The 113,546-nt window shown below is 63.9% G+C and carries 110 protein-coding genes and 4 pseudogenes (1 of these 114 running past the window's edge); 64 read left to right on the top strand and 50 right to left on the bottom strand.

Annotated features, from left to right (window positions below; genetic code table 11):
- Positions 1–1,148: the 5' portion of a S8 family peptidase gene (locus AC6CHP_RS00570; protein ID WP_498227744.1), read on the bottom strand. It extends 880 nt beyond the left edge of the window; the window shows 1,148 of its 2,028 coding nt (coding positions 1–1,148); the start codon lies at positions 1,146–1,148; its stop codon lies beyond the left edge, outside the window.
- A 336-nt stretch (positions 1,149–1,484) separates the two neighbouring features.
- Between AC6CHP_RS00570 and AC6CHP_RS00565 the strand changes: the two genes are divergently transcribed.
- From AC6CHP_RS00565 to AC6CHP_RS00555, 3 genes are all read left to right on the top strand, one after another.
- A complete protein-coding gene (locus AC6CHP_RS00565; RefSeq protein ID WP_498227742.1) occupies positions 1,485–1,661 on the top strand; it encodes a hypothetical protein in 177 nt (58 codons plus the stop codon).
- Positions 1,661–2,545, top strand: coding sequence for a F510_1955 family glycosylhydrolase (locus tag AC6CHP_RS00560; protein ID WP_498227740.1), 885 nt, complete (start codon positions 1,661–1,663; stop codon positions 2,543–2,545). Before AC6CHP_RS00565 ends, AC6CHP_RS00560 begins: the two co-directional genes overlap by 1 nt.
- A gap of 384 nt (positions 2,546–2,929) precedes the next feature.
- Entirely contained in the window at positions 2,930–4,690 is a 1,761-nt protein-coding gene (locus AC6CHP_RS00555) for an EAL domain-containing protein (RefSeq protein ID WP_498227738.1), read from the top strand.
- Here AC6CHP_RS00555 and AC6CHP_RS00550 read toward each other — a convergent pair.
- The 3 genes from AC6CHP_RS00550 to AC6CHP_RS00540 form a co-directional block, all read right to left on the bottom strand.
- The gene (locus tag AC6CHP_RS00550; RefSeq protein ID WP_498227736.1) at positions 4,668–5,489 is read right to left on the bottom strand and encodes an alpha/beta fold hydrolase; all 822 of its coding nucleotides are present in this window, start codon (positions 5,487–5,489) and stop codon (positions 4,668–4,670) included. The two genes, AC6CHP_RS00555 and AC6CHP_RS00550, sit on opposite strands and share 23 nt — an antisense overlap.
- A gap of 37 nt (positions 5,490–5,526) precedes the next feature.
- Positions 5,527–6,717: a diacylglycerol/lipid kinase family protein gene (locus AC6CHP_RS00545; RefSeq protein ID WP_498227734.1), complete on the bottom strand. Its 1,191-nt coding sequence runs from the start codon at positions 6,715–6,717 to the stop codon at positions 5,527–5,529.
- Between the two features lie 192 nt (positions 6,718–6,909).
- Positions 6,910–7,185 carry a hypothetical protein gene (locus AC6CHP_RS00540; protein ID WP_104184486.1) on the bottom strand — a complete coding sequence of 92 codons (276 nt, stop codon included), beginning with the start codon at positions 7,183–7,185 and terminating at the stop codon, positions 6,910–6,912.
- 175 nt (positions 7,186–7,360) lie between these two features.
- On the opposite strand from AC6CHP_RS00540, the gene AC6CHP_RS00535 reads away from it, so the two are divergent.
- Positions 7,361–8,065, top strand: a complete 705-nt coding sequence (locus tag AC6CHP_RS00535; protein WP_174180632.1) for a TetR/AcrR family transcriptional regulator C-terminal domain-containing protein — start codon at positions 7,361–7,363, stop codon at positions 8,063–8,065.
- A 180-nt stretch (positions 8,066–8,245) separates the two neighbouring features.
- On the opposite strand, the gene AC6CHP_RS00530 is transcribed toward AC6CHP_RS00535, so the two are convergent.
- The 3 genes from AC6CHP_RS00530 to AC6CHP_RS00520 form a co-directional block, all read right to left on the bottom strand.
- Positions 8,246–9,478, bottom strand: a complete 1,233-nt coding sequence (locus AC6CHP_RS00530) for an acyltransferase family protein (RefSeq protein WP_498227732.1) — start codon at positions 9,476–9,478, stop codon at positions 8,246–8,248.
- A gap of 184 nt (positions 9,479–9,662) precedes the next feature.
- Positions 9,663–10,262, bottom strand: coding sequence for an ANTAR domain-containing protein (locus AC6CHP_RS00525; RefSeq protein ID WP_498227730.1), 600 nt, complete (start codon positions 10,260–10,262; stop codon positions 9,663–9,665).
- A 140-nt stretch (positions 10,263–10,402) separates the two neighbouring features.
- Positions 10,403–10,540 (bottom strand): hypothetical protein, encoded by a 138-nt coding sequence (locus AC6CHP_RS00520; protein ID WP_188727134.1) that lies wholly within the window; start codon positions 10,538–10,540, stop codon positions 10,403–10,405.
- 226 nt (positions 10,541–10,766) lie between these two features.
- On the opposite strand from AC6CHP_RS00520, the gene AC6CHP_RS00515 reads away from it, so the two are divergent.
- The 3 genes from AC6CHP_RS00515 to AC6CHP_RS00505 all read left to right on the top strand — a co-directional run bounded on the left by AC6CHP_RS00515 (position 10,767) and on the right by AC6CHP_RS00505 (position 13,512).
- A complete protein-coding gene (locus tag AC6CHP_RS00515) occupies positions 10,767–10,994 on the top strand; it encodes a three-helix bundle dimerization domain-containing protein (RefSeq protein WP_229675182.1) in 228 nt (75 codons plus the stop codon).
- A 63-nt stretch (positions 10,995–11,057) separates the two neighbouring features.
- Positions 11,058–11,441, top strand: coding sequence for a hypothetical protein (locus tag AC6CHP_RS00510; protein ID WP_188727132.1), 384 nt, complete (start codon positions 11,058–11,060; stop codon positions 11,439–11,441).
- On the top strand, positions 11,434–13,512 hold the full coding sequence (locus tag AC6CHP_RS00505; RefSeq protein ID WP_498227728.1) for a DUF8189 domain-containing protein: 2,079 nt from the start codon (positions 11,434–11,436) through the stop codon (positions 13,510–13,512). Before AC6CHP_RS00510 ends, AC6CHP_RS00505 begins: the two co-directional genes overlap by 8 nt.
- 63 nt (positions 13,513–13,575) lie before the next feature.
- Here the strand turns inward: AC6CHP_RS00505 and AC6CHP_RS00500 are convergent, their stop codons facing one another.
- The 3 genes from AC6CHP_RS00500 to AC6CHP_RS00490 form a co-directional block, all read right to left on the bottom strand.
- The gene (locus AC6CHP_RS00500; protein WP_498227726.1) at positions 13,576–14,508 is read right to left on the bottom strand and encodes a lipid kinase; all 933 of its coding nucleotides are present in this window, start codon (positions 14,506–14,508) and stop codon (positions 13,576–13,578) included.
- A gap of 145 nt (positions 14,509–14,653) precedes the next feature.
- Positions 14,654–15,775: an alkaline phosphatase family protein gene (locus AC6CHP_RS00495; protein WP_498227724.1), complete on the bottom strand. Its 1,122-nt coding sequence runs from the start codon at positions 15,773–15,775 to the stop codon at positions 14,654–14,656.
- A 100-nt stretch (positions 15,776–15,875) separates the two neighbouring features.
- On the bottom strand, positions 15,876–16,013 hold the full coding sequence (locus tag AC6CHP_RS00490; RefSeq protein ID WP_188727126.1) for a hypothetical protein: 138 nt from the start codon (positions 16,011–16,013) through the stop codon (positions 15,876–15,878).
- A 148-nt stretch (positions 16,014–16,161) separates the two neighbouring features.
- Here AC6CHP_RS00490 and AC6CHP_RS00485 point away from each other — a divergent pair, with 148 nt between their 5' ends.
- Positions 16,162–16,899: a GAF and ANTAR domain-containing protein gene (locus AC6CHP_RS00485; protein ID WP_498227722.1), complete on the top strand. Its 738-nt coding sequence runs from the start codon at positions 16,162–16,164 to the stop codon at positions 16,897–16,899.
- 15 nt (positions 16,900–16,914) lie between these two features.
- Here AC6CHP_RS00485 and AC6CHP_RS00480 read toward each other — a convergent pair whose 3' ends face one another.
- The 9 genes from AC6CHP_RS00480 to AC6CHP_RS00440 all read right to left on the bottom strand — a co-directional run bounded on the left by AC6CHP_RS00480 (position 16,915) and on the right by AC6CHP_RS00440 (position 27,233).
- A complete protein-coding gene (locus tag AC6CHP_RS00480; RefSeq protein ID WP_377193961.1) occupies positions 16,915–17,730 on the bottom strand; it encodes an MBL fold metallo-hydrolase in 816 nt (271 codons plus the stop codon).
- A gap of 142 nt (positions 17,731–17,872) precedes the next feature.
- Positions 17,873–18,916 (bottom strand): LacI family DNA-binding transcriptional regulator, encoded by a 1,044-nt coding sequence (locus tag AC6CHP_RS00475; RefSeq protein ID WP_498227720.1) that lies wholly within the window; start codon positions 18,914–18,916, stop codon positions 17,873–17,875.
- Between the two features lie 66 nt (positions 18,917–18,982).
- On the bottom strand, positions 18,983–20,323 hold the full coding sequence (locus AC6CHP_RS00470) for a NosD domain-containing protein (protein ID WP_498227719.1): 1,341 nt from the start codon (positions 20,321–20,323) through the stop codon (positions 18,983–18,985).
- 45 nt (positions 20,324–20,368) lie between these two features.
- Positions 20,369–21,319, bottom strand: a complete 951-nt coding sequence (locus tag AC6CHP_RS00465; protein ID WP_498227718.1) for a carbohydrate kinase family protein — start codon at positions 21,317–21,319, stop codon at positions 20,369–20,371.
- 28 nt (positions 21,320–21,347) lie between these two features.
- Positions 21,348–22,931 carry a glycoside hydrolase family 32 protein gene (locus tag AC6CHP_RS00460; protein WP_498227716.1) on the bottom strand — a complete coding sequence of 528 codons (1,584 nt, stop codon included), beginning with the start codon at positions 22,929–22,931 and terminating at the stop codon, positions 21,348–21,350.
- Between the two features lie 37 nt (positions 22,932–22,968).
- The gene (locus tag AC6CHP_RS00455; RefSeq protein WP_498227714.1) at positions 22,969–24,021 is read right to left on the bottom strand and encodes a LacI family DNA-binding transcriptional regulator; all 1,053 of its coding nucleotides are present in this window, start codon (positions 24,019–24,021) and stop codon (positions 22,969–22,971) included.
- A gap of 24 nt (positions 24,022–24,045) precedes the next feature.
- Positions 24,046–24,996, bottom strand: a complete 951-nt coding sequence (locus tag AC6CHP_RS00450; protein ID WP_498227713.1) for a carbohydrate ABC transporter permease — start codon at positions 24,994–24,996, stop codon at positions 24,046–24,048.
- Positions 24,996–25,883: a carbohydrate ABC transporter permease gene (locus AC6CHP_RS00445; RefSeq protein ID WP_498227711.1), complete on the bottom strand. Its 888-nt coding sequence runs from the start codon at positions 25,881–25,883 to the stop codon at positions 24,996–24,998. Before AC6CHP_RS00445 ends, AC6CHP_RS00450 begins: the two co-directional genes overlap by 1 nt.
- A gap of 66 nt (positions 25,884–25,949) precedes the next feature.
- Positions 25,950–27,233, bottom strand: coding sequence for an ABC transporter substrate-binding protein (locus AC6CHP_RS00440; protein WP_498227710.1), 1,284 nt, complete (start codon positions 27,231–27,233; stop codon positions 25,950–25,952).
- 447 nt (positions 27,234–27,680) lie between these two features.
- Between AC6CHP_RS00440 and AC6CHP_RS00435 the strand changes: the two genes are divergently transcribed.
- The gene (locus AC6CHP_RS00435) at positions 27,681–27,950 is read left to right on the top strand and encodes a ribbon-helix-helix domain-containing protein (RefSeq protein WP_174180673.1); all 270 of its coding nucleotides are present in this window, start codon (positions 27,681–27,683) and stop codon (positions 27,948–27,950) included.
- Positions 27,947–28,267, top strand: a complete 321-nt coding sequence (locus AC6CHP_RS00430) for a type II toxin-antitoxin system RelE/ParE family toxin (protein WP_377086127.1) — start codon at positions 27,947–27,949, stop codon at positions 28,265–28,267. Before AC6CHP_RS00435 ends, AC6CHP_RS00430 begins: the two co-directional genes overlap by 4 nt.
- A 400-nt stretch (positions 28,268–28,667) precedes the next feature.
- Here the strand turns inward: AC6CHP_RS00430 and AC6CHP_RS00425 are convergent, their stop codons facing one another.
- The 3 genes from AC6CHP_RS00425 to pdhA are packed head-to-tail and all read right to left on the bottom strand — an operon-like array spanning position 28,668 to position 32,556.
- The gene (locus tag AC6CHP_RS00425; protein ID WP_498227709.1) at positions 28,668–30,203 is read right to left on the bottom strand and encodes a dihydrolipoamide acetyltransferase family protein; all 1,536 of its coding nucleotides are present in this window, start codon (positions 30,201–30,203) and stop codon (positions 28,668–28,670) included.
- Positions 30,204–30,205: 2 nt separating this feature from the next.
- A complete protein-coding gene (locus tag AC6CHP_RS00420) occupies positions 30,206–31,318 on the bottom strand; it encodes an alpha-ketoacid dehydrogenase subunit beta (protein WP_498227707.1) in 1,113 nt (370 codons plus the stop codon).
- Positions 31,315–32,556: a pyruvate dehydrogenase (acetyl-transferring) E1 component subunit alpha gene (gene pdhA / locus AC6CHP_RS00415; RefSeq protein WP_498227705.1), complete on the bottom strand. Its 1,242-nt coding sequence runs from the start codon at positions 32,554–32,556 to the stop codon at positions 31,315–31,317. The genes AC6CHP_RS00420 and pdhA overlap by 4 nt, the downstream gene beginning before the upstream one ends.
- A 409-nt stretch (positions 32,557–32,965) precedes the next feature.
- Here pdhA and AC6CHP_RS00410 point away from each other — a divergent pair, with 409 nt between their 5' ends.
- On the top strand, positions 32,966–33,769 hold the full coding sequence (locus tag AC6CHP_RS00410) for a hypothetical protein (RefSeq protein ID WP_498227703.1): 804 nt from the start codon (positions 32,966–32,968) through the stop codon (positions 33,767–33,769).
- A 195-nt stretch (positions 33,770–33,964) separates the two neighbouring features.
- On the opposite strand, the gene AC6CHP_RS00405 is transcribed toward AC6CHP_RS00410, so the two are convergent.
- Entirely contained in the window at positions 33,965–34,738 is a 774-nt protein-coding gene (locus tag AC6CHP_RS00405) for a response regulator transcription factor (protein ID WP_498227701.1), read from the bottom strand.
- A gap of 168 nt (positions 34,739–34,906) precedes the next feature.
- Positions 34,907–35,800, bottom strand: a complete 894-nt coding sequence (gene galU, locus AC6CHP_RS00400; RefSeq protein WP_498227699.1) for a UTP--glucose-1-phosphate uridylyltransferase GalU — start codon at positions 35,798–35,800, stop codon at positions 34,907–34,909.
- A gap of 770 nt (positions 35,801–36,570) precedes the next feature.
- On the opposite strand from galU (AC6CHP_RS00400), the gene AC6CHP_RS00395 reads away from it, so the two are divergent.
- The 4 genes from AC6CHP_RS00395 to galE (AC6CHP_RS00380) all read left to right on the top strand — a co-directional run bounded on the left by AC6CHP_RS00395 (position 36,571) and on the right by galE (AC6CHP_RS00380) (position 41,865).
- Positions 36,571–37,986 carry a hypothetical protein gene (locus AC6CHP_RS00395; RefSeq protein WP_498227697.1) on the top strand — a complete coding sequence of 472 codons (1,416 nt, stop codon included), beginning with the start codon at positions 36,571–36,573 and terminating at the stop codon, positions 37,984–37,986.
- Positions 37,987–38,052: 66 nt separating this feature from the next.
- On the top strand, positions 38,053–39,762 hold the full coding sequence (gene pelF, locus AC6CHP_RS00390) for a GT4 family glycosyltransferase PelF (RefSeq protein ID WP_498227695.1): 1,710 nt from the start codon (positions 38,053–38,055) through the stop codon (positions 39,760–39,762).
- A complete protein-coding gene (locus AC6CHP_RS00385; protein ID WP_498227693.1) occupies positions 39,759–40,841 on the top strand; it encodes a putative glycoside hydrolase in 1,083 nt (360 codons plus the stop codon). The genes pelF and AC6CHP_RS00385 overlap by 4 nt, the downstream gene beginning before the upstream one ends.
- The gene (galE, locus tag AC6CHP_RS00380; protein ID WP_377194191.1) at positions 40,837–41,865 is read left to right on the top strand and encodes a UDP-glucose 4-epimerase GalE; all 1,029 of its coding nucleotides are present in this window, start codon (positions 40,837–40,839) and stop codon (positions 41,863–41,865) included. Before AC6CHP_RS00385 ends, galE (AC6CHP_RS00380) begins: the two co-directional genes overlap by 5 nt.
- 40 nt (positions 41,866–41,905) lie before the next feature.
- Here the strand turns inward: galE (AC6CHP_RS00380) and AC6CHP_RS00375 are convergent, their stop codons facing one another.
- A complete protein-coding gene (locus AC6CHP_RS00375; protein ID WP_498227691.1) occupies positions 41,906–43,165 on the bottom strand; it encodes a DUF4832 domain-containing protein in 1,260 nt (419 codons plus the stop codon).
- Positions 43,166–43,578: 413 nt separating this feature from the next.
- Here AC6CHP_RS00375 and AC6CHP_RS00370 point away from each other — a divergent pair, with 413 nt between their 5' ends.
- Positions 43,579–44,049 carry an Hpt domain-containing protein gene (locus AC6CHP_RS00370; RefSeq protein ID WP_498227689.1) on the top strand — a complete coding sequence of 157 codons (471 nt, stop codon included), beginning with the start codon at positions 43,579–43,581 and terminating at the stop codon, positions 44,047–44,049.
- A gap of 216 nt (positions 44,050–44,265) precedes the next feature.
- Positions 44,266–44,496, top strand: a complete 231-nt coding sequence (locus AC6CHP_RS00365; RefSeq protein ID WP_498227688.1) for a hypothetical protein — start codon at positions 44,266–44,268, stop codon at positions 44,494–44,496.
- An 83-nt stretch (positions 44,497–44,579) separates the two neighbouring features.
- Here the strand turns inward: AC6CHP_RS00365 and AC6CHP_RS00360 are convergent, their stop codons facing one another.
- Positions 44,580–44,864, bottom strand: a complete 285-nt coding sequence (locus tag AC6CHP_RS00360; protein WP_498227686.1) for a hypothetical protein — start codon at positions 44,862–44,864, stop codon at positions 44,580–44,582.
- 292 nt (positions 44,865–45,156) lie between these two features.
- Between AC6CHP_RS00360 and AC6CHP_RS00355 the strand changes: the two genes are divergently transcribed.
- Positions 45,157–45,387: a hypothetical protein gene (locus AC6CHP_RS00355; protein WP_498227684.1), complete on the top strand. Its 231-nt coding sequence runs from the start codon at positions 45,157–45,159 to the stop codon at positions 45,385–45,387.
- A gap of 125 nt (positions 45,388–45,512) precedes the next feature.
- Entirely contained in the window at positions 45,513–45,977 is a 465-nt protein-coding gene (locus AC6CHP_RS00350; protein ID WP_251423172.1) for an Lrp/AsnC family transcriptional regulator, read from the top strand.
- A gap of 413 nt (positions 45,978–46,390) precedes the next feature.
- On the opposite strand, the gene AC6CHP_RS00345 is transcribed toward AC6CHP_RS00350, so the two are convergent.
- From AC6CHP_RS00345 to AC6CHP_RS00330, 4 genes are all read right to left on the bottom strand, one after another.
- Positions 46,391–47,743 (bottom strand): MinD/ParA family ATP-binding protein, encoded by a 1,353-nt coding sequence (locus AC6CHP_RS00345; protein ID WP_498227682.1) that lies wholly within the window; start codon positions 47,741–47,743, stop codon positions 46,391–46,393.
- Between the two features lie 889 nt (positions 47,744–48,632).
- Positions 48,633–49,643: a UDP-glucose 4-epimerase GalE gene (galE, locus tag AC6CHP_RS00340; RefSeq protein ID WP_498227680.1), complete on the bottom strand. Its 1,011-nt coding sequence runs from the start codon at positions 49,641–49,643 to the stop codon at positions 48,633–48,635.
- 497 nt (positions 49,644–50,140) lie between these two features.
- Positions 50,141–51,274: a glycosyltransferase family 4 protein gene (locus AC6CHP_RS00335; RefSeq protein ID WP_498227679.1), complete on the bottom strand. Its 1,134-nt coding sequence runs from the start codon at positions 51,272–51,274 to the stop codon at positions 50,141–50,143.
- A gap of 761 nt (positions 51,275–52,035) precedes the next feature.
- Positions 52,036–53,490, bottom strand: a complete 1,455-nt coding sequence (locus tag AC6CHP_RS00330; RefSeq protein WP_498227677.1) for an O-antigen ligase family protein — start codon at positions 53,488–53,490, stop codon at positions 52,036–52,038.
- A 1,131-nt stretch (positions 53,491–54,621) separates the two neighbouring features.
- Between AC6CHP_RS00330 and AC6CHP_RS00325 the strand changes: the two genes are divergently transcribed.
- The 6 genes and pseudogenes from AC6CHP_RS00325 to AC6CHP_RS00300 form a co-directional block, all read left to right on the top strand.
- Positions 54,622–54,783 carry a hypothetical protein gene (locus AC6CHP_RS00325; protein WP_498227675.1) on the top strand — a complete coding sequence of 54 codons (162 nt, stop codon included), beginning with the start codon at positions 54,622–54,624 and terminating at the stop codon, positions 54,781–54,783.
- Positions 54,784–55,164: 381 nt separating this feature from the next.
- On the top strand, positions 55,165–56,208 hold the full coding sequence (locus AC6CHP_RS00320) for a glycosyltransferase (protein WP_498227673.1): 1,044 nt from the start codon (positions 55,165–55,167) through the stop codon (positions 56,206–56,208).
- A 194-nt stretch (positions 56,209–56,402) separates the two neighbouring features.
- Entirely contained in the window at positions 56,403–57,527 is a 1,125-nt protein-coding gene (locus AC6CHP_RS00315) for a glycosyltransferase family 4 protein (RefSeq protein ID WP_498227671.1), read from the top strand.
- A 282-nt stretch (positions 57,528–57,809) separates the two neighbouring features.
- Positions 57,810–57,965 (top strand): annotated as a pseudogene (locus tag AC6CHP_RS00310) (ISL3 family transposase); the annotation flags it as partial.
- A 147-nt stretch (positions 57,966–58,112) separates the two neighbouring features.
- Positions 58,113–58,337: a hypothetical protein gene (locus AC6CHP_RS00305; RefSeq protein ID WP_498227669.1), complete on the top strand. Its 225-nt coding sequence runs from the start codon at positions 58,113–58,115 to the stop codon at positions 58,335–58,337.
- Positions 58,334–58,549 (top strand): annotated as a pseudogene (locus tag AC6CHP_RS00300) (transposase); the annotation flags it as partial. The gene AC6CHP_RS00305 and the pseudogene AC6CHP_RS00300, both read left to right, overlap by 4 nt.
- 205 nt (positions 58,550–58,754) lie before the next feature.
- Here the strand turns inward: AC6CHP_RS00300 and AC6CHP_RS00295 are convergent.
- From AC6CHP_RS00295 to AC6CHP_RS00270, 6 genes and pseudogenes are all read right to left on the bottom strand, one after another.
- Positions 58,755–60,242: an oligosaccharide flippase family protein gene (locus AC6CHP_RS00295; protein WP_498227667.1), complete on the bottom strand. Its 1,488-nt coding sequence runs from the start codon at positions 60,240–60,242 to the stop codon at positions 58,755–58,757.
- Between the two features lie 146 nt (positions 60,243–60,388).
- Positions 60,389–61,552 (bottom strand): glycosyltransferase family 4 protein, encoded by a 1,164-nt coding sequence (locus AC6CHP_RS00290; protein WP_498227666.1) that lies wholly within the window; start codon positions 61,550–61,552, stop codon positions 60,389–60,391.
- Positions 61,549–62,412: a hypothetical protein gene (locus AC6CHP_RS00285; RefSeq protein ID WP_498228290.1), complete on the bottom strand. Its 864-nt coding sequence runs from the start codon at positions 62,410–62,412 to the stop codon at positions 61,549–61,551. The genes AC6CHP_RS00290 and AC6CHP_RS00285 overlap by 4 nt, the downstream gene beginning before the upstream one ends.
- A gap of 202 nt (positions 62,413–62,614) precedes the next feature.
- Complete coding sequence (locus AC6CHP_RS00280) at positions 62,615–63,394, bottom strand: WecB/TagA/CpsF family glycosyltransferase (RefSeq protein WP_498227664.1); 780 nt, start codon at positions 63,392–63,394, stop codon at positions 62,615–62,617.
- 35 nt (positions 63,395–63,429) lie between these two features.
- A complete protein-coding gene (locus AC6CHP_RS00275) occupies positions 63,430–64,368 on the bottom strand; it encodes a CpsD/CapB family tyrosine-protein kinase (RefSeq protein ID WP_498228289.1) in 939 nt (312 codons plus the stop codon).
- Between the two features lie 336 nt (positions 64,369–64,704).
- A pseudogene (locus AC6CHP_RS00270) lies at positions 64,705–65,013 on the bottom strand (YveK family protein); the annotation flags it as partial.
- A 443-nt stretch (positions 65,014–65,456) separates the two neighbouring features.
- Between AC6CHP_RS00270 and gmd the strand changes: the two are divergent.
- The 7 genes from gmd to AC6CHP_RS00235 all read left to right on the top strand — a co-directional run bounded on the left by gmd (position 65,457) and on the right by AC6CHP_RS00235 (position 73,696).
- The gene (gmd, locus tag AC6CHP_RS00265; RefSeq protein WP_498227662.1) at positions 65,457–66,485 is read left to right on the top strand and encodes a GDP-mannose 4,6-dehydratase; all 1,029 of its coding nucleotides are present in this window, start codon (positions 65,457–65,459) and stop codon (positions 66,483–66,485) included.
- Positions 66,485–67,459 carry a GDP-L-fucose synthase family protein gene (locus AC6CHP_RS00260; RefSeq protein ID WP_498227660.1) on the top strand — a complete coding sequence of 325 codons (975 nt, stop codon included), beginning with the start codon at positions 66,485–66,487 and terminating at the stop codon, positions 67,457–67,459. The genes gmd and AC6CHP_RS00260 overlap by 1 nt, the downstream gene beginning before the upstream one ends.
- A gap of 47 nt (positions 67,460–67,506) precedes the next feature.
- The gene (locus AC6CHP_RS00255; protein ID WP_498228288.1) at positions 67,507–68,943 is read left to right on the top strand and encodes a sugar transferase; all 1,437 of its coding nucleotides are present in this window, start codon (positions 67,507–67,509) and stop codon (positions 68,941–68,943) included.
- Between the two features lie 46 nt (positions 68,944–68,989).
- Positions 68,990–70,303, top strand: coding sequence for a UDP-glucose dehydrogenase family protein (locus tag AC6CHP_RS00250; RefSeq protein WP_498227659.1), 1,314 nt, complete (start codon positions 68,990–68,992; stop codon positions 70,301–70,303).
- A 2-nt stretch (positions 70,304–70,305) separates the two neighbouring features.
- Positions 70,306–72,177 carry a DUF4012 domain-containing protein gene (locus AC6CHP_RS00245; protein WP_498227657.1) on the top strand — a complete coding sequence of 624 codons (1,872 nt, stop codon included), beginning with the start codon at positions 70,306–70,308 and terminating at the stop codon, positions 72,175–72,177.
- Between the two features lie 182 nt (positions 72,178–72,359).
- Entirely contained in the window at positions 72,360–72,965 is a 606-nt protein-coding gene (locus AC6CHP_RS00240) for an LPXTG cell wall anchor domain-containing protein (protein WP_251423010.1), read from the top strand.
- A 284-nt stretch (positions 72,966–73,249) separates the two neighbouring features.
- Complete coding sequence (locus AC6CHP_RS00235) at positions 73,250–73,696, top strand: VanZ family protein (RefSeq protein ID WP_498227656.1); 447 nt, start codon at positions 73,250–73,252, stop codon at positions 73,694–73,696.
- Between the two features lie 17 nt (positions 73,697–73,713).
- Here AC6CHP_RS00235 and galU (AC6CHP_RS00230) read toward each other — a convergent pair whose 3' ends face one another.
- Positions 73,714–74,604 (bottom strand): UTP--glucose-1-phosphate uridylyltransferase GalU, encoded by an 891-nt coding sequence (galU, locus tag AC6CHP_RS00230; RefSeq protein ID WP_400512202.1) that lies wholly within the window; start codon positions 74,602–74,604, stop codon positions 73,714–73,716.
- 286 nt (positions 74,605–74,890) lie between these two features.
- Here galU (AC6CHP_RS00230) and AC6CHP_RS00225 point away from each other — a divergent pair, with 286 nt between their 5' ends.
- Both AC6CHP_RS00225 and AC6CHP_RS00220 read left to right on the top strand, forming a co-directional pair.
- The gene (locus AC6CHP_RS00225) at positions 74,891–76,087 is read left to right on the top strand and encodes an alpha/beta fold hydrolase (protein WP_498227654.1); all 1,197 of its coding nucleotides are present in this window, start codon (positions 74,891–74,893) and stop codon (positions 76,085–76,087) included.
- On the top strand, positions 76,087–76,905 hold the full coding sequence (locus tag AC6CHP_RS00220) for a CPBP family intramembrane glutamic endopeptidase (protein ID WP_498227652.1): 819 nt from the start codon (positions 76,087–76,089) through the stop codon (positions 76,903–76,905). Before AC6CHP_RS00225 ends, AC6CHP_RS00220 begins: the two co-directional genes overlap by 1 nt.
- Before the next feature lie 9 nt (positions 76,906–76,914).
- On the opposite strand, the gene AC6CHP_RS00215 is transcribed toward AC6CHP_RS00220, so the two are convergent.
- Genes AC6CHP_RS00215 through paaA form a run of 6 tightly spaced genes read right to left on the bottom strand, consistent with a single transcriptional unit; the run spans position 76,915 to position 81,768 of the window.
- Entirely contained in the window at positions 76,915–77,700 is a 786-nt protein-coding gene (locus AC6CHP_RS00215) for an enoyl-CoA hydratase/isomerase family protein (RefSeq protein ID WP_498227650.1), read from the bottom strand.
- 27 nt (positions 77,701–77,727) lie between these two features.
- Entirely contained in the window at positions 77,728–78,969 is a 1,242-nt protein-coding gene (gene paaE / locus AC6CHP_RS00210; protein ID WP_191035512.1) for a 1,2-phenylacetyl-CoA epoxidase subunit PaaE, read from the bottom strand.
- Positions 78,970–78,978: 9 nt separating this feature from the next.
- The gene (gene paaD, locus AC6CHP_RS00205) at positions 78,979–79,524 is read right to left on the bottom strand and encodes a 1,2-phenylacetyl-CoA epoxidase subunit PaaD (protein WP_498228287.1); all 546 of its coding nucleotides are present in this window, start codon (positions 79,522–79,524) and stop codon (positions 78,979–78,981) included.
- 8 nt (positions 79,525–79,532) lie between these two features.
- Complete coding sequence (paaC, locus tag AC6CHP_RS00200) at positions 79,533–80,393, bottom strand: 1,2-phenylacetyl-CoA epoxidase subunit PaaC (RefSeq protein WP_498227648.1); 861 nt, start codon at positions 80,391–80,393, stop codon at positions 79,533–79,535.
- On the bottom strand, positions 80,390–80,767 hold the full coding sequence (gene paaB, locus AC6CHP_RS00195) for a 1,2-phenylacetyl-CoA epoxidase subunit PaaB (RefSeq protein WP_104184541.1): 378 nt from the start codon (positions 80,765–80,767) through the stop codon (positions 80,390–80,392). Before paaB ends, paaC begins: the two co-directional genes overlap by 4 nt.
- A complete protein-coding gene (gene paaA, locus AC6CHP_RS00190; protein ID WP_188727058.1) occupies positions 80,764–81,768 on the bottom strand; it encodes a 1,2-phenylacetyl-CoA epoxidase subunit PaaA in 1,005 nt (334 codons plus the stop codon). Before paaA ends, paaB begins: the two co-directional genes overlap by 4 nt.
- Positions 81,769–82,289: 521 nt before the next feature.
- Here paaA and AC6CHP_RS00185 point away from each other — a divergent pair.
- The 8 genes and pseudogenes from AC6CHP_RS00185 to AC6CHP_RS00150 all read left to right on the top strand — a co-directional run bounded on the left by AC6CHP_RS00185 (position 82,290) and on the right by AC6CHP_RS00150 (position 86,297).
- On the top strand, positions 82,290–82,835 hold the full coding sequence (locus AC6CHP_RS00185; RefSeq protein ID WP_498227645.1) for a hypothetical protein: 546 nt from the start codon (positions 82,290–82,292) through the stop codon (positions 82,833–82,835).
- Between the two features lie 184 nt (positions 82,836–83,019).
- Complete coding sequence (locus AC6CHP_RS00180) at positions 83,020–83,370, top strand: ArsR/SmtB family transcription factor (protein ID WP_498227644.1); 351 nt, start codon at positions 83,020–83,022, stop codon at positions 83,368–83,370.
- Positions 83,367–83,828, top strand: a pseudogene (locus tag AC6CHP_RS00175) (SRPBCC family protein); the annotation flags it as partial. The gene AC6CHP_RS00180 and the pseudogene AC6CHP_RS00175, both read left to right, overlap by 4 nt.
- A gap of 51 nt (positions 83,829–83,879) precedes the next feature.
- Positions 83,880–84,281 carry a VOC family protein gene (locus AC6CHP_RS00170; RefSeq protein WP_498228286.1) on the top strand — a complete coding sequence of 134 codons (402 nt, stop codon included), beginning with the start codon at positions 83,880–83,882 and terminating at the stop codon, positions 84,279–84,281.
- Entirely contained in the window at positions 84,278–84,757 is a 480-nt protein-coding gene (locus tag AC6CHP_RS00165; RefSeq protein WP_498227642.1) for a mycothiol transferase, read from the top strand. The genes AC6CHP_RS00170 and AC6CHP_RS00165 overlap by 4 nt, the downstream gene beginning before the upstream one ends.
- Positions 84,758–84,855: 98 nt before the next feature.
- Positions 84,856–85,137, top strand: coding sequence for a hypothetical protein (locus tag AC6CHP_RS00160; RefSeq protein WP_498227640.1), 282 nt, complete (start codon positions 84,856–84,858; stop codon positions 85,135–85,137).
- A 51-nt stretch (positions 85,138–85,188) separates the two neighbouring features.
- Positions 85,189–85,941 carry a hypothetical protein gene (locus AC6CHP_RS00155; RefSeq protein ID WP_498227638.1) on the top strand — a complete coding sequence of 251 codons (753 nt, stop codon included), beginning with the start codon at positions 85,189–85,191 and terminating at the stop codon, positions 85,939–85,941.
- A complete protein-coding gene (locus AC6CHP_RS00150; RefSeq protein ID WP_498227636.1) occupies positions 85,938–86,297 on the top strand; it encodes a hypothetical protein in 360 nt (119 codons plus the stop codon). Before AC6CHP_RS00155 ends, AC6CHP_RS00150 begins: the two co-directional genes overlap by 4 nt.
- Before the next feature lie 24 nt (positions 86,298–86,321).
- Here the strand turns inward: AC6CHP_RS00150 and AC6CHP_RS00145 are convergent, their stop codons facing one another.
- Both AC6CHP_RS00145 and AC6CHP_RS00140 read right to left on the bottom strand, forming a co-directional pair.
- Positions 86,322–86,723 (bottom strand): response regulator transcription factor, encoded by a 402-nt coding sequence (locus AC6CHP_RS00145; RefSeq protein WP_498227634.1) that lies wholly within the window; start codon positions 86,721–86,723, stop codon positions 86,322–86,324.
- A 107-nt stretch (positions 86,724–86,830) separates the two neighbouring features.
- Positions 86,831–87,334, bottom strand: coding sequence for a universal stress protein (locus AC6CHP_RS00140; protein WP_498227632.1), 504 nt, complete (start codon positions 87,332–87,334; stop codon positions 86,831–86,833).
- A 228-nt stretch (positions 87,335–87,562) separates the two neighbouring features.
- On the opposite strand from AC6CHP_RS00140, the gene AC6CHP_RS00135 reads away from it, so the two are divergent.
- From AC6CHP_RS00135 to AC6CHP_RS00125, 3 genes are read left to right on the top strand one after another with little or no spacing between them, the layout of a single operon-like run.
- On the top strand, positions 87,563–91,468 hold the full coding sequence (locus AC6CHP_RS00135) for a Pls/PosA family non-ribosomal peptide synthetase (RefSeq protein WP_498228285.1): 3,906 nt from the start codon (positions 87,563–87,565) through the stop codon (positions 91,466–91,468).
- Positions 91,465–92,889: a M1 family metallopeptidase gene (locus AC6CHP_RS00130; protein WP_498227630.1), complete on the top strand. Its 1,425-nt coding sequence runs from the start codon at positions 91,465–91,467 to the stop codon at positions 92,887–92,889. Before AC6CHP_RS00135 ends, AC6CHP_RS00130 begins: the two co-directional genes overlap by 4 nt.
- Positions 92,886–93,623 carry a 4'-phosphopantetheinyl transferase family protein gene (locus tag AC6CHP_RS00125; protein WP_498227628.1) on the top strand — a complete coding sequence of 246 codons (738 nt, stop codon included), beginning with the start codon at positions 92,886–92,888 and terminating at the stop codon, positions 93,621–93,623. Before AC6CHP_RS00130 ends, AC6CHP_RS00125 begins: the two co-directional genes overlap by 4 nt.
- Positions 93,624–93,860: 237 nt before the next feature.
- On the opposite strand, the gene AC6CHP_RS00120 is transcribed toward AC6CHP_RS00125, so the two are convergent.
- Positions 93,861–94,007: a hypothetical protein gene (locus AC6CHP_RS00120; protein WP_188727048.1), complete on the bottom strand. Its 147-nt coding sequence runs from the start codon at positions 94,005–94,007 to the stop codon at positions 93,861–93,863.
- Positions 94,008–94,803: 796 nt separating this feature from the next.
- Here AC6CHP_RS00120 and AC6CHP_RS00115 point away from each other — a divergent pair.
- The 10 genes from AC6CHP_RS00115 (at position 94,804) to AC6CHP_RS00070 (ending at position 99,788) form a co-directional block, all read left to right on the top strand.
- Positions 94,804–95,277 carry an Asp23/Gls24 family envelope stress response protein gene (locus tag AC6CHP_RS00115; RefSeq protein ID WP_188727046.1) on the top strand — a complete coding sequence of 158 codons (474 nt, stop codon included), beginning with the start codon at positions 94,804–94,806 and terminating at the stop codon, positions 95,275–95,277.
- Complete coding sequence (locus AC6CHP_RS00110; RefSeq protein WP_251422970.1) at positions 95,274–95,465, top strand: DUF2273 domain-containing protein; 192 nt, start codon at positions 95,274–95,276, stop codon at positions 95,463–95,465. The genes AC6CHP_RS00115 and AC6CHP_RS00110 overlap by 4 nt, the downstream gene beginning before the upstream one ends.
- Complete coding sequence (locus AC6CHP_RS00105; RefSeq protein WP_498227625.1) at positions 95,462–95,908, top strand: hypothetical protein; 447 nt, start codon at positions 95,462–95,464, stop codon at positions 95,906–95,908. Before AC6CHP_RS00110 ends, AC6CHP_RS00105 begins: the two co-directional genes overlap by 4 nt.
- The gene (locus AC6CHP_RS00100) at positions 95,905–96,486 is read left to right on the top strand and encodes a hypothetical protein (RefSeq protein ID WP_498227623.1); all 582 of its coding nucleotides are present in this window, start codon (positions 95,905–95,907) and stop codon (positions 96,484–96,486) included. The genes AC6CHP_RS00105 and AC6CHP_RS00100 overlap by 4 nt, the downstream gene beginning before the upstream one ends.
- Positions 96,483–97,088 (top strand): hypothetical protein, encoded by a 606-nt coding sequence (locus AC6CHP_RS00095; RefSeq protein WP_498227621.1) that lies wholly within the window; start codon positions 96,483–96,485, stop codon positions 97,086–97,088. The genes AC6CHP_RS00100 and AC6CHP_RS00095 overlap by 4 nt, the downstream gene beginning before the upstream one ends.
- Before the next feature lie 120 nt (positions 97,089–97,208).
- Positions 97,209–97,406 carry a CsbD family protein gene (locus AC6CHP_RS00090; RefSeq protein ID WP_498227619.1) on the top strand — a complete coding sequence of 66 codons (198 nt, stop codon included), beginning with the start codon at positions 97,209–97,211 and terminating at the stop codon, positions 97,404–97,406.
- A 126-nt stretch (positions 97,407–97,532) separates the two neighbouring features.
- Positions 97,533–98,126 (top strand): RNA polymerase sigma factor, encoded by a 594-nt coding sequence (locus tag AC6CHP_RS00085; RefSeq protein WP_498227617.1) that lies wholly within the window; start codon positions 97,533–97,535, stop codon positions 98,124–98,126.
- On the top strand, positions 98,123–98,752 hold the full coding sequence (locus AC6CHP_RS00080) for an anti-sigma factor family protein (protein WP_498227615.1): 630 nt from the start codon (positions 98,123–98,125) through the stop codon (positions 98,750–98,752). The genes AC6CHP_RS00085 and AC6CHP_RS00080 overlap by 4 nt, the downstream gene beginning before the upstream one ends.
- Positions 98,749–99,090, top strand: coding sequence for a hypothetical protein (locus AC6CHP_RS00075; protein ID WP_188727032.1), 342 nt, complete (start codon positions 98,749–98,751; stop codon positions 99,088–99,090). The genes AC6CHP_RS00080 and AC6CHP_RS00075 overlap by 4 nt, the downstream gene beginning before the upstream one ends.
- 89 nt (positions 99,091–99,179) lie before the next feature.
- Positions 99,180–99,788, top strand: coding sequence for a flavodoxin family protein (locus AC6CHP_RS00070; protein WP_498227612.1), 609 nt, complete (start codon positions 99,180–99,182; stop codon positions 99,786–99,788).
- Positions 99,789–99,852: 64 nt separating this feature from the next.
- On the opposite strand, the gene AC6CHP_RS00065 is transcribed toward AC6CHP_RS00070, so the two are convergent.
- Both AC6CHP_RS00065 and AC6CHP_RS00060 read right to left on the bottom strand, forming a co-directional pair.
- Positions 99,853–100,881 carry an alpha/beta fold hydrolase gene (locus tag AC6CHP_RS00065; RefSeq protein ID WP_498227610.1) on the bottom strand — a complete coding sequence of 343 codons (1,029 nt, stop codon included), beginning with the start codon at positions 100,879–100,881 and terminating at the stop codon, positions 99,853–99,855.
- Between the two features lie 12 nt (positions 100,882–100,893).
- Positions 100,894–101,259 (bottom strand): cupin domain-containing protein, encoded by a 366-nt coding sequence (locus AC6CHP_RS00060; protein ID WP_498227608.1) that lies wholly within the window; start codon positions 101,257–101,259, stop codon positions 100,894–100,896.
- Between the two features lie 187 nt (positions 101,260–101,446).
- Between AC6CHP_RS00060 and AC6CHP_RS00055 the strand changes: the two genes are divergently transcribed.
- The 4 genes from AC6CHP_RS00055 (at position 101,447) to AC6CHP_RS00040 (ending at position 105,943) form a co-directional block, all read left to right on the top strand.
- Positions 101,447–101,599 (top strand): LPXTG cell wall anchor domain-containing protein, encoded by a 153-nt coding sequence (locus AC6CHP_RS00055; RefSeq protein WP_188727030.1) that lies wholly within the window; start codon positions 101,447–101,449, stop codon positions 101,597–101,599.
- Between the two features lie 767 nt (positions 101,600–102,366).
- Entirely contained in the window at positions 102,367–103,251 is an 885-nt protein-coding gene (locus AC6CHP_RS00050; RefSeq protein WP_427115710.1) for a LysR family transcriptional regulator, read from the top strand.
- 134 nt (positions 103,252–103,385) lie between these two features.
- Complete coding sequence (kdgD, locus tag AC6CHP_RS00045) at positions 103,386–104,300, top strand: 5-dehydro-4-deoxyglucarate dehydratase (protein ID WP_498227605.1); 915 nt, start codon at positions 103,386–103,388, stop codon at positions 104,298–104,300.
- Positions 104,301–104,335: 35 nt separating this feature from the next.
- Positions 104,336–105,943: an aldehyde dehydrogenase (NADP(+)) gene (locus AC6CHP_RS00040; RefSeq protein WP_498227603.1), complete on the top strand. Its 1,608-nt coding sequence runs from the start codon at positions 104,336–104,338 to the stop codon at positions 105,941–105,943.
- Between the two features lie 45 nt (positions 105,944–105,988).
- Here the strand turns inward: AC6CHP_RS00040 and AC6CHP_RS00035 are convergent, their stop codons facing one another.
- Positions 105,989–106,819 (bottom strand): IclR family transcriptional regulator, encoded by an 831-nt coding sequence (locus tag AC6CHP_RS00035; protein WP_498227601.1) that lies wholly within the window; start codon positions 106,817–106,819, stop codon positions 105,989–105,991.
- A gap of 19 nt (positions 106,820–106,838) precedes the next feature.
- A complete protein-coding gene (locus AC6CHP_RS00030; RefSeq protein WP_498227599.1) occupies positions 106,839–107,672 on the bottom strand; it encodes an NAD-dependent epimerase/dehydratase family protein in 834 nt (277 codons plus the stop codon).
- 100 nt (positions 107,673–107,772) lie between these two features.
- Between AC6CHP_RS00030 and AC6CHP_RS00025 the strand changes: the two genes are divergently transcribed.
- The 5 genes from AC6CHP_RS00025 to AC6CHP_RS00005 are packed head-to-tail and all read left to right on the top strand — an operon-like array spanning position 107,773 to position 113,477.
- Positions 107,773–109,104: an ABC transporter substrate-binding protein gene (locus AC6CHP_RS00025; protein WP_498227597.1), complete on the top strand. Its 1,332-nt coding sequence runs from the start codon at positions 107,773–107,775 to the stop codon at positions 109,102–109,104.
- A complete protein-coding gene (locus AC6CHP_RS00020; protein ID WP_498227595.1) occupies positions 109,101–110,048 on the top strand; it encodes a carbohydrate ABC transporter permease in 948 nt (315 codons plus the stop codon). Before AC6CHP_RS00025 ends, AC6CHP_RS00020 begins: the two co-directional genes overlap by 4 nt.
- Positions 110,045–110,956: a carbohydrate ABC transporter permease gene (locus tag AC6CHP_RS00015; RefSeq protein ID WP_427115701.1), complete on the top strand. Its 912-nt coding sequence runs from the start codon at positions 110,045–110,047 to the stop codon at positions 110,954–110,956. The genes AC6CHP_RS00020 and AC6CHP_RS00015 overlap by 4 nt, the downstream gene beginning before the upstream one ends.
- Before the next feature lie 41 nt (positions 110,957–110,997).
- Positions 110,998–112,287: a glucarate dehydratase family protein gene (locus AC6CHP_RS00010; protein WP_498227593.1), complete on the top strand. Its 1,290-nt coding sequence runs from the start codon at positions 110,998–111,000 to the stop codon at positions 112,285–112,287.
- Entirely contained in the window at positions 112,281–113,477 is a 1,197-nt protein-coding gene (locus AC6CHP_RS00005; RefSeq protein WP_498227591.1) for a hypothetical protein, read from the top strand. Before AC6CHP_RS00010 ends, AC6CHP_RS00005 begins: the two co-directional genes overlap by 7 nt.
- Positions 113,478–113,546: the final 69 nt, after the last annotated feature.

The following is a 113,546-nucleotide window of genomic DNA, read 5'->3' as shown; positions in this document are numbered from 1 at the left end:
GTGTCGCCGCCCGGGGCAGTCACGTCGACGGCAGGCCCGTAGTTTGAGTAGGAGGCGCGGCCGCCGTCGCGTCCGGCGGCGGCCACTGCGATGACGTTCTGGCAGTTCGCGGGGCTGGTGCCGGCTGCATTTTCGCCGGAGTTTCCGGCGGCAACCACCACGGCCGCGCCCGCCTTGTAGGCGAAGTTGATGGCGTTCTGCTGCGTGACGGAGCACAAGGGCTCTTCGCCGCCGACACTGACGTTGATCACACGCGCGGGGTTGGGGTTCACCGGCGAGCCGGCGACCTGCCCGCCGGCCGCCCAGATGATCGAATCGGCCACATCTGATGCGTAGCCGCCGCAGGCACCGATGGCGCGGACGGGGAGTAATTTGGCTTCCGGGGCGACACCGATGATGCCTTTGTTGTTGTTGCCAACGGCCGCGATTGTTCCCGCCACGTGGGTTCCGTGCCAGGAAGAGAACGGGTTCTCGCCGACGCACCAGTCCCCTTCGTCCTGCGGGTTGGCGTCGCGCCCGTTGCCGTCCCTGGCGGTTTCAACGTCGGAGACCATGTCATAACCGGGCAGGACCCGGGAGTTCAGCTCCGAGTGGCTGGTGATTCCTGTGTCCACCACCGCCACCACTGCGCCTTCACCGCGGTTGATTTCCCAGGCTTGCGGGGCGCGGATCCCCGCGGTTTCCTCCCAGAGGTTCCACTGCGCGGGGTACCAGGGATCGTTGGGAGCGACGGCGGACGGGTACATCATGATGTCCGGCTCCGCGTAGGCCACGCCGGGGCTGGAGCGCAGCGAGGCCAGGAAAGCAGCCGCTTCGGCGGCCGGAAGGGGCCGGCTGGTCTTCACCACCTGCCCGCCGGCGGCGGTGCCCTTGATGTTCCGGGCCGCGATGCCCAGCTTGCCCGCGGCCTTGCCGGCAGCCTCGGAAGTGACCGCCGCCTCGGACCCAATACCGGGACCTCCCTTGATCCCAACGATGAACTGGTCCGTGGCGGGGGCCACCGCAGGAGCAGCCGCCCGCGGCGGCGTCCTCCGGATATCGTCCAGGTGGTCATCGGCCTGGGCGGGGAGAGCTGCCAGGGTTGTGTTCGCCAGTACAGCGGCCAAGGAGATGGCGACGGCGGCGAAGGGCCGGAAGTGGTGGGTCATTGGCGGGCTTCCTTTAAGGACAGGCGCCATGCACTCGAAGCTGGCGCGGTCAGCCGGGAATCACCGGGCTGACCCCCCTCGGCGATTCTAGCGATAAGCAGGAAGCAGGTGAACGGTGCCCGCGGTAGATGACCTGCTTTCCCGGAGGAGGCAGCGTTTGTGACGAAGCGGAGGCAGCCGGGCGACGCCGGCGGCGCCCGCCATTTCCGCGGCTCCGCACGGGTGCCGTAACCTTGGAGGGATTCCTGCTTCGCTGGCGGACACACACCTGGGAGGGTTTTGTCCGGGCACCAGGGCAGGTATCCGTTTCCCATCGGTCTCACATAAGGCGCAGTCGTGAACACTACTTCTCCCCAGGGGAGCACCCTTGGCCCGCTCGAGGACCTGGGCTGGACCGCTCTCTCCGTCAGCGTGGCGCTGGTCCTGCTGCCCGCGATCGGCCTGAAGGCGCTGGGCCAGGCCTTCTTCCCGAAGACTCCCAAAGCTGAAGAACGCCACTACCTGATCCAATAATGCCCCGCCAGCACGCCAGCAGCACCAGACATTTTGCAGCGCTCTCCGCCGCGGCGGCCGCGCTGCTCGCCCTTGCAGGCTGCGTTCCCGCCTCGAGCCCGGCACCGGGGACCACCGGCACTGCCAGCGCAGGAACCACGCTGCCCGGCTCCCACGTCCACGGCATCGCCGTCAGCGGCGAAACCAGCCAGGTACTCCTGGCCACACACGACGGCCTGTTCGACGTCACCACCGCCCCGGCCACCAAAATCGGCGGCACCAACGACCTCATGGGCTTCACCCCCGGCCCCTCCGACGGCGTCTTCTACGCCTCCGGCCACCCCGGCCCGGGTTCGGACCTGCCCAACCCCCTGGGCCTGCTGAGATCGTCCGACGGCGGCAAGACCTGGGAGCAGCTCTCGCGGCAGGGCGAATCCGACTTCCACGCGCTGACCGCCACCCAGGCGGGAATCGTGGCCTTCGACGGCGCCTTGCGGACCAGCCCTGACGGCAAGGCCTGGAGCACAGTCGCCGCAGATTTCGCCCCGGCCGTCCTCGCCGGCCACCCGGACAGCACCACCGTCCTGGCCACCACCCAGGGCGGCATCCAGCGCTCAACGGACTCCGGCAGCACCTGGACGCCGCTGGAGAACGGCCCGGTGGTCCAGTTCGCGGCGTTCGCCCACCCGGCGGAAGCCGTGGGCGTAGAACCGGACGGCACTGTCCACTACTCCGCAGACGCCGGCGAAACGTGGACCGAACAGGGCCGCATCGACGCCGAAGTCATGGCAATCGCCGCCCTCAAAGGCGAGGACGGCCGCCCCTGGATCTGGGCCGCCACGGCGGACGGGGTCATCGTGTCCACGGATGGTGGCATGACGTTCCGGCCCGCAGACGCGGACTGAGCAGGCGCGGACTGAGCAGCCGCCTGCGGCCGCCCGCCTAGTGGCGCGCCCTGAACCGGATCAGTCCCGCCGCCAGGAGGCCCACTCCGCCAAGAGAGGCCAGCATCCCGCCAAGGGCTGCAACGTATTCGGTGATGGTCATTGTCTCCACTCCCCTTCCGTACTGCCTGGGTGCCCAAACTACGCCCGGAGGCTCAGGATTGGGCGAAGGATCGCCCGCGTGTTTGGTCAAGATCTGTGCAGTTCCCTGCCACGGACACCAGGCGGGAATGCACGACGGCGGTGCGCGCCGCCGTCGTACACGTCGCCTAAATGTTCACCTTCCGTTAGCTTTCGCTTGATATGCAGGACGCGTGGCCTCCTCCCCTCCGTCCCGTCTCCGCTGTGAAGCCGTCCACGCCCACGCTGGGTGACCTCGGTTTCGAGGCGATGGTCCTGAGCGGCGACACGCCCTCGGGAGAGATCGAGGCGCTGTTCCGGGAGGACCGCGGGCTCCGGGCCGTGGTGGTTGAGGTCCGGGGAATACCCACCCTGCTGACGCGGGACCAGCTTGACCACCAGATGACCGGGCGGCTGGGCTACGGGCGCGCGTTGAACGCCCGCGTGACGGCGGAGGCGCTGGTGCCCTGCACCACCTTCAGCCTGCCGCCGTCCCTGGACCTTCGGGCGGCCGCCGCCGCGCTGCTGGACCGGCCTGAGGAGAGCAGGTACCAGGATGTGCTCGTGGTTCCCGCATCGGGGAGCCCGCGCGTGGTGCCCGTCTCGCAGGTCCTGGAGGGCCTTTCGGATGTGTTCCGGTATGCCGCGCTCCATGACCCCCTCACGGGCCTGGCCAACCGGCTGGGACTCGAAGAGTCAGGGCAGGCCCTGCTGGCCGGCTCCGGTTCTGCCCGGACGGCGGCGCTCTACGTGGACCTGGATGATTTCAAGGTCATCAACAACACGTTCGGGCACAGGGCCGGGGACAGTGTGCTCACGGCCTTCGCTGCGAGGCTTAGGGCCTGCACCAGGGCCGCGGACAGGGTGGCCCGGCTGGGCGGGGACGAGTTCGCCGTGCTGCTGGCCGACGTCGATGAAGCCAGTGCCCGCGCTCTCGCGGACCGGATCCTCCGTGTCCTGGATGAGCCGTTCGTCCATGACGGACACCTGCTCCACGTCTCCGCCACCCTGGGGCTGGCCATGGCCGCCGATGTCGGGGCAGGCGATCCTGGGGCACGCGACGGCGGGGCAGGTGTCAGGGCCGGCGGGCAGGAGCCCGGGACGCAGCTCGAAGACCTGCTGCGCCAGGCGGATGCGGCAATGCTGCAGGCCAAACACGAAGGCAAGCGCAGGCTGGGCCGCATCGATCCTTCCCGGCCGGAAAGCCGCTTCGCCCGCCAGGCCCTGATCCGCCGTCGGCTGCCCCACGCACTCAGCAGCGCAGCGTTCAGCCTCCACTACCAGCCGCTGTTGGACATTCCCACCGGTGAGTGCCCCGCGGTGGAGGCTCTGCTGCGCTGGCACGACCCTGAACTGGGCGCCGTCTCCCCCACCGAGTTCATCCACGTGGCCGAGCACACCGGCATGATCCACGCGGTGGGCCAGTGGGTCATAGACCAGGCCTGCGCGCAGGCCCGGCTGTGGGCGGACGCCGGCACGCCGCGGGCCATTTCGGTGAATATTTCGCCGCTGCAGCTTGCCGCCGGAAACCTGGCCACGGTCATCCACGGATCCCTGCAACGGCACGGGGTGCCGCCCTCACTGCTGAACGTCGAGATCACGGAGAGCGCCGCCATCGTGGATCTTTCGTCTGCGGCGGCACAGCTGCGCACGCTGATCGGGGCGGGCATTGGGGTGGCCCTGGACGACTACGGGACGGCGTACTCGTCCCTCTCACTGCTCAGGGAGCTTCCCCTCACCGGGCTGAAGCTGGACAAGTCCTTCATCGACACCATCGATACCGATCCCACCTCGGCTGTTCTGGTGGCCAACGTCATGGCGTCCGCCAGGGCCCTGGGCCTCCGAACCACCGCCGAGGGCGTGGAGCGGGAAACGCAGCTGGCAGTCCTGCGCGAGCTGGGCTGCGACACCGCCCAGGGGTACCTCATCGCGCGGCCGCTGCCGCCGGCTGAGCTCGATGTGCTCAGCCGGCGGCGAGTGCCATGATTCCGGCGGCCGTGCTCTCCGCTGCGCCGTGCTGGACGATGTGCGGCTTTCCAGGAATTTCGAGGTAGCGCCCGTCCGGGGCGGTGGCGGCGAGTTTCCCGCACCAGGACCGGGAGGCCACGGGATCCTTGGAGCCGCGGAGCACCAGGACCGGCTGTGCCACCTGGGCCAGGCTTCCTTCGAGGTCGTAGGACATCATGACCGGAAGTTCGGTGAGGTACCAGCGCATGCCGGCGCGGACGTAGTCGGTGAACACGATGGCATTGCCCACGGGGCTTTCCCTCAGCGAATCCAGGCCCAGGGCCAGGGTCTGCTGGCGGACGGTCCGGCGGGCCGAGTCCACCACCGGGCCCAGGAGCACCACGTGGGACACCATGCCCGGGTGGCGGACCGCGAGTTCCGTGGCGAACTGGGAGCCCATGGAGTGGCCCACCACCACCACCCGGCCGGCGCCCATTTTTTGCAGCGTTGCGGCGATGACGTCGGCGTAGTCGGAGATGCTGAGCTGCCGGTCCGGGCGCGGCGTGGCACCGAATCCGGGCAGGTCGATGGAGTGTGTGTCCCCGTGTCCGGACAGGACAATCTGGAGCCTGCGGAAGTAGCGGTGGGACATGCCTATGCCGTGGAGCAGCACGTACACAGGACCACCTTCCGGCGGCCCTGCAAGGGAGTGCACGTGCGAGGTCAGGGACCCCGTGGTGACAACCCTTGGCGTCAGCGGCTGGCGCATCCAGGAGAGAGGTCCGCTGGACTTCGGCGGTTCGGTGGAGTTGTGCTGGTGGTTGGTCTCGGTGTGCACCGATGTTCCCTTCATTGGGGGCCGTGCCGGCGGGTGGTCAGCCAAGGGTGGCGAGGGCGGCGGGGGCGCACCGGATGGTTACCGCGGTGTCCGCGTCAACGGATTTCACTTCGCCGTCGATCTGGTACGGGATGGGTTTGAGGGTGGTGAACCCGTAGCTGCTGACGCTCGGCTGATCGCCCAGGCCCCGGGTTGCTGCCCGCAGCGCCGTCAGCAGGATCCGCAGCTTTGAGCGGTGCGGGAAGGTCACCACTTCGAATTTGCCGTCCTGGAGCCTGTGGTCAGCTTCGCTGAGGGTGGCGTATTTGGCCATCTGGGCGATGTTGGCAAAGACCAGGCTGTCGAACTTGCGGCGCCTGCCCTCTGTGTGGCGGATCTCGAACGGCTTGAACTTCGAGAACGTGCGCATCACGGAGACCATTTCCTTCAGCGCGCCCTTGCTGCCCTTTTCCAGGTCGATCGCCATGACCGGGGTCAGGCCGAAGCCGATGTAGGAGTGGGCGTACTCAGAGGGCGCGTCAGGCCCGTCGCCTGTGCTGATGCGCAGGAGGTCGATGTGCCGGACGGAGCCGCTGGCAATGGCTTCCTCCAACGGCTGGGTGCCGGTTGTGCGCCGGTGGTCGTTGGCGTTGCCGGCCGCCATCACGGCACAGACGGCGTCAGGGTTGCCGGCCTGCATGACGCCGTTGACAACTTCGTTGTAGCCGCCGTCGCCGCTCACCGAAATGACCAGCACGTTCCCTCCTCCGCGGGCAGCGTCACGGGCCAGTTCCACGGCATGGCCGGCATGTCCTGTGGGCTGAAGGGTGATGCTGGCGGCGTAGGGAAGGCGGTCTTCCAAGTCCGAGCGCAGCTGCTCGGCGAGCGTGGGGGCGTCGCCGGTGCTGTTGGGGTTGAAGATGATGACGATTGATTCGAACGTGCGTGCAGTTTTCATGGGTGGCTTTCGTGGTGCCGCCTGCCGTGTGGGGCGGGGTGATGCACCGGTTTGCGGGGACAGCCGGGAGGGAAGGGCTGCGACGTGGTCCAGGGTGGTGTCCACGACCCTGGAGACGCTGCACTGCGAGCAGTGGACGGCGACGGCGAGGGAGCCTGCCTGCCTGCCGGTGATGCCGGGGAACTCGACCATCAGGTGCTGGTCGGTATCGCAGTTGGCGCACCAGGGGCGCTTTCCGCGTGGCTGGTGGACATCCCTGGGCACGTAACTGGTGGCTGCGTGTGTGGTCAAGACGGTCAACGCGGTCAGACCACGGCCTGGTGGGTGGCGTCTTCGGGGACCGGGTAGGCGGGTGCTGCTGCCATGGTGGCTCTTCTCAAACGACGTACAAACAAAAGTGGGAAAGGGGACAATCCTGGCGCGGCACCGGAGGGGTGCCGCGCCAGGATCGTTCAGTTCCCGGCACTGGGCCGGGAGCGGGTGTTAGGCGTGGGTGTTGTGGACCCGATTGCCGGCCTTCGCCAGGCCGCGGGCCACCATCAGGCCAACCGTGAGGAAGGTAATGTACTGCATGGCCTGGCTGGCGTTGAAGACGTCGACGCCGTTCTCGCTGCCGTCATCCCCCACCACAGCGGCGGTGATGATCGTGGCAATGACGGCGGCAACGTAGACGGCGAACTCGAGGGTCCGCGTTGAGATCTTGATGTCGTTGGCGTTGCGCACCGGGGCGGCGTGGTTGTTCTGGGTGTGGGTAGACATGTGTTTCTCCTGGGATGGCGTGAGCGGCCGTGGCGGCCATGCAAACTCTGATCCCTCTACTGAAACCATGTTGACAAATTCTCTACACTGTAGACTTTATGCGTAGACTAGATAATAAGCAAGCTGAGGAATCGTCCAAGCGGAGATCCCCGACGCCCAACAGGATGGATTCTTTATGGCCGACAGTGCCGGCAGTCAAGCAGGTTCCCGGAAAGCGCCCCTGAGCAGGGAGCTTGTCCTTTCCACTGCCCTTGCACTGGTTGACGCTGAAGGACTGGATGCCTTGACCATGCGGCGCCTGGGGCAGGAGCTGGACCGGGATCCCATGAGCCTGTACCGCTACGCCGCCAACCGCGCGGCCCTGTTGGACGGCGTTTCCGAACTGGTCCTGGACGAGCTGGCGATCTTCCCTGACGATCCCGACTGGCAGTCGCAGCTCCGCAAAATCGCCCATGACCTGCGGCTGCTGGCGCTGCGGCACCCCAACGTGGTGCCGCTGCTGGTCACCCGCCCGCTCTCCACTCCCCTGGGGCTGCGCCCGCTGGGTACCCTCCGCCCGCTGGAACAGATCCTTGCCCTGCTGATTGAGGCCGGCTTCACGCCGGCTGTGGCCCTGCATGTCTACCGCGCCTACTACGGCTTCCTGTACGGCCATATCCTGAACGAGCTCCAGGAGTACATCGTTGACCCGGACGAGAATGAGGCCATCCTCCGCCTTGGCCTCCACCGCCTGCCGGCGAAAAGCTTTCCGCACCTCCGGGCGCTGGGCCCCGTCCTGGCCGACTACGACGGCGCCGCTGAGCTGGACCAGGGGCTCGCCATCCTGCTCTCCGGACTGGCCGGCCAGCTCTCCGCGGGGCAAAGGGAAAGCCCCTCCTAGGAGGGGCCTTCAACGTAGTGGTCAATTGTCTTACGGTCTAGGTCAGCGGTGATGCACTCCCCCTTCCCGGACGCCCCCTGGCGCCCATCCGGACTATGACAAAACTGACTTTAGTAACTGGATTCCGTCAAGTAAAGGGGTCCGGGCCAAGTAATTTGGCCAACCCATTCACCCGTCCCGTCATGCCTGGTCACCGGCGTGCACGCGGCCGGCTGCCACGAGTTCACGCCCGCGTTCCGCGGAGCCTTCACCGGTACGTTCCGCGGTGCGTCCGGGAGAAGAAGGCACGACGGCGGACTCCAGCCTTGCGTTGGCCCAGCGGCGGACGGGCGTTTCCACCAGGCGGTGGGACGCGATAGCCAGCAGCACGGTCAGGGCCGCGGCCAGCGCCACCCTGAGCCACAGCGAGGGGACGAGCGGCATCAGCAGCAGGTAGACCGGCAGGTGCCAGAGGTAGATCGCGTAGGACAGGTCCCGGCCCGGCCCGGCAAGCCACGGGTGGCTGAGCACCCGTCCCGCAAACCCGGCCGGCTGCAGGAGGAGTGATCCGATCAGCACCGCGGACAGCAGGGACAGCACCGTGGGCCCAACCGTCCAGAAGGCGCTGAACCAGAGGCCGGGGGTGTCCGGCTCCTTCAGCAGGAACACGGCGGCCAGGAGGGCGGTTCCGGCAAGCGGCCCGGCCCAGCGCGCTGCGTTCCGGAGGGATTCGTGGGGCCGTGATCCGGGGGTGACGGTGGTGAAGGCGAGGGCCAGGGTGCACCCGATCAGCAGCTCGTCCGCCCGGGTGTCCGGGCCGTTGTAGAGGCGGTTCAGCGGGGCCCCGAGCAGCACTAGGACGAACCGTTCCAGCATGAACGCCGCGGCCAGCCCGGCGGTGATCCAGGCAACCGTCCGGACCTTCCAGAACCGCAGCAGCACCAGCAGGAGCACCGGCCACACCAGGTAGAACTGTTCCTCCACGGCCAGGGTCCAGGCGGGGCCGAGGGTTTCACCGGCGATGGACTCGCCGAACAGCCCGATCCTCGCCAGGTTCATCACGTAGCCGGCGGCCGGGAGGACATAGCCTTCCTGGCCGGCCCACTTGGACGCCGGGAACACCACGCCCACTGTGACGATCACGCCGCACAGCGCCAGCAGCGCCGGCCAGAGCCTGGCAAGCCGCTTGGCGTAGAAGATCCCCAGCCGCAGCCGGCCGGTGGCCAGGTACTCCTTCATGATCAGGAGGGTGATCACAAAGCCGCTGAGGGTGAAGAACACGTCCACGCCGATGGATCCGCCCGGGACCAGCTCGGTGACGGTATGGAAGAAGAAGACCCCCGCCACGGCGATGGTCCGGAGCCCGTCCAGGGCGTGCTTCCGCCCGGAGATGAGCCCGCCGCCGGACGCGGCCGGACGTTCCGGAGCTGACAAATTTCCACTGCTTGACCTAAAAACCACCCATCAAGCATATATAACGTTTCGGTAACTGCGCTGGGCGGAAGCTGGACGTAAGCTCCACGCACCCCAGGCAAACGCGTACGACGGCGGCGCGTGCCGCCGTCGTACGCCTCACCTTAGGCCCGGCTCTGGTCCCTGTAGATGCTGAAGCCGCCGCTTAGCGGCGGGTAGCGCGTTCCACGATCTCGTGGGCGATGGCGTAGACCTTTTTGTTCGTATCCTGGCTTTGCTGGCTCATGATGTCGTAAGCCTTGTCGGCGGTTATGCCCAGGCGTCCCATCAGGACTCCCTTGGCCTGTTCGATGACGGCCCGGTTGAGGGCGGACGCAGCCACGGCCTCGGTTGCGAGCTGGTGGCGGTCGGAATGGATGGACTGGGTGAGGTCCACCACCACGCCCCACACGCCCACAGGCGCACCACCCTCAAGGATGTAGTCCGCGGAGAAAAGCAGTTTGTGCTGGCGGTCCTTGAGGTCGCGGATGGACACGTAGATGGACGACGGGCCTCCGACCGCTGCGACGCGGTCCCAGTAGGCCTGGACAGCGGGCCGGTCCGCAGGCTCGATATGGGCGAAGGCCATGTCCATGGAAGGGACAACGTCGCCGCGTTCGTATCCGTAGATGCGGTACAGGCCTTCCGACCAGTGGAAGACGCCCTCTGCGAAGTAGTACTCGACGAGTCCCGTGGGACAGTCCAGAAAGTCATCGTGGGGGATTTTTGCTGACGAAAGTGCGGGGGAATTGTTGCTGGATGTCACTGCGGGCCATTCGGTGTGCTCTGTCCGGGCTTCCCCCGGCCCGGAAACTTAAAGGATGAGAACATCCTAAACGAGGGAACACTCCGCCCAGGCAGCGGCAGCATCATCCGCGTTCAGCCGCCGGTGCGTGCCGCATTTGCCTACCGCGTCAGGGCGAAGGCGGCCACCGCCAGGACCACCAGGACAAAGATGCCAAGGACGGCAAGCTGCCGCCTGCTGCCCTTCGCGGGCCCCGGCCCTCTTCTGCGGCCGTGCTTCCGGTTCATTGCATCTGCCATGCGCCGACTCTACGGAGCCCCGTGCACAGGCGCCCGCGTATTGCCTACTTGTCCTCTGAGAGTCCACTACTGGCTTAAGCGGGCCGGCACCAAGGCCGCCTGCGGATATCCGCAGACTTCCAATAAGTGGTTTCCCTCGGGGACCCGCGTTCGTATGATTCATCCATGCACGTCCGGCTCAGGAACGTACAGGTGGTAGCCAGTTCTCCTTCCAGCAGGAATGGTGATGATGCTCAAGAAGACCGAAACGCAGGCACTCACGGACGTGGTGGACCGGCTCGCCGCGCACTTCCCCGGCCAGCCGCGCTCCGTCATTGAGGATGTGGTTGCCCATGAACACAGCCTGTTTGATGAGGGCCGCGTCCGGGACTACATCCCCATCCTGGTTGAACGCGCCGCGAAGCTCCGGCTGGCCCGCCAGCACCTTTTGATCCCGGCACCGTTAAGCCAGTAACGGCGCAGTAACGCGCGTCTGGTCAACTCGATCCTGTATTCCCTCGCATGTGAGGACGGGGTCATGGAACAGGGGTGGAGTTCCCTCCGGGTGGCGGGCCTGGCGCTGGACGTTCCCAGCGCGCTGGCACCCTCGCCCGAGCGCGGCATCGAGGGCAGCGCCGCTGTCCTGGAGGGTGCCGGCATGCGCCTGACCGTTGATGCGAGCCTCTTCGCCGATCCCCTCACCCGCTATGCAGCCAAACCCGGCTACGAACACTGGCGGGAAACCGTAGGCAGCAGCATCGCTGACTTTGTCGTGTTCGAGGAAGGCGGCACCCGCACCGTTGCCGCCACCATCCCCGGCCGCGCCACCGCCGTCGTCCATCTGCCCGCCGGCGCCCAACGGGACGTCGCCCTGCAGATCCTGCGAAGCATCAGAACAGATGAAGGAGAATCCAATGCCTGAAGAGCAGTACCCCGGCGCCCCGTACCTCGCCGCCGTCGAAACCACCTCCCCCGGCGAGCGCCATGCCGGCTTCAGCAAAGTGCAGACGTACCTCGAGCGGTTCGGCTACCTGGGCCCAGCCACGCCCCGGGAACTGGGCGTCCTGGATGACCCCACCGAAGGGGCCCTCCGGAGTTTCCAGGAGTTCTTCCACCTGCCGGTCACGGGCGTTTTCGACGACGCCACCCGCGAAGCCATGATGCGGCCGCGCTGCGGGCTTCCCGATGTGCGGCCGGGCGAACTCGCCTTTTCCACCACGTGTGCGTGGGCGGACCGGACCCTGACGTACGCGTTCGACACCGGCACGGACGACGTCGCCGGCAACGCCGAGTTCGATGCCATCCGGCGCGCCATCCAGACTTGGCAGGCCGTGGGCGGGCTGACCTTCACCGAGGTGGCCGTGGGTTCCAGCCCGGACATCCGCATCGGGTGGCGGCCGGCCGCGGACCCGGACCACTCCATGGTGGGCGGCGTCCTGGCCCACGCGGACTTTCCGCCGGGCTGCAGCGTCATCACCACCACGCTGCCCAAGCCGGTCCACTTCGATGACAGCGAGCATGTGTGGAGCGTCGGCGCCGTGGCCAGCGCCTTCGACATCGAAACGGTGGCACTGCACGAATTCGGCCACATCGTGGGGCTGGCGCACACCAGCGTGGCGAACGCCGTGATGGCACCCACCGTGTCCTCCAACTTCACCAAGCGTGCCCTCACCCAGGACGACATCGACGGTTTCCGGGCCCTGTACCCGGCGGCCCCCGCGGCCTGGTCCGGCTGGAACTCCCTTGGCGGCGTCATCACCTCGGACGTGACCGTGGCCAACAACAAGGACGGCCGGATGGAGGCCTTCGCCCGGGGAAGAGACGGCGCCGTGTGGCACCGCTGGCAGACCACCCCCAGCGGCGACTGGTCCGGCTGGAACTCCCTGGGCGGGGTGATCACCTCCGAGATCGCCGCGGCCAACAACCAGGACGGCCGGCTGGAGATCTTTGCCCGGGGCACGGACAACGCCCTCTGGCACCGGTGGCAGACCGCACCCAACGGGAACTGGGCGGGCTGGAACTCCCTGGGCGGCGGCATCACCGGGCCCGCGGCGGTTGGGCGCAACGCGGACGGGCGGCTGGAAGTTTTCGCCCGCGGCAACGACGGCGCCGTGTGGCACCGCTGGCAGACCGCGCCGAACGGCAACTGGGCCGGCTGGCGCTCCCTGGGCGGGGTGATCACCTCCGAGATCGCGGTGGGCAGGAACGCGGGCGGCCGGCTGGAGATTTTCGCCAGGGGCACGGACAACGCCCTTTGGCACAAATGGCAGACCGCGCCCAACGGCAACTGGTCCGACTGGCGCTCCCTGGGCGGCATCCTCACCTCCAACATCACCACCGGCAGCAACGCCGACGGCCGCCTGGAGGTCTTTGTCCGCGGCACGGACAACGCCCTCTGGCACAAGTGGCAGACGGCACCGAACAGCGGCTGGTCGGACTGGCGTTCCCTGGGCGGGCTGCTGACGTCGGACATCGCCGCGGGCAGGAACGCGAGCGGCCGCCTGGAGGTCTTTGTCCGCGGCACGGACAACGCCCTCTGGCACAAATGGCAGACCGCACCGAACAGCGGCTGGTCCGACTGGCACTCCCTGGGCGGCATCCTCACGTCCAACATCACCGTGGGCACCAACGCCGACGGCCGCCTGGAAGTCTTTGTCCGCGGCACCGACAACGCCCTCTGGCACAAGTGGCAGACCAGGCCGTTCCTGACCGAGGAGTCCACCGGGGCGTCCGGCGCCGCCTCCATGACCGGGGAGGGCGGCGGGGACACGGCCGGTGCCCTGGAACAGACAGTGGAGATGCCGGCCGGCGCCATGGAGGAGAGCGTCACCACCAACGGACATCAGCAGCCCGCGGGCATGCCGGGTGGCAGCATGGACGGCGGTTCAAAGGACAGCGGTTCAAAGGACGGCGCCGCCAAGGAGTCCGCGGGCAGCCGCGGCGTCGCCGTCAAGGAGCAGGAGAAGATGCCGGCGGGAAGCATGGGCGCCTGACCAGCTCCAGGACTGAAACGTACGACGGCGGCGCGCGGCCGCCGTCGTACGCTCACCAGGGAACTACCCGTCGAACCGCGCGCTGGTGCTGCCGTGCGGCACCACCACGTGCACGGCGTTGCGCTCGACGGTGAAGTCGGCGGGGGTGGCGGTGGCGATCTCGCCGTCGAGGTTCACCGGCATGGGCGGCTCGGTGACAAGCCGGACGCGCTGGCAGGTCAGGTGGTGCACACCGCTGCGCTCCACGAAGCTGCCGTTCTTGAGCATCCGGGCGATCCTGATGTGCTCCCGGAGCGGCGCCCCCGGGATGGCGTAGACATCCAGCAGGTGGTCGTCGATGCCGGCCGTGGGCGAGACCGCGTTGCCGCCGCCGTAGTGCCGGCCGTTGCCAACAGCCACCTGCAGCAGGTTCTCGAGTTCCAGCGTTTCGTGGTCCCCGTCCGGGAACTCGAGGCGGGCACGGAACGGCTGGTGCCGGGCATAGGCGCGGACGGCGGCAACGGCGTAGGCCACGGGCCCGAGGTACCGCTTGAGGCGGGGGCTGAGGGTCTCGGTGACACCCACCGAGAGGCCCACGGACGCAACATTCAGGAAGGGTTGGCCGTTCACGCGCCCCATGTCGATGTCCACCACTTTCCCGCCGGCCAAGGCAGCTACCGCCCCGGGAAGATCCGCCGGGATCTCCAGGGTGCGGGCAAGGTCGTTCGCCGTCCCCAGCGGAAGGACCCCCAGCACGATTTGTGTCCCGGCGAGCCGGCCGGCGGCGAAGGACACCGTCCCGTCACCGCCGCCAACAACCACAAGGTCGTGCCCCTCGGCAACCACCCGGTCCAGGGTCCCGGCCAGCTCGGCGCCGGACAGGATCTGGTGGACGGCGGAGATGGGCAGGCCCGCACTCCGCAGGGTATCCACTGCCAGCGCCGGCCCCGCCGCTCCCAGGCGCGCCCCGGCGTTGATCACCACGGCAGCGGACTTCGCCTCTTGGGCAAGCATCATGGGGAACATCCTAGGCCGGGCGGGCTGGGAACTCCCTGAGTACGCCCTCTGCACGTACGGGGCGGAAGGTGCGCCCTGCGAAACGGCAGGCGTACGACGGCGGCGCGCGGCCGCCGTCGTACTGGTCACGTTTGGTGCCGCGCAGTCAGGAACGGTTGGTGTAGACGTCGCTGCTGAAGCGGTTCAGCCCCGGGGCGGCGGCGTAGCCGAGGTGGGGCAGGCCGAAGATGTCCTCGATGCTTCCCAGCAGGCTGTAGTGGTTGTACGCCCGCTGTGATGTTGTGCCGCCTTTGACCTGCGGGGACAGGACCAGCGCACCAACGCGGCCGCCGCCGGCCCCTCCGGGCAGCGAGGAGGCGGCGCTTTCCTTGCCTTTGGCCTCGTCGAACGTGATGACCAAAACCCCGTCCTTCTTGAACGCCGGGGAGGCCAGGATGTCCGGGACGTGCTTCTTGAGCCATGCGTCGGCCCGGGGCAGGCCTCCCTCTGAGCCGTCGTGGCAGGGATCGTCATGGCCGTCGTTGCACAGGTTGGGGCTGATGTAGGACAGGTTGGGCGTGGTGTCCGGGGAGGTGAGGTCAGCGTCCAGGCTGCTGAAATCCACCACGTTCTCCTGGCATTCGGGCGAGGACGTGATGGCTGTGAAGTACACAAACGGATTGTGCCGGGTGGCGTACTGGGTCTCGGCGCTGGCGTTCTGGTTGGGGTCCTTCGCGCCGATTTCCGCGTGCCGGCACGGTGTTCCCATGTCCTCCATGTAACCCTTCCAGGACTTCCCTGCCGCGCTGAGCTGGCCGGCCAGGGTGGGCACCGACTCGGGGTAGACGCAGCCGCTGCCCTGCACCTGGCCCGGGCTGGCCGTCCCGGTGACGGTGAAGGCCTCGTAGGTATGGCAGTCGCGGCTGGTCACCGGGTTGGGGCCCTGCCCGGAGAGCTGTGCGATGTAGTTGGGCAGCGATGCATGGCCGATTGCGTAGTACTCCGTCAGCAGCACCCCCTGGGCCCGCAGGGTTTTGGAGAGGTACGGGGCCGGCGAGTCCGGGCCCCACACCTTGTCGTAGGACTTGTTCTCGAGGTTGATCACAAAGACGTGCCCGAGTGTTCCGTCCACGCTCCCGGAGGCCGGTGGGCCGGGTGCCGGGCTTGGAGCGGCCTGGCACGCTGTAAGGAGGACCGCTGTGATGCAGGCCAGCGCGATTGAACCGCGGCGGCGCCCGCGGCGGCGCCCGCCCGTGCGGGACCGTTTCCGGGGATTGTCAGCCGCCATCAATTCCTGCCTCCCGGGAGGACGGCCGCAGTACCGCCCACCTGGGGGTTATCCTGCCACTCCGGCGCTGCCAAAAGATGGGCCCAAAGCCCCGCTCCGCCTACCGTGTCAGGGCGAACGCGGCGATGGCCAGGCCGACCGCCAGGACAACGTTGACGATCACGTAGGGCTGGATGCCGCGTTTGGGTTCCTTGGCCATCCTGCGGCGCCCGTGCTTGCGGTTGATTACTTCTGCCATGCATCGAACCTAGGCAGCAGCAGGAGCTGGGGGCCCGAGTAATCGCTACTCGTTTTACTAATCCACACCACTGGGGCGCCGGATACACGCCCAATTCAGCGCAGCAGCATTCATTGCTTCCAGGTGGCCAGATTCCTATGGTGTTCCCATGGCCTTCAATCACGTTCAGAGCGATTACGATCAGCTCCAGGGCCTCCTGTCCACGTTTGAGGACCTCAGGAGTTTTCTCAACGGTTTGACCGTCCTCGGGTCCGGGGTAATGACGGAAGCGGCCGGCGCAAAAGTTGAGTGTGCCGTCACGTTGAGGCGGCAAAAACGCCCGGTCACGATTGCAGGCAGCAGCGAGCTTGCTGTTCGCCTGGACGAGATCGAGCAGGCTGTTGGCGGCGGGCCCTGTATCGAGGCTCTAAAGATCGGCAGGCCGGTGCTGCTGGCGGACGTCTCTACCGACTCCCGCTGGCCCACGTACAGCAAGGCGCTGGCTGCGGCCGGATGCGGCAGCTGCCTCGGTGTTCCGCTTGACCCCGGAGAAAACGCGGCGGCGGCGCTGAATCTCTTTGCCTCCCCTGCCGGTCCGCTCACAGAGCCGATGATCGCCAGGGCCACAGCCTTCGCTGAATCGGCGGGCCACACGATGGCTCTGGCAGTCAGAATGGCGGCCAAGGACGAACTCACCAATGACCTGCGGGCTGCCATGGAAAAACGGACCGTCATTGATCTGGCCGCGGGCATCATCATGGGACAAAACCGGTGCACACAGGATGAGGCCATGAAGATCCTGCTGGCGGTGTCCAGCAACCGCAACCAGAAACTGGCTGCGGTTGCCGAAGAAGTGGTGGCGGGCGTCTCAGGGAGCCGGGACGTGCGCACGCACTTCGATGATTGAGCGCTCGTCCCCCGGCTACTGCTCCCGGCGGGTCTCCTGCAGCCGCTTGATGAACCAGCGGGACTGTTCCGGCCCGTACGGCAGGACGGGGATGGCCTTGGTGGCATCGTCCGGGGTGTCCCGGATGGACTGGCGTGCCTGGCGGACCGCGGTGCTCAGTGTATTCGCCATGGTCTTGACGAACTCGTCGCTGCAGGGCTTGCCGTGCCCGGGGATCAGGAACTCGTAGCGGTGGCGCAGCGCTGAGATGTGGCGGAGCGCATCCGCCCACTCCTCAGGGTAGGAGTCCTCGAAGGACGGGTGGGCGCCCTGCTCCACGAGGTCGCCCACGAACAGGGTGGTGGGGGTGCCCACCACCAGGTCGCCGTCGGTGTGGCCGCGGCCCAGGTAGAACAGGGTGGCGGTCAGCCCGCCCAGGTCCACCAGCACCGGCTGGTCCTTGACGATGGCGTTCGGAACCACGAGTTCCACGTTCTGGCCTTCGCCTACGGACATTTCCGGTTCCAGGGTCCCGACGAAGCGGCGCTGCAGGTCCCCGCGCTCCTCGATTTCGGTGGCGCAGTTCTGGTGCGCCCAGAACTCCGTGACGCCGGCTTCGGCGAACACCGCGTTGCCGAAGAAGTGGTCGTAATGGGCGTGGGTGTTTACGACGACGAGCGGCAGCTGGGTCTTTTCCCGCACGGCGTCCAGGATCTCCCGCCCCTGCCGTGGCCCGCAGCCGGTATCGATCACCATGGCCCGCTCGGACCCCACCACCAGCCCGGTGTTGAGCAGCGATCCTTCTGTGACCAGAACATAGTTGTCAGCGCCGACTTCGAGCCATTCCTGCATTGTTTCTCCGTACCTCCGGCAAAAGCAGTGTTCGTTTAGTGGTCGATTGTACCCAGCACTGCTTGGAGTTCCCGGGAGGCCGGGCACGGACGACGGCGGCGCGCGGCCGCCGTCGTACCCTCGTGGGGAGTGGGGTTGGGGGTTAGGCCCCGGGAGCTGCGATGGAATCGCGGATGACCAGCGGGCAGTCCAGCATGGTCGGGCGGAGCGCCATGCTGGCAAGATCGTTCTTGCCCTCGATGGCGTCGATGAGCTGGTCCGTAGCCCAGGCACCCATCTCGTAGTGCGGAAGGGCCACTGTGGTCAGGCCCGGGTGGAGGTTGGCGGCGATGAGTTGCTGGTCATCGAACCCCACGATGGAAAGCTCGTTCGGGATGGCCAGCCCCAGTTCAGCGGCCGCACGGTAGGCACCCATGGCCATCCGGTCGTTGTAGCAGAACAGGGCTGTGGGCCTGTCGCTGCGGCCGAGCATCCGCCGGGCAGCCTCATAGCCGCCGTGCACCTCGGACGGCGCAGACTCCACCGGCGCGCTGCCGCCGTCGAGCCCTGCCCCGTCCAGTGTCCTCCGGAAGCCCTGGAGGCGCAGGCGTGTTGCCGGGACGTCGTCGGTGTTGTTCAGGAAGCCGATCCGCCGGTGGCCTGCGTCCAGCAGTGCAGTTACGGCCGTCCGGGCGCCGCCCTCCTCGTCCGGAATCACCGCACAGATATTTCCGCTGGCAGACACGGAGTCCACCAGGACTGATGGAGTGCTGTCCAGGTTTGGGGGCAGCTCCACGTTGCGGTGATACATGGTGGCGTAGAGGATGCCGTCCACCCTGCGCTCCAGCAACGCCTCCACGTCCGCCGTCCTGGATTCCAGGCTGGCCGAAGCGGACGTGTTAAGGATCATGAGGTTGTAACCGCGCCGCTTGGCAGCCTCATCGGCGCCCAGGATGATTCGGCCGGCATGCGGTGTGGTGGCAATATCCTCGCTCAGCAGCCCCAGCATGCCCGTCCGCTGCGTCCGCAGCGCCTGGGCCAGCCGGTTGGGTTCGTAGCCCAGCTCTTCAGCGACGGCCCTGACCTTTTCCTTGGTCTCGGGACTGACGCGGGCATAACTGACGTTGTTGAGGACGTGGGAGACAGTGGTCACGGACACCCCGGCCGCTTGCGCCACGTCCTTGATGCCGATGTTCTTGTTGCTCATCTGTCTCCCACGTCCTCATGGCCGGTGATGGCAGCTTGCTTACCGTGCCATAGGCGCATCTGCCATTTAGAAACCTACCGTGGGTGTCGGCCTGAAGGCATTTGCTGCCCTGTCTGCCATGACCTGGGCGTCACTTCCCGAATCAAGGATGGTATTCCGGGCTGACCCGGGATCGACCATCACAGCGGTAACGGCGAGGCCCTCCGACTCCTCGGTGGCCAGCAAGGCGTCCACCTGGGCTTCGAAGCACGAATCACTGGACGTGGAATCCACGTCCATGGCCACCACGTGGTTGTTGGAGACGAAGTTGCCGGTACCGGCCCTCAACCGCATGATGACAGGCCTCGCACCCGCCGGACGGATGCTCTGCGAGTCGATAATCTGCGAGAAGTGGTTGCCCACCACTGAATTGTTGTTGCCGCTGACGCTGAGAAGCCCGGCGAGGTCGTCCAACCCGTTGTCCACACCCAGGAAGGGCGTCCACGGCTCGTGGTCCCGCAGGAAGTGGTTCGTGGCCACCAGGTTTTCCGAACTGTTGCCCTCGAGGACCACCATCCCCGGGTAGAACGAATGCAGGCGGTTGTTGGTGACGCTTGACCGTGTGACGCCGTCGAAATGGACGCTGCTCGCACCTCGCGGAAAGACGTTGTTCGCGGTGATCAGCAGCCCGCCGTGGTTCTGGGCATAGATCGAGCGGCCCTTGAAGCCTGCACCGATCAGGTTGTCGGTGATTTTTGATGCCTGTCCCCAGCCGCGCAGCTCGATGCAGCTTCCGCATTCGGCAATGAAGTTGTCGTGGATGGACAGTGCGTCCGCGTTGTGGATGGTGAGGGCGTTTTCGAGGTAGATGAACCCCATGCCGTTCACGCGGAATGAGTCGTTGGCGCTTGCGACGTAGATGCCGGTTTTGCAGTTGACGTAGGTGTTCTCTGCGGGCATTCCTGAGCCGTCCGGGATGAAGTGCAGCCCGTCGATGCAGAAGTTGGAGAACTCCACCGAGCTGATCCGCGGGCTCCCGCTCCGCTCAACATAGAACGCGGCCCCCGTGGATTCCTCCCCGTCCCCGCCGGCGGGAAGGTCAACAATAATACGGCTCCCGCCGGGCCACATTTCATGGAGATCAGGCCATTCGTCTTCGGGAACATTGAAGCGGATGCTCGATGACGTGAAGCCGTGCCCCGAGCCCTGGATCCGAAGGAAGCTGACGTCGATGACCACCTGCGTGCGGAGGTGGTAGTCCCCCGGCGGAAGGTAGATCACAGCGCCGGGCTTCCCGCCGTCGTCCACATCGGTGGCGGACTGCCGGCCCTTGATGTCAGCGATGATGCTGTTGATGACTTCGCCGATGTCCTTGGACGGGTGGCCGACCGGCCACGCTGTCACGTCGTAGTAGTTATTGCTTGACATGCTTTCTTCCCTTGATGTTGTGATTCCTCAGCCGGAGAGCAGGGTTTATGAGGCCACCGGCTGATGTTCCGGCAGGTCCCGTTGGAGTTCCTCTGATGTTGGCGGGTGGGCGCCCGGGCGTCGTACGGTGATGGCCGCCGCTTTGGCTGCCATCCGTCCCAGCGATTCGAGCACTGACGGTGCCAGCCCTTCTGCTCCACGCAGGAGGAGCCCGTAGATCAGCGCGGACATATACGAGTCCCCCGCCCCGATGGTATCCGCGACGGCTGACGGGACCGAGGGGACGTCCACGCGTGCGTCCCTGGTTGTGAGCAGGGATCCCTCCGCTCCCCTGGTGACGGCGACCAGCCGCGGCCCGAGTCCGAGGACGCGTTGCGCGGTGTCTTCCAGGGAGAGCCGCGGATAGAGCCACCGTGCGTCCTCGTCGCTGAGTTTCACCACCTCCGTAAATTGCACCAGTTCCTCAAAGATGGTTTTTGCCTCGAGGTGGCTGCCGAGCAGTGAAGGGCGGATGTTGGGGTCGTAGGTGACCACGCAGCGCTGGTGTGATTGCTCCAGGAGCTCCCTTACCATTGCAGCCCCCGGCGCCAGGAACGTAGCTATCGAGCCGGTGTGCAGGATTTTGGGCAGGGCAGCCGGAGCCATCCGCGGGAGGTCCCACTGCACGTTGAAGTCATACTGTGCTGAACCGTCGGAAGCCAGGACCGCAGTTGCCGTGGCGGTTCCACCCTGGTGGCGGGAACCGGGCAGAAGACTCACTCCGGCGCTCCGCAGGTGCTGCTCGATCAGCGCGGCATAGTGGTCGCCGCCGATGGAGGTCAAGAGTCCGGTGTCCACCCCCAGCCGCCCGAGCCCGTAGGCAACGTTGGCGGGTGATCCGCCGGGGTGCTCCATAGTGCCCTGTGGCGAGACGACGATGTCCAAGAGCGCTTCACCGACAACAAGGACGTCAAAACGCGCTGTGGTGTCATGGTGGGTTTGCTGGGCTATTGGCATGTTGGGCCTTCCTCTGAGTGGGGTGCGCTTAGTTGAGTGTCGTGACGGTGAGCGTCCGGATGGTTGCCTGCCCGCCGCTGACCGTCAGCCGGGTCCCGGTATGTCCCTCGTCAGGAAAAACAAGGTCGGTCAGGACCACCTTGCCGTCCTGCGCGAACACCTCCACCGAGCAATGGTCGACGACGATCTGCAGCTTGAGTGCGCCGTCCTCCAAGACCAGCGGGGCTGCTTCCACGGAGGGAAACTTCTCGTGGAAGCCCGTGTTGCCCGACAGCCGGCGGTCCAGGACGAGCTGATTGGCCGCGGCGTCGTAGGTCAGCAGCGTCCCTGCGCTTCCCTCACTATCCCCGAACAGGTGGAAAGCCACGTGGCTGGCGCTTCCGGGCAGTATCTCCGCCTCGATGATGTGGGCGCTGCCGGGTACCGCATCAGGCAGCCGGAAGGCTGAATCCCCCAGTTCAAAGGCGCCTGCCTCCATGTGCCCGTTGGCCGTGTGGACGGCTTCTTCCGCGCGGACAGGGGGAAGGACCGGTTGCTGGATCAGGCGGGCGGAGCCGTTGACTTCTGTGAGGCGCAGCTCGCGGGCAAGGGTCATTGAGGACCGCCACGGGGCGGTGGGCAGCTGGTTGGCGTAGTCCCAGTTGTTCATCCAGCCGATGATGATGCGCCGGCCGTCGGGGGCGTTGCTGAAGGACACCGAGGCATAGCAGTCGCGTCCCCAGTCCAGCCACAGGCATTGCTGCAGCGCCGCAGCGGCTGCGGCTGAATCGTCCAGGGCGCTGACCCCCGCCGGCGCCGCCAGTGAGCCGGCGTCCGGGACGAACCGGACGCCGTCGAACGTCCCCACGAAGTACTGGCCGCCGGAGCCGCCGGCCACGGCCCCCGGGTTGACGTTGACGATCAGGACCCACTTGATGTTGTCCGGGTCCCCGTCCACCATCAGGGGAAAGAGGTCCGGGCACTCCCACTCGCCCTGGTCCGCGTTGGCCGGGCCGAAGTCGCTCAGGAAATCCCAGGATTTGAGGTCATCTGATCGGTAGAGGACCACCTTTTGGTGCTGCGCCTCGACGGCGACCATGATCCAGCAGGCGCCCCGCTCCCCCTGGTACCGGAAGACTTTGGGATCGCGGAAGTGCGCGGAGTTCCTGCTGAGGACGGGGTTCCCCTCGTATTTCCGCCAGGTCATTCCTGCGTCCGTGCTGGAGGCCAGGGACTGGGCCTGCGTCCCGTGGTGTTGGGACCCCGTTTTGTAGGCACTGGTGTAGATGGCTACCAGCGCGGGTTCGTCCGCAGTGCCGAAACCGGACGTGTTGCCGTGGTCCACCACCACGCTCCCGGAGAAGATGTCCTCTTTCTCGTCGCAGGCAATGGCAACAGGGTGTTCCGTCCAGTGCAGCAGGTCGCGGGAGGTGGCGTGGCCCCAGGACATGTTGCCCCAGACATTGCCGTACGGGTTGTTCTGAAAAAAGAGGTGGTACAGGCCGCCGTAGTACACCAGGCCGTTGGGATCGTTGAGCCAGGTATCCCTTGCCGTGAAGTGGATGGCTGGCCGGAACCTGGAGGTTGCGTGCCGGGTTGTTTCCGGGATTGCGGTGTCAAGGCAGCTGGACATGAATGGCGTTCCTCTTGGGAGTGGAAGGGACTGGCGGTCAGTGCCGGGGAGCTGCGATGGAATCGCGGCGCACCAGGGGGCAGCCCAGGATGGTCGGGTGAAGTGCCATGAGGGCAAGATCGGTCTTCCCCTCGACGGCGTCAATCAGGTGCTCGGTGGCCCAGGCACCCATCTCGTAGTGGGGCAGGGCAACGGTGGTGAGGCCCGGGTTCAGGTTGGCGGCAATCAGTTCCTGGTCATCGAAGCCCACCACGGAGAGGTCGCCCGGGATGCTGAGCCCCAGCTCCGCAGCGGCGCGGTACGCCCCCATGGCCATCCGGTCGTTGTAGCAGAACAATGCCGTCGGCATATCGGCACGGTCCCTGGGTGACAGGATCCGCAGGGCCGCCGCATAGCCGCCGTCCACCTCGGAGACCTCTGACTCGACAGGTGCCGCGTCGCCGTCGAGCCCTGCTTCCGTCAGCGCCGCCCGGAAAGCCTGGAGCCGCTGGCGGGTTGCGGGGACGTCATCGGTGTTGTTGAGGAAGCCCACCCGGGTGTGGCCCGCTTCGAGGAGCGCGCCCACGGCCGCCCGCGCACCGCCTTCCTCGTCCGGAATTACGGCGGTGATCTTTCCTCCAGTGGCCACCGAGTCCACCAGGACCGAGGGCACGCTGCCGAGGTTGGCCGGCAGCTCCACGTTGCGGTGGTACATGGTGGCGTAGAGGATGCCGTCCACCCGTCGTTCCAGGAGGGCTTCGATGTCTGCCTGCCGGGATTCGAGGCTGGCCGAACCGGAGGTGTTGATGATCATGAGGTTGTAGCCGCGGGCTTTTGCGGCCTCGTCAGCACCGAGGATGATCCGGCCTGCGTGGGGCGTGGTGGCGATATCCTCGCTCACCAGCCCCAGCATCCCGGTCCGCTGCGTACGCAAGGCCTGGGCCAGACGGTTGGGGCCATAACCCAGCTCCTCGGCAGCGGACCGGACCTTGTCCCGGGTTTCGGGACTCACCCGGGCGTAGGCAACCTCATTCAGGACGTGGGACACAGTTGTCACTGAGACGCCCGCGGCCACAGCCACGTCCTTGATGCCGATGTTCCTGTTGCTCATCTTCTTCGTTCTGTTGTTGGTGGTTCAGCCCTTGACGGCGCCGAGCGTCATGCCGGCCACGATCTTGCGCTGCAGGAGCAGGGTAAGAAGGATGACCGGGATGGAGTACACGGCTGCCAGCGCCGTCATCGAGCCCCAGTCCAGGCCGAACTGCGTCTGGAAGTTGGCGATCACCACGGGCGTTGTCTGGGAACGGATGGCTGTCATCAGGAGCGCGAAGAGGAACTCGTTCCAGGAGGCCAGGAAGGCGAAGATCGCGGTGACGGCGATGCCGCCGGACACCACCGGGATCACCACCCGCCACAGGGCCCCGAGCCTGCTGCAGCCATCCACGGTGGCGGCCTCCTCCAGGTCTTTGGGCACCGCCTCGAAGAAGCTGGCCATCAGCCAGATGGAGAGCGGCAGCGAGATGGTGGTGTGGGCAATGGACAGCGCGATCGGAGTATCGGACAGCCCCATGGATGCCATCATCGAAGCCAGCGGAATGCCGATCGCCACCGGGGGCACCATGCGGGTCACCAGGGCGGCCATGATGAAGATCCTGCCGCTGAGGGTTTTGTACCGGGTGATGCCGTAGGCCGCCGGTACCGCCAGCACCAGCGAAAGCAAGGTGCTGATGATGGCCGTCTGGATGCTGTTGATGAAGGAGGCCAGGACTCCGTTGCGGCCCAGCGCGTTGGTGTAATTCTCCAGCGTCCATTCCCGGGGAAGGATGGTGGGCGGCACGGCGATAGTGTCGATCGGCGTCTTGAAGGACGTGAACAGCAGGTACAGGAAGGGGAATCCGTACAGCACCATGGCCCCGGCAAGCAGGATCCACAGCAGGGCCCGGGTGCCGCGCCGGCCTGCTTCCAGGCCTTCCCGGTTCACGCCGCGGCGCCTGCGGGGACGGACGACGGCGGGACGTGCGGAAGGTGCCCCGGCCGCCGTAGCGGAGGTCCCGGCGTCGTGCGTTGTTTTTTCTGCGACGCGCATCAGTTGTCCTTTCCTGGCCGCCAGATGGTGGCCACCGCAAAGAACGCGACGGCGAGCATGGCCAGCAGGTAGATGGTGCCCATGGCGCTTGCCAGGCCGGGATCGCCGAAGCGGATCATGGTGCGGTAGATCAGCAGGCTCATGGTTTCCGAGGCGGACTGCGGGCCGCCATTGGTTTGGATCAGGATGGTGTCGAACGCCCGGGCCGCATCGATGCCCCGCACTACCAGGGCCACGGCGATGACTGGACGCAGGAGCGGCAGGATGATGCGGAACAGCATGGCCGGGGCGCGTGCGCCGTCAAGCAGTGCAGCTTCGATCAGGTCTCCCGGGATGTTCTGCAGCCCTGCGAAGAGGACCAGGCACATAAAGGAAGTGGTCAGCCAGATATCCGGGATGGCGACGGAATACAGCACGATGTTCGGGTCCGAGAGCCACCCGATCTGGTTGGGGTTGGACAGGATGCCTGCCTGGTGCAGGAGGGTCCCGATGAGGCCGAAGTTGTCGATCATCAGGAACTTCCACAACAGGCCTGCCACGATCGGGGCGATCATCAGCGGGTACATGAACACGGTTCGCCAGATCTGGGAACTGCGGCCCAGCATGGTGAACAGCAGGGCCATGCCCAGGCCAAGCGCGAACTCGAGCGTGACCACAACCAGCGTGTAGGCCAGGGTCCGCCACCCGGCGCCGGTAAAGGCCTCGGAGGCGAAGGCCCGGAAGTAGTTGTCCAGGCCCACGAAGTCGCGGGGACCGCCGGCGATCGGGGAGATCTTGAAGAAGCTGTCCGCCACCAAGCGGAACAGCGGGAAGGCCACGAATACTGCCAGGAACAGCGCCGCTGGAGTCATCAGGAACAATGCGAAGCGGCGATCGGAAATGCGCACGGTTTTCTCTTCCGCTGGTTGGGGCCGCGGCCGGCACCGGTGATCCAGGTGCCGGCCGCGGGGGTCTTACTTGAGGAGGTCCTCGATCTGCTTCTTGGCCTCAGCGAGCAGCGTTGCGGAGTCACCGCCGGCCACGGCCTTCTGCAGCATGGGGACCAGGACGGTGTCCACGATCTGCTGCCACTTCTCTGTGGCCGGGCGGGTGGCGGTGGCCTCGCCGTTGAGGGTCTCGATCAGCGGGCCGAAGCTTTCGTAGCCCTCCTTGTCCTGGTACTCCTCGAAGGCGGAGATCCGGGAGGCCAGGCCCAGGCTGGATTCGATGCCCATGCTGTTGTGGTCATAGGCGCACTGGACGAACTTCTTGGCGGCCTCCGTGTTCTTGGTGGCCTTGGGAACCGTGAGGTACCAGGGGCCGGGGACGCCGCCGATGCCGGCGGAACCGGCGATCATCGGAGCTGTGCCCACCTTGCCCGCAACGGGTGAATCCTTGGGGATCTGGCGGTAGGCGTGGGCCCAGAAGCGGGTCATGGCGGTCTGGCCCTGGTTGAACAGGTTCTGGGCGGCGGCCCAGTCCACCTGTGCGGCGCCGGACGGCGCGGACTTGGTGAGGCTGACGTAGAAGTCCAGGGCTTCCTTGTGGGCGTCGTTGTCGATGACTACCTTGTTGTTTTCGTCCAGGATCATGGGTCCGCCGGCCTGCAGGACGTGGGCAAGCCATTCGGTTTCCACACCGCCCTTGACGTCAGTGCCGTACATGCCGTCCTTGGTGAAGAACTCGGAGATGTCCTGGTACTGCTTCCACGTGGTGGGGGCAGCAAGTTCATAGCCGTACTTGGCCTGAAAATCCGCCTTGTTCTTGGCGTCCTCGAAGAGGTCTTTGCGGTAGAGGATGATCTCGGCGTTGGTCCACGCGGGCAGGCCGATGAAGTGCCCGTCAACGTTCGCTTCCTTGACGAGGGAGGGGAAGATGTCCTTCTTGGCCTCGTCGGTGAAGATTTCGTCGATGGGCTGGAGGGCGTCCTTGAAGCTGGGCAGCCAGACGGAGTCCAGTGCTGCGACGTCGAAGGAGACGGCGCCGGAGGAGAATTCGCTGGAGAGCCGGTTGAACATGCCGTCGTAGGGCAGTTCCACGAAGTTGACGTCGACGCCGGCGTCCTTCTTGCACTGTTCGGCAACGCCGGTGAGCTCGGCGTGGCCGCCGGCTTCCACCAGGACGTTGACTGTGTTGGTGCCGGCTGTTCCTGATGTGCTGCTGGCGGGGCCCCCGGCGCCGCACGCGGAGGCGGCCAGTGCGACGGCGGTGCAAATGCCGCCGATGGCGAGCCTGCTGATGTATTTACGAGTGGACATCGCTGTCGACTCACTTTCTCTCGAACGGAAAGGATGAGAATGATCAGGGTGAAAAATCGTTTTGCCAAAACGACTTGGCACTTACGTTAGATCCGCTGTCATGTACGTGTCAAGCATCACTTTGAAGAGTTTTTTCTATTGACGGTTCGTGGCTTGCGGCCTTAGCGTGAAGCTCGGCCCAGCTTGAAGAATCGTTTTGGCAATTTTGGCAAATGGCTGGCCTGCTGCGATGGCCGGTCGTCCTCCGCCCTGGGCATCCTCAGGGGATGTGCGAACCATCCAGCGCTGCGGACCCAGGTTCATCTGCCTGCCGAATGTCACGGTCCTACACCCGGTCATGGACGCTTTGAGGGCGGTTGAGGAGGCACTTTAGGGAGCCGCGGGCTCCCTTCTCACACCCGGCAAAGACGAGTAGGATTTAGTCCTACTCACCCAATTGGAGCGATCATGCGAACAACACGGCAACTAAGCATCACCCTTCCCAACGAGATGGCCGACGCCTTGCGTCAGCGCGTTACTTCGGGCGCCTACGCAAGTGAGAGCGAAGTTATCCGTGATGGTTTGCGCACGTTGTTCGCGCGTGACCAGGTGCTTGAGTCGTGGCTTCGCGAGGAGGTTGTCAGTGCTTATGACGCACTTGCGGCCGATCCCTCCGCTGTGGTGAGCGCCGACGAAGTGCGTGCGCGGCTTTCGGCGAAGCATGACAAGCATCAGTGAATCACTACCGGCTTGTATTCCGGCAGGAAGCACTGCTACAGCTTGAGGAGCTTTACGATTTCATCGCCGATGCCGGGTCTCCCGCCACCGCGGCCGGCTTCACTGAATCGATAGTCGCCTTCTGTGAAGGTCTTGCCGATTTTCCTTACCGTGGTTTGGCGAGGGAAGACCTCCGTCCTGGGCTGAGGACGATCGGCTTCAGGAAGCGCGTCGTGATCGCCTATGCCATTTTGAATGAAACCGTGGCGATCGTCGGCATCTTCTACGGTGGGCGCGACCACGAGCAGCTGCTTAGCGACCCTCACTTGGATCGTTGACGTCAGGCCGTCATCTGGGGGTGATAGACGGGGCGCTGCAGGGCTTTGTGGGCGGACTCCCGGCAGCGAAGGACAGCTTACGACGGCGGCGCGCGGCCGCCGTCGTACTAATCACCTTCCAATTCCCAGCGTGAGTTTTTGTCCAGATATGCCGACTTCTTAAGCCTGCAACCCTGCGTATCTGGACAAAAACTCCAGATGAGGAGCGACGCACATGCTCGCCCTCGACGCGCAAAATGGATGGCGCGGCCCATATGCGGGTAGCGCCACCGTCTCTGCTCGTCGGTAAAACGTATGCGCCTCGAAAACGAATGCTACGGGGTCCCAGCTAAACCGACATCGAGTGAGAGAGGGTTTCGGGAAAACCGACGTTAAGTGAGAGAGCGTCGGGGTTGGTTGGTTAGATGTCCGCGAGGAGGGTGGTTGGGTTTTCTATTGCGTCGGCTATGAAGCGGAGGAAGCCGGCCGCGGTGCCGCCGTCGCAGACTCGGTGGTCGAACGTGAGGGTGAGCTCGGTGACCTTGCGGACGGCCAGCTCGCCGTTGACCACCCACGGCTTGTCGATGATCCGGCCCACGCCCAGGATGGCCACCTCGGGGTGGTTGATGATCGCCGCGGACCCGTCCACACCGAACACACCATAGTTGTTGAGCGTGAACGTGCCGCTGCCCAGTTCCGTGGGGGTCGCCTTGCCCTGGCGTGCGACGTCGGTGAGCCGGCGGATCTCGGCGTCCAGTTCGCGGGCGGTCAGCTTTTCGGCGGCGCGGACGGACGGGACCACCAGGCCGCGATCGGTCTGGGCGGCGATGCCGAGGTTGACGCCGTCAAACGAGACGATCTCCTGCGAGCCGTCCTCCGCGGTTTCGATGCGCGTGTTCAGTTCCGGATACTTTTTTAGCCCGGCTGTGACAAAACGTGCAATGAACGCGAGCAGGCCGGGCACCTGGTCACTGCCGGATTTGAGCCCTTCACGCAGTTCCATCAGCCCGGTGGCGTCCACATCCACCCAGACGGTCGCCTCCGGGATCTCCGAGCGGCTGCGGGCCATGTTGGTGGCCACAACCTTCCGCACGCCCTTGACCGGCGTGCGGGCAGCAATTCCCAGACCGGTGCGGGCGTCCACACCCTGGACGTCGGAAGAACGCGGTTCGGCGGGGGCAGCCACCGGGGCGGGCTCAACAACCGGCTGGGGCTCAGCAACAGCGCGCTCCTCCACCTCCGGGGTGCTGATGGCGGCTTCCACGTCGCGGCGCATGATCAGGCCGCCCTCCCCGGAGCCGGGGAGGGCTCCGAGGTCCACGCCGTGTTCCCGGGCCATGCGCCGGACCAGCGGTGAGATGACAGCGCCGAGCCGGCCGGGGACCCTGGTGCGCAGGAGCGAAAGGTCCACGTCGGCGCCCTCGGCGGGGCCGCCGTCGGCCGCCCCGTCCTCAAGCGGCAGGGTGCTGACGGAGCCGGAGGCAGCAGAAGCCTTCCGCGCCCGGGTGCGCCGGGCAACGCCGTGGCCGCCCGGGGTTCCGTAGCCGATGAGCACGTTGCCGGACCCGGCCTTCTCCTCTTCCCGGTAGGCCTCCGCTTCGGCCTGGGCGGGGGTGCCGGCGGGCTCGTCCAGCGGTCCGCCCAGTTCGGTTTCGGCAGGCTCGGTCTCCGGCTCAGCGGGGGCGGCAGCATTCGCGGCCGGGCCGCCAACAGATACAGGCGTCACCGAGATCAGCGGCTTCCCCACATCCAGGGTCTCCCCCGGCTGCCCGTGCAGCTCGGCCACGATCCCGGCGTACGGGGACGGCACCTCCACGGTGGACTTGGCGGTCTCCACCTCGGCGATGGGCTGGTCCACGGAGATCGTGTCGCCCACGGCCACGTGCCAGGACACCAGTTCGGCTTCGGTGAGGCCCTCGCCCAGGTCCGGCAACAAAAACACGCGTGTTTCACTCATGGTCAGTTCTCCCACTGAAGGTCGTCAACGGCGTCGAGGATGCGGTCCACGCCGGGCAGGTAGTACTTCTCAAGCTTGGGCGCCGGGTAGGGGATGTCGAACCCGGTGACGCGGCGGATGGGGGCGGCCAGGTGGTGGAAGCAGCGTTCCTGCACCCTGGCCACGATCTCGGAGGACACGGACGCGAAGCCGTGGGCTTCGGCGATCACCACGGCCCGGCCGGTCTTCCGCACGGACTCGCACACCGTCTCGTCGTCGAACGGCACAATGGTGCGCACGTCGATGACTTCCAGCGAGCGCCCCTCCAGCGCGGCGGCCGCGGCGGCGGCGAGCGCGGTGGGCACGGAAGGGCCGTAGGCGATGAGCGTTGCGTCGGTTCCGGGGCGGGCGACGGCGGCACGGCCTTCCGAAGACTGCCCCGCCGAAGCAGCAGCGGAGTGGGCGGCCCGCAGCTCCGGAAGATCCACCAGGTCCTTGGACCAGTAGAGCTTCTTGGGCTCCATGAAGATGACGGGATCGTCCGAGTCGATGGCTTCGCGGAGCATCCGGTACCCGTCCGCCACGGTGGCGGGGGTGAACACCTTCAGGCCGGCGGTATGGGCGTAGTAGGACTCGGAGGAGTCGCAGTGGTGCTCCACTCCCCCGATGCCGCCGCCGTAGGGAACCCGGATCACCATGGGCAGCTTTACGGCACCCTTGGTGCGGTTGTGCATCTTGGCCACGTGGCTGATGATCTGCTCGAACGCCGGGTAGGCGAACGCGTCGAACTGCATCTCAATCACCGGGCGCATGCCGTTGATGGCCATGCCCACGGCCATGCCCACAATGCCGGACTCGGCCAGAGGGGTGTCGAAGCAGCGCTGCTCGCCGAAGGTGGCGGTGAGCCCGTCGGTGATGCGGAAGACGCCGCCGAGCTGGCCCACGTCCTCGCCGAACACCAGGACGGAGGTGTCAGCGTGCATCGCATCGGCCAGGGCAGTGTTCAACGCCTTGGCCATGGTGACCGGCTGGGGGCCGGAGGCTTCCGCGGTGGCTGCGGCGGAGGCGGCTGCCCGGGCGGTGGCGGCAGAAACGTTGCCGTTGGCCTCGGAGGACGTGGTGATGGTAGGGCTCACTTGCCGGCCTCCTGTGATGTGGATGCTGCTGCATCGCGGGCGAGTTCGTCGGCGAGCAGGGCGGACTGTTCCTTCAGCTGGGGCGTGGTCTTTTCGAAGACGTGGCGGAAGAGTTCCTGCGGGTCCACGGGCACGTCCTCGCTGAGCCCGTCGCGCAGCTGCGTGGCAACCGCTTCCGCCTTCTCGCGGATCCGCGCTTCGCCGTCGTCGTCCAGCAGGCCGCGGTCCGTGAGGTAGGTGCGCATCCTGTTGACGGGGTCCTTGGCCCGCCACTCGGCAACCTCGCTGTTTTGGCGGTAGCGGGTGTCGTCGTCAGCATTGGTGTGGGCCTGCATGCGGTAGGTGTTGGCTTCCACCAGCAGGGGGCCGGAGCCTTCCCTGGCGAGTTTCACGGCCCGGTCCAGGACGGCGAGGAGGGCGACGACGTCGTTGCCGTCCACGCGTTCGCCGGCCATGCCGTAGCCCACGGCCTTGTGCGCGAGCGACGGCGCCACGGACTGGTGCGCCAGCGGCACCGAGATGGCGTACTTGTTGTTCTGGACGAAGAAGATGACGGGCAGGTGGAAGACGGCGGCGAAGTTCAGGGCCTCGTGGAAGTCGCCTTCGGACGTGGCGCCGTCGCCGCACATGGCCAGCACCACGGTGTCCTCGCCGCGGAGCTTGGCGGCGTGGGCCACGCCCACGGCGTGCAGCAGCTGGGTGGTGAGCGGGGTGCACTGGATGCCCACCTTGTGCTGAAGGGGATCGAACCCGCCGTGCCAGTCGCCGCGGAAGATGGTCATCACCTGCACGGGGTCCACGCCGCGGGTCATCACGGCGACGGCGTCACGGTAGGTGGGGAACATCCAGTCGCCCTTGGAGAGGCACAGGGCGGCGGCCACCTGGCAGGCTTCCTGGCCGTGGCTGGACGGGTACACGGCCATGCGGCCCTGCCGGACCAGGGCGGAGTTCTGGTCATTGACGCGGCGTCCGACGACGAGCTGTTCGTACGCGGCCAGCAGTTCTTCATCGCCGGGCAGGGGGTATTCGTGGCCGGGTTCGGTGCCCTGCTCACCTTGTGGCTTGAGCCGGCCGTCCGGGTCCACCATCTCGATCTGGTGCCGGGCGGGGAGCATGTAGTCCTCTGCCGTGATGCCGAACTTCTTGGCGGCCTCGGAGAGGGCGTCCTCGGCGGGTGCCTGGCTGGTATGGCCTGTGTCAGTTGTGTCCGGCGCGGTGTGGTCTGCGGAGATCGTCATTGTTCCGTCCTTCTGTTGCCACTATTCCTTCCCAGTATCGTCCTGTGGCCGGTTTCGTATCCACCACCTGACGGAATCGTGGAGAAGCTGCTCGTATCAGCCGATACTCAAAGACGAATTGTAAGTGTGAGCTGGGTTACTGGCGGGTGCGTGGACAAATTGGCGGCCGCGGATGCGGGGAGGGAACCCGACCCGCTTGACGAGACCGACCCGCAACCGGCTAAGGGACCTGAATGAGCTCGTTCAAGCTCTTCTTTCAGCGACGTCATGAAGATAGGCGATGCCGCGCCTCGATCCCCTATCCAAAGATACGTACCTACTGACGGAAGTAGGGGGCGTTGATGTGTAGACAGGCCCCCTAAGCAGGCGTAGACCGAAGAGACCGTATGAGGATCGAAGGACCATTGCAATGAAGCAGCGTCGAAGAATTCCTGTCCGCGTCCTCGTGATGGTGGTTGCCGTTTTCGTTGCTGCGACAACGGCCTGCAGTGGTGCTGGATCCCAAACCCAGGCGAGACTGGGTGCAGCGGACGACGTCGTCAACGCGCTGTCCCGGGTGGCCGATGACGCCGCGCGGCAAATTACGGGCAGGGGGCAGGCCCCCGAATTGAACCGCCTGTCCGGCCAACTGGACGACCTTTTGAAAAGGGCTCCCCAGAGCAGTTCCCTGTCAGCCGTCGACAAGGCCGCTGTGCAAAGGGCGGCCCAACAAGCTGCGCTTGCCAGGGAGATCGCGAAAGCTCTTGGCGTTGCCGATGAAATCACGGCATTGATCACCAAAGACTCTGTGGAGTTGGTCAAGGGCTTCCGGCACTCCTGGACCAATCGGCTAACTCCGGCCCGGTACCAGCGTCTGGAGGCGTCCGCCCAGAGTGTTCTGAAAGACACAACCTGCCAGCTGTTCCTGGACGCTATGCCGACACGGGTTGGGCCTTCCCCGTCGCCCCTGGCCCAAGCAACACTGCCGTCCTATATCCCACCCGCAAGGCCAACCTTCCAGGACGTTTACACGAAGCTCAAGACAACGATCGAAAAGGCTGACACAGCGCTGTCCACCGCCACCTTGTATGTGAACCTGTCCGGCCTTACCAGCGCGCTGCTCTCGAAAAGCTCCGGGTACGTCAGCAAGGCAAAAAACTCCATGACCGCAACTTCGTGGGAGAACGCTGGAGCCCTGCGCCTCTATATGCAAATCTGTGTGTTTACAAAGTAAGCAGCAGCTGTGGGACACGATGCTGGGATCTGGCACTGTTCACCGCAAGTCCCGTCAGCCGTTTGAGCAGCGTTCCCGCGAGGAGTAGCTGGCTGAGGGCTGGTTCGGGGCAGGGATATGAGCTGGATTACTGACTGGATACGTGGACAAATTGGCAGGCACGGATGCGGGGAGGGAACCGTTTCGCGTCGACAACTAAGGGGTCATGCGGTACCCGACGCCGTGCACCGTTTCGACCCACCGGGGCCGCCTTGAGCTGTCCCCGAGGCGCTTGCGGAGACTGCTGAGCTGAACCTCCACCGCACGCTCTTCCCCCGCGCTGACAAAGGAATCAGTGCTGTAGGGCTCATTCCGGAGCCGCCTCACCAGATCAGCCTTGGTCTGGACCGTCCGTCCGTTCTCCATAAGGACCAGGAGGATGTCGAACTGACTGCGGGTCAGGGCGACGGGGGCACCATCAATCACTACACGGCGGGTACCCTCATGCAGGTTCAGCCCCCGGTGGACAAAGTCGAAACGGTCAACTGGCAAAACCTGCGCGCGGCCCGTCCCCGAAGGGGCAGGACTGGAATGATGCCCAGCGCCGTCATAACGGATGCCTCTCGGCCGGCGGAACATGGCCCTGGCGCGTGCCCTGAGTTCCCTGGGGCGGACGGGCTTAGTGAGATAGTCATCGGCACCCGCTTCAAATGCCATGAGCGCATCCGCTTCATCTGCCCGGCCGCTCACCATGATGACGTAGGCGTCGCTGAAGGTCCTGATGCGCCGGGACGCTTCAAAGCCATCGAAATCCGGGAGGCCGCTGTCAATCACCACAATGTCCGGGTTGTGCTCCCCCACGCTCCCCAGACCTTCGGCGCCTGACGCGGCTGAGTGAACGGCGAAGCCGGACCGCCGGAGAGCCTCAGCCAGCGCCAGCCGCGTACCGCCGTCGTGCTCGATCACCACCGCCACGCGGCGTTCCACCATCGCTTCTCCCTCTGTCGAGGGGCCCCAGGTTAGAGAGCTGGATGGAAGTTGCTGCTGCCGGCGGCCCGGGCCGCCGGAGCATCAAGTCAGCAGTAATCCGGGGCCGCACGTTGAACTCTTCCTTGTGCATTCGGTGCAGTGCGCTGCGTGGCTGGGTTTTCGTCTGCGTCAGCTGTTGACGAAGCCCTTCATCCAGGTCTTCAGGTCCTCACCGAACTCCACCCGCTCTGACGCGAGGGTGATGACGGCCTTGAGGTAGCTGAGCTTGTCCCCGGTATCGAAGCGGCGGCCCTTGAACACCACACCGTACACACCGGACCCTTCACCCTCGCCGGCGGCCAGGGTCTGCAGCGCATCCGTCAGCTGGATCTCATTGCCACGGCCCGGCCCGGTCTCCTCCAGGATCCCGAACACCGCCGGGTGCAGCACGTACCGGCCGATCACGGCCAGGTTGGACGGCGCATCCCCCACCGCAGGCTTCTCCACCAGGCTGTTCACCCGGACATAATCCTCACCGTCCACCGCGGTGATGTCCGCGCAGCCGTACGCGCTGATCTGCGCCGGATCCACCTCAATCAAGGCGATCACCGAACCGCCGGTCTTCTGCTGCACCTCCATCATGGTGGTCAGCAGATCCTCGGCCTCATCAATGAGGTCATCACCCAGCAGCACAGCAAACGGCTCATCCCCCACGTGCTGGGCAGCGCACAGCACCGCATGGCCCAGACCCTTGGCCTCACCCTGGCGGACATAGTGGATGGGACCCAGCTCGGAGGCGTACTGCACGGACTCCAGCTTGTCCTTGTCCCCCTTGAGCTCCAGCGCACGCTCCAGGCCCGGCTCACGATCAAAGTGATCCTCCAAGGACCGCTTGTTCCGCCCCGTAATCATCAGCAGATCCGTCAGGCCGGACTTCACCGCTTCCTCCACCACGTACTGGATGGCCGGCCGGTCTACCACCGGCAACATTTCCTTCGGCATTGCCTTGGTGGCGGGCAGGAAGCGAGTCCCCAATCCGGCAGCAGGAATGACGGCTTTGGTTATTGCTTTCCCCGTTGTCATAGCTGAACCCTACAAACGGGGGCGTCAAAATGGGAAATCGAACACCCTTTATCAGGAGCTGACAATGTTCACATCAGTAACATGCTCCATTCACCCAACTAATGACTTCAGGTGAATTACCTCCTCACTGAGACATCGGTCACCCATGGTGTTGCAGAATCACAGCTTCGGCTCAAATCATTTCCCGTTCCACGCTTTGGATCTGTGCGGTGATGCTGCTCACAAGCGCCTGAACTGGGGTGATGCTCCCCACGAGGCGCAGCATGACAATTCTGAGGAAATCTTGAGAAAGCCTCTTAATTTGAGGGAGCCTTGCGTAAATCGAAGGAAAATTCTGAGAACTCACCTGTTCAATTGGTTGTAGCAGGAAAGGCAGGTAATGCTGCTGCGAGAAATAGAGTACCCGCTACTCGTGTACTGGTAATAATTTCCTGTTTCTAATTATGTTGTTAGCTTTCGGCCCCCCGCGGGGCCGGCACCAGCCGGAGTCGACGGCGGAAGCCAGCCCTTGAGACCAGGCTGGTCCCCCAGTCCGCCGTCGACTCCTCTTACCCGTCCGCCCACCCAGCTCCGCCCTGAATAGCACCGTCACCGCCTGCCGCGTCCTCATCGTCGAAGAGGGACCGGCGGGCTTCTTCATGCCCGCATGCAACCCGCTCAGCGGCTTGGCCGGGCCTTCTCAACCCAGCTCCACCGAGCGCACCAGCTTGTCCTAAGAGGAAAGAACACATCTTTTGAAGTCCTTGTTGCACGATTCGTACACCCGTCAGATGTCCATGGTCATTGTCGTAGGACTAGTGCTGTCGGCTCTTGTACCCCTCGTCGTTCAGCTCTTTCCCGACGGTGCGGACCTTCCCGTGTTTGCAGCAGCTGCGCTGCCCTTCCTGCTGGCCCTGGCCCTGATCGTCAGGCCCGGCATTGCCGCGCCGAACCGCAGCGGGGATGCCCAGGCACCTGAGCGGCTGGGGGCCGCTCTTCTCCTGTACCTCTCCCCCGTACTCCTGCTGAACATCGTGTACCCATTGGTCAGCCCTTCCATGGCTGCCGTGGACGTCGATGGGGTGCCGCTGACGTTGGTGGTGCTGGCCTCCTCCATCACCGTGCCCTGGATGGCCCAGGCAGCATGCCTTCCGATCTACCGGGTCCTCGGAGACCTCATGGCAGAGCGGAACCCCGAGGACATTACGCGGAGGTTTTGCCAGTTCTGGCCCATGATCTTTGTGCAGACCCTGCCCCTGATCGCAGTGTTCGCCGTGCCCATGTGGTTGGCGTCGGGATGGTCCGCCACGGTGATGCTCGATTATGCAGTCCTCTGTGTCCTGCATCTGCTCTTTGTCCAGTCACTGGTACTGGCCAACGTTGCAAACCGCCGTGGCCTGTGGGCCATCGCCTGGTCAGGCTATGCAGCTGCGCTCTTCATCGCTCCTACCGTGTGGTGGCTTCCGCCCCTGGTCGGAACAGTTACACAGCTCATGGCCATGCGTTCGGGCCTTCGCCATCTGGGCTTCTCCCAACGCCTGGGCATGCGCGTGTTCAATCTCGACCTGGTCCGCGGGCTCCTCATGGGCGCAGTCCTGTGGGCTGACAAGTTCGCCCTGTTCCTGGTTACCAAAGGCGACTTCCAGGTGGTGGCAGTGTTCGCTGCCATGCTGCCGGCGGTCATTGCCTACAACTTCTACTTCGTCCACCTGGCGCCGTCGGTGGACAGGGCTCTCAACGGCCTGCACCGGGATATCGCCGAAGCGCCCATCAGCTCGCTCAAGGGCAGTTCCCGCCGCCTAACCCGCGTTGTGGACCGATCGGTAGTGCTCACCGGTGCTATCGCCGCCCTGCTGACACTGTCAGTGTCCCTGGTCATGGCAGGCGTTGATCCCCTGCACACACTGCTGGCGGTGGCGGCTGCCGCGGCATCGTGGGGATTCATGGTCCTGACCCTGCTGAGCTACGAGTTGGATTTCATCGGCGAAAAGTCCACGCCCCAGATCCTCGGAGGAGTCCACCTGGCGGTCTGTGTCCTCGCGTTCGCGGCCGGCGGACTGTTCGGCCCCCTCACGGGTGCAGCCGGAAGTTACCTGCTATTGGGGGCGGTGGACGCCGTCCTCATCGCCGTGGCCTGGATGCTTTACAAGCATCACTGGAGCCAGCCGGAATACACGCTCTTCTGGCGCCACGCCACCACCTGGTAACCCGCCGCCTGCCAGTCCCGGCGGAGACTCTTCGCCCCATCAACGCCATACGCCTAAATGTTCAGAATGCCTAAGGGGAAAACTTTGTACTCGATCGCAAGAAGCCGGACCAAGAAACCAAAGGCCCTGCCACCGTTGACGGCTGCCCCCACCGAGGCGGCTCCCAAGCCTGTGTACGCCGACGTCGATGTAGCCATCGTGATGGAGTCCACCTACCCGTACCTCAAGGGAGGGGTCTCCGCGGTTGTCCATGACATCGTCACCCACAACCCTGACCTGAGCTACGGCATCATCCACATCACCTGGGATTCGGATGCGCCGCTGACCGACCTGTACGGGATGCCCTCCAATGTGCGTTGGGTCCGCACGGTATTCCTCAGCATGGAAGAACACCGGCAGGACTTCCTCGCCGTCTCGGTCAAAGACCTGGGCATGACGCCACTGCAGCGTGAGGAACTTTCCCACCGGCTCTTTGACGCCCTCTACGCACTGTCCGAACATGGGGACGTTGACGGCCTGTGGGAACTGATCGACGAGGGCCTGAACGAGCGCACCCGCCGGTACCCCCTGTGGGCCCTGCTCGGGTCCAGGGAATTCATGCAGACCCTGCAGGAGCGCATGCCCCAGCTGGACCTCTCCTTGGCGAACTCGTTCTGGACATTGCGCAACTTCTTCTCCCTTGCCTTCGCCGTTCTCGGTGAGACCATGCCCCGCGCCAGCGTCTACCACGCCCACACCACTGGCTATGCTTCACTGCTTGGAGCGGCAGCAGCACGGGACCATGACACCTCATTCCTGCTGACCGAGCACAACCTCTACGTCCGCGACACCGTCAACACCCTGCTGGACCGCAACATGGCCCTGTCCATCACCGCAGACGACTACCGGACGTTCGACGTGACCGCTGAACAGCGTGCGTGGATGGCGTGGTGGACGGAAATGGGCCGGTTCTGCTACCCCAGCGCACGGCTCATCACCTATCTGTACCCGAGTGCCATCACTGAGGCGGCCCGGCTGGGGACCGACATCGACAAGTCAGTTGTGGTGCCCAATGGCATGGTCATTGAAGAGTTCGACGACAAGTACCGCGCCCGCCAGCAGGCGCTGGCCACCATGGAGCAGGAGGGTGCGGACTACGTCTGGCACCTTGTGTACATCGCCCGGGTAGTCCCCATCAAGGGTCTCCTGGATCTGCTGTCCAGCATGGACATCTTGCGGGACCGCGGGTACCCCAACCTGCACCTGGACGTCCTGGGTCCCACCGAGCACGTCCCCGAATACTTCGAGGCCTGCCTCGCGAAGATCGACGCCCTGGGCCTCCACGACCACGTCACCATCCACGGGACAGTCCACGTCCGGGAAATGCTTGACCAGTTCGACCTCCTGGTCCTTCCCAGCTACAACGAAGGCCAGCCGATCGTCATCCTTGAGGCCATGGCCGCCGGCATACCCACTGTTGGCTCCGACGTGGGAGGCGTGGCGCAGCAGATTGCCGATGACCTCATCACTACGGACGGACGGACCATAGGTCCGTGCGGTGAAACCGTCACCCCGGGCGACGTTCAACAGATGGCTGACGGCATCCAGGCCGTCATCGGCAACCTGGATTCCTACGCCGCCTATGCTGCCAACGCCCGCAAGCGGGTCCAGGAACTGTTCCAGATGCACGAGGTCATGTCCTCGTACAACCAGATCTACCGTGCCCTGGGCGATCTTCCGATCGTCGAGGACATGGTTCAGTTCCCAGAAGATGAACTGGCTCCGGCAGAGCTGTGAGCGGTGTTGGCGCGTGGATCCGATACGGCGATCCAATCACCCCGGAGCAGACGGCGTTCGCGGCCGATCATTACCGCGCCGCCATCCTGCAGCCCTGGGAACTGGACGCGGCAGCTGAGCTTAAGCGGCGCCGCCCGGACATGACAGTCCTTTGCTACAAGTGCCTGTCCTCAACCCGGGATTATGAGCCCGGGCCGGTCTACAGCTCAGGGGTGTCATACAAGGAAGCGGAGGACCAGGGCGGAAACTGGTTCGCCACCCGGCTGGACGGTTCCCGCATTGAGTGGAACGGCTACGGCGGGCACTGGCAGATGAACGTGCAGGACCCCGGGTACCGTGCACGCTGGGTCCAGAATGTCACTGCGGAACTGGCGGACTCGCCCTTTGACGGTGTGATGGCTGACAACGACGTGTTCGAGGACTACTACCAGCTGAACCTGCCCATTCGGGAAGCTTCCTCGATGGCTGACCTGCGGGGCGGCCTTGACCTCCTGGTGCACGCCGCCGGCCAGTCCCTGAACCGCGTTCACAAGATCCTGGTGCCCAACATCGCCGAATCACGGCGGCTCCCCGGCCGCTGGGCCTCCCACGCAGCATACGGGGGCGGGTTCGAGGAAGTCTGGCTGGGCTACGGGCCGGAGAACCTTTTCGATCCCCACACTGCCGAGGCACAGCTTCCCCAGGCGGAAGGCCCGGGGCTGTCCATCCTGCGCGTACCCACCGACGGGAATGACAACCATCCCAACTTCACGTACGGGCTGGCGGCTTTCTGGATTTTCAGCGGCGGCCGGGGTTCCTTCTCGGCCACCGCGCACGACGACTACAGCCGCACGCAGCACATCCCCGCACTCGATTGGGCGCTGGGCAAGCCCAAGGAGCATCCGAAGGGCCGCCACCACGTCTGGTCCAGGGAGTTCAGCGACGGATGGGCTGCTGTGAACTTCAACAACGACGGCCGCCGCAGGCGCCGGATCAGGGTGCCGTCCGGCCTGGTGGACGCAGCAGGAAACCCGGCCCCATCATCCCTGGTCCTGCCCGCACAACGGGGCGTCATCTATCAGCGAGGGCAGAACCATTAAGATACTCATCACCGGCGGCTGCGGGTACATCGGATCCCACACAATCCTCGGATTGCTCGAGGCCGGCCACGACATCACGGTCATTGACAACCTCAGCAACTCCCTCTCCGAGTCACTGCTGCGGGTGGAGAAACTCACCGGACGGGACGTCTCCTTTGTCGAAGGGGACATCGCCGATCCCTCCTGCCTGGGGAAGATCTTCAGCCAGGGGGATATTGAGGCGGTGATCCACTTTGCCGGCTACAAGGCCGTCGGAGAATCCGTCAGCCAGCCCCTGCGCTACTTCCGCAACAACGTCAGCGGAACACTGAACCTCCTGGAGACCATGGACGCCCATGGCGTCAGGAACCTGGTGTTCAGCTCATCGGCCACGGTCTATGGAGCGAACCCTGACATGCCTTTGAGGGAAGACCTTCCGCTTCGCGCAACGAACCCCTACGGCCGGACCAAACAGCACATCGAGGAGATCCTGACGGACCTCCAGGCCGCTGACGGGCGGTGGCGGATAGCACTCCTGCGCTACTTCAACCCTGTGGGTGCCCACCCCTCCGGGCTCATCGGGGAAGACCCGCAGGGTCCGCCCAACAATCTCTTCCCTTTCGTGACCCAGGTAGCCGTGGGCCGCAGGGACAAAGTCAGTGTTTTCGGCAACGACTACCCCACGCCTGATGGAACAGGGGTCCGCGACTACATCCATGTCATGGACCTGGCCGCAGGCCATGCCGCGGCGCTGAACTACCTGGCCGAGCACCAGGGGCTGCACACGTGGAACCTGGGGACCGGCCAGGGCTACTCAGTCCTGGACATCATCCATGCTTTTGAAACTGCATCGGGCACCACGATCCCCTACGAGATCGTGGAACGGCGCCCGGGAGATGCACCTGTCAGTCTGGCCGATCCGTCCAGCGCCCTCCGCGATCTGGGCTGGACGGCGTCAGAGACGTTGGAGACCATGTGTGCAGACGCGTGGCGCTGGCAGGAGCACAACCCCGACGGGTACCGGGCCAGCCCACAACCTGCATGAGGGGGCCCGACGGCGGCCGGCGAGTTCCGCCGTCGGGCCTTCAGGGAGCAGGGAGGTACTTGCGCCCCAAGGTCAGCCATCCCGGTTTGGTCTGGTCCTGGGATGCGTTGGCGAAGCGCAGTGGCACGCCGTTTGCGAGCGGGTTAACGGCGCGCACCACGAGGGTGTAGGTGCCGGGGGCCAGCCCGCTGACGCTCACAGGGGACTTCCACTGGACCGACATCCCGGGCTTCACGGCGGTGAGCTTCCACGACGTTCCCCATGTCCGGACCATGTTTCCTGCGCTGTCCACAGCGGCGATCTGTATAGGCCAGTCGTAATAGAAAGGAGCCACCCCCACGTTGCTGACCATCACACTGACGTCGCTCTGCCCGGCCACGGTTCCGCGGGTGACGGCGAAGGAGGTCGCGTGGAACCGGTAGCCCAGGGACTGGGCGGCCGCGGTGGCGTTGCTGAGCGCCTGTCCCGTGTATCCGGGGCTGAAGCCGTGCTGGTTCAGGAGCCAGGAGGCGTGGGTGGCTTGCACGCTGTCGGTGAATTTGTTGTCGGCACCGCTTTCCACCACGGGGCAGAGCATGGGAGCGTCAAAAATGCAGTGCTGGATTTCGGGCCTGAGTTCTCCGCCCACTGGCTGGGTGAGCCATTTCTGGGTGGCGCCGGCCTGCGCCATTTTGTCCATGAAATGCCACCCGGTCCCCGCCAATGTGCTCACGGCGAAGGAGTCGTCGTGGTAGCCCACGTTCAGGTTGCTGTTGGCGGCGTCCGGGTACCTGACCTGGAGCTTGGTTTTGGTGAAGGCCTTCGTGTAGGCCTGCAACACGCGCTGCTGGGAGGCCGGCGATGCGAGCCAGTTCTCGGCGGACGCCCACCCGTCATGAGGGTAGGTATGCCATTCGCCCCAGAAGCCCAGGAGGCCCATCTGGATGAACCCGATCCGCGGATCGCCGTTGTAGCGGGACCCCAGCGCGGCGATGAACCCATCCATGGCGTCCAGAAGGCGGGGGTCGTCGTAGTTCGGGGAGACGCTGATCCCGCCATTGCCGTGGTCCCAGTAGGCATGGGTGGCGAGGCCGGAATTCAGGAGGTATGCGGGGACGCCGGAGGGCTTCCCCGGATAGTCCAGGTAGAACCTGAAGACCGCCTGGTGGCCCCTCGCGGCAATGGCGTTCAGCTGCGCTTCAAAACTTGCCCAGTTGTACGTGCCCGGGCCGGTCACCACCGAACTGACCGGCACGTAGAACCATTCCATGGAGTGCGGCACCCCGGTATAGCTGCCCGCGAACGGAACGAAACCCGCCAAGGGATTACTCGCTGGAACAGGACCAGCCGCCAGGGAAACCCACTCCCCCGGGGGGTCCGCGGCTTCCGCTGCGGGAATGGTGGACGCGGACGGGACTATCAGCAACAGCACCGCGACAAAGCAGGAGACAAAGGCGGCAGTAAAAAGCCGTCCGCGTCGCTTGCTCCCCAGCAGGCAATACCTCAATGTATTCAATTGCACTTCCCCCTGAGACACGGTGCCAAGCACCAATGAGACCAAGCAGTGACAAACACCGGTGAGACCAGGACGTACCACGCCACCACCCCTGGCGGCACTGCAACCTCAGCACGTGGGACTGATCATAAGGCTTGAAACGGGATTGTCCTCAGGAAAGCCCACATCTTTTTTCAGAATGTCGGGGCACGGATCAGTCCCGGCCCAAGGAAGGAATTATGAGCCATCACCAAACCCGGCAGGATGAGCGGGGAGCCCCAGCGAACAGTGACGTCGCGGCCCGCCCTGCGGACGCCGCCTGGCTCGTGGACCGGTCAGTCCTCGACCGGCTGGGAAAAGAACTGGACGACGACGGCGAGGGGTACACGAAGGTTTTTGTCGCCAACTTCATCACGTGCCTCCCGGGCAGGATCGAACGGCTGCGGCTGGCGCTGACCACCGGAGACCTGGAAGCAGCAGTGGATGCAGTGTTAAGCCTGAAAACGTCCAGCCAGATGGTGGGCGCAGAGCGGCTGGCCGGCCTGGCCATGGATCTGGAAACGGAAGTGCGCGGTAAGGCTTCGCGCTCAGACATGATGGCGCTGCCGAAGCTGGCAGCGGCATTCTTGAGTCCCATTGCCCGGTGTGGCAGCCAGACGGTGCACATCCTTGATCAATGGGCCCGAGCAGGATCGGTGAACCTGAGATAAACCACCGTATTGGCCGTTTAACGATGCCCTTCCGAGACGGATGCCGGTATAGTCTGTACGTTTCGAAAACTCCTTGACCCCTTCCTGCGGTGGGGCCACACTCGGTGAAGACGATAGGCAAAAACGGCTACCGGCCGGTGATCGGAAGCCTCCTTTCAGCGGGGCGGGGCGCGAATTCGTCAACAGGGAAAATAACAACGAGTGGGGGTATCAGTGATGGGCATTGACAAGTTGTGGGACCGGCTTGAGCCTGGAACGCGGCAATGGCTGGTGGACAATCCCGGCTGCAGGATTCTTCCCCGGACCGTGGTGGCCGCTATCGCGAAGGCCACGGGCGAAGAGCTGGAGCAGGATAGGCACGGTGAAACCGTCCTCTCCCCCAGCGACTGCGAGTTCATCCGCACCGCCTCGCAGCTTCAGGACGCCACCAGCCACAAGTCCCCGTAACCCCGGCCCAAGTCAGCCTAAGCATCAGTGGTAAGGACACGGTGCTGGGCCTGCGTTCTGTACGCCAGAGTCTCGTCCCGCTGCTAGAGCAGCGTTCCCGCGAGGAAGGCTGCGTAGCACGCAACAGCCGCGATCGCGACGCCGTCACGGGTCCGCTTGGGTGCATCCAGCGCAATCAGGACGCCCACGACGGCAAGGAGTGCCCAGCAGGCCGGATGACCCCAGCGGATGGCGAGTTCCTGCACTCCGGAGGTCTGCGCGGCCTTGTCCGGCACGATGACAGTCCACACCACGGCCATGCCGGCTGCCGCGACAGCCCCCGCCAGGCCGAGCGCCTTCCGGTGGCTCCGGGCCCATGCGGTCAGCATCGGCCGCAGAGGACCGCCTTCCCGGCGCCGCCTACCCCTCATGCTCCGGACACCCCCTTCCGGCGGCCCCGCGTCCGCAGCCGCCACGCCCACATAGTATCTCCGCGGCGTTTCTGGCGTGACTAGGGTGGCACCCGCGCCGAAAGACCCTTGTCCCCTTCCTTGCGCGGGCACCAAATTCGGAGGACGCGCAGGGCACGGAGGGGACACATGCAGTCCTGCGGCTTCCTGGCCGCAGCGGGCACCGCGGTTTTCCAAACACAACGAAATTTCAAAGGTGGGGGCGTCTGTCATGAACATTGAGAAGTTGTGGGACCGGCTTGAGCCTGGAACGCGTCAGTGGCTGGTGGACAATCCCGAGTGCAGGATCCTTCCCCGGACCGTGGTGGCGTCGATTGCCAAGGCCACCGGCACCGAGCTGGAGCAGGACAGGCACGGTGAAATCAGTCTTTCCTCCAGCGACTGCGACTTCATCCGCACCGCCTCTCGGCTTCCGGAGGCCAACACCCAGACCTCCCCCTAACGTCGGTTGTGGCGGGATTTCGTATCCGTCATCCCCTAGAACTGCAACGATGCTGCGCGGTTCTGCCTACACTGGAAGACGAATTGTACGTGTGAGGCAGATTACTGACGGGGGCCGTGGGCGCAGTGGCAGCCAGGGATGCCGGGACGGAACCTGTCCCGCTGGACGAGATTGACCGCAGGATCATTGCGGAGCTGACCAGGGACGGCCGCATGTCCGTCACGCAGGTGGCGGAGAACGTGCATATTTCGCGGGCGCACGCCTATACCCGGATCGCCCGGCTCACGGGTGAGGGCGTGCTGTCCAGGTTCACGGCACTGGTGGACCCCATCAAGGCAGGTCTGCGCTCGTCCGCCTACGTGACCCTGAAGCTGAAGCAGGACGCCTGGCGCGAACTGCGCGACCAGCTCGGCGCCATCCCCGAGGTGCACCACGTAGCCCTGGTGGGCGGCGACTTCGACGTGATCCTGCTGGTCCGCGCCGTGGACAACATCGACCTGCGCCGGGTCATCTTCGACCAGCTGCAGTCCATGCCCGGCGTGCTGGACACCCAGACGTTCCTGGTGTTCGAGGACCTGGATACACGGTAGGTCCGTTACCGGTACCCGGTGGAAAAGCAGCGCAGGCAACAGAACTAGCGCGAGACCTTTCCCGTAGCTTGCTTGGCAGCCATCCGGTACAGCTCACGGTAGCTCGGGACCTTCAGCCCCTCCGGGAAGTGGGCTTCCCTGTACTGCCAGCTTTCCAGGCAAGCACGTGAACAAAACACGGGCGGAGGATTCCGCCGCAACGACAATCCGCAGAACCGACATTTTGGCCCCAGCCCCAAGACTCGAATCACTGTTCGCAACATTCCTGCAGGTTACGCTCGCAGCTCTGCCCGTTGACCAGTATGCGGTACCTGTATTCCGGGGCTTCCTATACCTACCGCAAGGCACTTACGCAGCTCCGCGTAGCCATTTCTCTACGGCATTCCCAAGGCTCTGCCTGCAGGCCAGCAACTTTAGCGGTAACCGTCCACAATCGCTGCGGCGATTTCTTTGTAGGCGCGGCGCGTCTCAGGCTTGAGCACATCCAGGGTCACCAGGTCTCCATCGGCCACCCCGCGGTCGTGCGGGACAGCAATGAGTTCCCGGCAGATGCCGGCCAGGTATTCCTCGATGGCGTCCTTGTCCACGCGCGATGAAACCTCATCCTTGTCGGTGATCACCACAACCGCATTCCGCGCCAGGTCGTCATACCCGTGGCTGGCAAGCCACTGCAGGGTGCTCCGAGCGCGCTTGGCACCGCTCACCGCATAGCCCGCTGCGATGACCAGGTTGTCCGCGGACTGCAGGATCCCGCTCATGGCATTATGCGTCACTCCGGTGCCGCAGTCGGTCAGGGCTACGGAGTAGTAGGCGGAGATCAGCTTGCGGATTCGCAGATACTCCTCGGCAGTGAGCGAGTCCGAGACCTCAGGGTCCTGCTCCCCCGCAATCAGATGAAGCCGGCCGGCGTGGTGCATATACCTAGACAAGGAGGTCAGCGAGTCGATGGACTCGATGTTTTCCAGCAAATCCGAAATGGTGCGCGGGCTGGACTGCTGGTAGATACCCTCCCCCAGTGCGCGCTCCACCAGGTCCCCAGAGTCAGGGTTTGCGTCGATAGCGCATGGAGCGTCCCCGCGGTACTCAGCGAGTGTCAGCCCTACACCCACCGTCGTAGAAGTCTTACCGATGCCGCCTTTGAGGCTGAGAACTGCAGTGTTGTAACTGCCTTGCAGCTGGCGAGAAATGCGGCGGCCCAGTTCTTCCTCCTGGCGCTGCTTCGGACTTGGGCCCAGGTTCCAGGCGCCGCCCGTCATGCTGTAGATCGCACCTCGGAGACCGCCTCTGGGACGCGGTTTTTGTTCTTTCACGAACAGACCCGGAGAACTGACGAAGTCTGGCATGGGGTTCTCAGCGATCGTGTCTGCCACTGTTGGCCGCGTGCGACGGAAGGCGGGAGTCTCAGTGGAAGCACCCAATGGCGACAGCTCGGCTTCCAGGGCACGCGCTCTTGAGACGGAGATGATGGCGTCGTCCGTGGCTGGCTGCTCCGGGACCGCTGAGAAAGCCGGGGAATGGGTAGGCGGCGGGGTGTGAGAGGCAGGCTTTGCAGCGTCCGCTGCAGCTGCCGCCTCCGCCCACGAAGTCCTGCGGGTTGGAACCCGGCCAGCGTCGGGCTGACCAGAAGAGCTAGGTGTTACGGCTGGCATGGTTCCTGCCCGGACATCCGACAGCTCCCCATCGTCGCGACGAAGGTCGCGGCGTCGGCGCGGCTGCTCTGCATCCTCTGCGTTGGCGCGTGCATTCTGATCAGCCGGATCGGGCATAGCTGTCCCCCAGGACTTTTCGGCAAAACTTCGGTGCTGCACTAGTTCAAACTGTAAGTCTAGGGGTTGTGGCAGCTTCGACGGGTCAGATGCGGGTGAGTGCGGCGGCCACCACAGCTATGGTAAGGATCAGCAGAACAACCAAGGCGGTGTAGCCCTGCCACTTCGGACGGCCTTTGTGTGGATTGATGTCTACATACGGCATGGCTAGCGGCGGCAATCCTGTCCAGCGGGGGCAACGCTACGCCGCGCAGCGCGTCGCTTGAGCCGCAGCCTCTGGTAAAAGAAAAAGTAGGGTACCAGCAGGCTGCCCAACAGCGCGGTGAGCGCAAGGGCGAACTCGGGTATAGCCAAAACAGCCTCCATCGATCACGGTGGTCCCCATCGACCACGACCTAATCACGTGGTGCGTCGATTGACAAGTCATGTCAGCTGCAGATCTGAGTCTGGCGAGATTACCGGCGCAGAGACATTGGCACCACGGCCGCCGCAGCAGCTAACAGAGTGGACACCATAAAATATGAAAGTACCCTCATATTCCGCTTCCGTAGCTCTCCGCGAAAGTACCGAACGCGGTACGGGTCAGAGTAATTATTTATGTCACATAGGGAAAGAACACAGCCTCAAGGTTTTCTCAAGTCACTAAGTTTGTTACAGAGTGGATGCTCCCTACGATCACAGATAGCGCCTCGCCCCCGATGTGCGTATGCCGCCCTCGGACACCGGGAACAGCCAGGGCACAGGCAACAAAAAGAAGACGATCGTGTCGGTCGGCGTGGGCATGGCTACTTAGGACACGAAGTCCTCCTGACCATTGAGGTAATTGTGATATCGGTATCGATACCGGGGATCTACCCCTTTTTGACGAGCATCTAGAGTCCACAAGCATTTAGCTGAAGCCTTGGGGGTTGCTGCTCTGCCACCTCCAATGGTCCTCACACATCTGGGTCAAGTTTTTCCGGGCTGACCATCCAAGGTCTGCCAGCGCCGCCGACGGATCCGCATAACTCACAGCCGCGTCGCCGGGCCTTCTTGGTGCAAACTCGTAGGGCACGGCAAATCCGGCGGCCCGTCCGAAGGCATCTATGACTTCCAATACAGAAGATCCGCGCCCTGTTCCCAGGTTCCAGCGAAAGACGCCAGCTTTGTCTTGGAGATAAGAAAGCGCGGCAAGGTGCCCGGCGGCAAGGTCCATAACGTGAATGTAATCCCGCACCCCGGTGCCGTCGGCCGTTGGGTAATCATTACCATATACGAGCACCTTCTCACGGCGCCCGACCGCGACTTGAGCGACAAACGGCAGTAAATTGTTGGGGACTCCCTGTGGGTCCTCTCCAATGAGACCCGATTCGTGTGCCCCTACCGGATTGAAGTACCGGAGCAAAGCAATCGACCAGCTCGATTGAGCAGCGCCCAAGTCAGAAAGTATGTCCTCGATCTGTTCCTTGGTTCGGCCGTAGGGGTTTGCGGCGTCCAAGGGCGTCTTTTCATTTAGTGGAACATTTTCGGACGCGCCGTAAACAGTGGCCGAGGAGCTGAATACCAACCTACGCACGGCCGCATTTTCCATGCTTTGCAGGAGGTTTAGGGTTCCAACAACGTTGTTCTGATAGTACAGAAGCGGCTTTCCCACAGATTCACTAACCGACTTCAGACCAGCGAAGTGAACAACGGCATCGAATTTGATTTGCGCAAATATCTGGTCAACGGCAAGGGCATCGAGCAGGTCGACCTCGCGTAGGTCGACCTGCTTCCCTGTTAACCGCTCTACGCGTCGCAACGATTCGGATTTTGAATTACTGAGATTGTCGAGCACTACGACATCGTGTCCCTCTTCCAAAAGGCAAAGCGATGTGTGCGACCCAATGTATCCGGCTCCGCCGGTAACCAATACTTTCACGCGATAAGTATAAGGGCGGGCGTTCCGGCGGGTTTCACCTTCGTCCGTCCAGCTCACAATAGAAGCAATAAGGCTAGTAATCCGAAACTATCGGGGAGCGGAACAACAACGCAGCCGGCAACGAAAGGCTTGTCTGACCTCGCCGACCTCGGTTAGCCGCGCCCATGCGTCGAGGGGCCGGCAGCCAGTATTTCGTCGTGTCGCACCTCATTGGTTCCGCCGACACGCTTGACGTTACTGCCGCCGCACTAACGGTCTTCATCGTGGCCGTCCTCCGGTGGTAGGCACCACTCTTCAGCAGCGCTTCAGCCGCGAGCTGACTTGCAGTGGCGTGACCAGTGCAGCACGTCTGGCAACATGAAAAATGACCACGGAGTTGACGTGCGGCGTTTGCCAGCCCAATGACGCTGACCTCATAGCGGCGTATAGCGGGATAGACCGGAGCCAGTCACGAGGAGGTGGAGCCTCCAGCGAAGTTGCTGCATGACGTCTAGCGGCTACAACGGGGATCCCGACTGCTTTAGTTCATAGGCGCTGTCGTATACACTGCGAATTCCGTTCACCCAAGGCGTTTCACGGTATCTACGCTCGAAGACCTTCCGGCAGTGGGAGCGCATCGACGGAAACGACGTAGCTGCTGACTCGAGGGCGTCTGCGAGTGCACCGTGGACCACCGCCCCCGTGTCATCCTCCCTTATGAAGGACGCCACGACAGACGGCTCCCAGGCAAGAACCGGCGTACCGGCGGCGAGCGCCTCCATGTATACAAGACCGAAGCCCTCCAACCACCGCGACGGGAAAACGACTCCCACAGCGCCCCGCATCAGATCCATCAGATGGTCACGCGTTACGGCACCGAGCATCTTGACGTTCTTGCCTCTAGCGGCGGCGCGAACCTCATCTTCAAGTTCGCCTTGTCCGGCAATCAGGAGCGGGCGCTTTGACGGCCACTCTTCAACCAGAGGCAGGATGCCTTTTTCGTGAGAAAGCCTGCCTCCATACAGCCAGTAATCACCGCCACATCCAGCGCCGCCATCCAGCGCGTCGGGCAGGAAGTGCGGAAGCACGTAAAGCTTCTCAGAAGGGACGCCGTAGGACGCATAGGTCGACCTCATTTGGCTACTGAGAGCCACTACTGCGGAGGCCTCAGTAAAGAATGGATCGCGCTCAAACTTCTGCCCTAACGCGACCGGAATGGACGCCACCCGACCCTTGTAGCAGCCACGCTGAACGGCTGGCAAGGAAGACTTCCTATCAGCGCAATCAGTGCAGAGCTTGCCATCACGATAGAACGTCCCAGCAGCGCACATCGGCCTGTAGTTGTGTAGAGACGAGACGACCGGGGCGACCGACTTCCTAAGCCACTGTTTGCCGTAGTTCGGAAACAGGTTGTGCACATGGATGATGTCGGGATTGAAATTCGTAAGGCATTGGGGACTTGGACCTTTACCCGTGGCCACAGTCAATGCTGCCTCTAATGGGTAGAGCATACTCCGCTCCCTTTCGTCCGTATGCTGGGCGAAAACCTCTACGGCATAACCAGCTCGTCGTAGTGCATCTGCCTGCTGTTGGACAACCACGTTCTCCCCACTTGGCACTCCGGAAGAGTAGAAGCTGTGGACGATAGCCACGCGGTATAAGTTGTCCCGGTCATCTGCAGCACTAGTCGTCCCCATGTCCCAATCATAGGTCTGCGTTCTGGCCCATACGAACGCGGGCCCCTCGAGGCGCTCATGAATACTTGACGTTGGCGGAGTACGCGTCCGGCAGTCACTAGGCAGGTGACTCCTAACCTCATTCCGCAATCGGCTCCTCACCCAATTCTGCGTAATGCGAAATTCGGTCTTTCCGTCTGGGCTGGTATCGGACCTATGAGCACGTCGTTCGCGGGACCTCATGCCTACAAACACCCGGCACGCCTTGCAGCGCTATTTTCGACATGTTCGCTGTCATTGCGGCGCCGGCGCCGCATTCAATGAGAGGTGCGCCCGAGTAGTAGGCGGCGAGGAACCTGCTGTTTCTCAGGTACTCCTCGGCGGTAAGCGCGGCTAAAGCATCGGGCTCGTGCTGCCCTGGACTCAGGTGCACGCAGCCAGCGTGGCGTATGTACCCGACCAGTGCGGTAGGGCAGCCAACAAACGCGAAATTGCAGAACAGGTCGGTGATCGTGCGGGGAGTGGACTGTTAGTCGAAGCTCTCCCCCACTGCGCGCTCCATCAAGATCCCTGAACTGACTTGGCATCGAGCGCAAATCCATCCCCCAGTGCTGTATTCGGTCGGTAAGGCCCACGCCAATGGACTCTCTTTCCTTAGCCCCAGCAAGCCGGAGTCATAGCCGATGCCTGAAACCTGAGTATGTTCCGGTGGTCCAATGATTCACTACCTGCACCCGTCAGACAGGGTCGCGTCGTTCTATATGTGTATCGATCTGAGACGTTGCGGACTTAGTGAGCACACCGAGAGTTTCGCCATGCCTAAAATTTTGGGTTTCCTCTTGTGGATTCAGCGTGTTCATTCTCGTAAAACGGCTAACGGTTAAGGCTGACTCTGCGGGAGATATGACCTCAGGGCTGGACCGCTGGATAGGGCCGGGGACAAGGATTGCAAGCAGCAGGGCGCCCAAGAGGACGGAATAATTGAACCCGTAGTTGTGCAACGTGAGGGGCACTTCGGTCAGCATGAAGAACAGTGTCATCACCGTAACTGCAACGTATGGGGCGTCTCGTGTTCTTGTCAGCGACCACGCCAGCGCGAGGGCAACACCGCCCATGAGCAACAAACCAATAGCTCCACCCTCAATCAAGGCTTCGAGAAACTGATTGTGGGAGTTGTTGAAAAAGAGCACGGAGAGTGGAGAACCCGTCGCGTTATCGAAGGTAAACGCACCCCAACCAAGCACCGGATGTGCGGTCCAGTTCGTAGCAACCAGATGCCACACGACTGTCCTGGAGTTGAGCGTTGTCACGTCTGATGCGAGGGATGAATCATCAAATGAGGACACTATGGTGGGCCAAAGGAAGATTACGAGCGGGGCGCCAAAGAGTGCTGTGTTAATCCCTCGAACCAGCGGGGACTTCCGCGCGCTCACGATCCAGTAGCTGGCGCCAGCGACCGCCATGCCAACGGTGAGTGTCCTGGCCTCCGCAAGGAACAGGATGGCAAGGCACGCGAGCACATTAAGCAACCTGAGTCGGCGCCCGTCCCGGATGGTTAAGAAAAAGGCTATTGCAGCTGTGAAGGCGAGACCGTTGGGATGGGGAGTGACACCGGCGAGCCGAAATTCGACCCCCGAGATGACCGTCCGCCGCGGGAGGTCGCCCAAAGCGTGGGCAAGATCAAGAAGAGCGTAAGCGAGGCTCATCCAAACTACGGCGACGCTAATTCGCCTCACGGTTTGGCGAAGATCTTCGCGGGTCGAACTAGTTCTCCACACCGCGACGGTCAGCCCGGGGAGGTAAAGCAATCCCATGGCGACGGCCCACGTGACCTCGCCTATCTGACCGTTCATCAGGGCCGACGTGGCGATGACCGCTGAGAACACGAGCAGGGCCACCGGCACGAAAGGGTAGACTGCACGTCCCCGAATTCCCCAGACACCAACGATACCGGCCAACAGCACGCCCGGGAATACAAAGCCAGCAACGAGGCTAAGTAATGCAGATACGCTAATCATCTCCTGTGATGCGAGAACGCTCGACATAACAGCGGTAAGCGCCATGGCCCAGAGCAAGATCCGGAGCGGGCGCCCCTGATACTTCGCATCCCACGATGGCCATGAATGGATAGCTATTAGACCCCAAACAAGGCCTGTCGAGGCAACCAAGGCCAACAGCAATGATGTAGTCATACTTCCCCCATGCGGATTCGGTGCGCCGGTAGAGTCTATCCTGCAATCAATAAGAGGCAGGTCGGTGGCATGTGCCCGGCTCGATTGACCTATTCGTGATTGCTTCGGCGTTGTCCACGTGTGGGCGAATGAGAGTACGCCACCTCGCCCAGCACCGATCCGCACAGCCCGCTCGTACGAGGTCGAAAGTTCCAAGAATAATTTCAGTGGCAGGTCGAATAATCTCTTGCAGCGACAGCAGCGATATACCAGTCCGTTTCCCTCTATTTGTCAGGACCAGGTCCCCACGCCGACGAAACCTTTAGGACTTCTGACACTCTTTGGCTATCACCATTAGGGTTTGCCTACTAAGAAAACGAGGTGAGCTCCCTGCGGAAAGTGGGGTGAGATTCGACTCGAATCCGAGTGCGACCATTCGGCGTTGGAGGCGTTTCCTGGCGCGTTCGGGGTTCGTTTTGTCGTAATGATCGATGCCGAGTTCGTTGTAAGCGACTCCGTCGTGAAGCATGTTCCAGACGATTACGAGCAGCGTGTATTGGGAGTGCGACCACGGCGCGCGGGGCGCCTACATGGGACTGAATGCGACGGTATTTCACGGCGAGGTAGGTTGTTTTTGATTGGGACACGGACATCGCCGCGATTCCCAGCGCTTCTTTGAGTCTGGCCGAAGCGGACGCCGCCGGAGTGATCGACTGGACGGTTTTTGTGGGCTCGACCATCAATCGAGCCCACTAGCGCGGGACGTAACTTCCCCGCACCACAAGGGGAACTCCCGAATTACAAGAAACTGTTTGCTGAACCCCCGGATCACGCCATCGGCCGCTCCCGCGGCGGGCTGAGCACCAAGATCCACCACGCCTGCGACGGCAAAGGCCGACCATTGGCAATGCAATGATTCTCGGCCCCGGCCAGGGCGGCGATTCGCCCATGTTTCCGGTCGTCATGGAGGCAGTAAGGGTTTCCCGCCTCGGCGGAGGCCGCGCCAGGACCCGCCCGGATCCGTCATGGGCGACAAGGCTTACTCGTATAGGGCAGACCGGGCACTGCTGGACGGGGCATCAAAGCCGTCATCCCGGAACCCTCGACCAAATAGGACACCGCAAACGCCGCGGTTCACGCGGCGGACGCCCCGTGAACTTCGACGCCGAGACCTACAAAGGCCACAACACTGTGGAGATCCTTCGGTCTCTTCAAACAATGGCGCGGCATCGCGCCCGTTATAACAAACTCGCACTGACCTATCGAGCCGGCGTCGTCCTCTACGCCGTTGTCATCTGGCTACGCCAAAAATGAGACACGCCCTAGGTGAGAGTCAGATCAGATGCTTCTCCGTGGGGGCATTACTCCGCCGCACCTACCCGCGACGTGAGGGTTGGGACGGCACTCCCAAAGTAGGGGCTGAATTCGAGGACAAAGCAAAGTGGCAAGAATATCGAATGAGGATAGCACCGCGGCTCTCCTGACAGGACGGAAATGCGCTCAGGCAACCGCCCTACGTGTCCACTTGAGGTGCAAGCCCGTCCTTCTCGGGAAGGGGCATTTGACTCCTTAAATAATACAAGCTCGTATGTCGTATGGAATTCCGAGATGAAATTCAACGGAACCCCAAAGGGCGCCAGCACTATGGTTACACTTCTGACATTCATGCCATCGCCACCGTGCTAGCGTGGCCCCATGAAAATCGTTCATCTCATGGGGCCGCTGAGACCAAGTGGCATGGAGCGGATGTTCCTGTCCGCCGCTACCCACTTCCGAGCGGCAGGCGTAGAAGCCGTCATTGTCGGTCAAGGCAGTGACCAGCCGTTCGCGCAATATCTCGCCCAAGCTGGCTATAGTGTTGAGATCATCCCAGTTGTCAAATCCTATAGTGGGGCAAAGGCCTGGGCGAGCCTTCTGCGGAAACATCGCCCTGACGTCGTTCACATCCACACAGAAGGAGCGTTCGGGGTCTCAGCGTTGGTGGCGAAAAGGTCGCTACCGGCAACGCCGATCGTGCGCACAGTCCACAGCATCTTCCGACCGACTGGCAAAGCCAAGCTAAGCCGCCGCCTGCAAGGAGTGGCCGCCGACCGGGTAGTGGCCGATTTTATTGCCGTGTCCCCCGAGGTAAGCGAAAACGAGCGCTCCTACAATCGAGACGCGCGAGTGATATTCAACTGGGTTGATGATAAATACTTCCAAACTGGGGCGGCCCGGACCCTAAAAGTGGGGAAACCGTCTGCAGTTATTGTCGGGAATTCCTCGCCCATTAAGAACCAGGTGCTCGCTTTAAGAGCAGTTCGGAATTCAGGTTTGGACCTGTACTTCCACGGGGATGAGGCAGGTGCTACGCAGGAGGAGATAAGCATCCTCAACGCGTTAGAACACGAGGGCAGACTTCGTCACAGAGGTACTTCTGATCCTCTCGCCAGTCTTCTTCAAGGATCTGTGTTTCTTCTCCCCAGTCGACACGAAGGTCTAGGGATTGCCTTAGCCGAGGCACTCGTGGCTGGACTACCTGCACTCGTGAACGACGTACCAGGCCTTCGCTGGGCACGTGACTTCCCGAACGTAACTGTTCTCCCTATTGACCAAGATGCGTGGAACGTTGCTGTGAAAAGTGCTGAACAGAACCCCAACTTTGAGGCGACGAAGGGGGATCCGCTTCCTATCGACTTATCGCCGGCCCGTGGCGTAACCGAGTATGTCGACCTCTATACCAGCGTTAGCGTCAGCTAACTAAGGTACACCGTTGAGCCCCGGCCGCTTACGCCTCTGCGGCGTCCGCTCGCACTCCTTTACCTAGTTTGGGACTAGCGTGCCTCCCTGACAACTTGCATCTTCCGACCGCCTCGCATGCGTAGATGTGCAGATATTATTGACCGCCGTTCCCGCGATGGAGGGCGATACAACACGGACAAAAGGACTCGAACATGAGGACTGTCGTAATTCTCCAAGAATATGTTCCGCAATACAGGATCCCGTTCTTTGAACGCCTGATTGCTCTGGGTGACTCCCATTCAATTCGAATTGAAGTCGCGGCGGGACGCCCAAACACAACGCAAGACAAACGACAAGACAGCGTTCTCGCCGATTTTATTTCCCCAATTCGGCAACGTGAATTTCGCTTAGGTAAACGCAGGATCGTTATCCGAGACACGCGCTCTGTCATCCGATCCGCAGATCTAATCATCATGGAGCAAGCGAGGCGCAACATAGATGCCTATCGGCTCTTACTCTGGCCGCGGCGCAGCCAAAAGGTCTCTCTGTGGGGCCACGGCAAAGACTTCGTTCTGAGCCCCTCTTGGTTCAGTCGCACCCTGTTGAATCGTCTCACAAACTCGGCAGACTGGTTCTTTGGCTACACCGAGGCTTCCCGAGCCGCTGTAGTCGGGGCCGGCTTCCCCTCTGCACGAACCACTGTCGTTAGGAACTCCATCGACACGGGCGAGCTCCAGAAGCAACTACTCGAAATCTCGGAACAAGAAATTGCAGAGTTTCGCGGGGAATACGAGTTGACCCGTTCAACGGCAGTGTTCATAGGAGGTTTGGACGAGTCGAAACGTTTGCCCTTTCTTTTTGAGGCCGGAAGGCATGCTTATGAGAAAGACGCAAACTTCCGCCTGCTTGTGATCGGCAGCGGGCCGCAAAGAGATTACGTTGAGCGTCGGGCGAAAGAGGAACCTTGGTTAAGGTACTTAGGACCAAGGTTCGGGAGAGAAAAGGCCTTAGCTATAGCGTCCTCAGAGGTCATCTGCATGCCAGGCCGAGTTGGCTTGGTTGCTGTAGATAGCTTCGCTGCCGCACGACCAATCGTTACGACGACGTGGCCATGGCACGGACCCGAATTTGAATATTTAGTTGACGGACGAACCTGTCTTATCACAACCGACAATGAAAAAGTCTACGCCGAGGCGCTGGTGACCTTGTTGAAGGACAGGGGACGATTGGCCGTCATGCAGGAACACTGCCGCGACTCGAGAGCCGAGTATTCAATCGAGGCTATGGTTTCTAGATTCTTTGAAGGAATTCAGCTTGCGCTGGAATTGAAGGATTAGCGATCCTCAATCAACCATATGATGGTACTTCGAGATTGTTCCCTCTACAGTGGGCACCGCATCAGCAATTGAAACTTGTCCGCGCTCCTAGCGGTTTCTCACGGCGGCCTCCCTCGCGTACAAAAATTCGTGATGCTATGTCGGCTCTTCCTATGGAGTCTTGGACCGGCTGGTCTGGCTCCTTGATGGGTGTGGCGGCCCTGTTGGGATGAGTGTGTCTAGCATTCAACCTGGAACAGGACCACGAGCCCTTGAACGAGCCTCGCAGCCGACGCTGCCACCATCCTCTTCAACCTGCCCGACTACCACGTCATCTCCACCACCATTACTGCCGGCCGCCGGCAGGTCATTATCGAAACCGACCAGCCGCCGGGCTGCCCAAGCTGCGGAGTCATCGCATCCCAGCGGAAGGAACGCCGGCTTCAACGGCTCCGTGATATCCCCGTCGACGGGCCGGTGGATGTGCTCTGGTCCAAGTACCGCTGGTACTGCGAAGAGTCAGCGTGCGACCGGCTTTCGTTCTTCCAATCCACGCCGCAAGTGCCGCGCCGTGCCCGCTCGACCAGTCGACTGCGGGACCAGCACGTGGACCCGGTCATCCGCTCCGGCAGGGCTGTCTCGGAGACACCTGCCGGGTTCGCCGTGGCTTGGTGGATGGTCCGGGCGGCGGTGACCGGGGCCTGCCTGCTGCGGCTGCCCGACGTGGACAAGCTCAGCCCGCGGATGCTGGGCATTGATGAACACCGGTTCCGGTCCGTGCGCCACTTCCAGGACCTGGCCATGAAAGTGTGGACACGGTTCGAGCCATGAATGACAACCATCGTGGACCTGGATACCGATCAAGTCCTTGGCGTCGTCGACGGCCGAGACCACAAGGGCGTCGGGGACTAGCTCTTCGCCCGGCCCCTGCAGTGGCGCCTCGCAGCCAGGTCGTGGCGATCGATCCCTCTGCGGCGTTCCGCAAAGCCTTGCGGATGTGGCTGCCCCGCACCGCTGTCGCCGTCGATCACTTCCACCTCATCTCGCTGGCCAACCAGGCAATGACTGAGACCAGGCAGAACCTCTCCCAGCAGGTCAAGGGGGTCGCCGCGGCCGGGCAATCGACAAGGCCTGGGCCCACCGCATGCTCCTGCTGCGCTGAGGTGACACCCACAGCTGCCGGGTCGCCCTCCGGCTCGAGGAAGTGTTCGCCCTCGACGATCCGACCGGCGCGCTCCACGTCGTTTGTCAGACACTGCGTCCCCCAACACAGGGTGGGAGCCGCACGCCTCGCCTACGGAGGACACGGTTTGTTTCGTGCCAGCGGAATGTCAATAGCCATACAAGTCCAGACACCGTTCCGGCAACAAAAATCTGCAACGTCGCCTCCGCAGGTCGCCCCGCTGTTGAAACGAGCTTGGCCGCCTCAAGTCCCGCAAGCAACCCCACACTGGATAAGCCAGCGGACCACAATGCAAGAGATACTAACCGTCGAACGAGGCGACTCCTCATCCTAAGTCTGAGCCCGCTGTGCGAACCGGCTGACGATACAGCCATGACGAACAGGCCAACGAAAGAAGAAATAGTTACGGCCGCAGCGGCCCACCAGAGCGCATGGGTTGTAATTAAAAGAAAGAGCGGAATAACCAGGGAACCAGCCATGCACCACTGCGCGCGTCGAACGTGAATGAAGTTGCCTCGCATTTCTTGACCACTGGCCAGACCCCCGAACGGCACGGCGAGGCCGGCACCAATCGTTAGAAGAGTGGCAAGAGCTCCAGCTTGTTCCCACCCGTCCCCAAGCCACAGATCGACGAGCGCCCCTGCATTCACTGCAACAATCCCGAAAATCGGAAAGGCAATTCCCGCTGAAAGGGTGGCCGCGTCATGCATGGCCCTATCAGCAATGTTGGGCTGAGTCACGAGACGCCAGTATGGCTGCATGGCACGATTGAGTGCCGCAGTAAGGGCAGAAGCAGGCATCTGCGCCAATGAAGCGCCTTTACTGAATTGGCCCAAGGAGCTAGCTCCCAAGGAAGCGCTTACGATCCACTCAGGTGTTCGCTGTAGAAGGAAAAATCCTGTATTCTGAGTCGCTATCTTCCGCGTGAAAGCCATGATCGTGCGATAGAAAACTGGGTTGCCAGGAACGCGTTTATGGGTCTGAAATACTCTCGAAAAGAAGGCCAGCAAGAGAGACTGCAGAACAACTACAACGGCCAATGTCCAGCTTTGCTTATAGTACAAAGCCATAAGCGCGCCGCAACCACTAGCTGCAACGAAACTGATAAGTAGTGCTAAGGCGTCCTTCTTTGGTTGCAATTCACGGCGCAGCAATGCCGACTCGATAGACGCAGAGGGCGCTACCGCTTGGCCGACGGCCAGCAGGGTAATATAAGTATGACCTTCTGGGGCGCGCAACACCAATAGCCAACTTGGAACCAGAAGAAGAAACACGACTGCGGACAGTATTCCTCCTAGAACGCCGCACAGACGAATCGTCAAGACTGCACGGGCTCCCAGCTCAGACTCCCTCAACACGAACGACGGCAGCCCTGTTGTCGTAAGAAGGGAGAGTAGGCCCATAAGACTTAGAGCGGCCGCAAACCCGCCAAATTCAGTGGGCGTGAAGAGCCTGGCCGTCAAGGCTGCATAGACCAATTGACCAATGCTCATAATCATCTGACCGGTCAATGCCCACGATAAACCGCGAGAGACACTTCGAAATCGGCTCACTGGACGGCCCTTGAGTCAAATTTCATCTCGATCTTTTCTGCAGCAAAAAGCGGCCTTCTCTTCAATATCGGCTGAGCGGAGTCCCTGTGTTGATGTGCCGCGACCTAAACAATGCAAAACGACATTAAATCCGTCACAAAGACGCATCAGTTCAGCAACGCTGCCCTATAAAGCTCCTCCACATACGCCGTCGTCACATTCCTTTTGCTGTGTCTAACCGCTATCAAGCGCCGTCCATTTGCCACTAGACGATTGGCGAGCGGAGTGTTTTCATGAAGATCGCGAAGCGCGGACGCAATCGCCTGCGCGCGAGAAACATCAACGAGAAGCCCTGCATTGCCGCCATCTAAGGTCCACGGAACTCCACCCGCGCGATAACCGCCAATGATAGGGACTTCCGCCGCCATTGCCTCTAAAAGACACATTGGTTGGCTCTCCTCTAGCGAGGGATGACAAAATATGGACGCCTCGGCTAATTGATGAGCTATCTGAGAACGAGATTGTTTACCTAGAAAAAGAACACCGTCGGACAGATTTCGGTTCGAAGCCCACTTCGCCATTTCGTCGTTCTCTCCCAAACCGGGCCCGACGAGTCGTAACTCGTACCCGGGCACATCGCGAGCAAAAATGCCGTACGCCTCGATAAGCCTCCGCACGTTCTTCAGCGAGCTGCCGTCGGCAATGTCAAGGATCACGGCCTTTCTTCTTCTGAGATGCGGATCTACCTGCGGCAAAGGCGGAGTCATGTTCGGAATGACTCTTATGGTCTTTGGAAACAACATCTGCCATCGCCATCTTTTGGCAAGGTAAGGCGACACAGCGGTAACGCAGGAAGCGGATAGCCGAACCCGGTAAGCCATTAGCGTTCTGAACAGGCGGTAGGCATCCGGAAGGTTCCGGAGAATCGTCAACGGTGCGTCGTGGACGCTGAGAACGCATGGCTTTCGAGAAGTTACACCCACCCAACCAAATTCATAGGACCAATGTGCGCTCACGACTTCGGCGTCACTCGAAGCGAGCTCACGTGACATCAAATTCCGCTCTTCGCGAAACAGATCGAACGCACGGTCTTTCGCCCGTTTCCTGTAGGGGACAACGGAAATGGATAGTTTAGGTCCTTCTGCCCGCCAAACGGACGCAATGTCAGGAGAAGCACTTATCAGGTGAACGTTGTGCCCCAGGTCCAGAAGGCCGCGAACAAGATCGTTGATCGGCGTGCCACCGAGCCCCTCCGGCAAGCCATCGTCGGACGCCGCTATGTCGCCAACAAACTCCGGCGGTCGGCAGGGGCCAAGGACTGCGATCTTCACTGAATCGGCCGCTTAGAACGGAGATATGGGGAGACGCCAAGGACGCTCTTACGAACGCGGCGTACCCACCAGAGGCCGTAGCTCGCCAAATAGTAGGCTATCCAGCTTCGCGGTGCTGCCAATCGGAGGATCTTCATCATTGACTTAGGATTGCCGGCTCCCTTCGGCCCCACGAAGTGCTTCCATTCCGTCGCAATCGAACGTGAGGGGGGAACAGGATTCCGAGCACAAGTTCCAAGAGAGCCGGGAGCAAGTTTTGCACCAACAGACTTAAATTTTGCCCGGAAACCGTAATCGATGTCCGCCAAGGCATGCGAGTATGCACCATCGATACCGCCAATCAATTCAGCAACAGATGCCGGAACCAAGACTAAGTTTCCATTAAAGATCTCTACCGACTCAGGAGCGGAGGACAAAGGGCACCGTTCAAAACTCAGAGGGTGGAAACCGCGCTTTCGTAATCCCGAATACGTCACCGCCGATGAAAGGGGATCTCTCATTGCGCCCACCAATATGTGTTCAGGATATTCCAGAGAGAGACCATGAAGCCGCTCAAATGCATCTAAATCAAGTAGGACGTCATCATTTAACCACACGATGTAGGAGTTCTCTTTAGATTCTCGTCGAATGGTTTTCAAGACCGAGGCCTCCGCGATTGCCATGCTCCTGGCCCAGAACTCTGACCCAGTTCCCGTCAGTATCTCGGTGCCCGGAAATTGCAGAGAGACGGCTTCAGCCGTTGAGTCATGGCTACCGTCATCATAAAGAGTTATCCGCATTTTGAGATTAGCCTTTAGGGCTGCGTCATGCGCGCGTTGGATGCACTGAAGAGTAGATTCTCGCCTATTATGGCAAGCCATAATTACATACAGATTCACAATTTGCCACCTAGACTCGGACCAGCAATGCCATGTTAAGATTCGTAGGAACGTCGATTATTGCGTTCGGAATCGAGTTGCTGCCGACCGCAGATGCCTTCAACACCAAACCAAACCTGCTCGTTTAGAATAAAGCCATCTTCAAGATTTCGGATGTGCAGGGCCGCACCTGCGTACACCTAGTTCAACGACGCGCGTATTGCGCTCTAAGAACCGTCTTGAGAAAAGTAACATTTCCAAATAGATAGCGTCGCCATAGTCTTCGAGGCTCACTGGCTAGGCGGAATAACCACTCGAATCCGGCATTTCGCATCCAAGCGGGAGCCTCTCGTACCGTGCCCGCAGCAAAATCAAATGCGGCTCCAACTGCCACTGCAAGCAGTCCTGTTGCTTCAGCAAGTCGGCGAGCTTCAAAATCCTGTTTGGGCGTCCCTAACCCAATCCAAACAATATGGGCGCCGGACCTGATAATTCTGTCATCCTGAGCAGCATATTCACTAGCGGTGAGTTGTCGAAATGGTGGACTCTCCACTCCAACAATTTCGGCGTCAGGAAATTGCATCAGTAGATTATGCCGCAGCTTAGAGAGCACTTCTTCGGTCGATCCCAGTAGAAAGTGCTTAACACCAACAGACTGTCCAACGTCGAACGTATCAAGAAATAGTTGCGGGCCGCGTATCTGCCGAATAAGGGGTTTCTGCCCGAAAAGCTTCGAAGCCCACGTCAGCGGTTTTCCGTCAGGAAGATTTACGGCAGGCGGCTGGAGGCACTCTCGATAGGCATCGGATTGACTTGCCAGGGCGAGAGTGTAGGCGTTCACTAGATGCACGTGTCTAGGCATACTCTGGAGTGCTACATAACAAAGCTCCGAGGCTGCCTCAGTAGGACTTGTCGAAACTACGTCGATAGTCCCAAGTGATTGTCTTTCGAAAAACCCTTCAGCCACAGCCGACGTATGTTTCATCTTATTTTCCTGCGACTCGGGGATAGGGCGCTGATTCATCTTTCATACAATCGGTCGGCCGGATACTTTGTGGCAGGTCGGGGACCCTCATCTCGTAGCAGCTCAGCGCCGATTGAGCCGGCTCTGTGCACCTTCCACCCACCATTCTCGTTACTCCAAGCCTTACGGCGGCTAAGCCTATCGCCCGCCGATGAAGTCTCATGGTTCGACAGCGTCACGTCATGGCCGTCGTAGGAGTAGGAATACGCGTCAGGCCCTTTCGCCGGAAGCCTGTTGAGAACAACTCCCAATAGATTTGAGCCGACCAGTTGCAGCGCTGAAATTGACTTGATCAGATCTTGATTCTTGAGCTTCTGTGTCCCAACCACTAGAACCACGCCGCCTACGTGTTGCGAGAGTACCGCAGCGTCCGTTACTGGGAGAAGCGGTGGAGCGTCGATGATGATGGTGTCGAATGCTTGTTCAAGCCGCAGGATGAGCTGCTTCATCTCGATCGAGCCTAGAAGCTCACTTGGATTTGGCGGAATCTGACCTGAGGCTAAAACAAACAGGTTGTCTTCGCCCCAGGGCTGCAATAGATCGTTTACGTCGGCGACACCCACTAGAGCAGTGGTGAGACCTGCGCTAGCGTCGATTCCCAAGTAGTCGCCCACCATAGGGCGGCGAAGATCTGCATCGATCAGACAAACGGACTCACCCGCCTGAGCCAGAGCTATAGCTAGATTCGTGGCAGTAGTGCTTTTCCCTTCGCCAGGCAAGGACGAAGTAACCAATACAGTCTTCGCGTGTCCCGACACATTCGCGAATTGAAGATTTGTGCGCAGTTGGCGAAAGGACTCCGCTCTTGGGCTCTGGGGTGCAACTTGAGTTAACAGAGGCCTTTTGGTCGCCTCAGCGTCGAACGAAATGCCGCCCAGCAAAGGTGCCTCCGTGATATTGCGCACGTCGGCCTCGCCCCGGATGCGAGTATCCATGAGTGTCCTGAGAACTGAGAGGCCGATACCCAACGCCAGTCCAACGACCAGGCCGAGGAGCAAATTTAGACGCGTATTCGGACCAGAAGGTGCATCTGGCGCGACTGCCGGCTTGATGATTGAAAGACTCACCGGGGATGTCCCGCCTGTCCTAGGCCTCTCAAGGGAATCGACCGCACCAATCAGGCTGGTAGCTACCGCCTCCGCCATTGCTGCCGCCCGAACCGGCGAACCGTCCTCGACAGTGATGTTGATTAGGACCGTATCTATGTCGCTGCTCGCCGTCACTACCCGGGATAATTGAGCGGGAGTCGTCGAGAGCCCGAGGGAGTCTATAACAGGTTGAAGCACCATAGGTGACTCAACCGTCTTCACGTAGGACCGGACTCTTGCCTGAGTAAAAGTATTACCCTGCTGAAGTTCTTGGACCGACCCCGAACTCTGAGTAGCTACAAAGAGCTCAGTGTCAGCTTTATATGTCGGCTTTGTCAGGACGGAAAGCACGCCTCCGGCTAGGATACCGGCCAGCGTTGCGGCAACTATCAATAGCCAGTTGCGTCGCAAAATGCGCAGGTAGTCGCGTAAATCCAAAACCGGAGTCCCCCTGTAAGTTTTTGGCGTTGCCGGGACCGTCGTGCTCAGCACGGCAACTTTCGTGCGTCCCGGTAATTATAGCCGTCCCCGTCGAAGGCTCGACCGCCGTCGTAATCCGCCTTACCTAGATGAGGCAGAGCTGCGCTCGCCAGTTCGCCTGCGAGCAAACTCCGGTGATGAAATAAGCCCAGAGGTGAAGAATCGAGGTAAGCGGCCGCATGTCAAGACGCAGCCTTCCGTCTTGACGCCGTCTGCTAACAAAGAAATTGTCGGTATCCACCAACTTGGAACCCAAGGCTTTGGGTTCCAGCCGAGCTCGGTCACCCATGCTGAACCCCACAGCCGCTTCACAAATTATCTTCAAGGACCGTTCGCGCCCGCAGTAGGGCGGTCTGTTTAGCTACTTACGCGGCGGCCCATTATGATGAGGTCGGTATTCAGCCGAGCCATTTAAGCGCCCGTGGGCGCAGTATCACCAGCATCGTGGGGGCATCATGACTAAACGCGCACTAATCACTGGCATCACAGGCCAAGACGGCTCGTACCTAGCCGAGCTATTGCTGAACAAGGGCTACGAGGTACACGGGCTTATCCGTCGGGCTTCAACTTTCAACACAGCACGTGTGGACCACCTGTATGTCGATCCTCACGATCCTAAAGCCAAACTGTTCCTACACTACGGAGATTTGTCGGACGGCGCACGCCTTGTCACTCTGCTCGCGGATATAAAACCCGACGAGGTGTACAACCTAGCCGCACAGTCCCATGTACGTGTCTCTTTCGACGAGCCGGAGCACACGGGTGACACGACGGGCGTCGGCACAATCCGATTGCTCGAGGCAGTACGCATGTCTGGGATTGAAACGAAGTTTTACCAGGCATCGTCATCGGAAATGTTTGGTGCCACACCTCCCCCACAGAATGAAGAAACGCCGTTCTACCCACGGTCGCCGTACGGTGCAGCAAAGGTATATAGCTACTGGATCACAAAGAACTACCGCGAAGCGTACGGGATGTTTGCCGTGAACGGCATCCTGTTTAACCATGAATCTCCGCGACGTGGTGAAACATTTGTTACTCGTAAGATCACTCGCGCCGTTGCTGCCATCAAGGCTGGAAAACAGGATCTTCTGTATATGGGTAACCTCGACGCAGTTCGTGACTGGGGCTATGCCGCCGAATATGTTGAGGGTATGTGGCGAATGCTTCAGGCAGACGAACCTGACGATTTCGTGTTGGCTACGGGGGGGAACTACACCGTCCGTGATTTCCTTCAGATTTCCTTTGACCATGCGGGCTTGAACTGGGAGGATCACGTGCGTTTCGACGAGCGTTACCTTCGGCCGACAGAAGTGGATGCGCTCGTTGGCGACGCCTCAAAGGCGCAAGAGAAACTGGGATGGAAAGCTTCAGTTCACACGCCAGAGCTTGCTCGGATCATGGTGGATGCCGACATAGAAGCGCTTAAGCATGCAGGTAACCATTGGATTGACAAAGTGTCTCTAGAGAGCTGGAAGAGCTAGTGGCGGACAGCTTGAGTTTTGTACCAGGAAAGCTTGACCGCTCGTCTACTTTCTACGTAGCGGGGCATCGTGGCCTGGTGGGCTCGGCGATCTGGCGCAAATTAGAGCAGGAAGGATTTTCTGACCTCGTCGGTCGTACATCTTCAGAGCTTGATCTCAAAGACCGGGATGCTGTGTTTGCCTTCTTCGCTGACACGAGGCCCCGATATGTGGTTCTTGCCGCTGCCAAGGTTGGGGGCATCCTTGCCAACAACACCTATCCTGTCGACTTTTTAAGTGAAAACCTTAGAATTCAAGTCAACGTTCTTGACGCGGCTAGAGAGTACGGTGTCGATCGGCTCCTTTTCCTCGGCTCATCGTGCATTTATCCTAAGTTCGCGGAGCAGCCCATACGGGAGGACTCCCTGCTGACTGGACATTTGGAACCCACCAATGATGCGTACGCCATCGCGAAAATTGCCGGAATAATGCAGATACAGGCGATTCGCCGACAATATGGTCTGCCGTGGATCTCTGCCATGCCCACTAACCTGTATGGTCCGGGTGACAATTTCTCAATAGAAGGATCACACGTCTTACCCGCTCTAATCCGGCGCTACGACGAAGCCGCTCGTGCTGGCACTCCAGTTGTAACAAACTGGGGTTCAGGCTCGCCCAGGCGTGAGTTTCTTCATGTGGACGACATGGCGTCGGCGTGCTTACACCTCCTTGAGAACTACGACGGAGCATCTCAGGTTAATGTGGGAACGGGTTCAGACGTAACCATCATGGAACTGGCCAAGCTTGTAGCCGCGGCCGTTGAATATCAGGGCGAAATCGCTTGGGATTCTTCCAAGCCTGACGGAACGCCCCGCAAGCTCCTTGATGTTTCGAAGCTGGCGGAAGCAGGCTGGACATCAACAATTGGGCTTGAAGCAGGAATTCGCTCAACTGTTGACTGGTACCGGTCTAACCTCGCAGACATTCGCAGTTAGCCAATGGGGGACTACTGTCGGTAGTGGCACTGAAGTGGGGGAATATAGTGAGTTCAAGCAGCGACTGGCGGACGAAGTCTTCCCGCCAGTTGCGGGTGGTTGACGCCTTCGTGGTGACTTGGGCCGTGGCTGGAGCCTACATTATTCGCTTCGGCTTCGAAGCTGGATCTGTAGGCTCCAGCCAGGAGTTCAACTACGTCTGGCTCTCCGTAACCCTCGCTGTCTCCTGGTGGCTAATGCTCGGCGCTTGGAACAGCAGGCAAAGCCGCATACTGGGCTCGGGGCCCGACGAATACAAGAGAGTTGCCGCGGCGTCCTTGTGGCTATTTGGACTGATTGCCATTGTTTCCTATGTCCTACGTGTTGATACAGCACGAGGCTACGTTGGAGTTGCCCTTCCGGCTGGCTTGTTAGGCCTACTTTTAGCACGTTGGCTCATCCGACAGCATTTGAGCGTAAACCGGCAACTCGGTCAGAGTATGTCTCGTCTCCTCCTCCTCGGCGGTCCAAGCGCGGTCGCACACCTCGCTCGTTCTCTCGACGCAGAAAAACACGCCGGGTATCTGCCCGTTGCCGTCTACACCCCTGGCAACGTGAATGGATCCGTAGTCGAACCAGAGTCAGGACTCCCGCTCCTCGGTACCAAACCTGATGCACATTCAATTGTTTCTGCCATCGAAGCCTGTAATGCGGACGCTGTCGCCGTTTCCGCTGGCGTTCAGCTCCATCCCCAAACACTCCGCCACTTGGGGTGGGAATTGGCAGCCCGGAACGTCGGGCTAATCATGGCACCAGCGCTGACCGACATTGCAGGTCCTCGTATCCACACTCAACAGGTTGCCGGGCTTCCACTCATCCACGTCACCACCCCTACTCTTGAAGGGGGACAGAGAGTAGCAAAGCGACTGTTTGATGTTGTTGTTTCAAGTCTCCTTATAGTTCTCTCCCTGCCGGTTATGTCAATCATCGCCCTGCTCATCAAGTCGGGTAGCAAGGGACCAATATTGTTCCGGCAGCACCGAGTAGGCATCGAGGGCAAGCCGTTCCAGATGTTCAAGTTCCGTTCAATGGTTGTAGACGCGGAGCTAAGACTCGCCGCTCTTGAAAACCAGAATGAGGGCAGCGGTTTACTGTTCAAAATGAGAAATGATCCAAGGATCACTCCCATCGGTCGGTATCTGCGAAAGTTCAGTTTGGACGAGTTACCTCAACTCTTCAACATTCTTTTAGGATCCATGAGTCTTGTCGGCCCGCGGCCCCCGCTTCCCTCCGAAGTGGCGGCATACGAGCAGGACGTGCGTCGCAGGCTGCTCGTTAAACCAGGGCTCACTGGATTGTGGCAGGTCAGCGGTCGTTCGAACCTGTCGTGGCAGGACTCGGTGAGGCTGGACCTGTACTACGTAGAAAACTGGTCCTTGGCCGGAGATCTCCTGATTCTTATCAAAACTTTCCGTGCCGTTTTCCGCGGCTCGGGAGCTTACTGACCGCGCTTTGCACGGACGCCGCCCTTTCGGGGAAGGAAAAGTAGTTATGAAAATATCTGTAATCGGTTGCGGATATCTAGGAGCCGTTCATGCGGCATGCATGGCTAAGCTCGGCCATGAAGTCGTAGGCGTCGATATCGACCAACGCAAAATCGCTGAACTGTCCGCCGCAAAGGCGCCCTTCTATGAGCCAGGTCTTGAGGAGCTGCTCCGGGAAGTGCAGGAAACGGGGAGGCTGAAGTTCACTACCGACATCTCGGCCGTCACCGGCAGCGCAGTACATTTCATTTGTGTTGGGACGCCTCAGAAAAAAGGTGAAAACGGAGCCGACCTGACGTTTGTCGATGCGGCGATGCTGGCGCTGATGCCTCACGTTATGTCAGACGATGTAATTGTGGGGAAATCAACGGTTCCTGTGGGTACAGCAGCGAGGCTGGCGGATGTCCTAGAGAGCAGCCAACCCTCCGCGCATCTGGTCTGGAATCCAGAGTTCCTCAGGGAAGGGCACGCTGTTGCTGACACCCTCCAACCCGATCGATTCGTTTATGGCGTGCGCACGGGTTCAGAGGAGCACATCGCTGTCAGCGTCCTCGACGAGGTCTACAGGATGCCGTTATCGGCCGGAACACCGCGCTTGGTCACGGACCATCCCACGGCCGAACTGGTAAAGACTGCAGCAAATTCCTTTCTCGCAACGAAGATTTCGTTCATCAACGCCATGGCGGAACTTTGTGAAGCTGCAGGGGCCGACGTCACACAACTAGCGGACGCCATCGGAATGGACGATCGGATAGGACGAAAGTTCTTGAACGCAGGAATAGGGTTCGGTGGTGGATGCCTGCCAAAGGACATTCGGGCGTTTATGGCTAGAGCGGGTGAACTTGGCGCTGATCAAGCTCTTACCTTCCTCCGTGAAGTCGACGCAATCAACATGCGGCGGCGCACCCGGGTAGTGGAACTGACTCGCGATTTGTGCGGAGGCTCCTTGCTGGGCAAGAGAATTACCGTACTAGGCGCAGCGTTTAAACCCGAAAGTGACGACGTTCGTGATTCACCGGCCTTGAGCATTGCTGCCCAATTGCAACTCCAAGGTGCTGTCGTGACTGTCACTGACCCTAAAGCATTGTCTAATGCCTCCCGCCGTTTTCCCGAGCTTCATTACGAAGCTGACTGCAGCATCGCACTTGAGTCGGCGGACGCCCTTCTCCTACTGACCGAATGGCAGCAGTACCGAGACCTCGACCCCTATGAAGTGGCTGGCATGGTCTCTTCTACCCGGATTCTTGACGGCCGAAACGTACTTGATGCGGCGAAGTGGCGGGCAGCCGGCTGGGCATACCGAGGTCTTGGAAGGCCCTGAGCATGGAAAGTTCGCGCATCGCCTCTCAGAGCCCGGATGAACAAACTTCCAGGACCACATCAGCCGTGGAGCCTGCTCGCCGGCAAAATCGGCGGTTCATTTTGCTGGCGGTGAGTGCAGCCATCGTCCTCATTGCCTTCGCCGCGGCAGCCTGGTTGGCCACCAAGGCGGCGACAATAAGGGACGAACTCAACGCCGCCAGCACATTGATCGTTCCTTTGAAAAAGGGAGTAACCACCCAAAATACTGAAAGTGCTGTGTCGACGGTGGATCAGTTGCGTGCCCATACAGCAGCAGCCAAGCAGTCTGCTGAAGATCCCCTTTGGACCCTAGCGTCAACTGTTCCGGGGATCGGACACAATTTTGCTGCAGTCTCAGAGGTAGCCCAATCGGCAGACGACGTTGTCAATTTAGGTCTAGCTCCACTTGTAAGGGTGTATAGCTCCCTGGACTGGAACGCGTTGGTCCCCAGCGGCGAGGGTGCAAACTTACAACCGTTAGTAGCCGCTTCTCCATCGGTTACTTCAGCCGCTCATGCTGTTCGTGCTTCCTCCGAAAGACTCGACGAGATTGATGCCAGCAGCCTCTGGCCTCAGCTTGCCACGCCACTCGTGGAGGCCAGAGACCAGTTACGAGAGGCGACAGGGGCACTTGATGCATCGGCCGATGCATCGCGTCTTTTGCCCAAGATGATGGGGGTTAAAGCCCCAAGAAATTACCTGTTAATGGTACAGAATAATGCTGAGGCTCGAGCTTCGGGCGGCATTCCAGGAGCACTGGCCATTCTTGAACTTGATAACGGGAAGTTCTCGCTAGGAGCACAAAGTAGCGCAGGCGAGATAGGTACCATGAACCCTGTCATTCCTCTGGATGAAGTTCAGCAACAGATCTACTCGAGGCGCTTGGGTAAGTTCATGCAAGACGTAAACCTCACGCCTGATTTTCCTACCGCCGCCAGCACGGCCGCGACGATGTGGGAGCGAAAAACAGGACAACGGGTTGATGGGGTCGTCTCCGTCGACCCTGTTGCGCTGGGTTACATCTTGGATGCCACCGGCCCGGTACTCCTCAGCAAACCGGAGCTTCAGCAAATGATAAGTCTCGGACTGCCAAGTGAACTAAACGGCCAGAATGTGGTCCCTACCCTCCTGTCGGACGTTTACGGAAGAATCGAAGAACCGAGGCTTCAAGATGCTTACTTTGCAGGCGTTGCCCAAGAAATTTTTGGGGCCCTCTCAAATCAGCAAAGCGATCCACAAAAGCTTGTCGCGGGCATTTCACGAGCGGTAGCCGAAGGACGAACGTCCCTTTGGTCCGCAGTGGACGAAGAACAGTCGATAATCCGCAACTATCCATTGAGCGGTTCTATTGCTGGACCGAGCGTTCCAGCCGCACAGTTCGGTGTTTACTTCAACGACGGCACGGGTGCCAAGATGGACTACTACGTCAAGAGGACAGTCCAGCTCATCAAAGAGTGCCCTAAAGACGGGTATGAGGGAACAACCGTACGTGTCACCGGTACGAACACTGCACCAGTCGACGCAGCAACATCCTTGCCGCCGTATGTGACGGGGGATGGTGTCTTCGGTGTCCCGCCAGGATCGGTACAAACGAATATCGTGGCGTACGGACCCGCCCAGGCCCATGTAGAGACAGCAAAGCTGGACGGGCAGAAAACCGAGTTTGCTCCCTACTTCCATGGCAACAGACCTGTAGGGGTGCTTGCCATTCGGCTAGCACCTGGTGAGAGCAAAACCGTCGATTTCACCTTCGGCAAGATTGTCCAGCACACAGAACCTAACGTAGTTGTCACGCCGACTGTGCAAGATGTAAAAGACGTGACGCTGCCCACAGAAACCGTTGCGTGTGGCTAGAAGAGTGGCCTGGGCGTTAACACTATGTAAACCGACTGGATTGACATTGCTCACAAACAGGAGCAGATGGTAGCGTCTCTCTTGGGATCATTATCCGTAGTTCCGCATAGGTCTCGTGTGGAGAGGAAAATTTCCTCAAAATCGGGTACACCAAAAACTTAAACGTCTCCGGGGGGACACTCATGAAGAAAACACTCGCAGCACTAGCACTCGCTGGCTCACTCGCCCTTATTGGCTCACCGGCCGTAGCAGCCGAATACCCGGCTCTCCCGCCGCAGGCCGCTGTTTCTGACGGCGTTGTTGGCCCGGGCGAAAGCTTCGTGTTCCGCGGCCAGGGCTTCCTTGCCGGCGAACCGCTCATCATCCGCGTAACGCCCGGCCAGCCGCCGGCAGCAAGCGGTGCCAACATCGCTGGTAGCCGTTCAGTAGCCACCAAGATCCCTGTGTTCCTGGCACCGCAGGAACTCAGCGCCACCGCAGACGCCCAGGGCGCCTTCGCCCTCCCGATCTCCATCAGCGAAGCAGGCACCTACAGCCTGACCGCTGAAGGCACCCAGTCCGGCGTCGTCGTCGGGCCCGTCACGGTCACCGTGGCAGCTTCCCTGGCCAACACCGGTGGCAACGCCGGCGGCGCTCCCCTGGCCAGCACCGGCGGTGCAGGCCTTGCCAACACCGGCGCTGACTCCGGCCTGGTCCTGTGGACCTTGGTGGGCGCAGGCGCACTGGCTGCCGGCGCAACCTCTGTAGTGGTTGTTCGCCGCCGCGCCAAGGCTGAGGTAGCTGCATAACAGCACCACCTATAACCACCGAAGAAGGTGGGTGTACTCCGGAAACGGAGAACACCCACCTTCTTCGTTTTAACGTCTCAACACCCTGAGCCGCCAATCGGGCGGCCGGGCTGTGGTATCAATATGAGCTATGGGGAGACATTGGCGAAAAGCACCACGGCAGTACGACTTCTCGATTCCCCTCCCCGGCCCCCAGGTGCTCCCCTACATTCTTCTGGCGCTGCTGGCGGTTGCCGCCCTGGGCACCGCAGCGTTAGCCCTTCTGTGGACCTCCTGAAGGCCACGTGAAGCAGCTCGTGAACTATCGGCTGTGGCGCCTGGTCCTCCTCGCCATGCTGGTCCCCCTGGCGATTATCGCCTTCTGGCCGAGCCCCGTGGACCAGCCGGTACAAGGCCAGCTCGCAGCCGTCCTGAAATTCCTTCACCGCCACGGCATGCCGGCGTGGTTCAATTACAGGTTCGTGGAAGCATCCGCCAACGTGGCGCTTTTTGTCCCCGTTGGACTAGTAAGCTCGCTGGCTTTTCCCAGCTGGCCCTCGTGGAAAATCGGCGCATTCGGATTCCTCATTTCCTGCTGCATGGAACTGGGACAGCTGCTGTTTCTCCACAACCGTTTTCCAAGCCCGCTGGACCTCGTGACAAACACGTCAGGCGCTGTCATCGGCGCCCTCCTGGCCGCTACAGCCCTTAAACAACTACAGGCCCGCCGCCTTCCGGCAGCGGACCTGTAAGCGGTCTATAGCGTCGCTTAGTTCACGAAGCCCTTCATCCAGGTCTTCAGGTCCTCGCCGAACTCCACCCGCTCAGACGCGAGGGTGATGACGGCCTTGAGGTAGCTGAGCTTGTCCCCGGTGTCGAAGCGGCGGCCCTTGAACACCACACCGTATACGCCGGAACCTTCACCCTCCCCGGCAGCCAGGGTCTGCAGCGCATCCGTCAGCTGGATCTCATTGCCGCGGCCCGGCTCGGTCTCCTCCAGGATCCCGAATACGGCCGGGTGCAGCACGTACCGGCCGATCACGGCCAGGTTGGACGGCGCATCCCCCACCGCAGGCTTCTCCACCAGGCTGTTCACCCGGACATAATCCTCACCGTCCACAGCGGTGATGTCCGCGCAGCCGTACGCGCTGATCTGCGCCGGATCCACCTCGATCAGGGCGATCACCGAACCGCCGGTCTTCTGCTGCACCTCCATCATGGTGGTCAGCAGGTCCTCAGCCTCATCAATGAGGTCATCACCCAGCAGCACAGCAAACGGCTCATCCCCCACGTGCTGGGCCGCGCACAGCACCGCGTGGCCCAAACCCTTGGCCTCGCCCTGGCGGACATAGTGGATGGGACCCAGCTCCGAGGCGTACTGCACGGACTCCAGCTTGTCCTTGTCCCCCTTGAGCTCCAGCGCACGCTCCAGGCCCGGCTCGCGGTCAAAGTGGTCCTCCAGGGACCGCTTGTTCCGCCCCGTGATCATCAGCAGGTCCGTCAGGCCGGACTTCACCGCTTCCTCCACCACGTACTGGATGGCCGGCCGGTCTACCACCGGCAACATTTCCTTCGGCATTGCCTTGGTGGCGGGCAGGAAGCGAGTCCCCAATCCGGCAGCAGGAATGACGGCTTTGGTTATTGCTTTCCCCGTTGTCATAGCTGAACCTTACAAATCAGCGGCAGGCAAAGGCAATTTTCGTCCCAGAAAATCAGCGCCTGGAACAGCGGGACCTTCAGCCCTAGAAGCCGGCCGCCGTTGGGCGGATCCTCGAAGAAGACCCACCGGTTCCACCGCTCCATCCCCGGCCATCCTTCCCCGAGCGACCTCTCCCTATGCCATGAACTCCCACCGGACTCTGCCAGCCCACGGCGCCACCGCCACGGAAGCGCCAGTCCCATCGCGGCGCCGTCGGGCAGTTGGCTGGAAGACAGCCCTCGCGCTGGTGGCCGCTTCCGTCCTGCTCCTGCCGGTGGTGCTGCTGCCCCTTACCACGGGGGTTCCGGCCCTGGCCTGGCTGCCCCTGCTGCTGGTGGCGCTGGCTGCGGTGGCCTGGCTGGTGGTCCGCCGCCGGCAGCCCTACGCCCAGCCGGCCGGCCTGGGGGTCCTGGTGCTCATCGCCGCCGCTGCCGTCCTTGCCTCGCAGGTATTCACGACGACGGCGCCCATCACCGGCGCGGACGGCCGCCCCCTGCCCGGCAGCATCGCGAGCGTCGAAAAAGTGGAGCTGAACGGCAGCGGGCAGTGGATCATGGTCCGGGGCAGCGACACCTCCAACCCCGTGCTGCTCAACCTGGGCATGGGCGGCCCTGGCGGTGGCGGGTTCTTCAATTCCATGGAGTTCCGGCCGCTCGAGGACCACTTCACGGTGGTCAGCTGGGACGAGCCGGGCACCGGAAAATCCTACGGCGCCGTACCCTTCAGCGAGCTGGACAAGGAACAGTACGTGGCTGACGCCGTGGCCCTCACCAACCTGCTCCGGGAACGGTTCGGGCAGCAGAAAGTCTTCATCTACGGGGTGTCCTGGTCCAGCATCATCGGCATCTGGCTCGTCCAGGAACACCCGGAGCTGTACCACGCGTTCGTCAGCAGCGGCCAGATGGTGAACACCACCCAGAACGACCGCATGGGCTACGAGCTGGCCCTGCAGCATCTCGAAGAGCAGGGCGACACCGGGCGAGCGGAGGACCTGCGCCGCAACGGCCCGCCGCCCTACCGCGGGGACAACGTGGTGGCCCCCTATGTCGACTTCCTGGACGTGCTCAACGAAATCATGGGCACCCCGCGGTTCACGGTCATCGTGCCCCTCATCCCGTTCTTCGTTCCCGAGTACGGCTACATGGACAAGATCAACCACACGCGGGGGCTGATCGAAACGTTCAACGTGGTGTACCCGCAGCTGGAAGGCCTGGACTTCAAGGAACAGGCAGCGGAACTGCAGGTGCCGGTGTACTTCTTCGTGGGCCGGTACGACGTCAACGCCATGGCCTCCCTGGTGGAGGAGTACCACAACGCCCTGACGGCCCCGGACAAGAAACTGGTCTGGCTTGAGGGCGGGCACGGCCTGGGCAGCGCCGACAACCAGAGCGTGTTTATGGACGAGATGGTCAACCACATCCGCCCGTTGTCCGGGGCTGGCTGATGACCCCGTCGCCCGCTGGTCCCCTGCCACTCATCAAACGGCATCCCGTGGCAGCCTTCGTGGCCATAGCCGTCACGCTGTCCTGGGCCGCCCAGATCCTGTCCCTCCTGCTGCTGGGCAACATCCTGCCGGGAATCCTCGCCGAACTGCTGATACTGCTGGGCACGGCCATCCTGGTCACGGGCGCCGCGGACGGCCGGCCAGCGGTCCGTGAGCTTTTCCGCCGGGCGTTCCGCTGGCGGGTGGGCGCAGCCTGGTACGTGGTGGCGGTTCTGGCCCTTCCCGTTCTGACGGCCCTCATCGCTACGCTCACGGGCACCTTCCACGCGCCGGCTGACGGCTGGGCGCCCCTGGCAGGGAACTACCTGCTGAACACCGTGATCATCGGCGCCCTGCTGGCCAATATCTGGGAGGAGCTCGCCTGGACCGGCGTGGTGCAGCACCGGCTCATGGACCGGCACGGACCGGTCATGGCTGCCCTGCTGACCGCCATCCCGTTCGCACTCATCCATCTGCCCTTCGCCTTCGCCGAGAAGGGCTTCGGCGGCACGCCCTGGACCGACGTTGCCGTCTCCTGGGCGGTCCTGTTCCTCTTCGCCCCGTGCTTCCGCCTGCTCATGGGATTCGCGTACTTAAGGACGGGCTACTCCCTGCTGATCGTGGGGCTACTGCACGCGTCCTTCAACGCCTCCGCATCCACGAAGCTTGACGTGTTCGACGGCGAGTGGCAGCAGATTGCCGCGGTCATCGTCCTGCTGGGGATTGTTGCCGCGGCTACCGCGTCCCGCCCGGTCCGCTCCAGGCCGGCGCCTGCCTGAGGGGGCCGCTCAACCGCGGCCGGTGAATTTCGGCTCGCGCTTTTCCTGGAACGCCCGGAAACCCTCGGCATAATCGTCCGTTGTGCAGAGGCGTGCCTGCTCGGCGTTCTCCTCCTGCATGGACTGCCACAGGCCCAGCCGCTGGTCGCGGATGTGCGCCACCAGCTCCTTGCTCGCCACAAACGCACCGGTGGCACCGGAAGCAACCCGGTTCACAATCCCCCGCGTCGTCTCCAACAGCTCGTCCGCCGGCATGGCCCGGCTGAACATCCCCTGTGCCACGGCCTCCGCGCCGGAGATCAGGTCCGCGGTGTAGATCAGGTCCAGCGTCCGGTGCATGCCCAGCCGCTCCGTGAAGTACCAGTGCCCGCCCGAGTCCAGCGTGGCCCCCAGCTTGGCAAACGGCGAGCCGAACTTGGCGTTCTCCGCCACGTACACCACGTCCGTGGCCAGCAGGAGCCCCAGCCCCACGCCCAGGCAGGCCCCGTGCGCGGCCGCGAAGGTGGGCGCCGGGAAAGCGGCCATCTTCTTCAGCAGCGGCTCCACCAGCCCGCCCAGGTACGCGGCGGCGTCGTCACTCTCCGGCGTCACGTTCTGGATGTCCCGGCCCGCGCAGAAGGCGCGGCCCTCTCCCCTCAGCAGCAGCGCCCGCACCTCACCGCGTGAGGCGGCGGCAGCAGCGTCGTCGTACGCCTGTGTTAAATCCGCCAGCGCCTGCTCGTCCAGGGAGTTCAGCTTGTGCGGCGCGTTCAGCACCACCTCGGCCACGGCGTTGTTGATGGAGAGGGAAATCATGGAACTCCTTGTTTGGGACCGGTAGGACTAGACGTCGAAGTCGACGGTGACTTCCTTGCTGGTGGGGTGGCTCTGGCAGGTCAGCACGTACCCCTTGTCCAGCTCATCCTGCTCCAGCGCGTAGTTTTCGTCCATGGTCACGCTGCCGGTGACCACCTTGGCCCGGCACGTGCCGCACACTCCCCCGGCACACGCGAACGGCACGTCCGGGCGGACCCGCAGCGCGGCGTTGAGGATGGACTCGCGGGCGTGGGTGGGGCTGGCCACCTCGCCCTGCAGGCCGTCCAGCTTGAACGTGATCTTGTACGTCTCCTTGGACTCGTCCACCAGCACCGGACGGCCGGCGTTGCCCTCCGGCTTGTCCGGCTTGCCGGAGGTGAACAGCTCGAACCGGACGTTCTCCGGCTTCACGCCGCGCTCGGCCAGGGTGTCCCGGCACAGCTGCACCAGCTCGAACGGCCCGCAGAGGAACCACTCGTCCACATCGTCCGCGTGGATGGCGGTGCCCAGCAGCTGCTGGAGCTTCTCCGAATCGATCCTGCCGGAGAGCAGCGGCGCGATCCGCTGCTCGCGGGAGAGCACATGGTGGATGGCCAGCCGCTGCGGGTACTTGTCCTTCAGGTCCGCGAGCTCCTCCAGGAACATCACGTCCATGGCGGCCTTGTTGGCATAGATCAGGTCGAACCGGCACTCCGGGTTGGCGGCCAGCAGCGTCCGGGCGATGGCGATCACCGGGGTGATGCCGCTGCCCGCGGCGATGGCCACGAAGCTCGCTTCCCCCTGGGAGGCGACGTCCCCCGCCAGCTCCTCCGGGTTGTTCATGGAGTTCATCCGGTTCTGCTCCACGGCCTGGCCGTCGCGGCCGTGCCGGGACACGAACGCGCCCATGGGGCTCATGACGTCCAGCGTGTCCCCGGCCTTCAGCTCGGCGTTGGCCCAGGTGGAGAACAGCCCGCCCAGGTCCTTCTTGATGGCCACGCGGATCTCGCTGGTGCCGTCCTCGAAGCTGCGCGGCTCTGCGCAGATGGAGTAGCTGCGGCGGATTTCCTTCGGCTCGCCGGCCTCGTCCGGCAGCGTGGTGCGCAGCGCCACGTACTGGCCGGGCAGGTAGTCGAACTGGCCGGCGAGCTCCGCGGGCACGTGGAAGGACACCTCGATGGCATCGTCAGTGAGCCGGCGCACCTCCTTCACGGCCAGGGTGTGGAAGGACGGACGACGGCGGCCGGTGGCCTGCGCCTCCTCGGCGGCGGTCTGGCGGACAACAGGCATGGGGCTTCCTTACAGCACTTTGAAGTAGTCGAACGGTTCCTTGCAGTCCTGGCAGACGTACAGCGCCTTGCAGGAGGTGGAGCCGAAGCGGGTGAGTTCCTTGGTGTTGAGGCTTGAGCACTGCGGGCACTTCACGGCCATGGTGAGGCGGATGGGGCCGGCGTGCCGTGCAGCATTGCTTTTTCCGGTAGGCGGGGCGATCCCGTACTCCTGCAGCTTCTGCTTGCCGGCCTCCGTCATCCAGTCCGTGGACCAGGCCGGGGCGAGCACCAGGTCCACCTCCACGTCCGTGTAGCCCTCCTTGGTGAAGGCGGTTTTGAGGTCGTCGCGGATGGCGTCCATGGCCGGGCAGCCCGAGTACGTGGGGGTGATGGTGACCTTGACGTGCTGGCCTGTTCCGTGTCCTTGCGTCACTTTCACGTCCCTGAGGATCCCCAGGTCCGCGATGCTGAGCACCGGGATCTCCGGGTCCACCACGGTGGCGGCGATGTCCCAGGCACGCTGCTCATCCTGCCGCGGCGTCTGCGTCCGGGATTCAAAGTCCGAGATGTACATGGCGGCCGTCACCAGCTCGCTCCGGGGTGCTCGCGGGCCAGGACCTGCATCTCGGCCAGGATGTAGCCCAGGTGCTCGGAGTGCCTGCCCTGCCGGCCGCCGCCGGGTGCTGCCGGAACGTCCGGCACCTTCAGTTCGGCCTCAGTGAGGACTTCACCCGTGAGCCGGTCAAAGTCTTCCCTCAGCGAGGAAGGCGTGACGGCGATGCCCGCCTCAGCGAGCCGGCCCGTCAGGGCGTCGTCGCGGAAGAGTTCCTCCACGTAGGGCCACATAATGCGGAACCCGTGGATCATCCGCTTGCGGGATTCCTCGGTGCCGCCGGCCAGGCGCAGCACCCACTGGGCGGCGTGGTCCCGGTGGTAGTCCACTTCCTTCACGGCCTTGGCGGCGATGGCGGCCAGGGTGGCGTCCTTCGATTCGGTGAGGCGGCTGTAGAGCAGGAACTGGTAGTAGCTCACCACGAACTGGCGGGCGATGGTGGCCGCAAAGTCCCCGTTGGGCTGCTCGAACAGCTGCACGGAGCGGAACTCATGCTCGCGCCGGAAATAGGCGAGGTCGTCCTCTGACTTGGCCGAGCCGTCGTCGTTAGTCATGGCGCCGCCGGCGTAGCTGAGGAAGGAGCGGGCATGGCCCAGCTGGTCCAGGGCGATGTTGCCCAGAGCGATGTCCTCCTCCAGCTCGGGGGCGCGGGAGATCCAGTGGCCCAGGCGCTGGGCCAGGATCAGGGCGTCGTCGCCCAGGCGCAGCGCGTACTCGGCGGTGTCTTCGCTTGGTTTCGCGAGGCCGGTGCGGACCTCGAGGGCGATGTCCTCGGGGCGGAGGGCGTTCCCGGGGGTGATGCGGGTGGCGCTGGCGTTGGCTTCGCTCACAGGTGCTTCACTCCCTCGCTCTTGGTGTAGTACGTGGCGTGGCGGTAGTCCTTGCCCTGGGGGGACTCAAAGAACGCGCCCTTGGAATCGGGATCGCTGGCGGCGATGGCGTCCGCGGGGACAACCCAGATGGACACGCCCTCGTTGCGGCGGGTGTAGAGGTCCCGGGCGTTGCGCAGGGCCATGGCGGCATCCGGTGCGTGCAGGGAGCCGGCGTGGACGTGGCTCAGGCCGCGGCTGGACCGGACAAAGACCTCCCAGAGGCCCCAGGCGTGGTCCGTGTGTTCCTGCGGCTTTGGGGATGCCTTGGGGGCTTCGCGGTTGATCTCGGTGGCGGAGCTGGCGGGTGCTTCCGGGTTCCCGTGGGGGCTCATGCTGCGTATTCCTTCGTCTTCATTGACTGTTTCTGTGCATAGGCTGCCGCTGCCTCGCGGACCCAGGCGCCGTCGTCGTGCGCTTCCCTGCGGCGCTCAAGGCGCTGGGAGTTGCAGGGGCCGCGGCCAGCCAGGACCTCGTGGAACTCGTCCCAGTCCAGCGGGCCGTGCTCCCACTTCTTGGAGTCCTCGTTGAAGCGGATCTGGTCATCCGGGAGGGTGAGGCCCAGGACACGGACCTGCTCCACCATCATGCCCACGAAGCGGCTGCGGAGCTCATCGTTGCTGAAGCGCTTGATGTTCCAGGCCATGGACTGCTTGGAGTTGGGGGAATCGTCATCCGGCGGGCCGAACATCATCAGGGCCGGGGCGTACCAGCGGTTCACGGCGTCCTGGGCCATCTGCTTCTGGGCGGGGGTGCCGTTGGAGAGTTCCAGCAGGATCTCGAAGCCCTGGCGCTGGTGGAAACTCTCCTCCTTGCAGATGCGCACCATGGCCCGGCCGTAGGGGCCGTAGGAGGCGCGGCACAGCGGGACCTGGTTGCAGATCGCTGCGCCGTCCACCAGCCAGCCGATGGCACCCATGTCCGCCCAGGTGAGCGCAGGGTAGTTGAAGATGCTCGAGTAGCGGGCCTTGCCGGCGATCAGCGCGTCCGTCATCTCGTCCCGGTTCTGGCCCAAGGACTCGGCGGCGGAGTAGAGGTAGAGCCCGTGGCCGGCCTCGTCCTGGACCTTGGCCATGAGGATGGCCTTCCGCTTCAGGCTGGGGGCGCGGGAAATCCAGTTGGCTTCCGGCTGCATGCCGATGATCTCGGAGTGCGCGTGCTGGGAGATCTGGCGCAGGAGGGTCTTGCGGTAGGCCGGCGGCATCCAGTCCTTGGGTTCGATGCGGGAGTCCTCGGCGATGACGCGGTCAAAGTTGGCCTGGCCGTCTGCTTCCGCCGTTTCGCTGGTTCCAGCCGTTAGCTCGACCGGCACTGACTGCAAGTTCTGGGCTGCCATGGTTGCTCCTATGCAAAGACCGTCTGGGACGTGCGGAATTATTTACCGACCGTTCGTTCAGGATATGCGGAACCGCGAGGGCCCGTCAAGGCCAACCCGCCCCCTGCGACGCTCTCTCACTTGATGCGCCCTTTCCCCGGACGCTCTCTCACTCGATGCACCCTTTCTTCCGACGCTCTATCACTTGATGTGCCCTTTCCCCCGACGCTCTATCACCTGCCTGCGGGTGGTGCGTGCCGCCGTCGTGCGTTCCTGCTCCCGGCGTCCGTGCCGCCGAGGCCGTAAGGGAGGGTGTAACGCAGGTGTAACGCTCCAGGGCCACCATTAGAGTTCCCTGATCATTGGGCCGATGCCCGCCTGGAGGAAAGAAGCTGAATCGCGGAAGGAGATTGGGACTGATGAACCGACGTGCCCGCCCGGCTGCAATCTTGTTGAGTCTCTTTGCGATCAGCCCCCTGCTTGTGGCGTGTCCGTCATCACCCAGCTGCAGCGGCAGCCAGAGGCCCTACAACAATGCGTGCTTGGACAATGTGGCTATCACCTACATCGAATGCACAAAGGGACGCGGATTCGATCTGACAACCGAATTGAGCGGGAAACTTGGCGGGACCTTCAAGGTGATAGCCGACGCGTCTGTGGAGGCCGCCTATAAACAAAACAAGGAAGAGAACACGGTGGTCGCCCTCCAGATTGTCTCCGACTGCTTGAGAATTGCCGAGAGCAGTGCAGACACAGCGGTGGATAAGTCAGCGGCAGAGGAATCCCGTCAGCGGGCTGACTTGATCAGGCAGCAGGTCCAGCAAACGCCCCATATCGAGATTGCTCCGAGCCAGGCTTCGGCCGGTGCAAGCGTCGCCGTCAGCGGCACAAGCTTCTATCCGGAAGAGACCGTGGCCATTTATGTTCACGCAACGCTCGTTACCCAAATCAAGGTTGACGGCCAAGGGGCATTCTCTGCCACCATAACGGTTCCGAAAAACGCCCTCCCCGGCTTCCAAACCGCGGTCACCGTGACGGGCGAAACGTCAGCCAAGACCGCCCAGGCCCCATTCGAGGCGTTGCCTTAGGGCTTGCCACGCGCAGATTCGGTGTTGACGCGGATGTTCGCCCTCGCTGCCGGCGTTCGGGGGCGTGACCGAACCTAGCGTGTCGGGACCGATTGCGACGGCGATTACCTCCCCACGGAATTGACAGCCTCACCGGCCGCTCAGCCTTGTATTTGCGCTAACGCGTAATTACGCTAGGGCGCAAATGGATGACCTGAGCACTATCTTCCTGGCGCTGGCGGATCCCACCCGCCGTGCTTTGCTGGCGCAACTGCAGCAGGGTGAGGCGACGGTGACCGAACTGGCCGCCCCGCATGCAATGAGCGTGCCGTCCGTATCGCGCCACCTGAAAGTGCTCGAGCAGGCCGGGCTGATCACTAAGTCCCGATCAGCCCAGTGGAGGAACTGCCGGCTTCAACCTGCGCCGCTACAACAGGTTGAGGAATGGATGCGCCCGTACCGCGACTTTTGGGGCACGCAGTTGGATCGCCTGGACACCCAGCTCGCCACAAACCCCGACCACCCCGATGCTCTCACTGAACCGGAGGATAGATGATGACTGACTTCCCGACGCAGGATCGAAGCTTCACCCTTACCCGAACTTTGGCTGCATCGCGGCATGCCGTGTTCACCGCCTGGACCGACCCTGAGCACCTGGCCTGGTTCTACAACCCCGACATGCCCACACCCACAACACCCATTGAGGTGGACCTCCGCGTCGGCGGAACGTGGAAGCAGCAGATGGTCGTCAACGAAGACCTCAGCTACCCCACTGGGGGAATCTACCTGGAGATCGTTCCCGACGAACGGCTCGTCTTCCGGTGGGGAGCAGTTGGAGGATGGCCAAAACTCGACGGCGATAACGAACTGACCGGCCCCGTTGTCACGGTGCAACTAAACGACTTAGGCACGAAAACGGAACTCGTCCTCACGGTCCAGTTCTCTGAGCATCTGGACATCGATGAGGTGCAAAAGCTCATGCTGGGAGGCACCCGGGAGGGCTGGGGCGCCACCATCGACCGGGTCAAGGGCAGCACCGCCATGACCAATGCGGCCACTGGACGCATGGCCGGGCCCCAGATCTATGTCTTCTTTCCGGGAACGGCGCGGGAAGCCTTGACCTTTTACGCGGATATTTTTGGCGGTGAGCTTTCCCTGCATACGTACCAGGACTTCGGCAGGAGCGACGGACCGCCAGAAGCCGTAGCTCATGGAGTGCTCAGCGGTGTGGTTGCACTGGCGGGCTCGGACGCAGCTGAAGGCCGGGCAACGGTCAGGCCCGAAGGCATCATGCTCTCGCTGCTGGGAACCGCCGAACCCACAGTCCTCCATGAATGGTTCGACAGACTTTCCGTTGGCGGGTCGGTGCTCGATCCACTCTCGCCTAAGCCGTGGGGCGCGTCCGACGGCCAGGTCATTGATCGCCACGGACTCCACTGGCTTGTCGGTTACGAGCCCGCTACATGAGTGACGCCCAGTTGCTTGCACAGTTGGCGAGCGAGCGAAGCCATGTTCTTCGAACAGTCAAAGGCCTCGAGAACGATGAGATGCGGCGAACTTTAGTCCCGTCGGGCTGGACAATGACGCAGCTGCTCAACCATCTGGCCTTCGACGACGAGATGTTCTGGATCTCGGCTGTTCTCGGCGGTGATGACAGGGCGATCGCCGGACTTCACAATGGCTGGGCGTCCGAACCGATGACCGGTGCCGAGGCCATCAACATCTACAAGCGTGAAATTGCCCGAAGTGATGAGGTCCTCTCGAAGATCGACCTGGATGCGCCTCCCTGCTGGTGGCCTCCAGCCAGCGTGTTCGACGCACCACCGATGTCCAATGGTCGTGAGGTGGTGTTTCGCGTGCTGGCTGAGACTTCCGTCCACGCGGGGCACCTGGACATCGTCCGGGAGCTAATCGACGGGCATCAGAATCTCGTAGTGGGATAGTCCCGACTTCTGGATGGGTACGGCGGCAGTCGGGTTGAACAACACCTACGCATCGTCGCGTTCTCTCCCACGTAGCTAGCCGCCTGCTGGGCCAGCCTATGCGCAAGCCAGTAGGAGTAGGTGCCGCTTTTGATAGTGACCACATAATTGACGGCGAGGAGAGGTACGCCAAGCTCGAGCACCTCAACGGCCGGACCCCGGCCCAAACCGTGGTGGCGGAGAAGAACAGCGAAAAACCGGATCCGGGCCACGGGAATGTGGTGCGCTGGGACTGGGCCGAGCTGATGGAACCTGGGACGCTGGAACGAAAGCTGGCGGCGGCCGGCGTGCCCCGCCGTCGAACACGCTCCGCCCGCAAGCGTACTTGGGATGCGCAGTAACGCCGCAGTAACGGGCGGGGGGCTCTGCTTGCAGTGGTGGGAGGTGATGGCGTGGTCAGGAAACATAAACCAACAGCCAAACCTCCCTGGTACAAACGCGCCTCAACGTTCATCATCGCCGCGGGTGCCCTGGCCGCCGCGATCCTGGGCGTGCTGAACCTCTGGGACAGGATCTTCCCGCCGCCGGACGACGACGTGGCCCGGATCGAATCCATCCACATCATCAAGCGCACACCGCTGACCGGCTTTGCCCCGGAAGGGATCGGCGGGCTCCTGCCCCTGACCGCCGTTCCGGAGGCTGCCTCGGCGGGGCAAATTTACGACGACGGCGGGCTGGCCAGGGCGGGTGCCGCCGACGTGCCGCTTCCGGCGGGCCAGGAGGCGGCGGCCACGCCCCGGTTCACGGGGTTTGAACAGTTCACCATGCGCCCCCTGCCCACCGTGCGGCCCGTCCCGCGGCCCACCTTCCTGACGTTCACGCCGACACCGATGCCCACGACGCCCACGCCGACGCGTACGACGGCGACGCCCAGCCCCACGCCCACCGGCACCTCTACAGGGACAGACAGCCCGTCGCCCACACTGAGTACCACGCCCGCCGGCATCCTCACGGTCCTTACCGACCCCTCAATCGTGCGCCTCGGGCTCGTCCCGCCCGTGACCGATGAATACATCCGGGAAGTGTCGAATCACTATGCGCTGCGGGACGTGGCTCCGCCCGCCGTCGTATATACGGCCCACGCCATGGTGATCGAAACGTCGACGAAAAGGGAGAACCTGTTCCGCCGGCACAGGTGGCTGTGAGGCTGGCCGCGGCGCTGGAGGAGGTGGAGTCGACCACCGGCCCTCAGGGCGAGGATCCGCAGGGCTGGACCGTGGCCGTCAGGGTAGACCTCCAGGGACTAGCGGATGTCCCCCTGCTCCTGACATGGTCCCTGGACGGCCTGGATGTTCCGCTCACCTGGCAGGCCGAAAAACTCGCCTACAGGGTGCTGGGAGGCACCCCTCACGATGCGGGGGTGGCCGAGATCTGGGTGCCAGACCTCAAGCGTTCCGGCGCCTACAACGTCAATATCAAACTCTCCTACGAAGCCACCGGGGTCATCGCAGACCTGCGCCCGCTGGCCCTGCCGGACACGGGAGTCACCCAGGGCGGCTGAGCCGTAACGCCGTGGGCGCCGGCGCTACCGCCGTTCAGAGAGCCCGGAACGGGGCTGCAGGCGGCATAACCTCAGGGCAGTGTCCCTCAGCGTGCTTGGAAGGAAAGGCTTTGTAAGATACGCGGCTGCTCCGGCCGCCAGCCCGGCAAGAACGTCGTCGTCCTCTGCCCTGGACGTAAGGAACAGCAGCGGTGCCGGGCCTAGCTTCCGCAGTTCGAGGCAAAGGTCCTGCCCGTCCATATCCGGCAAACCCAAGTCCAGGGTGATCAGGGACAAGGTGGAACCGGCCGCAACGGCTGCGGCCTTACCCTCGGCCCCTGAGCCGACCGCCACTACTTTGAACCCGGCGCGGGTCAACACGGCGGTAATCAGTCCACGGACATCGGCGTCATCTTCAATGACCAGGCAGACGTGCTGTTCTTCCACTAAGCGCCCCCCGGCTCCTGTTAGTTGTGGCAAGTTTAAGGCTGGCCGGCCCGGTCAGGGCTCCAATGCGGAAAAATTTCCTCCCCGGGACGGACTGTACAACAAGCTCAGCATTCGCGGACAATAACCACCGGCCTGTTCTGTACCCGGGTGAGTCTGTCTGCCACCGCACCCTCCATAGTCCTGCCAAGTTTGGCGAGGAGACCTGGCCGGCCGTTCCCGACCATGAGCATGCTGGCGCCAGTGCTCACAGCAAGCCGCGCCAGCGCGGTGCTGACGTCGCCGTGCAGTTCACGGAAGGACCATGCTGTTCCGTCAGGGCCCAGAAGAACCGTGATGCGCGAACGTACCTCGTTGGCGGGGTATAGGGCTTCCTCATTGACAACAGGATCGAGCGAAAGCGCCGTACGTATCCGCGGGGGTTCCCATTCGGTGAGAACACTGGACGGATCAACATAGGCACAAACAAGGTGGACGTCCAGAGCATCGGCCAGCTCTGCACCCGTGCGTACGAGCGCCGGCGGCGCCGGCCACGGGACGCCGAGAATCAGCGGCCCTGCGTAAGCCATGACCACGCCCAAACTGGCGGAGAAGTGATTGGATGCATCCATGCTCCCTGACAGCACTCAGCGTTCGTGCTCCCGCACGTTGCCCTCTCCGAATTCAAGCACGCCCGGGGCCACCGCGCCTGCAAAAACTGAACCTGCCGGTCCGTATTCACCGGATGTTCACCACCCACGGCTGCCGCAGCTGTTCACCATCCGTTCACACCGGCAGAGTAGCTTCGGCCGGTGAATGTTTCTGATCTGACTGAACCGGCCGGGACGCAGGCAACATACATGCCGCAGTTGGCCAGCGCCGGGAAGGCTGCACCGCCGCGAACCCTGGTCCAGGTCTTTGAGGAAACGGCCCGGCAGTTCCCTGACGCTTCCGCCCTCGACGACGGCAGGGCCTCCCTCAGCTACGCGGACCTCCACGCCGCGGCCAAGGAGTACGCCCGGCGCCTGCACCGGAACGGGATCGGGGCCGGCGACAAAGTGGGGATCCGCATCCCGTCCGGCACCAACGAATTGTACGTAGCCATCCTCGCCACACTGCTGGTGGGCGCAGCCTACGTTCCGGTTGACGCGGATGACCCCGAAGAGCGGGCGGCCCTGGTCTTCGAAGAAGCCGGCGTGGCGGCGATCCTCCGCGCCGGTGAGATCCTTACCGTTCGCGGCAGGGAGGGTCCCTTCCCTGCGCCCCGGCAACCCGGGGTTGAGGATGACGCCTGGGTCATTTTCACCTCCGGCTCCACGGGCAAACCGAAGGGCGTGGCCGTGACGCACCGGTCAGCCGCCGCCTTCGTTGACGCCGAAGCCAGGCTGTTCCTTCCGGACAATCCGGTGAACTCCTCGGACCGCGTCCTGGCGGGACTGTCCGTCGCCTTCGATGCGTCCTGCGAGGAAATGTGGCTGGCATGGCGGAACGGCGCCTGCCTGGTGCCCGCCCCGCGGTCCCTGGTGCGGACCGGGATGGATCTGGGCCCGTGGCTGATCACCAACGGAATCACCGTGGTGTCCACCGTTCCCACCCTTGCCGGCCTGTGGCCCGCCGAGGCCCTGGATGCGGTCAGGCTCCTGATCTTCGGCGGCGAGGCCTGCCCGCCCGAGCTGGCGGCGCGGCTGGCCGTGGACGAACGCGAGGTCTGGAACACCTACGGGCCCACCGAAGCCACGGTCGTCGCGTGTGCCGCACGGATGGACGGATCCGGTCCGGTCCGGATCGGGCTGCCCCTGAACGGGTGGGACCTCGCCGTCGTCGACGCCGCCGGCGTTCCCGTGGCCGAGGGCCAGACCGGGGAACTGATCATCGGCGGGGTCGGCCTCGCCCGGTACCTGGACCCGGCCAAGGACGCCGAAAAGTATGCCCCCATGGACACGCTGGGGTGGGACCGCGCGTACCGCAGCGGCGACCTTGTGCGGTACGAGGCTGACGGCCTGGTCTTTGTGGGCCGGGCCGATGAGCAGGTAAAACTCGGCGGGCGCCGGATCGAACTGGGCGAAATCGACGCCGCGCTGCAGTCCCTCCCCGGCATCCAGGGCGCGGCTGCCGCGGTCCAGGGCACCGCCGCGGGAAACCAGATCCTCGTGGGGTACCTGGCGCCGGCGCCGGGCACGTCCCCCGACCTTGACCAGTTGCGAACCCTGCTCGCCGCCCAGCTCCCCGCGGCGCTCGTTCCGCTGCTCGCCGTCGTCGACAGCCTCCCGGTGAAAACCAGCGGCAAGGTGGACCGCCACGCGCTGCCATGGCCGCTGGCAACGGCGTCCGCAGGTGAAGGCGTAGCGCCGGACCTGGACGGGCCATCAGCCTGGATCGCTGATCAGTGGGCGGCCGTCCTGGGGACGCCACCGGACAGCCTGGACGCGGATTTCTTCGCCTACGGCGGCAGCAGCCTGGCCGCCGCCCGGCTGGTCTCCGCCCTCCGGGTGCGCTACCCCACCATCACCGTGGCCGACGTGTACGCCCGCCCGCGGCTTGGCGCACTGATTGAACTTGCCCGGCTTTCATCGCCCGACGGCGGCATGGCGGCTTCCGAGCGGATGGAACGTTCAGTGCGGCCTACTGCCCGTAAATCGCAGGTCTTCCAGATCGTGGCCGGGTTGCCCCTGCACGTGCTCGTGGCAATGCGCTGGTTGACATATCTGATGGCCATCAACAACGTCCTCGCCGCGTGGGGTGTCCTGAGCGGGGCCCCGACAGTGTCCTGGTGGTGGGTGCTGGTGTCCTGGCTGGTGTTTGTGAATCCGCTGGGCCGGATGGCCATCTCCGTTGCGGCGGCACGCCTGCTGCTCCGCGGCGTGGTTCCCGGCAGTTATCCGCGGTCCGGGAAGGTGCATCTGAGGCTGTGGCTGGCAGAACAGATCGCGGACCTGTCCGGGGCGGTCAGCCTGGCCGGCGCCCCCTGGGTTCCGTACTACGCCCGGGCATTGGGCGCCAAAGTGGGCAAGGATGTTGATCTTCATTCCGTCCCGCCCGTGACCGGCATGCTGAGCCTGGGGACGGGCTGTTCGATCGAACCCGAGGTGGATCTTTCGGGCTGGTGGATCGACGGCGACCTGGTCCATATCGGACACGTCCGGGTGGGCCCGGGCGCCACCGTCGGCTCGCGGAGCACCCTCATGCCGGGCGCTCGCATTGGTGCCGGAGCGGAAGTTGCCCCGGGCTCGGCTGTCCTGGGCAAGCTCAAGGCGAACCAGCGGTTTGCGGGCTCGCCTGCCCAGCGCCTCGGGAAGGCACAGCAGGACTGGCCCGCCCGGCCGCCGTCGGGCCTGAAGTCGGTGCTCGCGTTTGGCGCCTACGCGCTCGCCGCGGCAGCGCTGGCGCTCATCCCCTTCGTCTCGGCAGCCCTTGGCGCCCTTCCGGTGATCGCCGCCGTCCGGGGCCGGGAGTCGCTGTTCTCGTCGTGGCCGGAACTGTTGTGGGCTGTCCCTGCTGCCGCCGTCGTCTGGTTCCTGTCCAACATGGTCCTGACGGCCGCCGTCGTCCGTTTGCTGGGCCTGGGACTCCGCGAAGGCCACTACCGCGTCCGCAGCTTCACCGGCTGGCGGGTGTGGGCCACCGAACGTGTCCTGGACATGGCCAGGGACCTGCTTTTCCCCCTCTACGCAAGCCTGTTCACGCCGGTGTGGCTGCGGCTCCTGGGGGCCAAAGTGGGCCGCAACGTTGAGGCGTCCACCGTACTCCTGCTGCCTTCCATGACGACGGTGGGCGACGGCGCGTTCCTGGCCGATGACACCATGATTGCCTCCTACGAGCTCGGCGGCGGGTGGATGAGGATCGCTCCGGCGAAGATCGGCAAACGGGCGTTCCTGGGGAACTCGGGCATGACCGGGGCAGGACGCAGCGTGCCCAAGAACTCGCTGGTGGCTGTGCTGTCCGCGACGCCCGCGAAGGCGAAATCGGGGACGTCCTGGCTGGGCAGCCCGCCGGTGCGCCTCCGCCGCGCACGGATGGAGGTTGACCAGAGCCTGACCTATGACCCGCCGCTGAGGCTGAAGATCTACCGCTCCTGCTGGGAACTGTGCCGGGCTGTTCCCGTCATCCTCACCGCAGCCATCGCCGTCGCCATCCTTGCCGTCCTGGACTGGATAGCCGGAACCGCCGGATATGCCGCCGCCGCTGTGCTCGGGGCGCCCGTGCTGCTGGCAGCCGGGGCTGTGGCCGCGGCAAGCTCGGTAGCGGCCAAGTGGCTGCTCGTGGGGAAGATCGATGCACGGGAGCACCCCCTGTGGAGCTCATTCATCTGGCGCAACGAGGTGGTGGACACCTTCATCGAGATGGTCACGGCGCCGTGGTTCGCGCGCGCTGCCGCGGGCACCCCCGCCCTGGTGTGGTGGCTGCGTGGCCTCGGCGCCAAGATCGGCTCCGGCGCCTGGTGCGAAAGCTACTGGCTGCCCGAAGCGGATCTGGTCACGCTGGGTGAGAACTCCACGGTGAACCGCGGCTGCGTCATCCAGACCCACCTCTTCCACGACCGGGTGATGAGCATCGACACCGTTACGCTTGAAGCCGGGGCAACCATGGGCCCGCACGGAGTGATTTTGCCTGCAGCCCGGATTGGTGCCGGCGGTACAGTGGGTCCGGCATCGCTTGTGATGCGTGGCGAGACCGTTCCGGCGGCCAGCTACTGGATCGGGAATCCGGTCAGCCCATGGGCTTCCCCGGCCGCAGCCGTTCCCGCCCGAGAGGCCCAGCTACAGTGACAGCACACCAGGAGCACGTACCAGGCGGGCAGCGGGCAGCCGTCCCCTGCCGTCCGCTACCCGATCCCTACACGCCAGGGCACGGATCCGCAGACTACGGCGTCTCCCGCTACGAGCTGTACCTCGACTACCGCGTGTCCACAAACCGGCTCTCCGGCCACGCCGCCATCACAGCCCGCTCCCACGTTGAGCTCGCCACCATCATGCTGAACCTGGCCGGGCTGCGGGTCCTGAAGGTTCAACTGGACGGGCAGCGCGTGCAGAGGTTCAGCCAGCGGGGGCACCAGCTCTTCATTGTCCCCGGCCGCCCCGTGCCCGCCGGCAGCGACTTCAGCCTCGATATCCGGTACGAGGGCTCCCCGGGTCCCCTGCGCGGCAACTGGGGCGAAGTGGGCTGGGAAGAGCTCACCGACGGGGTGCTTGTGGCCGGGCAGCCCACCGGCGCGCCGTCCTGGTTTCCCTGCAATGACCATCCCAGCCAGAAAGCCAGCTTCGGGTACACCATCACCACGGAGGCCAACTACAGGGTGGTCTGCAACGGGGTGCTGGTCTCGCGCCATGCCAAGGCCAGCCGCGAAACCTGGGTCTTTGAACAGCCTGAGCCCATGGCCACCTACCTGGCCACAGTGCAGATCGGCCGCTACGACCTTCGACCCCTGGCCTTCCAGCCCCACCTTCCGGCCCACCTTCCTGCCCACCGGGCGGGCACCGCGGACGACGGCGGCCAGCGTCAGGTCCCGCAATTCGTGGCGGCACCCCCGGCCCTCATGGCCACCGCCACTGCTGCCCTCGGGCGGCAAGGCCAGATGATGGAGACTTTCGAGACGTGCTTCGGCCCGTACCCCTTCCCCGGTTACACCGTGGTGGTGGCGGACGACGAACTCGAAATCCCCCTGGAAGCGCAGTCGCTGTCTGTTTTCGGCCCCAACCACCTCAACCAGCAATGGGAGGCCCAGCGGCTCATTGCCCATGAACTGGCCCATCAGTGGTTTGGAAACTCCCTGACCGCCACCGCCTGGGCCGACATCTGGCTGCACGAGGGGTTCGCCTGCTACGCCGAGTGGATCTGGTCCGAAGCCTCCGGAAACACCACGGCACACCAACGGGCCCAGGGCGCCTGGCAACTGCTTTCATCCCAGGCGGAGGATCTTCTGGTGGGTGACCCCTCTCCGGAGCTGATGTTCGATGACCGGGTCTACAAACGCGGCGCCCTTGCCCTCCATGCCCTGCGGCGTGCCACCGGCGATGTGCTGTTCTTCGAGTTCCTAAGAACCTGGACGCACCGGTACCGCTACGGCGGCGTCACAACAGCTGACTTCGTGGAAACCGCCAACCAGGCATGCCTCGAACTGCCCGGATTCGACGCGCGCGCTGTGTTGGACCCCTGGCTCTACCAGTCAGCACTCCCCCCGCTCCCGTGACGCCGGCAGATCAGGGCCTCTCGCTGGCAGCCGTACGGTTGTCCGGCGTGGACTTGGGCCTGGCGCATGTCCTGGGTGAGGCGGAGCTGGCCAGGGCTTCGGCTTTCCGCTCCCCCGCCCTGCGGGACGCTTTCCTGGCCGGCCGGATAGCGTTGCGCCTCCACATTAGTGCGCTGACCGGAGACAGCCCCGGGTCGCTCGAAGCGGACTATTTCTGCCCCACCTGCAGCGGCCAGGGACACGGGATCCCCCGGTATCGGCTCCCCTCCCGTCCCGGCCTTCTTCGCGCCAGCCTCAGCAGATCCGGGAGCTGGTGCGTGGTTGCCGCCGCCCTGGATGACCGGATCGCCGGTATTGGGGTGGACATCGAGAACGGGTCCGCAGCAGACTTTGAGGGATTCCCGTCGCTTGCGATGACCGCGAACGAGCGCGGCCAGCTGGAAAAAGTGCCCCCGGCGCTAAAAACGAGATTCCAGACCCGCCTTTGGGTCCGCAAGGAGGCCGTCCTCAAGGCGCTCGGTACGGGCCTGGCGAAGGCCCCGTCCCTGGTTGATGTGTCCGGATCAACCCCCTCCGGGCTTACTGGGCCTCCCGGGCAGGCACTGTGGAGTCTCGAGGACGTCAGTCCCGCCGGTCTTCCGGAAGACTTTGCTGCCTCAATCGCTACCTTCGCGGAGATACCTCACGCCAGCTGCACGACGGCGTACTCACACTTGCCTGCCGGCGGCCCTTAGGCAGGAAGCGTCCAATCCCGGCTTTGACGGTGGGAGAGGGAACACGGACAACGTCGAATTCTGACATGTCAATGAGCTGCCGGGAACCAGTCAACGTGTCCAGAATCCACAGCAACCCGCAATCCGGGATGGCGTCCACCACCGGCCCGCGATGGACCAGCCCGCCGCCGGAATACGCTTCCACAGCATCTCCCGAAACCAGTTCGTGTGATCCGACAACAACGCCATCACCGTTTGTCATGCTGAGTGGCTGTCCCGGGCCGTGAGCATTTCTGCCAGCTGGCTTGGAGTGGCGCGGGCGGCCGCGAAGGCGACGATAGCCAGCGGCGGGACCGCGACGAAGATTGCGACGAGGACCGCGATCACGGCCTCTGTGGTTGGCATATCCATTGCCCGTTCCTTCCACTTTGCCTTGCCTTGTCCTGTCTCCAGAATGGCGCCGCAAGGTGGACTGCAGGTGTCCCCCGGATGATCATTCCCTGATGTTTAAGGCTTGGTCTTTTCGCGGAAAGGGACAGCAATGCGCGGACCACGACACCGGAAAAGCAGTGCGGCCCACCCTCCTGTGCCGGAGGGCGGGCCGCACTGATGAAAAAAGGCGCCAGGAATGCCGCTAGAAGCGGTTGCGCGGAGGCTGCGTCTGCTGGCCGGCGCGGAGCTGCTTTGCCTTACGGGCTTTCTGCACCTTGCTGATGATGGTGGGCAGGAAGAACAAGAACAGTCTTTTCATGACGGTGGTCCTTTCGTTGATGTTCCATGGTCCCGCTGCGGGATCATCCAGGCCCTGGGGGCACCGTCAGATCCCGGCATGTCGAGATAGTAAGCATGGTTACTAAATAGATCCTACGCACAGTGCCCGCCCATCGCGCAAGGCTTCAGCCAGCCCCGAACTCCCAACTAGGTAGCAGCAGATGCTGTTATGGGGCCTCATAACGACATGTGCTGCTACCTAGTTGGGCCAGCGGCACCCACGGCGAGCGCCGCCGCCACACCCGCCCACCGCCGTCGTGCGCCAGTGCGGCACCGCGCCCCCTCCGCCGCACGCCCCGCCGCCGTCGGAAACACCCCGCAGAAGTGTGGTGCAGCTCACATACCTTTTTGCGTGAGGTTTGGCGGCCCGGCTGCGTCTTATCTGCACAGGCGCACAACAGCGCAGGTTCAACAAAGAGGAGTGATCGCTTTGACTACCCAGACGCAGACCCCCGCAACTGTCGCCGCCAAGACCCCGTCGGCCGGGGTGGCCGCCCCCGCCCAGCCCAAGGGCAAGGACGGCCGCGGCGCCACCACCGTTGACGACGCCGTGGTGGCAAAGATCGCCGGCATCGCCATCCAGGAGATCGACGGCGTCCACGCCCTCGGCGGCGGAGCAGCCCGTGCACTGGGCACGCTCCGGGAAAAAGTTGGCCAGAAGGACCTGACCCAGGGCGTCAGCGTTGAGGTGGGGCAGACCCAGGTGGCCGTTGACGTCACCCTGGTGGTCGAATACCCGCACCCCCTCCAGGACGTGGCGGACCGCGCCCGGGACGCCGTGTACACAGCCATCGAGGACCTCGTGGGCATGGAGGTGACCGAAGTCAACATCACCATCACCGACATCCACGTCCCCTCCGACGACGCCGAAGAAGAGGCCGACCAGGAGCCGAGGGTCGCGTGAGCCCGGCAGTAACGGGCACCGCCGCCGGGGCTGTGCTGGCCCTGGCGGCCCTGGCCTTCGGATTCTGGGGATTCCTGCTCACCGCCCTGTTCATGGGGACCGGCGCGGTGCTGGGCCGGGCCGCACAGGGCACGCTGGACGTCGGCGCGGTCATGGACGCCCTCCGTGGCAAGCGCTCCTCCCCATGACACGCCGGGGCTACAACCGGATCTCGCCCGCGGCGCTCCGGCACACCCTGGAGACAGTTGCGGCTGATGCTTTCGGCGTCCCCGGGAAGAACGTTGAGGCAGATCTTCGGGATGACGGTGGCACATTGGGGGCCGCCATCTCGGTGGTGCTTCCCCTTCCGCCGCTGCTGCAGCCGGGCCCCGGCACGGGCACAACGCCCGCAGGGGGCACGCTGTTCGAGCAGACGCGGGCGGCGCGGGACACCATCCTGCGCCGGGGCGCCGACCTCAGCGGGCTGCTGATGGGCGCCGTGGACATCACGCTCACCGGCGCCCGGCAGCCGCACCGGACCAGCAGGGTCGACGGCGGTCCCCAGACGGGTGCGCGCCCCGGCGGTCCCCAGACGGAACCGCACCAGACAGGTCCCCACCATGAACACCACCAGGAAAGGAGGCCGGCATGAACAACGAACGGTTCATCCGCCGCATGGTGCGGCGGGAAACCCATTCGTCCCGGGCAGCAGTATCGGTTCTGGCCGCAACTGTCCTTCTGGCGCTATGCCTCTGGCTGGCCCTGGAAGCAGTCCTGATGATGGCCGGGGTTCCCGCGCTGCTGGCTTCCCCCGGGGATACGGGACGGTGGCTGGCCGGGCTGCCTGCCGCCACCATTCCGGGCTGGCTGGCTGCCGCCGGCGTGGGGATCGCGCTGCTCGGAGTGCTCCTCATTGTTGCCGGTGTGGCAGCCGGGCGCCGGCCGCGACGGGCCCTGGTCAGTGACCGCTGCGCCGTGGTGGTGGACGACGACGTGATCGCCTCAGCCGTCTCCCGCACCGTGCAGCTCAGCTCCGGAGTCGCGCCGGGCCAGGTGACCACCACCGTGGCCGGACGTTCCGCCCGCGTCCAGGTGCGGCCGACGTCGGGCCTTGCCCTGGATGCCGGCGCCCTCACCGCCGCTGCCAGCAGCGAACTGGCGCGGTACGGACTGGCCACGCGCATCACCCCAGCGGTGCGCGTGGCCAGCAGCGGGGCGGTGGGGCAATGAGGAGAACCAACCGCGACCTGAACCGGACCCTGCTGATCCTGCTTGGACTGCTCTTGGTGGCCGTGGGTGCGCTGGTGGCGGCGGCCGGGTTCCTGCCCGTAGTGGCGGACGCCTGGGCTGCCACCGCGTCCACGCTCCTGGGCCAGGCATCCGCCCTGCTGGGCAGCGCCCCGCTGCCGGGACCCGTCCGCAGCTGGTGGGCTGTCGCCTGGGTGGGCGGCCTCCTGCTGGCCGCGGCGCTGTGCGTCGCATGGATCGCGTCGCAGGGCGGCGGCCGGACCAGGAGGCTTGCGCAGGAGGACGACGGCGGCCGCGGCACCACGGTGGTGGACGTCGGGCTGGTCTCCGCGGCGGTAAAGAACGCCACGGCGGACAACCGCCTGGTGGTTGCCACGGCAGTCTCCGCATGGGAACTCCCCCGCGCAACGGGACTCCAGCTGCGGCTCCACGCACGCCAGGGCGCCTCCCCCGGCGATCTTGCCGGGACGGCGGAGGAACTGGTGACAGGAATAGATGCCTGGTTGGGCGATCAGATCCCGGTCCTGGTCCGAATCACCAGCGGCGCCCGGACCAGCACGGCACGGCGGGGCAGGGTGCAGTAGCCCTTCCCGGCCGTTCCGGACACGTCTTCTGCACCACCAGCTGTGCTCCACGACGTTCGCTCCACCCCGCTCTAACCGAAAATTCGCCGCAGCCGCGGTGATGGACGAAAGGAAATGACCATGGGAATCGATGACAAGGCAAACAACGCAGTGACCAACCATGTGGGCGCCGCCAAGGAGGCCACGGGCAAGCTCACCGGCAACGAAGGCCTGGAGCGGGAGGGCCAGCAGGACCAGGCCGAAGCCAAGCTCAGGGATGCCGGGGAGAAGGTCAAGGACGCCGCCCGGAAGCTGAAGGACGGCTTCAGCAAGGACTGATGCCCCTGCGCCGGGGAGGCCGGCCCGCATCCGCCGGCTCTCCCCCAGCCGGCCTGCACCAGGCCAGTCCCCCGGCATTCCCCACCCCAACACCCCGTCTCACGACGCCCGATGAAAGCAGAAGAAGTGAGTGGATCACCCGCGGCTCCGCACCAACTCGACCTTGTGCCGGACGCACTGCTGGCCGGCCGGGCAGCCGACGGCGATACAGCGGCTTTCGAGGCCCTCGCCCGGCGCTACGGTCCGCTCATGCGGGCCAGTGCCCGGCGGCTGACGGGCTCCACCGCCGATGCGGACGACATTGTCCAGGACGCGCTGATCCAGGCCTGGAACCAGCTGGACTCGCTCCGGGAGCCGGCAGCCGTCAAGGGCTGGCTGATGCGGATCACAGGCAGCCGCAGCATTGACCACCTGCGCAGGCGCCGCTATGACGCCGGGCTGGACGCCGTCGAAACCACCAGGGACAGCCGCGGACCGTCCAGTACGGGCTCGTGGCCGGATCCCGAGGCGGCGGCGCTGGACGGGTCCCGGGTTGAGGCGCTGAAAACGGCCCTGTCCCGGCTCCCGGAGGAGCAGCGCCGATGTTGGGTGCTCAAGGAGTTCAACGGCCAGAGTTATGAGGACATTGCGCGGACGCTGAACATCAGCACCGACAGTGTCCGCGGCAGGCTGGCACGCGCACGGATTGCCCTGGCGAGCACAATGGAGGAATGGCGATGAGCACCCCGAACGGCACGTTCGACTGCGGGCACGATCTCGCGGAACTCAGCAACTACCTGGACACAGGGGAACTGCAGGACCCGGCCCACCTGGACAGCTGCCCCGAGTGCCAGGCCGGCCTGGCCTCGCTGCGGCGGCTCTCCAGCCTGGGCAAGGAACTGCTCGACGCCGATGTTGCCGACGCCGGCAAAGGCACCGACGACTGGATGCAGAAGATCCTGGGCAACCTGGCCCTGGAGCTCCGGCCGGGCAGGAGCATCCCTCTGCGCGGCGACCACCCCGACGACACCCTCTCGCAGACCGAGGGGGCCGTCTCGGCCCTCATCCGCTCCATCGCGGACACCCTCCCCGGCACCACGGCAGGGCGGTGCCGCCTTCACGGGGACGTCACCATACCGGGAGCCGAGGTCACCGTGGAGGTCCACCTGGCCATCGTCTTCGGGCATCCGCTGGAGGAACGTGCCAGCAGCCTGCGCCGGCAGCTCGCCCGGGAACTGGCGGTGCAGACCGAACTCAACATCACCTCGATCGACATCACCATCACCGATGTCCTGGAGCCCCAGCCCGCGGGCCCGGGAACAGCCGCCGGACTGATGGGACAGACCCCTCCCCAGGAGAAGCCATGACTGAAGCCCTGGTCCCCCAGCCGGGACGCACGCAGGTGCCCGCCGGACTGGCGGCACAGCTGCAGGAAGCAGTCCTCGCCGTCGACGGCGTCAGCGCCACCTACCCGGCGCGTCCGCTCCGCCAGGTGATGGCGGCGGTGGCGAAGGAGCCTGTGCCGCACATCGACGTCGTACCTTCCGACGACGGCCTGCGCGTCACGGCGCGCATCGGCGTGGCAGCGGACAACGGGCCGGACGTTGCCCGGTCCGTCGCCGGCGCCATCCGCAGCCACCTCGCTCCCCAGCCGGTGCAGGTTCACGTGGTGATCGTGACGATGGCCCCGTCCGGAAACGGATAAGACCCTGGGGCAGCGCGCCGGGCAGTCCAGCCGGCCGACGGCCCCGAACAACCGGTAGCACCCTCCGCAGACACAGCAAAGGACGAACAATGGCTGACCTCACCGCACTTGCCCTGATTTGCTCCCTCACCCCCTCCCCGGCGCCGTCCAGCAGCGAGCTCATGGCCCGCCACGTGCTGGACGAGCTGGCTACCCACGGCGTGAGCGGGACGTCGCTGCGGGTGGTGGACCACAACGTGATGCCGGGCGTCCAGGTGGACATGGGCGACGGCGACGCGTGGCCGGGCATCCGGGACAAAATCCTGGCGGCGGACATCCTGGTGATCGCCACGCCCATCTGGATGGGGCACCCCAGCAGCATCACCCAGCGGGTCATGGAACGGCTCGATGCGGACCTCGCGGAGACGGACAACGAAGGCCGTCCCGTCATGTACGGGAAGGTGGCGGTGGTGGCCGTGGTGGGCAACGAGGACGGCGCCCACAAGACCGTGGCGGACACGCAGCAGGGCCTGAACGACGTTGGCTTCACCCTCCCGGCGCAGGGCGCCACATACTGGGTGGGCGAGGCGATGCAGACCGTGGACTACAAGGACCTGAAGGCCGTGCCCGAGAAGGTCGCCTCCGCTACCGCCGGCGCTGCCCGGAACGCCGCGCACCTGGCCCGGTTCCTCCGCACGTCGCAGTATCCCGCGGGGTAAGGGAGCGACGGCGGGCTGCCGGGGCTTGGGGGTGTGGCAGCCCGCCTTGGTTCGCTGCGCCGGCCTAACTGGCAGGCGGCTGCCCGCCGCCGCTCCCCAGGAACGCCCGGATCTCCTCAGCCATCCGCCGGGACTGGGTCCAGTGCAGGTAGTGATGGCCCTGCAGTGGCACAATCTCGTGGCGGTCCACGTTCGCCAGCAGGTTCCGGGCCGACTCCGTCTTGGTGGCTGTCGAGTCGTCGCTTTCATCAGCTATGAAGGCAAGGACCGGCAGGTCACTCGGGTATGTCACGCCCCTCAGCGCAGCGGCGTTGTTGGCTATCCGGGCAGTTTCGTCCGCGACGGCCGAGTTGCCGAAGTTCCAGCTCATCATCAGGCGCATGCGGTGCAGTTCGTCGTCGGTGTAGGCGTCACTGTCCGGATCGAGCAAGCCGGGGGCCACAAAGGTCACCGCGCGCACCATCCCTGTGACGGCCAGGGCCCGTTCCACGCTGAAGCCCGGCTCCGGTTCCGGAACCTGCCCATCCCCGGGTTTTGGGATGGTCGCATCGATGCCAACCACCGCGGACACTTCCGACCGGTACCGGTTGGCGTAGTCCAGCATGTAGAAGCCGGCAATGGAGTGCCCCGCCAGGACATACGGCTGCCTAACCTGCAGCCTGGCCAGGATTTCGTGCAGTTCGGAACTGATGTTTTCGTTGCTCCGCGGAGGCCCGTCCATGTCGCTGTAGCCGTATCCCAGGCCCTCGACCACCAGGACGTCAAAGCCGCCCAGCTCGCGGACCAGCGGCGCAAAGTCAAGGCCCGGAGCCGGCGTGCCCAGGCCGCTGAGAAGGACGATCGGCTGACCCTCTCCCCCGTTCCGGTACACGTTGAGGACGCCGCCGTCCACCCGGACCCGTTCGCCGTAGGCAGGAATGCTCGACTTCTCCGCCCCCTCCATTGCCGCGTTGACCGCCGTCGACATTAGCAGCAGCCCCAGCGCCACCAGTGCGGTGATGCCGAGCCGGCGCAACCAGCGCCGCGGCTTCTTCCGGGACGCGGCATCCGCGATGTCCCGCGCCCCGGAAGCCCTTCTACCAAGGACGCGCACAGCCGCCCGGCATCAGGCAGGCTTGGCGAAGGTAGCTGCGCTCATGACCTCGTAGCCAACGAACGCCTCATCGCCCTCAACCCACGCGTCATGGCCGGCCGGGATGGTGTACGCGTGGCCGGGGCTGACCGTGGCCCGCGACCCATCTTCCATCTGCACGGTCAGTGTTCCGGCGGCGCAGATTCCCACATGGTTCACCTGGCACGTGTCCGTGTGGACCACGGTTTTGACGGTCTCGGACCAGCGCCAGCCGGGCTCAAAGGTGAACCTGCCGAGCGTTGTGTCACCGAGGGTCACCACATCCACCTGGGTCTTGGGCGGGCGGCGCTTTTCATCGGGCTGGTCGAATGATTTGGCTTCCAGGGCGTTGACGGTCATTTCCTTCTCCTGACAGGAAGGGTGTGGAACTACGCATCCGGAGCGCCCAGACAGCCCCGGGTTTCGGTTGGCGGGCCTGCGATGGGCCGCGGCCGCCAGCCACTGGCACCCAGCGCTATCAGAGTGCGCCCGCGGGTGGGCCGTGTCAATATGTCCTGCCACCGGCGATCGCGGCTAGGCTTCCGGGATGGGACTCATCATCACACTGCTTATTATCTGGCTCGTTCTGTCCATCCTGGGCTTCGTTATCGAAGGGCTGCTGTGGCTGGCGCTGATCGGCCTGGTGCTGTTCGCGGCCACCGCCGTTTGGGGCTGGCTGAAGCGCAGAACCAGGGCCTGACCCGCTCCGGCGCTACCCGCCCAAGGGTGAGGCGCCGCCTACGTTCCTGCCCAGGGCTGCCCGCCCAAGGTGACGCACCGCCGTCGTGCGCTCCTATCCAGGGCTGCCCGCCCAAGGAGACGCGCCGCCGTCGTGCGCTCCTATCCAGGGCTGCCCGCCCAAGGTGACGCGCCGCCGTCGTGCGCTCCTGCCCGGTTACTTCCCGGGGCACCCGGGCGACTCGCCGTGCACGACGGCGTGTCCCGGCTCAGGTGGGCATGGCCCCCTGAGCAACTGGGCAGGACCGCAGGGCAGCCCCGGCCTGCACGCACCTCACCGGCCCAACCCGCGTCGGCCGGTCCGCTGCCGGGGCTGCCCGGTTGCTTCCCGGGGTGAGGCGCCGCCGTCGTGCGTTCCTGCCCGGTTACTTCCTAGGGCACCGTGGCGGCGCGCCGCGGACGACGGCGTGTCCCGGCCCAGGTGGGCATGGCCCCCTGACCAAGTGGGCGGGACCGCACGGCAGCCCGCACTGCCACGCCCGTACGGGGCAAAACGCCGTCGCGCGCTCCTGCCCCGTTACTTCCCGGGCACCGTGGCGGCGCGCCGTGCACGACGGCGTGTCCCGGCCCAGGTGGGCATGGCCCCCTGACCAAATGGGCAGGACCGCACGGCGACCCGGGCTTGCACGCACCTCACCGGCTAACCCGCGCCGGCCGGTCCGCTGCTGGGCCTGCCTGGCTGTGCAAGCCTGTGCATCGGAGCGCCTGCCTTGATACCTTGAGGGCATCATGTTTACCTTCGACCAGCTGGCCGCGTTCATCGCCGTGGCAGAGGAACTCCATTTTGGGCGGGCCGCCGAGCGCCTCAACATGACCCAGCCGCCGCTGAGCCGGCAGATCCAAAAGCTGGAACGGATCGTGGGCACCGAACTCCTGGAACGCGACAACAGGAAGGTCCAGCTGACGCCCGCCGGCCTGGCCTTCCTGGATGAGGCACGCCGGCTGCTCACCCTGGCCGGACGGGCTCCCGCCACTGCGCGGCGCATCGCCTCCGGCCGCTCCGGCATCCTGCGGATCGGATTTACCGCAGCCAGCGGCTACAGCGTCCTGGGCCCCCTGCTGGAACAGATTTCGGGCATTGTTCCTGACGTGGACATCGAGCTTCAGGAGCTGGTGACCGGCGAGCAACTGGACGGCCTCCTCACCGGCGAACTGGACCTGGGCCTGGCCCGGCCGCCGTTCGACGCCCGGACGTTCGATTCCCGGCTGCTGTCCCGTGAATCGATGGTTCTGGCCGTTCCGGCCGGCCACCCGCTGGCAGCGCTGGACCGGGATATTGGGCCGGAGGATTTCAGCCACGAGGCCCTGATCATGCACTCCCCCACCCAGGCACGCTACTTCTATGACCTGGTAGTCCGGCTCCTCCCCATCGACCACGGCAACGTGGTGCACACCGTCAGCCAGATCGTCACCATGGTGTCGCTGGTGGCGGCGAAGCGCGGGGTGGCGTTCGTCCCGGAGTCGGCCACCGCGCTGGGCATCAATGGCGTGACGTTCCTGCCCCTCGCCGCGGGATCCACCGGGCAGGTGGAGCTGCACGCGCTGTGGAACCGCCGGATTTCCAACCCGGCACTCAGCCTGCTTCTGCAGGACCTGGAGTTCAGCGCCTCCTAACAATCAAGCAGGAGACATACCTTCAAGGTATCGATAGATCCATAAAAGCTCTTGGACAGGTATGACTCCCGGTTCCTATGGTGGAAGGAATTCAGCACGCTGCCCGCAGGCGGCACAGGAACCGGAGGACCTCCATGGCACGCTACACACCGCAGGAACTGGCAAGCACCCTCAAGGAAGGGCTGCTGTCCTTCCCGGTCACGTCTTTCGACGCCGACCTGCAGTTCGATGAGGAGAACTACCGCAAGCACCTTGCCTGGCAGGCAAGCTTCCCGGTGGCGGGCCTGTTCGCCGCCGGCGGCACGGGCGAAGGCTTCTCCCTGACCCCGGCGGAATCCGAGCGCGTGGTGCGCGCCGCCGTCGCCGAAGTGGGCGCCACGGTTCCGGTGCTGGCATCAGCCGGCGGCTCCACCGCCCAGGCCATCGCCAACGCCCAGGCTGCGGAGGCAGCAGGCGCCGAAGGCATTCTGCTCCTCCCGCCCTACCTCACCGAAGCGGACCAGGCAGGACTCACCGAGCACGTCAGCGCCATCTGCCGCGCCACCTCTCTGGGCGTGATCATCTACAACCGCGCCAACGCCATTTACAAGGACACCACCGTGGCCACGCTGGCCAGCCGGCATGAGAACCTGATCGGGTTCAAGGACGGCGTGGGCGACCTTGAGCACGACGCCCGCGTCTACGCCAAGCTCGGCGACCGGCTCTTCTACCTCGGCGGGCTTCCCACCGCGGAGACCTTCGCCCTTCCGCTGCTGCAGCTGGGCATGAGCACGTACTCCAGCGCCATGTACAACTTCGTCCCGCAGTTCGCGCTGGACTTCTACCGGGACGTCCGCAACAACGACCGCGACGCCGTGAACAGGAAGCTCAACGACTTCGTGATCCCCTACCTGGACATCCGCGACCGTGTGAAGGGCTACTCCGTGTCTATCGTCAAGGGCGGGCTGGACGCGGTGGGCCGCTCCGCCGGCCCGGTCCGTCCGCCGCTGCAGAACCTGGCGGAGCAGGACCTCGCGGACCTCACGGCACTCATCGCCACCGTCTCCTGAACAGCCCTTCCTGACAACCCCAAGGAGAAACCATCGTGACCCTCACCGGACATTCCCTGATCGCCGGGCAGGCCGTCGCCGGCAGCGGCAAAACCGCCTTCGGCGTCAACCCCGCCACCAACGAACGGCTTGACCCCGCCTACTCGCTGATCACCGAAGAGCAGTTGACGACGGCGACCTCCGCCGCCGCTGCTGCCTATCCGTCCTTCAGCACGCTGGACCCCGGGACGCATGCCGCGTTCCTGGACGCCATCGCGGACAACATCGAGGCCATCGGCGAGGAACTCATCATCCGCGCCGGCCAGGAAACCGGCCTTCCCGCGGCCCGGCTGCAGGGCGAACGGGCCCGCACCACCGGCCAGCTGCGGCTGTTCGCGTCCGTGGTCCGCCAGGGTGATTTCCGCGGTGTCCGGATCGACCCCGCCCTGCCGGACCGGACCCCGCTGCCGCGCGCCGACATCCGGCAGCGCCAGATTCCGCTGGGCCCGGTGGCCGTGTTCGGCGCCAGCAACTTCCCGCTGGCGTTCTCGACGGCGGGCGGAGACACGGCCTCGGCCCTCGCCGCAGGCTGCCCGGTGGTCTTCAAGGCCCACAACGCGCACCCTGGCACCGGCGAACTCGTGGGCCAGGCCGTGGTCAAAGCCGTCCGGGACTTTGGCCTGCACCCCGGAGTGTTCTCCCTGGTCTACGGCCCCGGCGCCAGCATCGGCCAGGCCCTGGTGGCCGATCCGCACATCAAGGCAGTGGGCTTTACCGGCTCCCAGTCCGCCGGTATCGCCCTGATGCGCACCGCCGCCGCCCGCCCGGAACCCATTCCGGTATACGCCGAGATGTCCTCCCTGAATCCCGTCTTCGTGTTCGAGGGCGCACTCAAGGGCCCCGCAGACCACATCGATGCCCTCGCCGCCCAGTACGTCACCGCCGTCACCGGAAGCTCCGGCCAGCTCTGCACCTCCCCCGGCCTGCTGTTCGCCCCCGAAGGCGAGGCTGGGGACAAACTCGCAGCCGCCGTCGCACGCGCCGTCTCAGGCTGCGCCGGGCAGACCATGCTCACCGAAGGCATCGCCGGGTCCTGGCATTCCGGAACCCAGGCACTCGGCTCAGCGGACGGCGTCGAACTCCTGGGCCAGGGCACGGAGGGTGCGGCAGAAAACGCGCCCGCTCCCGCCATCTTTGGGACCCGGGTGAAGGACTTCGTGGCCAACCACGTCCTGCACGAGGAAATCTTTGGCGCCGCGTCCCTGGTGGTCCGCTACGCCTCCACCGACGAGCTGCTGCAGGCTGCCGGGCAGATGGAAGGCCAGCTCACGGCATCGCTGCAGCTCACCGAAGAGGACTATCCGACGGCGGCACCCCTGATCCCGGTCCTCGAACAAAAGGTGGGGCGCATCATTGTCAACGGCTGGCCCACCGGTGTGGAAGTTGGCCACGCGATGGTGCACGGCGGCCCGTTCCCCGCGACCTCGGACAGCCGCACCACGTCCGTGGGCACGCTGGCGATCAACCGCTTCCTGCGCCCCGTGGCCTACCAGAACCTCCCCCAGGAACTGCTGCCGGCGCCGCTGCAGGACGAGAATCCGTGGGGCCTGAACCGGCGGATCGACGGCACCAGCGTCCCGGCCAGCAGCCTGGCGGGCAGCTAACGCTGCCTCCCGCGAAAGCGGGCCCAGCTCAGGCGGCCGGCGCCGTTAGCGGATGCCGGCCGCCCGCAGGGTCCTGGCCAGCTCGGCGGCCGCCGACTCGAGGGCGGCGACAGTGCTGCGGAGGACGCCTTCCGTGGCAAGCTCCGTGGGGATGGAACAGCTCATGGCGTCGGTACCGGGGATCCGGTACGGAACCACCACGCTGACGCAGCACAGTCCCACGGTGTTCTGTTCCCATTCGATGGAGTGGCCGGTCTTCCGGAACTCGGCCAGTTCGCGTTTCAGCGCGTCGAAATCCGGCACGGAGTTCGGGGTGAGCTGGGTGTAGGGGCCGTCACCGATGCGCTGCCGGACCTCCGCATCCGTGTATTCGGAGAGGAGGGCCTTCCCCAAAGCAGTCACCTGGGCGGGCAGCTTGCGGCCCACCCGGGAGGACAGCCGGCGGCGGTCAACTGCCTGCCGCGTGGCCAGGTAGATGACGTCCGAGCGGTCCAGCCGGGCATAGTGGGTGGTGAACGTGGTGGCGTTGCGGACCTTCTCCAGGACGGCGGAAACGTGCTCCATCACCGGATCCCTGTCCAGGTATGCCGTGCCGCACAACAGCGCGTGGGTTCCGATGCGGTAGGCGCCCTCGGGCGTCTGCTCGATCCAGTTGAGCTCCAGCAGCGTCAGCAGCAGCCAGTGCAGGCTGGACCGGGGGTAGCCGGTCAGCTTGAAGATCTCCGCCGTGGTGAGCGGCTGCGGCGCACCGGCAAGGAGCTCCAGGATGGCTATGGTGCGTTCCGCCGATTTGACCAGCTTGACGTCCCCCGACGCGCTTACGCCCGGACCGGACTGTACCTCCACCGCCGCCATCACCGTTCCCCCTTTTGCCACCGCCCCGGCCTGCTGCATGTCACTTCACGGCCAGGTGCGGGTAATTGTCTACTCCCACCCTATGGCTATCGCTTGCCCAGGCGCCGCCCAACAGGTCCGCCCATTCATCCCGTGCCGTAGTGTCCACGCCGGCGGCGAAGGCCTCGGCATCATCCTGCGGTTCGAATCCAATGCGCTTCCCGGCATCCAGGTTTGCCCAGCCCCGGGTGTTCGCCGAGACGGCCCACACCACGTGGTGCCCGGGTGCGCCCAGGTTGCTCAGGGTGGCTTCCACCAGGCGGAATGAGTCGGCGGGCGACAGCCAGGATCCCAGCGTGCGCAGGTTTCCGGGCCGTTCACCGCCGGTGCCGATGCGGGCGCTGACCACCTTCATGCCGTACTTGTCCGCGTACAGGCTTCCCAACGCCTCCACGGCCGCCTTGCTGACGCCGTAGTAGGTGTCCGGGCGGGGACTCAGCACCGAGTCCCGTGCTGCCGCCTCGGTGGGGTGGAAGCCTACGGCGTGCGTGGAGCTGGCCAAAAGGACGCGTTCGACGCCGTTCTGCCGGGCCGCTTCCAGCGTTACCTGGGTGCCGGTGATGTTGGTGGACACCAGCTCCGCCCACGTTTTCTCGCGGTGCAGCCCGCCCAGGTGGATGACCGCCGTCGCCCCGTTAAGGGCGTCCGCCATGAAGTCCGGATCCGTCACGGACCCCACATGTACGGACTCGTTGGGACCGGGATCAGAGGCTGCCGCCAGATCCACCAGCCGCACCGCGTAGCCGGCCCCGGCAAGGTAGGGCCGCAGCAGTGTGGCCATCATTCCGGCGCCGCCCGTAAGCGCGATTGTCACGGGGGTTACTGCTGCACTCAATTTTCCTCCAGCGGTTGACAGCCTGTGATCCTAATCATACTCTCATGAAGTACGTTTCATATGGTAACAGCATTTTATATATGTAAAAAGGAGAATCAGGGTGGATTCCAAGTTCAAGTCGTACTCCCGCGCTGCACTGGCAATATCCGTTGCATCCGCGGCCATGCTCACCGGCTGCAGCGCCGGCTCCCCCACGCCCGCAGCAACTGACGATGGCCAGCCCATCGAGGTCTGGGCCCGCGCCGGCACCGACGCCGCCACCACCTACGCCGCCATGTTCAAGGAATTCACCGCAAAGACAGGCGTGGAGGTCAACTTCCAGGGCGTACCGGACCTGGACCAGCAGCTCCAGACCCGCGCCGCGTCCAAGAATCTCCCGGACATCGTGATCAACGACTCCGCCGCTTTGGGCAACTACACGGCCCAGGGCTACCTGGTGGAGGTGGACAAGTCCACCGTTGAGGGCAATGACAAAATTGCCGATTCCCTCTGGGACGAGGCCAAGGGCCTGGACGGCGCCACCTACGGCGTCCCGTTCTCCCGGCAGACCATGGTGACCATGATCCGCAAGGACTGGCGCGAGAAGCTGGGCCTGCCGGTTCCCGAAACCCAGGAGGACCTGGAGAAGCTCGCCACCGCGTTTGCCACCCAGGACCCGGACGGCAACGGCCAGGCGGACACCTACGGCATGACCGTCCCGGGCTCCACGGAACGGGGCTACCTGGGCTGGTGGGCCTCCTCCTACCTGTGGCAGAACGGCGGTGCCTACCTTGAGGATGAGGGCGACGGGAAGTTCGCTGCCACCTCGTCCAGCACCGAGGCCCAGGAAGGCGTCACCTGGATCAAGAAGCAGTTCTGCACCCCGGGCAACACGCAGCCGGGCGCCCTCACGGCGGCCACCAGCGTTGCCTCACCCTTCTTCCAGACCGGCAAGACCGGCATCATCCTCACCGGCCCGTACAACTTCTCGTCCTTTGATACTGCCCCGGGCAAGGACACCTACGAGGTCATCGAGGCCCCGAAGGGCTCCGTGGACAACACCGTCCTGGCCGAAGGCGAAAACATCTACGTCACGGCCAGCAACGGCAAGCCGGATCAGACCAAGCAGGTCATCGACTACCTGGTCTCCGCCGACGGGCAGAAGGCAGGCATGACGGCGGGAAAGCAGCCGATCGTCCGCGTACCGGTCAACGGCGACGTTGATGCCGCCGCCGTCTACAACGATCCCCGCTGGGCAGTGGTCCAGGACGCGCTGCAGAACTCCTCCAAGGCGTTCCCGTCGGCGATCAACTTCGTGCCCATCAAGCAGGTTGCCGCCGAGGCACTGAACAAGATCGTTTCCGACTGCGGCGCGGACAACGTGGCCTCAGGCCTGCAGGACCTCGATACCGCCATCAACGACGAGCTGACGAGCCAGAACGCCAAGTCATGACCTCAGCACCAACAAAACCGGCGGTGACGCCGGTCAAGTCCACGCGGCCCAGCCCGCCCCCGCACCGCGGGAAAGGCAACCGGGCACATGTGCTGGCCATCTGGGTGTTCCTGATTCCAGCGGCCGTCCTGGCCCTGTACTTCAAGTTCATCCCCATGGTGGAGGGAATCCGGCTGAGCCTCTTCAAGGTCCAGCCCTTCCTGGGCGACGTCTTTGTTGGTTTCGACAACTACGTCAGCGTCCTTACCGACGCCCGCTTCATGGACGCCCTGGGCCACACCTTGATCCTCGGCGTCACCCAGACCATGGGCGCCCTGGTGGTGGGCTTCGTCCTGGCCCTCCTCCTGGAGGGCCAGGCGAAGTCCCTGTGGTTCCTCCGCACCGCCATCTTCCTGCCCGTGGTCACGGCGCTTGCCGTGGTGGGTGAAATCTGGCGCATCCTTTACTTCCCCACCGCCGACGGGCCGCTGAACACCATCCTCAGCTGGGTGGGCCTGGGTCCGCTCCAGTTCCTGAACGGCACCGACACGGCACTGTGGTCCATCGCCGTCGTCGGAATCTGGAGCGGAGCCCCGTACAACATGGTGATCATCCTTGCCGGCCTGGCCGGCATTGACCGCGCACTGTACGAATCGGCCGGCGTGGACGGCGCCACCGTGTGGCAGCGCCTGCGCTACATCACCCTGCCGGCGCTGCGTCCGGCGATCGTGATCGTCCTGACGCTGGCCGCCATCCGAAGCCTCAGAAGCTTCACGGAAGTGTATGTGCTCACCGGCGGCGGCCCGGCCGGATCCACCGAGGTGTGGATGACCCGCATGTATTCGCTGGGCTTCCAGCGCAACGACATCGGCGTGGCCTCCGCCGCGGCCGTGCTCCTGCTGGTGGTCACGCTCCTGCTGACAGTGGGCACCCAGCTCCTGGCCCGAAGGAAGGCAGAACGATGAGCCACACCACAACCCGGACGTCGCCGCGGACCAAGCGGCCGTCGTCGTCCTCCCGTTTCGACTCAGCCCTGGGCTGGTCCCCCGGCTTCGGCACCAACATGGTGCTGCGCATCGTGCTGTGCATCCTGGTGTTCTGCATCTTCGCGCTGCCGTTCGCTGCCATCATCTCCGGCGCGTTCGACCGGAACAGCAGCCCCACCGAGATCACGCTGCTGCCCAAGACGTTCACCCTGGCCAACTTCGAGGCAGCATCACAGCAGGGGCTCTGGGGCTACCTGCTGAACTCCCTGGTCATTGCCGGCGGCGGGCTGCTGCTGCAGATGACCGTGTCCGTGTTCGCGGCCTACAGCCTGAGCCGGAAGAAATTCCGCGGCCAGGCAATCCTCCTGCTCCTGGTCCTGCTGACCATGATGCTGCCGGAGGAAGTCATTGCCATCCCGCTCTCGCTGGTGCTGGGCGATCTCCCCCTGCTGGGAATCAGCCTTCGCGGAAGCGTGCTGGCCGTCATCCTGCCGGTGGGCATCTGGGGGTTCTCCATCTTCATCATGAGCGAGTTCATGAAGGAGATCCCCGCCGAGATCGAGGAAGCAGCCCGGCTGGACGGCGTGGGCGAGTTCCGCATGCTGTTCACCATCATCCTTCCGCTCTGCAAGCCCGCCCTGGGCGTCATCGGAATCTTCGGCTTCATGATGGTGTGGGACCAGTACCTCCTCCCCCTCATTGCCGCCAACGATCCCAGCGACTACACGCTGACGGTTGCGCTCTCCGTGCTCCGCAACGACACCACGGTTGGACCCGGCGTCCTGCTGGCCGGCGCCGTCATGGCCATGATCCCCAGCCTGCTGGTGTACCTCTTCCTGCAGCGCTCCATGATCCGCGGCATCACAGCAGGCGCCACCAAAGGCTAGGGCAGGCCCAGACCGTCCGCCCACCCCACGAAAGAAGTTCAATGAAAACCAGCACCATCCTCCCTGCAGCCCACGCCCCCACCGCGGCCGACCTGAAGATCACCGAGATCACCATCACCCCCATCGCGTTCTCCGACCCCCCGCTGCTGAACGCCGTGGGAGTCCATGAACCCCTGGTGCACCGCGTGGTGATCGAGGTCCGGACCGCCAACGGCCTGCTGGGCCTGGGCGAATGCGCCGGCGGGCAGAGCCGGCTGGACAACCTGGCGGTGGGCGCCAGCGCCATCAAGGGCCTAAACGTCTTTGACACCTCCCGCATGGAGCAGCTCATCACCGAGGCACTGGATCCCGCGCTGTCCTCGTTTGAAAAGGCTGCCGTGTTCTCCGCGTTCGAGGTGGCGGCGCTGGACATCCAGGGCCACGCCACCGGCCGCACCGTCAGCGAACTCCTGGGCGGCACCGTCCGGGACGAGGTTCCCTTCAGCGCCTACCTGTTCTACAAGTGGGCCGAACATCCCGCCATGGACGGCAAACCGGCCATTACGGACGAATGGGGCGAGGCACTGGACCCGGCGGGCATTGTGCGGCAGGCGCAGAAGATGATCTCCGAGTACGGCTTCAAGTCCATCAAGCTCAAGGGCGGCGTGTTCCCGCCGGCGCAGGAAATCGAGGCCATCAAGGCCCTGCGTGAAGCGTTCCCCGAGATGCCCCTCCGCCTTGACCCGAACACGGCCTGGACCGTGGAGACCTCCCAGTGGGTGGCCCGGGAAACCGACGGGCTGCTCGAGTACCTGGAGGACCCCACCCCGGGCCTCGAGGGAATGGGCCAGGTGGCGGCCACCGCTGCCATGCCGCTGGCAACCAACATGTGCGTGGTGGCGTTCGACCACATCAAGCGGAGCGTGGAACTGGATTCGGTCCAGGTCATCCTGGGCGACCACCACTACTGGGGCGGCCTCCGGCACACGCGGGAACTGGGCACCATCTGCCAGACCTTCGGCATAGGGTTGTCCATGCACTCCAACTCCCACCTGGGCATCAGCCTGGCCGCCATGGTCCACGTTGCAGCCGCCACGCCCGCCCTCACCTACGCCTGCGACACGCACTATCCGTGGAACGGGCACAACGACGTGGTCAAGCCCGGCGTCCTGCGCTTCGCTGACGGCAGCGTCCGCGTTCCCACCGGCACCGGCCTGGGCGTGGAACTGGACCGGGAGAAGCTGGCCGAACTCCACCAGCAGTACCTCGACGCGAGGATGACCGCCAGGGATGACACCGGCTACATGCAGCGCTTCGTGCCGGACTACACGGCGGATCTTCCGCGGTGGTAACACCGCCGGCGCCGCAGGTCACGGGATACCTCTACCCCTGGGACGTCCTGGGCGACCCCGCCGCGGCCGCCTGGGTCAAGAACACGGGCGTGCACCGGGTGGCGCTGGCCGCCGCCTACCACTCGGTGCGGGCCGCCACCCCGCGGCATCCGGAGCGCCGCGTGGTGGATGCCGGATCCGCCGCCCTCTACGTGCCGGTCACCGGCGCATGGGACGGCAGCCTCCTGAGCCCCGGTGATGCCGTTGAGTGGACCGGGCGTGATGACTCGTTTGCGGAAGCTGCGGCGGTCATCCGCGGCGCCGGGCTCCCCGTGGACGCGTGGGTGGTCCTGACGCACTCAAGTGCCGTGGGCAGCCGGCACCAGGACCTGTGCGTGCAGAATGCCTTCGCCGAAACGTACCGCTACGCCCTGTGCCCGTCACAGCCGCACGTCCGCGAGTACGCCGCCAGGCTGGTGGGGCAGATCCTTGAACTCGGCCGGCCGGACGGCCTGGTCCTCGAGGCAGTGGGCCCGCTGGGGTTCGGACACCAGAACCAGCACGAAAAGACCGAGGGCGCCGGGTACTCTCCCTGGGTGCAGGCGCTCCTTTCCCTGTGCTTCTGCGGCGCCTGCTGCACTGCCTACACGGAGCGCGGCGTGCCGGTGGATGCCCTCCGGAAGCGGGTGCGGGACGTGGTCCGGCTCCACACGGACTCGCCGGACGCCACACCCGAGACGGCTCCCGACGCCGCCGAGTTCCTGCCGCTGCTGGAGGCCAGGTGGGATGCCACGGCCGCCCTGCTCGATGCCTGCCTCGCCGCAGTGTCCAGCTCAGGCACCCGGATCTCGCTGCACGCCTCCCCGGATCCTTGGTCCACCGGCCCGTTCGTCTCCGTCGAGGCACTGCGCCGGAGCCTGCTGTTGCCCCTGATGGACAACGTCACCGCCGTGGTCCCCTGCTGGGGGGAAGCGGCGCAGGGTTCGGCCACAGTTGCCGCCATGGCTGCGGCCGCACCCCGGGCCACGGTTGGATCATACGTGCTGGTGCTGCCGCCGAAGCCCGCGGAGGCCGGGGCCTTGTCCCGGGAATGGGGCGCGCTCCTGGAGGCCGGGAGCAGCGAACTTCATGTCTACCATCTGGGGCTGGCTTCCTCCGGGCGCCTGGACGCTGCCGCGAGAGCCGTCCAGAGCGTGGGTGCCGGCAGCTGACCCTGCCATCCCCGCCCGGGGTGATGGGCCGCCGTCGCGCGTTCCCGCCCGGTTAGTTCCAGGGGCACC

Source organism: Pseudarthrobacter sp. GQ63 (genome assembly GCF_059758765.1).
Note: the sequence above shows the minus strand (reverse complement) of the source record. Positions and strands in the feature narration are given on the sequence as shown.

Bases quoted from the DNA above. Each gene is read 5' to 3' on its own strand.
- AC6CHP_RS00560 (WP_498227740.1), top strand. From the start codon at position 1,661: ATGCCCCGCCAGCACGCCAGCAGCACCAGACATTTTGCAGCGCTCTCC.
- AC6CHP_RS00220 (WP_498227652.1), top strand. From the start codon at position 76,087: ATGACCCCGTCGCCCGCTGGTCCCCTGCCACTCATCAAACGGCATCCC.
- AC6CHP_RS00410 (WP_498227703.1), top strand. From the start codon at position 32,966: ATGAAGCAGCGTCGAAGAATTCCTGTCCGCGTCCTCGTGATGGTGGTT.
- AC6CHP_RS00470 (WP_498227719.1), bottom strand. From the start codon at position 20,323: ATGTCAAGCAATAACTACTACGACGTGACAGCGTGGCCGGTCGGCCAC.
- AC6CHP_RS00020 (WP_498227595.1), top strand. From the start codon at position 109,101: ATGACCTCAGCACCAACAAAACCGGCGGTGACGCCGGTCAAGTCCACG.
- AC6CHP_RS00120 (WP_188727048.1), bottom strand. From the start codon at position 94,007: ATGCCAACCACAGAGGCCGTGATCGCGGTCCTCGTCGCAATCTTCGTC.
- AC6CHP_RS00330 (WP_498227677.1), bottom strand. From the start codon at position 53,490: ATGACTACATCATTGCTGTTGGCCTTGGTTGCCTCGACAGGCCTTGTT.
- AC6CHP_RS00475 (WP_498227720.1), bottom strand. From the start codon at position 18,916: ATGAGCAACAAGAACATCGGCATCAAGGACGTGGCGCAAGCGGCCGGG.
- AC6CHP_RS00495 (WP_498227724.1), bottom strand. From the start codon at position 15,775: ATGGCGGCTGACAATCCCCGGAAACGGTCCCGCACGGGCGGGCGCCGC.
- AC6CHP_RS00500 (WP_498227726.1), bottom strand. From the start codon at position 14,508: ATGATGCTTGCCCAAGAGGCGAAGTCCGCTGCCGTGGTGATCAACGCC.
- AC6CHP_RS00170 (WP_498228286.1), top strand. From the start codon at position 83,880: ATGGCCGGGCCCCAGATCTATGTCTTCTTTCCGGGAACGGCGCGGGAA.
- AC6CHP_RS00460 (WP_498227716.1), bottom strand. From the start codon at position 22,931: ATGTCCAGCTGCCTTGACACCGCAATCCCGGAAACAACCCGGCACGCA.
- pdhA (WP_498227705.1), bottom strand. From the start codon at position 32,556: ATGACGATCTCCGCAGACCACACCGCGCCGGACACAACTGACACAGGC.
- AC6CHP_RS00105 (WP_498227625.1), top strand. From the start codon at position 95,462: ATGACACGCCGGGGCTACAACCGGATCTCGCCCGCGGCGCTCCGGCAC.
- AC6CHP_RS00345 (WP_498227682.1), bottom strand. From the start codon at position 47,743: ATGCCCGATCCGGCTGATCAGAATGCACGCGCCAACGCAGAGGATGCA.
- AC6CHP_RS00215 (WP_498227650.1), bottom strand. From the start codon at position 77,700: ATGATTTCCCTCTCCATCAACAACGCCGTGGCCGAGGTGGTGCTGAAC.
- AC6CHP_RS00485 (WP_498227722.1), top strand. From the start codon at position 16,162: ATGGCCTTCAATCACGTTCAGAGCGATTACGATCAGCTCCAGGGCCTC.
- AC6CHP_RS00540 (WP_104184486.1), bottom strand. From the start codon at position 7,185: ATGTCTACCCACACCCAGAACAACCACGCCGCCCCGGTGCGCAACGCC.
- AC6CHP_RS00070 (WP_498227612.1), top strand. From the start codon at position 99,180: ATGGCTGACCTCACCGCACTTGCCCTGATTTGCTCCCTCACCCCCTCC.
- AC6CHP_RS00010 (WP_498227593.1), top strand. From the start codon at position 110,998: ATGAAAACCAGCACCATCCTCCCTGCAGCCCACGCCCCCACCGCGGCC.
- AC6CHP_RS00320 (WP_498227673.1), top strand. From the start codon at position 55,165: ATGAAAATCGTTCATCTCATGGGGCCGCTGAGACCAAGTGGCATGGAG.
- AC6CHP_RS00360 (WP_498227686.1), bottom strand. From the start codon at position 44,864: ATGCTGACCGCATGGGCCCGGAGCCACCGGAAGGCGCTCGGCCTGGCG.
- paaD (WP_498228287.1), bottom strand. From the start codon at position 79,524: ATGTACATCTCGGACTTTGAATCCCGGACGCAGACGCCGCGGCAGGAT.
- AC6CHP_RS00250 (WP_498227659.1), top strand. From the start codon at position 68,990: ATGAAAATATCTGTAATCGGTTGCGGATATCTAGGAGCCGTTCATGCG.
- AC6CHP_RS00080 (WP_498227615.1), top strand. From the start codon at position 98,123: ATGAGCACCCCGAACGGCACGTTCGACTGCGGGCACGATCTCGCGGAA.
- AC6CHP_RS00535 (WP_174180632.1), top strand. From the start codon at position 7,361: ATGGCCGACAGTGCCGGCAGTCAAGCAGGTTCCCGGAAAGCGCCCCTG.
- kdgD (WP_498227605.1), top strand. From the start codon at position 103,386: ATGGCACGCTACACACCGCAGGAACTGGCAAGCACCCTCAAGGAAGGG.
- AC6CHP_RS00370 (WP_498227689.1), top strand. From the start codon at position 43,579: ATGAGCCATCACCAAACCCGGCAGGATGAGCGGGGAGCCCCAGCGAAC.
- galU (WP_498227699.1), bottom strand. From the start codon at position 35,800: ATGACAACGGGGAAAGCAATAACCAAAGCCGTCATTCCTGCTGCCGGA.
- AC6CHP_RS00425 (WP_498227709.1), bottom strand. From the start codon at position 30,203: ATGAGTGAAACACGCGTGTTTTTGTTGCCGGACCTGGGCGAGGGCCTC.
- AC6CHP_RS00050 (WP_427115710.1), top strand. From the start codon at position 102,367: ATGTTTACCTTCGACCAGCTGGCCGCGTTCATCGCCGTGGCAGAGGAA.
- paaB (WP_104184541.1), bottom strand. From the start codon at position 80,767: ATGAGCCCCCACGGGAACCCGGAAGCACCCGCCAGCTCCGCCACCGAG.
- AC6CHP_RS00100 (WP_498227623.1), top strand. From the start codon at position 95,905: ATGAACAACGAACGGTTCATCCGCCGCATGGTGCGGCGGGAAACCCAT.
- AC6CHP_RS00075 (WP_188727032.1), top strand. From the start codon at position 98,749: ATGACTGAAGCCCTGGTCCCCCAGCCGGGACGCACGCAGGTGCCCGCC.
- AC6CHP_RS00315 (WP_498227671.1), top strand. From the start codon at position 56,403: ATGAGGACTGTCGTAATTCTCCAAGAATATGTTCCGCAATACAGGATC.
- AC6CHP_RS00465 (WP_498227718.1), bottom strand. From the start codon at position 21,319: ATGCCAATAGCCCAGCAAACCCACCATGACACCACAGCGCGTTTTGAC.
- AC6CHP_RS00510 (WP_188727132.1), top strand. From the start codon at position 11,058: ATGGAACAGGGGTGGAGTTCCCTCCGGGTGGCGGGCCTGGCGCTGGAC.
- AC6CHP_RS00355 (WP_498227684.1), top strand. From the start codon at position 45,157: ATGAACATTGAGAAGTTGTGGGACCGGCTTGAGCCTGGAACGCGTCAG.
- gmd (WP_498227662.1), top strand. From the start codon at position 65,457: ATGACTAAACGCGCACTAATCACTGGCATCACAGGCCAAGACGGCTCG.
- AC6CHP_RS00140 (WP_498227632.1), bottom strand. From the start codon at position 87,334: ATGGATGCATCCAATCACTTCTCCGCCAGTTTGGGCGTGGTCATGGCT.
- AC6CHP_RS00450 (WP_498227713.1), bottom strand. From the start codon at position 24,996: ATGCGCGTCGCAGAAAAAACAACGCACGACGCCGGGACCTCCGCTACG.
- AC6CHP_RS00435 (WP_174180673.1), top strand. From the start codon at position 27,681: ATGCGAACAACACGGCAACTAAGCATCACCCTTCCCAACGAGATGGCC.
- AC6CHP_RS00455 (WP_498227714.1), bottom strand. From the start codon at position 24,021: ATGAGCAACAGGAACATCGGCATCAAGGACGTGGCTGTGGCCGCGGGC.
- AC6CHP_RS00015 (WP_427115701.1), top strand. From the start codon at position 110,045: ATGAGCCACACCACAACCCGGACGTCGCCGCGGACCAAGCGGCCGTCG.
- AC6CHP_RS00245 (WP_498227657.1), top strand. From the start codon at position 70,306: ATGGAAAGTTCGCGCATCGCCTCTCAGAGCCCGGATGAACAAACTTCC.
- AC6CHP_RS00180 (WP_498227644.1), top strand. From the start codon at position 83,020: ATGGATGACCTGAGCACTATCTTCCTGGCGCTGGCGGATCCCACCCGC.
- AC6CHP_RS00440 (WP_498227710.1), bottom strand. From the start codon at position 27,233: ATGTCCACTCGTAAATACATCAGCAGGCTCGCCATCGGCGGCATTTGC.
- AC6CHP_RS00395 (WP_498227697.1), top strand. From the start codon at position 36,571: ATGTCCATGGTCATTGTCGTAGGACTAGTGCTGTCGGCTCTTGTACCC.
- AC6CHP_RS00060 (WP_498227608.1), bottom strand. From the start codon at position 101,259: ATGACCGTCAACGCCCTGGAAGCCAAATCATTCGACCAGCCCGATGAA.
- galU (WP_400512202.1), bottom strand. From the start codon at position 74,604: ATGACAACGGGGAAAGCAATAACCAAAGCCGTCATTCCTGCTGCCGGA.
- AC6CHP_RS00055 (WP_188727030.1), top strand. From the start codon at position 101,447: ATGGGACTCATCATCACACTGCTTATTATCTGGCTCGTTCTGTCCATC.
- AC6CHP_RS00405 (WP_498227701.1), bottom strand. From the start codon at position 34,738: ATGGTGGAACGCCGCGTGGCGGTGGTGATCGAGCACGACGGCGGTACG.
- AC6CHP_RS00090 (WP_498227619.1), top strand. From the start codon at position 97,209: ATGGGAATCGATGACAAGGCAAACAACGCAGTGACCAACCATGTGGGC.
- AC6CHP_RS00135 (WP_498228285.1), top strand. From the start codon at position 87,563: ATGCCGCAGTTGGCCAGCGCCGGGAAGGCTGCACCGCCGCGAACCCTG.
- AC6CHP_RS00505 (WP_498227728.1), top strand. From the start codon at position 11,434: ATGCCTGAAGAGCAGTACCCCGGCGCCCCGTACCTCGCCGCCGTCGAA.
- AC6CHP_RS00095 (WP_498227621.1), top strand. From the start codon at position 96,483: ATGAGGAGAACCAACCGCGACCTGAACCGGACCCTGCTGATCCTGCTT.
- paaA (WP_188727058.1), bottom strand. From the start codon at position 81,768: ATGGCAGCCCAGAACTTGCAGTCAGTGCCGGTCGAGCTAACGGCTGGA.
- AC6CHP_RS00160 (WP_498227640.1), top strand. From the start codon at position 84,856: ATGCGCAAGCCAGTAGGAGTAGGTGCCGCTTTTGATAGTGACCACATA.
- AC6CHP_RS00280 (WP_498227664.1), bottom strand. From the start codon at position 63,394: ATGAAACATACGTCGGCTGTGGCTGAAGGGTTTTTCGAAAGACAATCA.
- AC6CHP_RS00285 (WP_498228290.1), bottom strand. From the start codon at position 62,412: ATGGCTTGCCATAATAGGCGAGAATCTACTCTTCAGTGCATCCAACGC.
- pelF (WP_498227695.1), top strand. From the start codon at position 38,053: ATGCCTAAGGGGAAAACTTTGTACTCGATCGCAAGAAGCCGGACCAAG.
- paaE (WP_191035512.1), bottom strand. From the start codon at position 78,969: ATGCCTGTTGTCCGCCAGACCGCCGCCGAGGAGGCGCAGGCCACCGGC.
- AC6CHP_RS00275 (WP_498228289.1), bottom strand. From the start codon at position 64,368: ATGGATACTCGCATCCGGGGCGAGGCCGACGTGCGCAATATCACGGAG.
- AC6CHP_RS00240 (WP_251423010.1), top strand. From the start codon at position 72,360: ATGAAGAAAACACTCGCAGCACTAGCACTCGCTGGCTCACTCGCCCTT.
- AC6CHP_RS00480 (WP_377193961.1), bottom strand. From the start codon at position 17,730: ATGCAGGAATGGCTCGAAGTCGGCGCTGACAACTATGTTCTGGTCACA.
- AC6CHP_RS00520 (WP_188727134.1), bottom strand. From the start codon at position 10,540: ATGGCAGATGCAATGAACCGGAAGCACGGCCGCAGAAGAGGGCCGGGG.
- AC6CHP_RS00165 (WP_498227642.1), top strand. From the start codon at position 84,278: ATGAGTGACGCCCAGTTGCTTGCACAGTTGGCGAGCGAGCGAAGCCAT.
- AC6CHP_RS00490 (WP_188727126.1), bottom strand. From the start codon at position 16,013: ATGGCAGAAGTAATCAACCGCAAGCACGGGCGCCGCAGGATGGCCAAG.
- AC6CHP_RS00515 (WP_229675182.1), top strand. From the start codon at position 10,767: ATGATGCTCAAGAAGACCGAAACGCAGGCACTCACGGACGTGGTGGAC.
- AC6CHP_RS00365 (WP_498227688.1), top strand. From the start codon at position 44,266: ATGGGCATTGACAAGTTGTGGGACCGGCTTGAGCCTGGAACGCGGCAA.